The sequence below is a fragment of the Caballeronia sp. LZ028 genome (assembly GCF_031451415.1).
Lineage (GTDB): Bacteria > Pseudomonadota > Gammaproteobacteria > Burkholderiales > Burkholderiaceae > Caballeronia > Caballeronia zhejiangensis.
In genome coordinates, this window is record NZ_JARUXN010000004.1 from 1,274,220 (window position 1) to 1,364,070 (window position 89,851).

74 protein-coding genes and 1 pseudogene (1 of these 75 running past the window's edge) are annotated in these 89,851 nt (G+C 63.5%); 35 read left to right on the plus strand and 40 right to left on the minus strand.

The window, feature by feature from the left end; all coding sequences use genetic code 11:
* The 4 genes from folE2 to QCE58_RS28615 all read right to left on the minus strand — a co-directional run.
* Positions 1-446, minus strand: partial view of a GTP cyclohydrolase FolE2 gene (gene folE2, locus QCE58_RS28600; RefSeq protein ID WP_175982504.1) — the 5' portion only. 361 nt of this gene lie to the left of the window's left edge; the window shows 446 of its 807 coding nt (coding positions 1-446); the start codon lies at positions 444-446; the stop codon falls past the left edge of the window.
* 146 nt (positions 447-592) lie between these two features.
* Positions 593-2,509: a 1-deoxy-D-xylulose-5-phosphate synthase gene (gene dxs / locus QCE58_RS28605; RefSeq protein ID WP_008353967.1), complete on the minus strand. Its 1,917-nt coding sequence runs from the start codon at positions 2,507-2,509 to the stop codon at positions 593-595.
* Between the two features lie 88 nt (positions 2,510-2,597).
* Positions 2,598-3,485, minus strand: coding sequence for a polyprenyl synthetase family protein (locus QCE58_RS28610; protein ID WP_250521508.1), 888 nt, complete (start codon positions 3,483-3,485; stop codon positions 2,598-2,600).
* Positions 3,482-3,817: an exodeoxyribonuclease VII small subunit gene (locus tag QCE58_RS28615; RefSeq protein ID WP_008353969.1), complete on the minus strand. Its 336-nt coding sequence runs from the start codon at positions 3,815-3,817 to the stop codon at positions 3,482-3,484. Before QCE58_RS28615 ends, QCE58_RS28610 begins: the two co-directional genes overlap by 4 nt.
* 310 nt (positions 3,818-4,127) lie before the next feature.
* Between QCE58_RS28615 and QCE58_RS28620 the strand changes: the two genes are divergently transcribed.
* On the plus strand, positions 4,128-5,234 hold the full coding sequence (locus QCE58_RS28620; protein WP_008353970.1) for an aromatic ring-hydroxylating dioxygenase subunit alpha: 1,107 nt from the start codon (positions 4,128-4,130) through the stop codon (positions 5,232-5,234).
* Positions 5,235-5,339: 105 nt separating this feature from the next.
* Positions 5,340-6,209 carry a sulfurtransferase gene (locus QCE58_RS28625; protein ID WP_175982506.1) on the plus strand — a complete coding sequence of 290 codons (870 nt, stop codon included), beginning with the start codon at positions 5,340-5,342 and terminating at the stop codon, positions 6,207-6,209.
* 6 nt (positions 6,210-6,215) lie between these two features.
* Here QCE58_RS28625 and QCE58_RS28630 read toward each other — a convergent pair whose 3' ends face one another.
* From QCE58_RS28630 to polA, 3 genes are all read right to left on the minus strand, one after another.
* Complete coding sequence (locus tag QCE58_RS28630) at positions 6,216-7,091, minus strand: dienelactone hydrolase family protein (RefSeq protein WP_250521507.1); 876 nt, start codon at positions 7,089-7,091, stop codon at positions 6,216-6,218.
* Positions 7,092-7,280: 189 nt separating this feature from the next.
* Positions 7,281-8,645 carry an NAD(P)/FAD-dependent oxidoreductase gene (locus QCE58_RS28635; RefSeq protein WP_008353974.1) on the minus strand — a complete coding sequence of 455 codons (1,365 nt, stop codon included), beginning with the start codon at positions 8,643-8,645 and terminating at the stop codon, positions 7,281-7,283.
* 151 nt (positions 8,646-8,796) lie between these two features.
* The gene (gene polA, locus QCE58_RS28640; protein ID WP_250440402.1) at positions 8,797-11,535 is read right to left on the minus strand and encodes a DNA polymerase I; all 2,739 of its coding nucleotides are present in this window, start codon (positions 11,533-11,535) and stop codon (positions 8,797-8,799) included.
* Between the two features lies 1 nt (position 11,536).
* On the opposite strand from polA, the gene QCE58_RS28645 reads away from it, so the two are divergent.
* On the plus strand, positions 11,537-12,286 hold the full coding sequence (locus tag QCE58_RS28645) for a TIGR00730 family Rossman fold protein (RefSeq protein ID WP_008353977.1): 750 nt from the start codon (positions 11,537-11,539) through the stop codon (positions 12,284-12,286).
* Between the two features lie 57 nt (positions 12,287-12,343).
* Here QCE58_RS28645 and QCE58_RS28650 read toward each other — a convergent pair whose 3' ends face one another.
* Entirely contained in the window at positions 12,344-13,870 is a 1,527-nt protein-coding gene (locus tag QCE58_RS28650; RefSeq protein ID WP_008353978.1) for an AMP nucleosidase, read from the minus strand.
* A gap of 231 nt (positions 13,871-14,101) precedes the next feature.
* On the opposite strand from QCE58_RS28650, the gene QCE58_RS28655 reads away from it, so the two are divergent.
* The 5 genes from QCE58_RS28655 (at position 14,102) to QCE58_RS28675 (ending at position 17,548) form a co-directional block, all read left to right on the plus strand.
* Positions 14,102-14,512 (plus strand): hypothetical protein, encoded by a 411-nt coding sequence (locus QCE58_RS28655; protein WP_008353979.1) that lies wholly within the window; start codon positions 14,102-14,104, stop codon positions 14,510-14,512.
* Positions 14,513-14,632: 120 nt separating this feature from the next.
* Positions 14,633-15,601: a homoserine kinase gene (locus QCE58_RS28660; RefSeq protein WP_008353980.1), complete on the plus strand. Its 969-nt coding sequence runs from the start codon at positions 14,633-14,635 to the stop codon at positions 15,599-15,601.
* 8 nt (positions 15,602-15,609) lie between these two features.
* Positions 15,610-16,431 (plus strand): BPSS1780 family membrane protein, encoded by an 822-nt coding sequence (locus QCE58_RS28665; RefSeq protein ID WP_008353981.1) that lies wholly within the window; start codon positions 15,610-15,612, stop codon positions 16,429-16,431.
* Positions 16,432-16,535: 104 nt separating this feature from the next.
* Positions 16,536-16,997: a MarR family winged helix-turn-helix transcriptional regulator gene (locus tag QCE58_RS28670; protein ID WP_033536081.1), complete on the plus strand. Its 462-nt coding sequence runs from the start codon at positions 16,536-16,538 to the stop codon at positions 16,995-16,997.
* A 131-nt stretch (positions 16,998-17,128) separates the two neighbouring features.
* Positions 17,129-17,548 carry an organic hydroperoxide resistance protein gene (locus QCE58_RS28675; RefSeq protein ID WP_175982510.1) on the plus strand — a complete coding sequence of 140 codons (420 nt, stop codon included), beginning with the start codon at positions 17,129-17,131 and terminating at the stop codon, positions 17,546-17,548.
* A gap of 70 nt (positions 17,549-17,618) precedes the next feature.
* Here the strand turns inward: QCE58_RS28675 and QCE58_RS28680 are convergent, their stop codons facing one another.
* Together QCE58_RS28680 and QCE58_RS28685 are read right to left on the minus strand one after the other, a co-directional pair.
* Positions 17,619-17,792, minus strand: a complete 174-nt coding sequence (locus tag QCE58_RS28680) for a DUF3563 family protein (protein WP_008353986.1) — start codon at positions 17,790-17,792, stop codon at positions 17,619-17,621.
* A 139-nt stretch (positions 17,793-17,931) separates the two neighbouring features.
* Entirely contained in the window at positions 17,932-19,092 is a 1,161-nt protein-coding gene (locus QCE58_RS28685) for a PHB depolymerase family esterase (RefSeq protein ID WP_250521506.1), read from the minus strand.
* A 332-nt stretch (positions 19,093-19,424) separates the two neighbouring features.
* Between QCE58_RS28685 and QCE58_RS28690 the strand changes: the two genes are divergently transcribed.
* On the plus strand, positions 19,425-20,111 hold the full coding sequence (locus QCE58_RS28690; protein ID WP_033536080.1) for a phosphatase PAP2 family protein: 687 nt from the start codon (positions 19,425-19,427) through the stop codon (positions 20,109-20,111).
* 29 nt (positions 20,112-20,140) lie between these two features.
* On the opposite strand, the gene QCE58_RS28695 is transcribed toward QCE58_RS28690, so the two are convergent.
* Complete coding sequence (locus tag QCE58_RS28695) at positions 20,141-20,965, minus strand: TOBE domain-containing protein (protein ID WP_034471893.1); 825 nt, start codon at positions 20,963-20,965, stop codon at positions 20,141-20,143.
* Positions 20,966-21,003: 38 nt separating this feature from the next.
* Complete coding sequence (locus tag QCE58_RS28700; protein WP_250521505.1) at positions 21,004-22,461, minus strand: CHAD domain-containing protein; 1,458 nt, start codon at positions 22,459-22,461, stop codon at positions 21,004-21,006.
* 182 nt (positions 22,462-22,643) lie between these two features.
* Between QCE58_RS28700 and QCE58_RS28705 the strand changes: the two genes are divergently transcribed.
* A complete protein-coding gene (locus QCE58_RS28705; RefSeq protein WP_008353991.1) occupies positions 22,644-24,230 on the plus strand; it encodes an inorganic phosphate transporter in 1,587 nt (528 codons plus the stop codon).
* Positions 24,231-24,548: 318 nt separating this feature from the next.
* Positions 24,549-24,707: a DUF3309 family protein gene (locus QCE58_RS28710; RefSeq protein ID WP_008353994.1), complete on the plus strand. Its 159-nt coding sequence runs from the start codon at positions 24,549-24,551 to the stop codon at positions 24,705-24,707.
* An 82-nt stretch (positions 24,708-24,789) separates the two neighbouring features.
* Here QCE58_RS28710 and QCE58_RS28715 read toward each other — a convergent pair whose 3' ends face one another.
* Positions 24,790-25,098 (minus strand): hypothetical protein, encoded by a 309-nt coding sequence (locus QCE58_RS28715; protein ID WP_008353995.1) that lies wholly within the window; start codon positions 25,096-25,098, stop codon positions 24,790-24,792.
* A gap of 17 nt (positions 25,099-25,115) precedes the next feature.
* The gene (locus QCE58_RS28720) at positions 25,116-25,340 is read right to left on the minus strand and encodes a hypothetical protein (RefSeq protein WP_250521504.1); all 225 of its coding nucleotides are present in this window, start codon (positions 25,338-25,340) and stop codon (positions 25,116-25,118) included.
* Positions 25,341-25,616: 276 nt separating this feature from the next.
* Between QCE58_RS28720 and QCE58_RS28725 the strand changes: the two genes are divergently transcribed.
* From QCE58_RS28725 to QCE58_RS28735, 3 genes are all read left to right on the plus strand, one after another.
* The gene (locus QCE58_RS28725; RefSeq protein ID WP_008353997.1) at positions 25,617-25,889 is read left to right on the plus strand and encodes a DUF2866 domain-containing protein; all 273 of its coding nucleotides are present in this window, start codon (positions 25,617-25,619) and stop codon (positions 25,887-25,889) included.
* Between the two features lie 93 nt (positions 25,890-25,982).
* Complete coding sequence (locus QCE58_RS28730) at positions 25,983-26,420, plus strand: MbcA/ParS/Xre antitoxin family protein (protein WP_008353999.1); 438 nt, start codon at positions 25,983-25,985, stop codon at positions 26,418-26,420.
* On the plus strand, positions 26,420-27,151 hold the full coding sequence (locus QCE58_RS28735; RefSeq protein ID WP_008354001.1) for an RES family NAD+ phosphorylase: 732 nt from the start codon (positions 26,420-26,422) through the stop codon (positions 27,149-27,151). Before QCE58_RS28730 ends, QCE58_RS28735 begins: the two co-directional genes overlap by 1 nt.
* Before the next feature lie 13 nt (positions 27,152-27,164).
* Here QCE58_RS28735 and QCE58_RS28740 read toward each other — a convergent pair whose 3' ends face one another.
* From QCE58_RS28740 to QCE58_RS28760, 5 genes are all read right to left on the minus strand, one after another.
* Positions 27,165-28,493, minus strand: coding sequence for a DNA topoisomerase IB (locus QCE58_RS28740; RefSeq protein ID WP_250459079.1), 1,329 nt, complete (start codon positions 28,491-28,493; stop codon positions 27,165-27,167).
* Positions 28,494-28,566: 73 nt separating this feature from the next.
* Positions 28,567-29,304: a metallophosphoesterase gene (locus tag QCE58_RS28745; RefSeq protein WP_081851854.1), complete on the minus strand. Its 738-nt coding sequence runs from the start codon at positions 29,302-29,304 to the stop codon at positions 28,567-28,569.
* A 152-nt stretch (positions 29,305-29,456) separates the two neighbouring features.
* Positions 29,457-30,665 carry a cytochrome c gene (locus QCE58_RS28750; protein WP_250521503.1) on the minus strand — a complete coding sequence of 403 codons (1,209 nt, stop codon included), beginning with the start codon at positions 30,663-30,665 and terminating at the stop codon, positions 29,457-29,459.
* On the minus strand, positions 30,662-32,257 hold the full coding sequence (locus QCE58_RS28755; RefSeq protein WP_250521502.1) for a GMC family oxidoreductase: 1,596 nt from the start codon (positions 32,255-32,257) through the stop codon (positions 30,662-30,664). Before QCE58_RS28755 ends, QCE58_RS28750 begins: the two co-directional genes overlap by 4 nt.
* Before the next feature lie 36 nt (positions 32,258-32,293).
* A complete protein-coding gene (locus QCE58_RS28760) occupies positions 32,294-32,749 on the minus strand; it encodes a sorbitol dehydrogenase family protein (RefSeq protein ID WP_235366202.1) in 456 nt (151 codons plus the stop codon).
* A 98-nt stretch (positions 32,750-32,847) separates the two neighbouring features.
* Here QCE58_RS28760 and QCE58_RS28765 point away from each other — a divergent pair, with 98 nt between their 5' ends.
* The 9 genes from QCE58_RS28765 (at position 32,848) to treY (ending at position 54,339) form a co-directional block, all read left to right on the plus strand.
* Complete coding sequence (locus QCE58_RS28765; RefSeq protein WP_008354009.1) at positions 32,848-33,504, plus strand: DUF1345 domain-containing protein; 657 nt, start codon at positions 32,848-32,850, stop codon at positions 33,502-33,504.
* 307 nt (positions 33,505-33,811) lie between these two features.
* Positions 33,812-35,461 (plus strand): glycogen synthase GlgA, encoded by a 1,650-nt coding sequence (gene glgA, locus QCE58_RS28770; protein WP_250521501.1) that lies wholly within the window; start codon positions 33,812-33,814, stop codon positions 35,459-35,461.
* 335 nt (positions 35,462-35,796) lie between these two features.
* Positions 35,797-39,198 (plus strand): maltotransferase domain-containing protein, encoded by a 3,402-nt coding sequence (locus QCE58_RS28775; protein WP_175982522.1) that lies wholly within the window; start codon positions 35,797-35,799, stop codon positions 39,196-39,198.
* Positions 39,199-39,229: 31 nt separating this feature from the next.
* The gene (gene treS, locus QCE58_RS28780) at positions 39,230-42,640 is read left to right on the plus strand and encodes a maltose alpha-D-glucosyltransferase (protein WP_051079077.1); all 3,411 of its coding nucleotides are present in this window, start codon (positions 39,230-39,232) and stop codon (positions 42,638-42,640) included.
* Positions 42,627-44,852 carry a 1,4-alpha-glucan branching protein GlgB gene (gene glgB, locus QCE58_RS28785; protein ID WP_250521500.1) on the plus strand — a complete coding sequence of 742 codons (2,226 nt, stop codon included), beginning with the start codon at positions 42,627-42,629 and terminating at the stop codon, positions 44,850-44,852. Before treS ends, glgB begins: the two co-directional genes overlap by 14 nt.
* 170 nt (positions 44,853-45,022) lie before the next feature.
* The gene (gene glgX / locus QCE58_RS28790; RefSeq protein WP_250521499.1) at positions 45,023-47,248 is read left to right on the plus strand and encodes a glycogen debranching protein GlgX; all 2,226 of its coding nucleotides are present in this window, start codon (positions 45,023-45,025) and stop codon (positions 47,246-47,248) included.
* A gap of 46 nt (positions 47,249-47,294) precedes the next feature.
* Positions 47,295-49,193: a malto-oligosyltrehalose trehalohydrolase gene (gene treZ, locus QCE58_RS28795; RefSeq protein WP_250521498.1), complete on the plus strand. Its 1,899-nt coding sequence runs from the start codon at positions 47,295-47,297 to the stop codon at positions 49,191-49,193.
* The gene (gene malQ, locus QCE58_RS28800; protein ID WP_250435455.1) at positions 49,190-51,397 is read left to right on the plus strand and encodes a 4-alpha-glucanotransferase; all 2,208 of its coding nucleotides are present in this window, start codon (positions 49,190-49,192) and stop codon (positions 51,395-51,397) included. The genes treZ and malQ overlap by 4 nt, the downstream gene beginning before the upstream one ends.
* Complete coding sequence (gene treY / locus QCE58_RS28805) at positions 51,394-54,339, plus strand: malto-oligosyltrehalose synthase (RefSeq protein WP_250440377.1); 2,946 nt, start codon at positions 51,394-51,396, stop codon at positions 54,337-54,339. The genes malQ and treY overlap by 4 nt, the downstream gene beginning before the upstream one ends.
* Positions 54,340-55,091: 752 nt before the next feature.
* Here treY and QCE58_RS28810 read toward each other — a convergent pair.
* Both QCE58_RS28810 and QCE58_RS28815 read right to left on the minus strand, forming a co-directional pair.
* Entirely contained in the window at positions 55,092-56,456 is a 1,365-nt protein-coding gene (locus QCE58_RS28810) for a hemolysin family protein (protein ID WP_008354020.1), read from the minus strand.
* Positions 56,457-56,516: 60 nt separating this feature from the next.
* Positions 56,517-57,638: a HAMP domain-containing sensor histidine kinase gene (locus QCE58_RS28815; protein ID WP_250440376.1), complete on the minus strand. Its 1,122-nt coding sequence runs from the start codon at positions 57,636-57,638 to the stop codon at positions 56,517-56,519.
* Positions 57,639-58,328: 690 nt separating this feature from the next.
* On the opposite strand from QCE58_RS28815, the gene QCE58_RS28820 reads away from it, so the two are divergent.
* The 10 genes from QCE58_RS28820 (at position 58,329) to QCE58_RS28865 (ending at position 69,899) form a co-directional block, all read left to right on the plus strand.
* Entirely contained in the window at positions 58,329-59,612 is a 1,284-nt protein-coding gene (locus QCE58_RS28820) for a flippase (RefSeq protein WP_033536876.1), read from the plus strand.
* Positions 59,613-59,908: 296 nt separating this feature from the next.
* Positions 59,909-60,070, plus strand: coding sequence for a hypothetical protein (locus tag QCE58_RS28825; protein ID WP_160297408.1), 162 nt, complete (start codon positions 59,909-59,911; stop codon positions 60,068-60,070).
* 414 nt (positions 60,071-60,484) lie between these two features.
* Complete coding sequence (locus tag QCE58_RS28830) at positions 60,485-61,639, plus strand: glycosyltransferase (protein WP_175983195.1); 1,155 nt, start codon at positions 60,485-60,487, stop codon at positions 61,637-61,639.
* Positions 61,640-61,649: 10 nt separating this feature from the next.
* Positions 61,650-62,729: a glycosyltransferase family 1 protein gene (locus QCE58_RS28835; protein ID WP_175983194.1), complete on the plus strand. Its 1,080-nt coding sequence runs from the start codon at positions 61,650-61,652 to the stop codon at positions 62,727-62,729.
* A gap of 66 nt (positions 62,730-62,795) precedes the next feature.
* Positions 62,796-63,899, plus strand: coding sequence for a glycosyl hydrolase (locus QCE58_RS28840; RefSeq protein ID WP_008354027.1), 1,104 nt, complete (start codon positions 62,796-62,798; stop codon positions 63,897-63,899).
* 506 nt (positions 63,900-64,405) lie between these two features.
* Positions 64,406-66,757, plus strand: coding sequence for a polysaccharide biosynthesis tyrosine autokinase (locus QCE58_RS28845; protein WP_008354028.1), 2,352 nt, complete (start codon positions 64,406-64,408; stop codon positions 66,755-66,757).
* 138 nt (positions 66,758-66,895) lie between these two features.
* Positions 66,896-67,141 (plus strand): hypothetical protein, encoded by a 246-nt coding sequence (locus QCE58_RS28850; protein ID WP_175983192.1) that lies wholly within the window; start codon positions 66,896-66,898, stop codon positions 67,139-67,141.
* An 84-nt stretch (positions 67,142-67,225) separates the two neighbouring features.
* Complete coding sequence (locus tag QCE58_RS28855) at positions 67,226-68,641, plus strand: hypothetical protein (protein WP_008354030.1); 1,416 nt, start codon at positions 67,226-67,228, stop codon at positions 68,639-68,641.
* 107 nt (positions 68,642-68,748) lie between these two features.
* Positions 68,749-69,090, plus strand: a complete 342-nt coding sequence (locus QCE58_RS28860; RefSeq protein ID WP_008354031.1) for an FKBP-type peptidyl-prolyl cis-trans isomerase — start codon at positions 68,749-68,751, stop codon at positions 69,088-69,090.
* Between the two features lie 11 nt (positions 69,091-69,101).
* A complete protein-coding gene (locus QCE58_RS28865) occupies positions 69,102-69,899 on the plus strand; it encodes an AraC family transcriptional regulator (RefSeq protein WP_250460453.1) in 798 nt (265 codons plus the stop codon).
* Positions 69,900-70,095: 196 nt separating this feature from the next.
* Here QCE58_RS28865 and purF read toward each other — a convergent pair whose 3' ends face one another.
* From purF to leuC, 16 genes are all read right to left on the minus strand, one after another.
* A complete protein-coding gene (purF, locus tag QCE58_RS28870; RefSeq protein ID WP_008354035.1) occupies positions 70,096-71,643 on the minus strand; it encodes an amidophosphoribosyltransferase in 1,548 nt (515 codons plus the stop codon).
* Positions 71,644-71,786: 143 nt separating this feature from the next.
* The gene (locus QCE58_RS28875; RefSeq protein WP_008354036.1) at positions 71,787-72,320 is read right to left on the minus strand and encodes a CvpA family protein; all 534 of its coding nucleotides are present in this window, start codon (positions 72,318-72,320) and stop codon (positions 71,787-71,789) included.
* A 9-nt stretch (positions 72,321-72,329) separates the two neighbouring features.
* Entirely contained in the window at positions 72,330-73,193 is an 864-nt protein-coding gene (locus QCE58_RS28880; protein WP_175983190.1) for an SPOR domain-containing protein, read from the minus strand.
* A 41-nt stretch (positions 73,194-73,234) separates the two neighbouring features.
* The gene (gene folC / locus QCE58_RS28885; RefSeq protein ID WP_250521497.1) at positions 73,235-74,545 is read right to left on the minus strand and encodes a bifunctional tetrahydrofolate synthase/dihydrofolate synthase; all 1,311 of its coding nucleotides are present in this window, start codon (positions 74,543-74,545) and stop codon (positions 73,235-73,237) included.
* 78 nt (positions 74,546-74,623) lie between these two features.
* The gene (accD, locus tag QCE58_RS28890; RefSeq protein WP_008354039.1) at positions 74,624-75,496 is read right to left on the minus strand and encodes an acetyl-CoA carboxylase, carboxyltransferase subunit beta; all 873 of its coding nucleotides are present in this window, start codon (positions 75,494-75,496) and stop codon (positions 74,624-74,626) included.
* Positions 75,497-75,566: 70 nt separating this feature from the next.
* The gene (gene trpA, locus QCE58_RS28895) at positions 75,567-76,370 is read right to left on the minus strand and encodes a tryptophan synthase subunit alpha (RefSeq protein ID WP_175983188.1); all 804 of its coding nucleotides are present in this window, start codon (positions 76,368-76,370) and stop codon (positions 75,567-75,569) included.
* Positions 76,371-76,446: 76 nt separating this feature from the next.
* Positions 76,447-77,322 carry a site-specific DNA-methyltransferase gene (locus QCE58_RS28900; RefSeq protein WP_008354042.1) on the minus strand — a complete coding sequence of 292 codons (876 nt, stop codon included), beginning with the start codon at positions 77,320-77,322 and terminating at the stop codon, positions 76,447-76,449.
* An 11-nt stretch (positions 77,323-77,333) separates the two neighbouring features.
* On the minus strand, positions 77,334-78,527 hold the full coding sequence (trpB, locus tag QCE58_RS28905; RefSeq protein WP_309780515.1) for a tryptophan synthase subunit beta: 1,194 nt from the start codon (positions 78,525-78,527) through the stop codon (positions 77,334-77,336).
* A gap of 48 nt (positions 78,528-78,575) precedes the next feature.
* Positions 78,576-79,244, minus strand: coding sequence for a phosphoribosylanthranilate isomerase (locus tag QCE58_RS28910; protein ID WP_250440367.1), 669 nt, complete (start codon positions 79,242-79,244; stop codon positions 78,576-78,578).
* Positions 79,241-80,044, minus strand: coding sequence for a tRNA pseudouridine(38-40) synthase TruA (gene truA, locus QCE58_RS28915; protein WP_250435446.1), 804 nt, complete (start codon positions 80,042-80,044; stop codon positions 79,241-79,243). Before truA ends, QCE58_RS28910 begins: the two co-directional genes overlap by 4 nt.
* Before the next feature lies 1 nt (position 80,045).
* Positions 80,046-82,118, minus strand: coding sequence for a FimV/HubP family polar landmark protein (locus tag QCE58_RS28920; RefSeq protein WP_250521496.1), 2,073 nt, complete (start codon positions 82,116-82,118; stop codon positions 80,046-80,048).
* Between the two features lie 149 nt (positions 82,119-82,267).
* Positions 82,268-83,389: an aspartate-semialdehyde dehydrogenase gene (gene asd, locus QCE58_RS28925; RefSeq protein WP_309780516.1), complete on the minus strand. Its 1,122-nt coding sequence runs from the start codon at positions 83,387-83,389 to the stop codon at positions 82,268-82,270.
* A gap of 82 nt (positions 83,390-83,471) precedes the next feature.
* On the minus strand, positions 83,472-83,672 hold the full coding sequence (locus tag QCE58_RS28930; protein ID WP_152563205.1) for a hypothetical protein: 201 nt from the start codon (positions 83,670-83,672) through the stop codon (positions 83,472-83,474).
* Between the two features lie 101 nt (positions 83,673-83,773).
* Positions 83,774-84,841 carry a 3-isopropylmalate dehydrogenase gene (gene leuB, locus QCE58_RS28935; RefSeq protein WP_008354048.1) on the minus strand — a complete coding sequence of 356 codons (1,068 nt, stop codon included), beginning with the start codon at positions 84,839-84,841 and terminating at the stop codon, positions 83,774-83,776.
* A gap of 22 nt (positions 84,842-84,863) precedes the next feature.
* Positions 84,864-85,514, minus strand: coding sequence for a 3-isopropylmalate dehydratase small subunit (leuD, locus tag QCE58_RS28940; RefSeq protein ID WP_008354049.1), 651 nt, complete (start codon positions 85,512-85,514; stop codon positions 84,864-84,866).
* Positions 85,515-85,538: 24 nt separating this feature from the next.
* Positions 85,539-86,948, minus strand: coding sequence for a 3-isopropylmalate dehydratase large subunit (gene leuC, locus QCE58_RS28945; protein WP_008354050.1), 1,410 nt, complete (start codon positions 86,946-86,948; stop codon positions 85,539-85,541).
* A 344-nt stretch (positions 86,949-87,292) separates the two neighbouring features.
* Between leuC and QCE58_RS28950 the strand changes: the two genes are divergently transcribed.
* Together QCE58_RS28950 and QCE58_RS28955 are read left to right on the plus strand one after the other, a co-directional pair.
* Positions 87,293-87,541, plus strand: a complete 249-nt coding sequence (locus tag QCE58_RS28950) for an AbrB/MazE/SpoVT family DNA-binding domain-containing protein (RefSeq protein WP_008354051.1) — start codon at positions 87,293-87,295, stop codon at positions 87,539-87,541.
* Entirely contained in the window at positions 87,535-87,855 is a 321-nt protein-coding gene (locus QCE58_RS28955) for a type II toxin-antitoxin system PemK/MazF family toxin (protein ID WP_008354052.1), read from the plus strand. Before QCE58_RS28950 ends, QCE58_RS28955 begins: the two co-directional genes overlap by 7 nt.
* A 91-nt stretch (positions 87,856-87,946) precedes the next feature.
* Here the strand turns inward: QCE58_RS28955 and gltA are convergent, their stop codons facing one another.
* The 3 genes and pseudogenes from gltA to sdhB all read right to left on the minus strand — a co-directional run.
* Positions 87,947-89,248, minus strand: coding sequence for a citrate synthase (gene gltA / locus QCE58_RS28960; protein WP_008354054.1), 1,302 nt, complete (start codon positions 89,246-89,248; stop codon positions 87,947-87,949).
* Between the two features lie 136 nt (positions 89,249-89,384).
* Positions 89,385-89,654 carry a succinate dehydrogenase assembly factor 2 gene (locus QCE58_RS28965; protein WP_008354055.1) on the minus strand — a complete coding sequence of 90 codons (270 nt, stop codon included), beginning with the start codon at positions 89,652-89,654 and terminating at the stop codon, positions 89,385-89,387.
* A gap of 1 nt (position 89,655) precedes the next feature.
* Positions 89,656-89,851, minus strand: a pseudogene (sdhB, locus tag QCE58_RS28970) (succinate dehydrogenase iron-sulfur subunit); the annotation flags it as partial.

Genomic DNA, 89,851 nt, shown 5'->3' on the forward strand with positions numbered 1-89,851 from the left:
ACCGGCACGAGCACTTTGATCGACATGCGCGTGTCGCCGTCACGCCGCTCGGCGATAAACGTCACTTCGTAGTCCAGCAAGCTCTTCACGCCCGAGACCGGCGCGGTCTTCATGACGAAGTACGGCATCGTCACTTCGATACGGCCGGAGTGCGCTTCGAGCTTCGCCAGCATCAGCGAGAGCAATCCGCGCAGCGCGTGCTGATCGACCGGCAGCCGGTTCTCTTCCAGCAACGCGACGAAACGCGACATGTGCGTGCCCTTCTGTTCCGCGGGCAGATGCACGTCGAGGTTCCATACGCCGACGGTCGGCTTCAGCCCGTCTTCCGTCAGCACCGTCAGCGGATAGCGCACGCCCTTGACGCCGACGCGCTGAATCGCGATCTGACGCGTGTCGGGCGTGCTCTGGACGTCGGGCATCACGAAGGCGGGATTCATCTGATTCATTTGTTTTGTCCTTATGCGCCGCGCGTCGCGCAAGACGCGAGCGGGTCGATACGTTCAAGCGCACACGGCGCGGGACGATGCCCGCGCCGTGTGCCAAAGCGTTGATGCACGGCGCACCCCGAGCGCGCCGTTCGAGCGAAGCGTCGTCAGGCGACGCGCTTCGTCAGCTTCCCTGCGTTGGCGCTTTCGATTGCGTCGATAAAGCGCTCGCGAATCGACTTGGCGATGCCAGCCGCGTCCAGTCCGACGCTCGACAGCAGCTTGGCCGGATCGCCGTGATCGATGAACACGTCCGGCAAGCCGAGTTGCAGCACGGGCTTCACGATGGAGCTTGCAAGCAGCGCTTCGACGCACGCGGAACCCGCGCCGCCCATGATCGTGCCTTCTTCGATCGTGACGATCGCGTCGTGCGTGGCGGCGAGTTCGCGCAGCAGATCGGCGTCGACCGGTTTCACGAAGCGCATGTTGGCGACGGTCAAATCCAGTTCCTCGGCGGCGGCGAGCGACGGCGCGACCATCGTGCCGAACGCGCAAATCGCGATGCGCTTGCCCGAGCCCAGCTTTTGCGACGACTCGCGGCGAATCTCGCCCTTGCCGACCGGAATCGCGGTCATCTGCTTGACCGTCGCCACGCCGGTGCCCGCGCCGCGCGGATAGCGCACGGCCGTCGGGTTCGGCTGCTGCAGCGCCGTGTAGAGCATCTGGCGGCACTCGTTTTCGTCCGACGCGGCCATCACCGTCATGTTCGGGATGCAGCGCAGGAACGCGAGATCGTAGTTGCCCGCGTGCGTCGCGCCGTCCGCGCCGACGAGGCCCGCGCGATCGATCGCGAACACGACTGGCAGATTCTGCAGCGCGACGTCGTGGATCAGTTGGTCATACGCGCGTTGCAGGAAGGTCGAATAGATGGCGACGACCGGCTTCATGCCGTCCGCGGCCAGGCCGCCCGCGAAGGTCACCGCGTGCTGTTCGGCGATGCCGACATCGAAATAGCGGTCCGGGAAGCGCTTCTCGAACTCGACCATGCCGGAGCCTTCGCGCATCGCCGGCGTGATGCCGACCACGCGCGAGTCTTGCGCTGCGGCGTCGCACAGCCATTCGCCGAACACCTGCGTGTAAGTCTTCTTCGATGGCGCCGTCGACGGCTTGATGCCTTCAGCCGGATTGAACTTGCCCGGACCGTGATACAGCACCGGATCGGCTTCCGCGAGCTTGTAGCCCTGGCCTTTCTTCGTGACGACGTGCAGGAATTGCGGGCCGCGCAGTTCCTTGATGTTCTGCAGCGTCGGGATCAGCGAATCGAGATCGTGACCGTCGATCGGGCCGATGTAGTTGAAGCCGAACTCCTCGAATAGCGTGGCCGGGACGATCATGCCCTTCGCGTGCTCTTCGAGCTTGCGCGCGAGATCGAGCACGGGCGGCGCATGGCGCAGCACGCGTTCGACGCCCGCGCGCGCGGCGGCGTAGAAACGGCCCGACATCAGACGCGCGAGATGGCGATTCAACGCGCCGACCGGCGGCGAAATCGACATGTCGTTGTCGTTGAGGATGACGAGCAGCGGCACGTCGTCGGCGACGCCCGCGTTGTTCATCGCTTCGAAGGCCATGCCCGCGGTCATCGCGCCGTCGCCGATCACGGCGATCGAGAAGCGGTTGTCGCCCTGCAGCTTGTTGGCGATCGCCATGCCGAGCGCAGCCGAAATCGACGTGCTCGAATGCGCGGTGCCGAAGGTGTCGTATTCGGATTCGGCGCGGCGCGGGAAACCGGAGATGCCGCCGAGCTGGCGCAGCCCCGGCATCTGATCGCGGCGGCCGGTCAGGATCTTGTGCGGATACGTCTGATGACCGACGTCCCAGACGATGCGGTCATTAGGCGTATCGAACACATAGTGCAACGCGATGGTCAGCTCCACCGTGCCCAGATTGGACGACAGATGGCCGCCCGTCTGGGACACGCTATCGAGCACGTAGGCTCGCAGCTCGTCGGCCAGCGGTTGCAATTGGCGGCGATCGAGGGCGCGGAGATCGGCCGGATCGTCGATGGTTTTCAGCAAGTCGTACATCGTCGTCCCATTTTAGGAAAACTGGCGTGATTCGTTCGGTGCGATTGTTTCTTTCTTCGCACCGTGGGGTTCGTCACGCGTTCAACAATCAATTCACCCGGTTCACGACCAGGTCGGCAAGCTCGGCGAGACGCTGGCCGCGCGCGCCGAACGGCTCGATCGCGGCGTGCGCGTCGCGGCCCAGTTGCGCAGCGAGTTCGCGCGACGCATCGAGCCCGATGATCGATACGTAAGTGGGCTTGTCGTGCTGCGCGTCCTTGCCGGCGGTCTTGCCGAGCGTGGCGGAATCGGCGGTGACGTCCAGGATGTCGTCGACGACCTGGAATGCGAGACCGATCGCTGCCGCATACCGATCCAGCGACGTCAGCGCTTCCGCGCCGGGATGCGTGCCCGCGAGCGCGCCCATGCGGACCGATGCGCGCAGCAGCGCACCTGTTTTCTTGCGATGCATCGTCTCGAGCTCGGGGCGCGACAGCTTGCGGCCGACGCTTTCCAGGTCGATCGCCTGACCGCCCGCCATCCCGAGCGAGCCGCTCGCGACCGCCAGCTCGCGCACGAGCGCGGCTTGCTGGGCATCGCACAAACCGTTGCCTTCCGCCGTCAATGCGACGAACGCCTGCGATTGCAGCGCGTCACCGACGAGCAGTGCCGTCGCTTCGTCATATTGGATGTGTACGGTAGGCTTGCCGCGACGCAACGCGTCGTCATCCATGGCGGGCATATCGTCATGCACCAGCGAATAGACGTGGATCATCTCGAGTGCCGCGCTCGCCGCTTCGACGGCCTGCGCGCTCGCGCCGGTCAGCTCGCCCGCCGCGTGGACGAGCAGGGGCCGCACGCGCTTGCCGCCGCCCAGCACCGCGTAGCGCATGGCTTCGTGCAGGCGCGCCGGCGCGACGTCCGTGCCCGGAAGATAGTGTTCCAGCGCCGTCTCGACGCGATCGAGCGTCGCGCGCATCCATTGTTCGAAGGTCATAGGTCGTCGTCCCCGTCGTCGTTCGTCGCTCCGGCACCCTGCGTGGCGCGCTGCACCTCGGCGGGCAACGGTTTGAGCGTCTCGCCATCGAGAACGCGTACCTGCTGCTCAACTTTTTCGAGTTGCTGTTGGCAAAAGCCGACAAGCGCTGCGCCGCGGCGGTATGCCGCAAGCGATTCCTCGAGGCTCAGCGCGCCCTCTTCCATGCGCGCGACGAGCGATTCGAGTTCTGCCAGCGCCGCCTCGTAATTCTCGGGAAGCGGGGCGGCGTCCGCGCTCTGTGCGCTTGCGCCGGTTTGCTCGCCTGTTTCCTGGACAGCGGTCTTCGCCATGAATCGTGGATGTGCAATTGAATTTTTGGAACCAAGTCGCACATTCTACGGCAAAAGCCAAATTTTCGACCCGCATCCCGTCCACGCGGGACCGTCGAGATTGCTTTGCCGGATTCTCCGCCAATCGGGAAGGAACGTGCGATTCAAGCGCGCGGGCGCAACGATTGCGAGGAACTCTCGCGACAATTTATACCCAAATCAAGACCTTAAGCACCCCAAGGATGCGGATTTCGGTATAATCGCGGGCTCCCTAAATCGAATCTTCGATGGTTGGGTTGTTCACTGCTTTCACGTCTTAACGGGAGTGGGAATGTCCAATCTGAGCAATGCATTGCAGCTGAACGCCATTCACAGTCAGCTGCCAGTCACGGCTTACTTTGACGAAGCGCTTCTTACGCGCGAACTCGACACACTTTTCAAGCAAGGTCCACGCTACGTCGGGCACGAACTCATGGTTCCCGAAGCGGGCAACTATTTCGCGCTTCCGGGCGAAGGCGAAGGGCGCGTGCTCGTCCGCAATCAGCAGAACAATATCGAACTGCTGTCCAACGTGTGCCGCCATCGCCAGGCGATCATGCTCAATGGCCGCGGCAGCGCGGACAACATCGTCTGCCCGCTGCATCGCTGGACCTACGATCTCAACGGTCAACTGCTCGGCGCGCCGCATTTCGCGGACAAGCCTTGCCTGAACCTCGGCAAGACTTCGCTGCAGAACTGGCAAGGCCTGCTCTTCGAATCGGAGGGCCGCAACGTCGCCGCGGATCTCGCGCGGCTTGGCACCGCAAAGCACTTCGATTTTTCGGGCTTCATGTTCGATCACGTCGAAGTGCACGAGTGCAATTACAACTGGAAGACGTTCATCGAAGTCTATCTCGAGGACTATCACGTCGCGCCGTTCCATCCGGGACTCGGCAGCTTCGTGTCGTGCGACAACCTCGAGTGGGAATTCGGCGACTGGTACAGCGTCCAGACCGTGGGCGTCCACAAGAACTTGGAAAAGCCGGGCAGCCCGACGTATCGCAAGTGGCACGACGAAGTCCTGCGCTTTCGCAACGGCGCGCCGCCCGAGTTCGGTGCGATCTGGATGGTGTATTACCCCGGTCTGATGATCGAGTGGTATCCCCATGTGCTGGTCGTGTCGTGGCTGATTCCACAAGGCACGCAGAAGACGACGAACATCGTCGAGTTCTATTACCCCGAGGAAATCGCACTTTTTGAGCGTGAGTTCATCGAGGCCGAGCGCGCTGCGTATATGGAAACCGCGCGTGAGGACGACGAAATCGGCGAGCGCATGGACGCGGGCCGGCGCGCGCTGATGTCGCGCGGCGAGAATCAGGTCGGGCCGTATCAGAGCCCGATGGAATCCGGCATGCAGCACTTCCACGAGTTCTTGCGGCATCAGCTCGGCGCGATCTGATATAGGCCGTTCGGCCAGAGTTACGAAAAGGCGGGCTTTCAGGCCCGCCTTTTTGTTTAGACTAACGGTTCAAGTCTCGCACATGAGCGACGCACAGGAGCCGTCATGCCGCACACCCACTACACCACGCTCATCTCGGCGGCGAATCTCGCCGAACGGCTCGCCGCCGCGCCCGGCAGCATGCTCGTCTTCGATTGCCGCTTCGATCTGGCCGCGCCCGAATCCGGCGAAGCGGCCTATGCGCAAGGGCATATTCCCGGCGCGCACTATCTTCATCTGGATCGAGATCTGTCCGGCGTCAAGACGGGCACGAACGGGCGTCATCCGCTGCCGGAGCGCGCCGCGCTCGTCGCCAAACTGGCCAGCTTCGGCCTGAACGAGGGCCAGCAAGTAGTCGCGTACGATGCCCACGGCGGCATGTACGCCGCGCGTCTCTGGTGGCTGCTGCGCTGGCTCGGGCACGATTCCGTCGCGTTGCTCGACGGCGGCCTGCAGGCCTGGGAAGCCGCGGGCAATCCGCTCGATACCGCCGTGCCGCCGAAGACGCAGGGCACGTTCAAGGCCGGCGCGCCGCTTCAGGTGACGATCGACGCCCCGGCGATCGAGCGCAGCATCGGCACGCGCGATCATCTGCTGATCGATGCGCGCGCCGCCGATCGTTACCGCGGCGAGAATGAGACGATCGATCCCGTCGGCGGGCACATTCCCGGCGCGCTGAATCACTTTTTCAAGAACAATCTGACGGCGGAAGGCCGCTTCAAGACCGCGCACGAACTGCGCGAGGCGTTCGGTTCGCTCGTCGGCACGACGCCGGCGGACCGCGTCGTCCTGCAATGCGGCTCGGGCGTGACGGCATGCCATAACGCGCTCGCGATGGAGATCGCCGGCCTGCACGGCGCGGCGCTCTATCCCGGCTCGTGGAGCGAGTGGAGCGCCGATCCGGGCCGGCCCGTCGCGACCGGCCCGAATCCGTGAACGCCGTTATTTGACGCCGTGCTCGCGGAACCACGCGAGCGCGCGCTTCCATCCGTCCTCGGCGTCGGCTTTGCGATAGCTCGGCCGATAATCCGCGAAGAACGCATGCGGCGCGTCGTCGTACACGACGAACTGCGAGTCTTTCGCGGGCGGCGGGTCGTTCGCGAGCGCCTGTTTCATCTGCTCGATCGTATCCTGCGGGATGCTCTGATCCTGCCGGCCATATAGGCCGAGCACAGGCACTTTGAGCTGGCTCGCGAGGTCGATCGGATTGGCCGGCGTGTTCTCGGTCTTGTTGCCGACGAGCCGTCCGTACCACGCCACGGCCGCCTTCACATTGGGATTGTGCTCGGCATAGAGCCAGGTGATGCGCCCGCCCCAGCAAAACCCGGTAATGCCGACGCGCTTCGGATCGCCGCCATGCTCGCCCGCCCATTTGACCGTCTGATCGATGTCGGAGATCACTTGTGCATCGGGCACTTTCGACACGAGTTGTTCGTTGAGCTGCTGCATCGACTTGTAGGCCGATGCATCGCCCTGACGCGTGTAGAGATCCGGCGCGATGGCGAGATAACCCTGCTTGGCGAAGCGCCGGCAGACGTCGGCGATATGCTCGTGCACGCCGAAAATCTCGTGAATCACGATGATGACCGGCAAATGCGTCTTGCCTTTGGGCTGCGCGCGGTACGCCGGCACGAGCGTGCCATCCGCGCCGCGTATGCCGATGGCGCCGGCTTCCAGCCCATCGTTGTCGGTGTGAACGGTTTGCGCGGACACCGGCAGCACGGCGGCCGCGAAGCCGGTGCCGAAGGTCGCCTTGATGAAATTGCGTCGGTTGAACGGGACATGCGGAATGAGGCTGTCGACTTCAGGGTCTAGCATACGAAGCTCCCGCGGCAATGCCGTCGCGGCGCGTACTCGATCGCGCGACGGCGAGGATCGTTGAAATCCGCGCGACGCGATCAAGGCGTCACGACGCGCGGCGCTGCACGACGATGAACGCGCGTTATGCATTAAGCGCGCCGCTCATTCTAAACAGCTTTAAACGAACGGCGCAGCGGATCTATTCCGTCAGTGCAGCTTGACACGCGGGGCGGTGGAACGGCGCAGCCAGTGCGCGACAGTATCGAGCACCATGCGCGCATAGCCGTGCAGCGCGGCCACATGCAGGCGATACAGCGACATGTACATGAAGCGCGCGAAGAGGCCTTCGATCAGCATGTTGCCGCCGATCAACCCGCCCATCAGATTGCCGACCGCGCTGTAATGGCCGAGCGACACCAGCGAGCCGAAATCGCGATACGTGTACTCGGGCAACGGCTTGCCCTGCAACATCCGCTCGAACGACTTGAAAAGGAAGCTCGCCTGCTGATGCGCGGCCTGCGCGCGCGGCGGAACGTTGCGCTCGTTGCCGGGCCACGGACACGCGGCGCAATCGCCGAGCGCGAAGACGTTCTCGTCGGTTTCGGTTTGCAGCGTGCGGCGCACGACGAGCTGGCCGAGACGATTGGTCGGAAGTCCGTCGAGATTGTTGAGAATCGCGGGCGCCTTGATGCCCGCCGCCCAGACTGTGAGATCCGCGCGAATCGTCTTGCCGCTCGCCGTGCGGATCGTGTCGCGCGAGACCTGCGCGACGGTTTCGCCCGTCATCAGCTTTACGCCGAGCTTCATCAGCAGTTCCGCCGTCGCGCTGGACACGCGTTCCTGCAATGCGGGCAGAATGCGTGGCCCGGCCTCGATCAGCACGATGCCGATATCGTGCTTCGGATCGAGCTTGTGCAAGCCGTATGCGGAAAGCACTTGCGCGGTATTGCGCAATTCCGCCGACAATTCGACGCCCGTCGCGCCCGCGCCGACGATCGCCACCTGAATGCGCGGCACGGGATCGACGCCGGGCTCTTCGTCGACTTCGTCCACGCCCGCCGCGACGGGTTCCGGTGCGAAATGCTCCGCGCGCATGCAGGCCGCGATCAGGCGCTTGCGGAAGAGCTCCGCCTGACCGACGGTATCGAGCGCGATCGAATTCTGCTGCGCGCCTTCGACGCCGAAGAAATGCGTCGTGCTGCCGATCGCGATGACGAGCGTGTCGTACTCCAACTCGCGCTCGGGCAGCAGTTCGCCGGCTTCTTCATCGCGCAACGCGCCGATCGTGATGCGCTTCGCCGCCCGATTCAGTCCGACGAGTTCGCCCTGCTGAAACTCGAAGCCGTGCCACAGGGCTTGTGCCGCGTATTCGAGTTCCTGCGTGAAGGGATCCATGCTGCCCGCCGCGACTTCATGCAGGAGCGGTTTCCAAATATGCGTCGGGTTGCGGTCGACGAGCGTGACTTGCGCTTTCGGCGGCGTTTTGGAATCCGTCGAGCCGAAACGGTCGCCGAGACGAGTTGCGAGTTCGAGGCCGCCTGCGCCTCCGCCGATGATGATGAAGCGATGCATGGAACTCTCCCTGTGCTTTTATATTCGATCGGCCTTCGTGCTTATCTTCCTCGATTGAAACATTGTGCGGAGCTTCGGTGACAGTCACAAGCGAGTCACCAACATGTCGGACATATGCGACATCCGCGCATATGTCCTTGCACCGGGAATTTCAGTGCGCTTCTTCCCAGTTGGTGCCGACGCCCACTTCCGCGACGAGCGGCACTTTCAGCTTCGCGACGCCGCACATCAGTTCAGGTAAGCGCTTCCTGACCTCGGGCAGCGCCTCTTCGGGCACTTCGAGCACGAGTTCGTCGTGCACCTGCATGATCATCTTCGCGCCGATGCCCGACGCTTCGAGCCAGTCCTGCACCGCGATCATCGAGAGCTTGATGAGATCGGCGGCGGTGCCCTGCATCGGCGCGTTGATCGCCGCGCGCTCCGCCGCCTGACGGCGCGGCCCGCTGCCGCCATTGATCTCGGGCAGCCACAGACGCCGGCCGAACACAGTTTCGACGAAGCCGTTCGCCTTCGCGATCACGCGCGTATTTTCCATGTACGCGGCAACGCCGGGATAACGCGCGAAATAGCGGTCGATATAAAGCTTCGCCGCATCGCGCGTGATGCCGAGATTCGACGCGAGCCCGAACGAGCTCATGCCATAGATCAGGCCGAAGTTGATGACCTTCGCGATGCGGCGCTGATCGTTGTCGACTTCGAGCGGCGTGACGCCGAACACTTCCGACGCCGTCGCGCGGTGCACGTCTTCGCCTTCCCTGAACGCGCGCATCAGCGATTCGTCGCCGGAAATGTGCGCCATGATGCGCAGCTCGATCTGCGAGTAATCCGCCGATACGATCTGGCAGCCCGGCGATGCGATGAACGCTTCGCGAATGCGCCGCCCTTCGCCCGTTCGCACCGGAATGTTCTGCAAGTTCGGCTCGTTCGACGACAAACGCCCCGTCACCGCGACGGCCTGCGCATAGTTCGTATGCACGCGTCCCGTCGATGCGTTGACCATGCGCGGCAGCTTGTCCGTGTAAGTGGACTTGAGCTTGGACAGCCCGCGATGCTCGAGCAGCACCTTCGGCAGCGGATAGTCTTCGGCGAGCTTCTGCAGCACTTCTTCATCGGTGGAAGGCGCGCCGCTCGGCGTTTTCTTCACGACCGGCAATTGCAGCTTCTCGAAGAAGATCTGGCCGATTTGCTTCGGCGAGCCGAGATTGAACTCGCCGCCCGCGAATTCGTACGCCTGCGCCTGCAAATCGATGAGCCGCTTCGCAATCTCGTTGCTCTGCGCTTCGAGCCGTTCGCGATCGATCAGGACTCCGTTTCGTTCCATCTTGCGCAGCACGCGCGAAGTCGGCATTTCGATGTCGCGATACACGCGCAACAAGCCTTCCTCCTGCGCCACTTGCGGATAGAGCGCCTGATGCAGACGCAACGTGATATCGGCGTCTTCGGCCGCATACGCGGAGGCTTTGTCGAGCGGCACTTCATCGAAGCCGATCTGCGATGCGCCCTTACCCGCGACGTCTTCGTACTTGATCGTCTTCACGCCGAGATGACGCAATGCGAGGTTGTCCATGTCGTGCGGACGATGCGATTCCAGCACGTACGATTGCAGCAGCGTGTCGTGCTCGACGCCGCGCATTTCGATGCCGTAATTGGCGAGCACCTGCTCGTCGTACTTCAGATGCTGGCCGACCTTTTTCTTCGATGCATCTTCGAGCCACGGCTTGAGTTTCGCGAGCACTTCGTCGCGCGGCAGTTGCTCGGGCGCGTCCGGCCCGCGATGCGCGACCGGAATGTACGCCGCATGCCCCGGCTCGACAGAGAACGACATGCCGACGATCTGCGCGGTCATCGGATCGAGCGACGTGGTTTCGCTATCGAACGATGTGAGCTCCGCTTCATTGATGCGCTCGAGCCACGCATCGAACTGCTCCCATGTCTGCACCGTCTCGTAGTGATGCACGATTTCGGTGACTTCGGCGGGCGGCGTATCGGTCGGGCCTTCGACGGCATCGGCGATTTCGACTTCGCGCAGCCACGTCTTGAAGCCGTGACGCAGGAACACGTCGCGCAGTTCGTCGCGCGACTCGGGACGCGATTGAAGCGTCGCATCGATCGATTCGATTTGCGATGTGAGGTCGCACTCCGTGTGCACGGTAACGAGCTTTCGCGCCATCGGCAGGAAGTCCAGAGCCTTGCGCAGATTGTCTCCTACCGCACCCTTGATCTCGTTCGCATGCTCTACGATGCCATCAAGGGTTTCGTATTGCGTGAGCCATTTGATCGCTGTCTTGGGACCGCATTTTTCGACCCCCGGCACGTTGTCGACGGTATCGCCGATGAGCGACAGATAGTCGACGATGCGCTCCGGTGGCACGCCGAACTTCGTGAGCACGCCGGCGCGGTCGAGCGTTTCGTTGGTCATCGTATTGATGAGGGTGACATGATCCGTCACGAGTTGAGCCAGATCCTTGTCGCCCGTCGACACGATCACCTTCATGCCGCGCTTTTCGGCTTCGACCGCGAGCGTGCCGATGACGTCGTCCGCCTCGACGCGCTCGATCATCACGAGCGGCCAGCCGAGCGCGCGCACGGCGACGTGGATCGGCTCGATCTGCTTCGCGAGGTCTTCGGGCATCGAAGGGCGGTTGGCCTTGTAGTCGGCGTACCAGTCGTCGCGGAAAGTCTTGCCTTTGGCATCAAATACGCACGCGCTATACTCTGCATTGATTTCGCGCCGCAAGCGCCGCAGCATGTTGATCATTCCATACAGAGCGCCGGTGGGCCCGCCGTCGGGGCCTCGCAAGTCCGGCATTGCATGGTAGGCCCGGTACAAGTAACTAGAACCGTCGACCAATAGCAGGGTCTTACCTTCAAGACTTAGTTCTTCAGGCATTATGAACAAGAGAAAAGTGATTCCGAGTCTGCGATCGCTCGCAGATCAAGAGCGCGCGACGGCCAAGAAGGCTCGCGCATCGTGGCAGATGTTCACGATTATGGCAGAGTTTATCGAGGCGACCGAGTACCTCTCGGAGATCCGCCCTGCCATCAGCATCTATGGTTCGGCGCGTCTGAAACCGGAGTCGCCGTACTATCAGCTCACGATCGAAATCGCGCAGAAATTCTCCGACGCGGGCTTCGCCGTCATATCCGGCGGCGGGCCGGGCATCATGGAAGCGGCGAATAAAGGCGCGCACGCGGGCAAGTCGCCTTCGGTCGGCTTGAACATCGAGTTGCCGCACGAGCAATCGGGCAATCAGTGGCAGGACATTTCGCTCCGCTTCCGTCACTTCTTCACGCGCAAGGTCACGTTCGTGAAGAACTCGGACGCGGTCGTGGTGATGCCGGGCGGCTTCGGTACGCTGGACGAGCTCGCGGAAGTGCTCACGCTCATCCAGACGAAGAAGTCACGTCACGTTCCGATCGTCCTCGTCGGCGCGGAGTTCTGGGCCGGCCTGCTCGACTGGTTCAAGAACACGTTGCTGACCAATGGCGTCATCAGCGAAAAGGATCTCGACCTGATGCAAGTCATCGACGATCCGGATCAGGTGCTCGAAGCCGTGTTGCGCTTCTATGAAGATCGCGAGGAATCGGTCGAACAGCCGGCTGAGAGCAAGTCGGATGAGGATCGGATGTTCTATCTTTAATCGAGACTCGATGCGAGCGGTTTCATGAACCGCTCGCATCGTCTCACGCAGAAGGCATCATTGAAACGCCACTTCCGCGAAGCTGCGCAACTTCCGCGAATGCAGCTTCGACAACCCATTCTCGCGCAGCAGTTCCATCGCCTTGACGCCGATTTGCAAGTGCTGATCCACCTGCGCGCGATAGAACTGATCCGCCATTCCCGGCAGCTTCAATTCACCGTGCAGCGGCTTATCGGACACGCATAGCAGCGTTCCGTACGGCACGCGGAATCTGAATCCATTGGCCGCAATCGTCGCACTCTCCATATCGAGCGCCACCGCGCGGCTTTGCGACAAACGCCGCACCGGCTCGCGATGATCGCGCAACTCCCAGTTGCGGTTATCGACGCTCGCGACGGTGCCCGTACGCATCACGCGCTTCAGTTCGACGCCTTCGAGCTGCGTCACCTGCGCCACCGCGCGCTCCAGCGCAACCTGCACTTCCGCGAGCGCAGGCACCGGCACCCAAAGCGGCAGATCGTCATCGAGAACGTGATCCTCGCGCACATAGCCGTGCGCCAGCACGTAATCGCCGAGACGCTGCGTATTGCGCAGCCCCGCGCAATGTCCGAGCATGATCCACGCATGTGGACGCAGCACCGCGATGTGATCCGTGATCGTCTTCGCGTTCGACGGCCCCACGCCGATGTTCACCATCGTGATGCCGCTGCCGTCCGCGCGTTTCAGGTGATACGCGGGCATCTGCGGCAGACGCGCGGGCTGCGCGCCTTCCTCCGGCTGCTCGCCGAGATTCGCGTTGTACGTGACGACATCGCCCGGTTCGACGAACGATGAATACGCGCTGCGATACGCGCGCGTTTCCTCGTCGTCGGCGCGCGACATCATCGTGCGGCCGAGCTTCACGAACTCGTCGATATAGAACTGGTAGTTCGTGTACAGCACGTAATTCTGGAAGTGCGTGGGCGACGTGGCCGTGTAATGCCTCAGCCGATGCAGCGAGAAATCGACGCGCGCGGCCGTGAAGAGCGCAAGCGGGTGCGGCTCGCCCGGCCCCGGCTCGTACGTGCCGTTGACGATCCGATCGTCGAGCAGCGCGAGGTCGGGCGTATCGAAGATATTGCGCATCGCGAGCAGCCGGTCGCGATCGAGATCGCCTTCGAGATGGATGCCTTCCGCGAACGCGAAGTGAATCGGAATGGGATGCGCCGACACACCGACTTCGAGCCCGACGTGATGGTTCTTCGTCAGCAGTCGCAATTGCTCGCGATAGTAATCGCCGAAAAGATCGGGACGCGTCAGCGTCGTTTCGTAGATGCCCGGCCCCGCCACGAAGCCATATGAGCGCCGCGAATCGATCTGCGAGTTGAGCTCGGTACGCACGCGCACGAACGGATAGCACGCGCGCACGCGATGCGTGAACTGCTCGTTGCGGCGATAGCGCGCGAATGCATCGCGCAGAAATGCGGTATTCGCTTCATAGATCGCCGACAGACGCGCGACCGCCGCAGCGGGATCTTCGAAGGATTCGGTCGGAAAATCGTTGGCAGGCGTGCCCTGCGTGCTTTGAGTCCGGTCGTTTGTCATGATCTTGTGTCTTTCTTCGATGCCCTCGTAATGAATCGACATTAACACGGAAGAATGTGCGGACCATGAAGTCCCTCCTCACGTGAGTGCGTGCGATCACACCTCGCAACACGTTTTTGACGTTCGAAGTCAAATTTCGCGAAAGCGGCGCAAAATAAGGCGTTGGCTGCGCGCGCGCCGCTCAGTCAGCAACCGTTTTGTTAGAATCCGGCCATCGCCTGGAGAACCATCATGAAGCCGCACCTTTGCGCCGCCGCCGCGGCAGTCCTCGCCGCAGCAAGCTTCGGCGCATTCGCGCAGCCGGCGCAGCAAGCCGCGAACGCAGAACCCCAACCGGCGGTGCAGAAAATGTCGCCGGAAGAAGCGGCGGGCCTGCCCGATCTGAAATCCATCAACCGTCCGCCCGCGAACGTCAGCTCGAAAGTCGAGATTTCGCCGCCGCGCACACCGAGCTATCACGAGCTGAGCACCAACGGCACCGAGATCACCGAATTCCGCGACAAGGGCAAGCCCGTCGAAATCGACGTGCGTTCCAATTTCGGCACGCGCTATCAGATGAGCGCGCCCGCCGACACGTCGCCGCAAGTGCGCGACAACGGCAAGGCCAGTACGCGCCTGCCGTCGATCAACCTGCATTACTGATCACTTAAAGATGGCTTCGGACCCGCTCTTTCCGGGCGGGTCGCGGCACCGTGGCTGCATGCCCGGCGCCACCGTTCACCGGCCTCTTCCTGGCCGTCCAACCTGACCGACGTTTCCCGCATGGCCGTCTTCACTCCCGTCACCAACGCCGACCTCGGCGACTGGCTGCAAGACTACGATCTCGGCGATGTCGTCGAATTTCGCGGCATCCAGTCGGGCATCGAGAACAGCAATTTCTTTCTCACGACGACGCACGGCGAGTACGTGCTCACGATCTTCGAGAATCTCACGGCAACGCAACTGCCGTTCTATCTCGATCTGATGCGCCATCTGGCTTCGCATCGCGTGCCCGTGCCCGATCCGATGCCGCGCCGCGACGGCTCGCTCTTCGGCATGCTGCATGGCAAGCCCGCGTCGATCGTGACGAAGCTCGAAGGCGCGCCCGAACTCGCGCCGACGTCCGCGCATTGCATCGAAGTGGGGCAGATGCTCGCACGCATGCATCTCGCGGGGCGCGACTTTGCGCAGCATCAACCGAATCTGCGCAGCCTTTCATGGTGGCAGCAGAAGGCGCCGTCGATCGCCGAATTTTTAAGCGGCGAGCAGCGGGCATTGTTCGAAGACGAACTCGCGCATCAGGCTGAATTTTTCGGCTCGGCGGATTACGCGTCGCTGCCGGAAGGCCCGTGCCATTGCGACCTGTTCCGCGACAACGTGCTGTTCGCGCACGGCCGCGAGCACGCGCGCCTCGGCGGTTTCTTCGACTTCTACTTCGCGGGCGTCGACAAGTGGCTGTTCGATGTCGCCGTAACGGTCAACGACTGGTGCATCGATCTCGCCACCGGCGTGCTCGATCCCGCGCGCGTCGATGCGATGCTGCGCGCCTATCAGACGGTGCGTCCGTTCACGCCCGCCGAAGAGCGTCACTGGAACGACATGCTGCGCGCCGGCGCGATGCGCTTCTGGGTCTCGCGCCTTTTCGACTTTCATCGCCCGCGCGAAGCGCAAATGCTCAAAGCGCACGATCCCGGCCATTTCGAACGCATTCTGCGCGAACGCGTCAAAGCCGCTTCTCCCGCCAATCGATAACCAGCAACATGCGACTGATCGAAGTTCCGGCCAAGACCGGCTACGTGTGGTTCCGTCAGGGCATCTGGCTGTTCCGCCGCAACCCGTTTGCCTTCCTCACGGTGTTCTTCGCGTATCTGTTCGTGATGACGCTGATCTCCCGTGTGCCGCTCGTCGGCCCGTTGCTGCCGCTGCTGTTCATTCCGGGGGTCGCGGTCGGCTTCATGGCGGCGTGCCGCAACACGATCGCGGGCAAGCCCGTCTGGCCGACCATTCTCGTCGACGGATTCCGCTCGTACGGCAGCGTCGTCGCGCGCAGGCTGCTCGCGCTGGGCGCGCTGTACATCGTCGCGATGATGGTCATCTTCATGGCGTCGGCGCTCGTGGATGGCGGCACGCTGCTCAGCATCATGATGGGCGACGGCCCGAGCGGCGATCCGGAAACGGTTGCCGCGAGCTTCAGTCCGCTCGCGGTGCTCGTCGCGATGGCGTGCTATGTCCCGATCGCGATGCTGTTCTGGTTCGCGCCGATCCTCGTCGCGTGGCACGACGTGCCGCCCGCGAAGGCGCTGTTCTTCAGCCTCGTCTCGTGCTGGCGCAATCGCGGCGCGTTCATTTTTTACGGCGTGCTGTGGATCGTGATCGCGCTCGCGGTCTCGTTCGGCCTGACCACGCTGATGCAGGCGCTCGGCGTGGGACAGGAAATGGCGCTCGCGGTGCTGATGCCGGCATCGATCATCGTCACGACCGCGCTGTATTGCTCGTTTTACGCGACTTATCGCGGCTGTTTCGGCGTGCAGTCCCCCGATTCGCCGGACATTCCCGACGCACCGGGCACGCCCAAGGCTTGACCGGATGCCGCGCTCTTCGAACGGGCGCGGCGATGATTCGTGCGCGAAGCATTGCACGTACACTAGCGAGATCGGCCATCCCGGCCTTTCGCCGCGCCTCTGTCATGACCTCGTCAAACGCTTTGCCTGAGTTTCCGCTCGAACTCGATCAGCAGTTGTGCTTCGCGCTCTATTCGACTTCGCTCGCGATGACGAAGGCGTACAAGCCGCTGCTGGAGAAGCTCGGGCTGACGTATCCGCAATACCTGGCGATGCTCGTGCTTTGGGAATCCGACGACCTCACGGTCAAGGAAATCGCCGCGCGTCTCTCGCTCGATTCCGCGACGATGACACCGCTTCTCAAGCGTCTCGAAGCGCAGGGCTATGTCGAGCGCGTGCGCGGCGTGGAAGACGAGCGCCAGGTTCACATCCGACTGACCGACGCCGGCGCCGCGCTGAAACAAGCCGCCCGCGCGATTCCCAGCGAAATCTACTGCGCCTCCGGTTCGGACATCGACGCGATGCTGCGTCTGCGCAACGATCTGGTGCGGCTGCGCGCCTCCCTCGGCGAGTACATCGACGACTGATCCGAACCGATAGCGACACGCTAACGGCCCCATCGTCGAATTTTAATTTGCACACTAATTAATAGCGCGATATATTTACGCCGTGGTGAACGCAACATTGATCTGACAACCGAAACATAAGGAGAGAAACGATGAGCATCCTGTACAAGGCGACGGCAACCAGCACCGGCGGACGCGATGGCCGCGCCATTTCCTCGGACGAGCAATTGAATGTGAAGTTGAGCGCGCCGAAGGAACTGGGCGGAACGGGCGCACCGGGTACGAATCCCGAGCAATTGTTCGCTGCGGGCTATTCCGCCTGCTTTCTCTCAGCGATGAAGTTCGTCGCGGGTCAGCAAAAGCGCGCAGTGCCGGCCGATACAAGCGTCACGGCGGACGTGGGCGTCGGTCCCAACGATGCAGGCGGATTCAAGCTCGATATCGAGCTGCGCGTGTCGCTGCCGGGGCTCGACGCGCCCGACGCTCAGGCATTGGTCGATGCAGCACACAAGGTTTGCCCGTACTCGAACGCGACACGCAACAACGTGGATGTGCGCGTGAAGCTCGTCTGAGACGACGCGAGCGGAAACAAAAATGCCGGCCTAAAAGGCCGGCATGTTCCAGAACCGTCGAAGGCAGAGCTTAGTTGGACATCCACGCCGGGTGACGCGCGGTAGCACGCTGATCCAGCTTCTTCATACGATATTCGAGATCGTAGATGTCCGTGGCTTCGGCGAGATAAGCGTCGTCGCGCGCGCGATCGCGTTCATCGGCGGATTTGGTCAGAAACAGGAAAATGCGGCTAAGCAGGAACATGGTGGGCCTCGCTTGGATACTGGGGTTACTACCTATGAATCGGATTATAGGGTAATCCCTGATCCAACGCCAGCCCTAATCGCTAGAACGCTGATACTAAAGACTAAATTGCAACACCTGCAACACGGCACGCCGGGCTTCAGGCGACGTACGCATCGCGCGCGGCCTCGCTCGGACGCCGCTGATGCTTGAAAAACTCCCACATCACCGCTGAAGAATCTGGTCCTTTGGACGAGTGGAAAGCGACGGTATCGTCGCCGCCGGCCCATGAATGGCCCAGGCCGCGCACGATCGACGTCTTCACCACACGTCGGCCGTTCTTGAAATAGTCCGTCACGACACCATCCGGATGCGCTTCCTCGCGCGCCTCGCCCGCGCGGCGATTGCCTGCGGCGTCGATGAAGCCGTTCAGCCGCAGGAACTGCTTGGCGAGCTGCTCGGCGTTCGCGGCCGCGACCACCGAATCCAGTTCTCCGTGCACGATGATCGCCGGCATGCCCGGATAATCGCGAACGTCGACAGCCGCGTCGATGAGCGTGACGGGATCGCTGCGCGCGCCGCGGCGCATGACGTCCATCGCGCCGATGGCCGAACGCGCCTCGCCGAACACCACGCCCGAGTGCAGGCCGACGGCCGCGAACACGTGCGGATAACGCACGGCGAGCAGCGCCGCGAGTCCCGCACCGGCGGACATGCCCGCAAGATAGACGCGCTCCGGATCCAGATCGTGCTGCTCGACCATCGCGTTCACCAGCGAGACGACGGACGCAGCTTCGCCACCGCCGGCGCTACCGGAATCGTCATACCAGCGCCAACAGCGATGCGCGTGATCGTGCTTCGATTGCTCCGGATACAGCACCGCGAATCCGTATCGATCGGCAAGCAGATTGATGCGCGTGCCTTGCGCGAATTCGTCGGCGTTCTGCTTGCAACCGTGCAGCATGACCACGAGCGGAACCGGCTCGGACCCGGCTTTCGGCGGCAGATAAAGCGCGTACGACATGTGATTGACGAAGCGGCCGCTCGTCGGCGGGGCCGAATGATACGAGCGCGCCCACTTCCCGCGCGCCCACGCCGACGCGCGCGGACGCACACGCGATTCGCGCGGCGCGGGACGCGCGCTGGCGCGGGGCGCTGTTGCCGCCTTCGCAGACGCCCCCGATTTCAGTTTCGACTTGACGGTTTTCGCGCGCGCGGGCTTGGCCGCCGCACGGGGCTTGGGTGTGCGGATCGCTTCGACTTGGCCGGCGACCAGGCGTCTCAAGCCGCGCAACCAGAGCTTGGTAAGGCTTTTGGACATTTCGGCTGGGTCCTCCACTTCATGCAATGGGATGGCGCGACGAAAACGCGCGCCGTGTTGTGCATTGCACAATAACATCAAAACGGCTGGATTACCTGCCTTGAGCGCACAGATCTCGGGATGAATTAACAGCAAATCGCGAAGATAGCCAAAATTAGACGATAGTTACGCGATGTAACCGTCAACTCGCTTTAAGCAATGTCGGATAATTCAGTATGTTCCCAAGCGTTATACTGGAGCGAATTTGCGGCAGCGTGTCGAAGCGCCAGCCGCCGGCAGAACGGCCCCCTCGCCGCTGCCGCACTGCAGCAACCCTTATTCCCAGAAAACCAATGACCGTAGACCTACCCGTTTCCGCCTGGATCTCCGTGACCGCGCTCGGCAGCGTCGGCGTGATGGGGCCGGTGGCCCTCATCGTCGCCGCATGGCTCGCCGTCGGCTATCGATGGAAATATTCTGTCGCGTGGCTCGCACTGCTCGGCGCGGCGAGCGGCCTCGTCGCGTTGAGCAAGATCGCGTTTATCGGCTGGGGTATCGGCGTGCGCCATCTCGACTTCACCGGCGTCAGCGGACATGCGCTGATGTCCACAGCGGTGCTGCCCGTCGCGATTTTCGTCGCGCTGTTGCCCGCGCGCGGCGCGTGGCGCGCCATCGGCGTCGCGCTCGGTCTGTTGCTGGGCGTATGGGTGGGCGTGTCGCGCGTCGTGCTCGACGCGCATTCGGTATCGGAAGTGGTCGCTGGTTGCGCGCTCGGCGCGGTCGTCGCGCTCGCGTTCGTGTGGTTCGCGTGGCGCGCCGAGTCCGGCAGGCTCGCGCCGGCGCCCGTCGCCGCGAGTCTCGCGGCGGTCGTCGTGGCGCTGCACGGCGTGCCCGTGCCGACGCAGCAATGGATCACGGAAATCGCGCTCGGGCTGTCGGGCCACGAGCGTCCGTATGTGCGGGCAAGCTGGAAGTCGAAGAAATTTCGCGCGCCGGAACGCCGCACTGAACTGCCGCAGGACGACCGCGCGGCCGCCTGACGCGGCCGCTGCGTTCACTGCATGATGCCTTAATCGTTCACGCCGATAATCACGCTCGACGCCTTGATCACCGCAACGGCCTTCTGACCTTGCGTCAGGCCGAGCGTGTCAGCGCTCTGGTTCGTGATGATCGCGGTGATGGTCGTGCCGCCGTCGAGCGACAGCGAAACCTCCGCGTTCACCGCGCCCTTCGTCAGACTGGCAACCGTGCCACGCAACTGGTTGCGCGCCGACAGCTTTGCGCCGGTGTCTTCCATCAGCATGACCCACGACGCCTTGATAAGCGCGAACGCATCGCTGCCTTCCTTCAGGCCCAGCGCCTGCGTGCTCTCGTGCGTGACGACCGCGACGATCGTCTGCCCGCCGGGCAAGCCGAGTTCGATTTCGTCGTTCACCGCTCCACGCGTGACCTTCGTCACCTTGCCGGCCAGTTGGTTGCGTGCGCTTGTTTTCATTCCCAATCTTCCGATCAGTTCCCAATCGTGGGCGAAGCCTTCGATGGCCGCGCCCGCCCGTTCCAGAAATTTCCGATGCTCGCGTTCGATCGCGTGATACGTGTCGATGAGACGCAACGCTGATGGCGTGAGCGTTGTGCCGCCGCCGCCCTTGCCGCCCGCCGCGCTGGTCACGAGCGGTTCGCCGGCAAGGTTGTTCATGGTGTCGACGGCGTCCCACGCGCCCTTGTAGCTCATGCCCACGGCCTTCGCCGCGGCGGTGATCGATCCCGTGTCGCGGATCGCGGCCAGAAGCGCAATGCGCGCCGCGCCCCCGAGCGTCTCCGTGCCGCTGCGCAGCCATACGGAGCCACCGAGTTCCAGCGGATCGCGCACCTTCGACGGTGCTGTTTTACTCATCTCTAGCCTCTGTGATCGTGCTGAAACAATGGGACGGATTATATCGATGCCTTCACACGCGGACGGTGCATCGAACGCAGCAGCCGCTCGCCTTCGCGCGCGTCCTTGCGCGCCGACGCCGCACCCCAGGCCCGCGCGAAACCGCGCTGATAATCGGTGGCTTCGGGGAGCGCCGCGAGCCGATCGGCGGCGACGGCTGCATCGTTTGCTTCGCCGAGCACCGTCTGCAATTCGCCGAGCAGCTTCGCCGTGTCGGTACGCGTTCTCCGCGACGTCACCGAGCGGAAGAATTCGAGCGCATATCGCAGGCGCTTCGCATGAATGCGGACGCGATGCCGCTCATGCGCTTCGAGCGACGCGAGATCGGGCGCGCGCGCGATACGCCGGTAGTCCTTGCGGATGCGTTTTTCGGCAAAGCTGACAAAGCGCATCGGCGACTCGTCTTCCTGCGATGAGAACCGCGCGAGCCATTCGACGAACGCGAGCATCAGGCGTGCATGGCGCTTCGACGCCAACGCGTCGTGCACCTTGTCGCGCGCGACGCGGCGCTTCACGTCCGCAGCGGCGATGACCGGCTGCCAGCGCGCGGCGTCGTCGTCCGATTCGGCGTAGGCAGGCAGCGTCCTGTCGGTGAAGACGTCCCAGTCGCGTGCATCGGCGAGCAGGTCGCCGAACCACTTCAGATCGGGCGCGATGCGCGCATTCCACGTGTCGTCGATATCGTCGCGAAAGAGCTTCAGCAGCGTCTTCAGCCGACGCTGCGCGACGCGCAACTGATGCACGTGCTCGTCGCCCAGACCCGCGCGCGACGCGGCCGCGTTGCCGAACCACTGCCCCGCCACCGACGCCGCGATGGCGACGAACGCTTCGCGGCGCGTCGCCGTGCGCGGCAGGTCGAGTTTCGCGGCATGCACAGGTTCCGCTTGCGATGCGTGCTCGTCGTCCGGCGCGATGAAAAACGGCGCGGCGTCGATCACCTCGCCCGCGAGCCCGAAGACGGCGTCCAGCGCGCCGTTCAGCGCGGGCGCCGCGAGCCGCAAGATCGGCGGTTCCCCTTCCGAAGTTTCGAGCGACGCGAGAATGTCCGCGCCGCCGGCATCGACGCGCCATTCGATGCGTTCGATCTCGCGCCCGGCTTCCGAGTCCGCCGCCATATCCCGATGCGCGTTCGCGAGCGGCTCGGCGAGCGCGTCGTCGGCATGCGCGAATTCGATCAGCGACGCCGCCAGATCCTCACCCGCGGGCCGCGCGAAAGTCCGATAGCGCGTGAAGCCGGGCATCGGCACGCTCTCTTTTTGCACGGCGCACAGCGTGCGCGCGCCCTCGAGCGTTTCGATCGACAACCGCCATCGCGGCGTTTTCAGCGGAATCTCGCGCGTCGTGAAGCGCGTCCGGACGGGTTCCGCGCCCGCGAATGCGGCCACGCGATGCAGCGCGTCCTCGGCTCCATCGTCCGATCGATGCGCGTGCAGCGTCACCTCGATCCACATCGTCATGAAGTCTCCCCGGGCGATCTGACGCCGCCCGTCAATTCATACGAAATGGCTGCCGTTTCCCGATTCATGAAATCGACACACGCGCCGGGAAACATGCCCATTTGAGCTTCTGAAACGCTTCTCGTCTGCTTTTTCACCTTTCCGATACGACCTCGCGCAGGACCAGCCCCAAGGACGCGTTCATGAACCAGATTGCCTTTCCTCAATCCCAGACGGGCCGCACGCTCGGACAACGCCTCGCGCTACTGCTCTTTCTGCTTGCCATCGGCGCGGGCGCGGTGTACTGCGTCCTGCATCTGCTCGAAGATCTCGCGCCGGTGCGCGAATCGTCGGCGTTTCCATACATTCTGCTCGGCGTCGCGCTCCTGATTGCGCTCGGCTTCGAATTCGTCAACGGTTTTCATGACACGGCGAATGCTGTCGCCACTGTAATTTACACGCACTCGTTGACGCCAAACTTAGCGGTAGTCTGGTCGGGAGCATGGAATTTCATCGGCGTGTTGATTTCGAGCGGCGCGGTCGCGTTCGGCATCCTGCAATTGCTGCCGGTGGAACTGATCATCGGCGTCGGCAGTTCGCAGGGCTTCGCGATGGTCTTCGCGCTCCTCATCGCGGCGATCATCTGGAATCTCGGCACCTGGGCGCTCGGCCTGCCGTCGTCGAGTTCGCATACGCTGATCGGCTCGGTGATCGGCGTCGGCCTCATGAACCAGATGTTGCACGGCACGAACGGCACGTCGGGCGTCGACTGGAGCCAGGCGATGTCCGTCGGCAAGTCGCTGCTGTTTTCGCCGCTCGTCGGCTTCATCCTCGCGGGTTTTCTGCTTTACGTGCTGAAGCTCGTCGTGCGCGTGCCCGCGCTCTACAAAGAGCCGGAGAAGAACACGCCGCCGCCGTTCTGGATCCGCTGTCTGCTGATCCTGACATGCACGGGCGTGTCGTTCGCGCACGGCTCGAACGATGGCCAGAAAGGCATGGGCCTCATCATGCTGATCCTGATCGGCACCGTGCCGACCGCCTACGCGCTGAACAAGGCCGTGACGGCGAGCGAAACGCAGACGTTCGTCGCGGTGAGCCGCAGCGCATCGGACGTATTGCAGCGCTACAGCAACGGCGCTCCGCCCGCCGCCGACGCGCGCGCCCAGGTCGAGAAATACGTGCAGACGAAGACGCTCGCGCCGGACACGATCGCGTCGCTGAAGCGCGTCGTCGACTCGATCGAAGCGCAGATCCGCCCGAGCCAAACGATGGCCGAAGTGCCGCAGGGCAACGTCCGCAACGTGCGCAACGAGATGTACATCGCGTCGGAGGCGCTGCGCATCATGGAGAAGCAGAAAGCGCCCGCCTTTTCCAAGGACGACGACGCCGTGCTCGGCAACTACAAGAAGCAGCTCGACCACGCGACGAAGTTCATCCCGACGTGGGTGAAGGTCGCCGTCGCCGTCGCGCTCGGATTGGGCACGATGGTCGGGTGGAAGCGGATCGTCGTGACGGTCGGCGAGCGCATCGGCAAGACGCATCTGACGTACGGACAAGGCGCGTCGGCGGAACTCGTCGCGATGCTGACCATCGGCGCCGCCGATGTCTACGGCTTGCCCGTCAGCACGACGCACGTGCTGTCGTCGGGCGTCGCGGGCACGATGGCCGCGAACGGCTCCGGCCTGCAATGGCGCACCGTGCGCAGCCTCGCGCTCGCGTGGATCCTGACGCTGCCGGTTTCGATCGCGCTCGCGGGCCTGCTGTTCTGGGCGTTCCGCGGCCTATTCTGAGCGGATCGCTTGCGTAAAAAGCGGCGCGCGAAGGCTTTCGCGCGCCGTGCAAGTTTTGCCCGTCCCGCCTCGTTTCGCCTCTCCTTTTCGACATTCGTCTGCGCTGGCGCACGTTCGCTCACTGCCCGCAATGCCTGATGCCGCGGGCTTTCGTCGCTACTGGCACGGCCATTGCTCGTATGCAGTCGTCGATCGCAAGACTGATCGTGCCGGCGGCCACGAACCGCCGCTCCTTCGGCGCATGACTGTCGATGACAGTTGGGAGGCTGCGCCGGACGCCGATCCGTCACGCGATCATTTGAATAAGGAGAAGTCGAAATGACGATCGGAACCATACTGCTGATCATCCTGATCCTGCTCTTGATCGGCGCCATTCCTTCCTGGCCGCACAGCCGCAGTTGGGGCTACGGGCCGAGCGGGATCGTCGGCGTCGTGCTGATCGTAGTGATCGTTCTGTTGCTGATGGGTCGGTTGTGACATCGCGCGGCTGCTGTTGGCCGCGTAAGAAAAAAGGGGCGCTCCCGGCGGGACGCCCCTTTTTGTCGATTGCGGCCGCGGTCTAGACGCGCATCACCTGGCCGTTCGGCTCGATCTTGCGCGGGATGACCGGCTCGCTCTGCTTCGGCGACGATGCCTTCGAACGCGGCGTGACCGGCGCCTGTTCGATAGCGGCTTTATCGGCGACCTGTTTCACGGACGTGGCGCTCTTGTGCTTCTTTTTGGCTGCCGTCTGCGGCGCCGCGTGCGTCTTGCTCTTGCCCTTGACGGACTGTGCTTCGGGAGGATTCCAGACTTCCGTGTAGCGCTCGGCCGCAAAAAGCGACGACGAGCCGATCAGAAGAACGACGATCAGGAATACGCGCTTCAAGTGATTCGCTCCAACGGTTAGTGGCCCGCTCTGCGCGAGAGGATGGTGTCGAGCGTCTGCTCGGATGTTTCCAGCTCGAGCAACGCGGCGTCGAGACGCTCGATCGAGCGCGCGACGGAGCGCCCGTCCCGCTCGAAATCCGGCTCGCCGCGCGTGGCGTCGAACGCCGCGTTGACCGCGCGCGTCGCGCGCATGAAACGTTCGAGCGCAGCGGCTTCGAGCGGATCGTTGCGTGGGTTCATCGGCGAGCTCCTGTTGCGGACAAGCTGTACGAATATACAGTAAGCCGACGCCGCGGCAAACAGGCGGCGCGCGTCGTGGCGAAAATGCCGAAGCGCCTCTTGACCGGCGCATGCATCGGCCTTCGGCGGCGTGCAGCGGCGTTTTGCCGCGCATCGATGCGGCGTCGCGCGCGATTAAGTCCCTCTTAATTCTGCGCCGACACACTCGTCTCGCGATCCGGCTCCGTTGCCGCCGTCCGCACCGGACGGCCGAGCCATCACCGTGAGGAACGTGCCATGCCAGCCAACACCGCCGCGCGCCGCAGCTTCGCCAATCTCGCTCCGACGATGCGCAAACAATACGCGCTCACCCTGCGCGAATGCCGTCTTTCCCTGCCGGTCGAGCCGCCGTGGGGCGCGCCTTACCGAATGGTCGAATGGGCGTCGAAGACCGACCAGCGCGTGCAGCGACGCGTCTTTCCCGCCGACTGCACGCCGTCGCAAATCGCCGATGCGCTCAAATCCCACGTACCGGGCCGCCGCTACGGCCCGACCGACGACGAAGACTGATCCGGCGCTTCGAGTCAAAAAGCGCATGGCGGGCTTGCATTAATCCAAATGTGGACTAATATTATTGCAAAGTTCCTTTGGAGACTTAACGACATGCCCAACGCCGCACGCGCCGAACATGCGTCGGCCGGCCGTCCGGTGCCGCGTCCGGCGCTGGATTCGGGTGATCTATCCGCTGCCGGTCTACGCGCCTTCTTCAATATCGCCCGCGACTGGGCGCTATCCGCCGAGGAGCAGATCACGCTGCTCGGCTCGCCGGGGCGCTCCACCTATTTCAAATGGAAGCAGGACCCCGAATCCGCCCGCCTCGCTCGCGACACGCTCGAGCGCCTTTCGCTGATTCTCGGCATCTACAAGGCGCTGCAAATCCTTCTCCCCGATCCGAAAGCCGCCGATACCTGGATCCGCCGCCCCAATGCCGCGCCGCCGTTCGGCGGGCGTCCGGCGCTCGATCGGCTGCTGGCGGGCAATATCAGCGATCTCGTCGCCGTGCGCCAATATCTCGACGCGATGCGAGGCGGCTGGGCGTGATGGGAATTGCATTCAGCAAGGACACACCGAACTGGCGCGAACAGTGGCCGCACAGTCTGCTCGACTGGTCGCCGGCGTATCGCGTGATTCCCACGCGCTTTCCTGCCGTCAATCTCTTCGATCGCGTGGCGTCGCCGCAGGATTTCGAAGCGCTCTACGCACTGGAGGCGATGACCAACGACCGCCTGCGCACCGAAATCGGCGAACTCGATCTCGTGCCCGCGGAAGAGCGCTGTTTCGGGCCGGGCTGCGGGCCGATCATGGCGGCGTTCACGCATCTGAATCCGAACGGCAGCCGTTTCTCGGACGGCAGCTACGGCGTGTTTTACTGCGGCCGCGAGCGGCAGACGGCGATCGCGGAAACGCGCTATCACTCCGGGCTTTTTCTCGCCGCGACGAACGAAGCGCCGACGCGCCAGCAGATGCGTCTCTACACAGTGCGGGCGCACGGCGATGTCGTCGATCTGCGCGGCGACGCGATCGCGCGAACGGGCCTCGATCCGCGCATCCTCGCGCCGGACGACTACGGCCCGGGCAAGGCGCTCGGACGCGCGGTGCGGGCGGCCGGTGCGCCGGGGATCGTGTATCCCTCGGTGCGCGATCCGCAGGGCGAATGCCTCGCCGCCCTGCGCACGACGATGCTGCGCGACTGCCGGCACGCGGCGTATCTCGAATACAACTGGAACGGCGAGGCGATCGACTACGTGTTCGAGCTGAATCAGGTCGGCTGAACGGGCAAACGTTTCACCTTCCCGAGCCGATCGCCACAGCCGTTTCGGTGCGCGTGCGCGAGAGCTTCTTCGACGCCGGGCGCGCCGCCTTTCTCGCCGTTTTCTTGCCGACCTGCTCGAGCGCCTGCGACGCCGCGTTCTTGCCGCTCGATTTCAGCGCACCCGCGCGCGCCTTGCGGCTCGATTCGCCGAGCAGCCGGGTCAGGCGCGCGTCGCTTGGCGTCGCGCCTTTGCGGTTCTTGCGCGCCGCCTCGCGCGTGCGGCGTTTCGCTTCCTTTTCGAGGAAGATCGCGAGCGCGGCTTCATCGGTCTTGAGACCGTGACGGCGCGACGCGGGCATCGATTCGGCGAGCTCGCCGGCTTCGAACGCCTCGATCACGGCCGGATGCACATAGCATTTGCGGCACACGGCGGGCGTATTGCGCAGCAGTTGCGCGACTTCCTTCACCGTGCCGACGACATGCTTGCGCGCCTCGGTCACCGTCTCCCATTTCAGCTTTCTCAGCGCCGCGAGCGCGAACACGCTGCCCGCCCACGTCCGGTAATCCTTCGCCGTGAAATCCGCGCCGGTGATCTCGCGCAGATATTCGTTGATGTCGGATGAAGAAACCGAATGGCGCTCGCCGTCCTCATCGAGATACTGGAAGAGATCCTGCCCCGGCAGATCCATGCAGCGCTTGACGATGCGCGCGACCCGCGCGTCGCTCACGGCGACATCGTGCTCGATGCCGCTCTTGCCGCGAAACTTGAACCGCAACGTTCCCGCCGACACTTTCAGATGCCGCTTTCTCAACGTCGTCAGTCCGTACGAGCGGTTTTCGCGCGCGTATTCCTCGCTGCCGACGCGGATCAGCGTCGTATCGAGCAGACGCACCACGGTCGCGAGCACCTTGTCGCGCGGCATGCCGTCGAGCGCCAGATCGCGCGTAACCCGCGAGCGCAGTTTCGGCAGTACCGCCGAAAACGCGAGCATGCGTTCGTACTTGTTCGCGTCGCGCGTTTCGCGCCACTGCGGGTGATAGCGATATTGCTTGCGACCGCGCGCATCGCGTCCGGTCGCCTGGAGATGGCCGCGCGAGTCGGGGCAAATCCACACATCGGTGTAAGCGGGCGGAATCGCGAGCGCGTTGATGCGGCGAATCTCGGCTTCGTCGTCGATGCGCTTGCCCTGCGTGTTGAAGTACGCGAACGCGCCGTCGATCCATTCGCGCGTATAGCCGCGCCGCGAATCGTCCACGTAGCGCAGGCCGGGCGGCAAATCATCCGGGCAGCCCTGCACGTCGGCCGTCAGGCGGTCGCCGGCGCCGCCGCCTGTCTCGTTGTTCGTTCCGATTTTCGCCACCGCGCGCCTCGCCTGATTGGTCTTCTATCGATGGCGAAGAGTCGAGCAACGTGCGTGCCGCGTTGCACCGGAGTCACGGCAGCGCGAGTTCGCGCGCGCCTTCGGACGACGCCCAGCGCTCTTTTACGGACCAGCGCTCGTCGGTGCCGGCCTGCACGATCGTGAGCCGGCCTTCGGGCGCGAACGCGCACGTATCGATGTAAATCTGCGAGCCGATCTGCTTCACCGCGCGCGTCGGCGTATGGCCGCAGTAAGTGGGCGACAGGCCGAATTGCAGCCCGGGGTCCGCGTGACCGAGCGCAAGGCTGCGGCCCCAAAGGATCTGCCCGCGGACGTCTTCGTGATAGTCGCCGGCATCGAGTTCGGCGTCGTTGCCGAAGAACTCCGCGTGCAGCACGTTGAAGCGCCGCTCGCCCTCGCCGACGATCCGCACGAGCGGCAGCGTCGAGAGCCGCGCGGCGAGCGCGGCAAGCTGATCGTCGGGGACGGTTTCAGCCCACGCGCCGCCGATCGCGTACCACGATTGACGGCGCATCGCGCCGGTCGCGACCGCGATCAGCGCATCCTCGTGATTGCCGAGCACGGGATAAAACCACGGCTTGTCGATGAGATCGATGGCCGCGAGCGAATCCGTGCCGCGATCGACCAGATCGCCGACGGAGAACAGCCTGTCCCGCGCGCCGTCGAAACCGATTTCGTGCAGAAGATAACGCAGCGCATCGACGCAGCCGTGCAGATCCCCGACCACGAAATCGCGGCCGAGATCATTGGCGGGATGCCTGCAGACGATAGGATAGGTAGGACCATTCATGCGCCGATGATAGCGCTCGTCAATGACGCCGTGTGCGGGGTGGATCGCTTTTGCAAGCAATACGCAAGCCGCGCGCACACTCGTTACAGCGGCGTTACCGGGGCGCGTCCGGTCGACGTAAAAAGTGCTGTTCCCGACCTTTTGCAACGCAGTTATTGCCCGATGACGCGAAGCCGCGCGACGGCTTTCGCATCGATCGACGCGCGTGGATCGCCGAATCGACGCGTCACGAAGTTGCTCAGAACGGCGATCTGCTCGTCGGTGAATTGCGCGTCGAATGCGGGCATCAGCGCGTGCGCATCGCGGGTCTTGCGATTCACGCCGCGCAGGATCACGAGAACGAGATTGCTCGCCGCCGCCGCGCCGCCATCACGCGCGAGCGGCGGAAACGGCTTGCTGCCCTCGCCTGTCGCGCCGTGGCAACTGGCGCACGCGGCGGCGTAAAGACGCACGCCTTCCGAATCGATCGATGTCGTGTCCGCCCGCGCCGGGTCGCTCACGCGCGCGTCTTTCGCCGCGACGGGCGGCACGGCGCGCAGATACACGATCATCGAACGCAGATCCGCGGGCGTCAGATGCTGCGTGCCAGTCGCGACGACTTCGGCCATCGGTCCGAGCGCATAGGCACGGCCGGGCGCGGCGCCCGTCGACAGAAAGCGCAGCAGTTCGTCGTCGCGCCACGCGCCGATGCCCGCGACGCGATCCGGCGTCAGATTGCCCGCCTGCCATCCCGCGACCGTCGCCCCGGCAAGCCGCTTGCTTCCCATCAGCCCGCCGATGCCGTTGCGCGGCGTGTGGCACTCGCCGCAATGCCCGAGCCCTTCGACGAGATACGCGCCGCGATTCCACTCCGCGCTCTTCGACGGATCGGGCACGAAGCGCCGCGGCGAAAACTCGAGAAGATTCCACAGCGCCATGAGCCAGCGCTGATCGAACGGAAACGCGAGCGTGTTGCGCGGCGTCGCGGACCGCACGGGCGGCACGGTCGCGAGATAGGCGCGCATCGCGAGCAGATCGGCGTCGGAAAGCAGCGTGTACGACGTGTACGGAAACGCGGGATAAAGCCGCTCGCCGTTCCTGCCGATGCCCTCGCGCATCGCGCGGATGAACTGCGCGTCGGTCCATGCGCCGATGCCCGTTTCGCGATCGCTCGTGATGTTCGGCGCGAACACGTCGCCGAACGGCGTCGGGATCGGCCTGCCGCCCGCGAACGGCCGCGCGGATTCCGAGCGGGCGGTATGGCAGCTCATGCAGCCGCCCGCGCGCACGAGATATTCGCCTTGCTCGACTCTGGTTTGCGCTTGGGCGGCGCCGGACGCGCACGCCAGCAGAACGATCAGGCACGCGAGCCGCGCCTTCATCGCAGGGACGCCTCGATCGTGCCGGCGAGCCGCAGCGACAACGCCGCGATCGTCAGCGTGCAGTTGACGGAGCCGCCCGCGGGCATCACCGCGCTCCCGGCGATGAACAGGTTCGGATGATCGTGCGCGCGGCATTCGTCATCGACGACGGAATCGTTCGGATCGCGGCCCATGATCGCCGTGCCCATGATGTGGCTGCTCGCGCCGAGCGAATCGTCGTGCTCGATTTCCGTGCCCTCGAAAATCCCGGCGATGCGCGCGAACTGCGCGTGCGTGTCGGCGGCGCTCTTGCGCACGTAATCGTCGATCGAATACGCGATTTCCGGGCGCGGCAAGCCGAGCGCGTCCTTTTGCGCCGACAGCATCACGCGATTTTCGCTCGACGGCAGTTGCTCGTGAAAGCTGCCGAACGTGAGCCTGCGCGCGCATTGCTCGCGAATCTGCCGGTCGAGCTCGCCGCCGGTCAGCCCTTTATCCAGCAGATTCCGGGTGACGGCGAGCGTCGGCGCCGCGTTCGACAGATGCAGCTTCTTCGCCGCCTGCTGCGCGCGAAACGGCCCGTCGCGGAAATCGACGATCGACGACATCTCCACTGGCCCGCGTCCCGGCCACAGCGCCTCGTTGGCGAGAAAGCTGACGCTCGCGGCGGGATGATCCATCAGATTGCGCCCGACCTGATCCGAGCCGTTGCCGATGCCCTTCGGAAACCGCGCGGACGTCGACATCAGAAGCAGCTTGGGCGTCTCGATGCCGTTCGCCGCGATGACGAAGCGCCTGCCGGTCACGCGCGTCGAGAGGCCGTTCGGGTCCTTGCAATGGATCGCGACGATCTCGCCGCGATCGTTCGCCTCGATGCGATACGCGACCGCCTGCGCGACGAGCGCCGCGCCCGCGCGTTCGGCCTTGTCGGCGTGCGACGCTGCGTGATACAGCGCGCCGATCGGACAAATCGGCATGCAATTGTTGTTGCCGCAGCACGCGGGGCGCGCGTCGTACGGACGGCTGTTGCGCGCCATCGGCTCGGGCACCACGCGATACGACTGCGCGCCGAGCGCCTCGGCGACGCGCCGGTCCATCCACGAGAGCGGCAGCGCGTCCATCGGATAAGGTGTCGAGCGCGGCGAGCCGAGATCGATGTCCGGTCCCGCGACGCCCAGATCGGCTTCGGCCTGCCCGTACCACGGTTCGAGCGTCTCGTAGGGAAACGGCCAGTCGCGCCCGACGCCGTACAGCGTTTTCACGCGAAAGTCAGAAGGCAAAAGGCGCCACGCCGCGCCGGCCCAATGCCACGTCGTCCCGCCGACGAGCCGCAGATATTGCGGCTGGTACGGCGTCGCGCCGCGATCGACGAGATAGGCGCCGGGATTCATCGGCTCGGGGCGCGGCGCGTGACGCACGAGCGGATACGGCGCGCAGAAATCGCGCTTGTCGGCGACGCGGCGAAAGTTCTCGACGATCTGCCAGCGCGCAAGACGCGGCCCGGCTTCGAGCAGAATCACAGACGCGCCCGCTTTCGCCAGCCGGTACGCGACGAGACTGCCCGCCACGCCCGAGCCGACGACCACGACGTCCGCCGAAGTGGAACCCGCCATGCGCGTGCCCTTGTCTTGAATGGCGATGCGCGGCGCTCAGGGCTTCTTCGCCCAGTCGGCCGGCTCGCCGCGGCAGTATGAGGGAACCGTGAGCATGTCGCCGACGGGATCGAACATCAGTGCGCGTTCGTACGCAACGACTTCGACATGCGGCGGCTCGCCGACGACGCCGAGATACCACGCGCGCATCACGCTGCCGACCGTCTTCGCAAGCTCGGGACGCGTGGCTTCGAGCGCGGCGGTGATGATGTCGGTGGGCGTGCCGCCGTGCGTCGCGATCCACTTGTCGAGCGCGGCGATCTTCGCGGCGAAGTCCGCATCGTGCCGGACGAGCGCCGCGTGCACGCGTTCGGCGAGAAGCGGATCGAAGTGCGTGCGGCCGGTGAGTTTCATCGACACGGCGAGAAACGCGCCGATTCCGCTCGCGGGCGGTTCCTGAGCGCGCGCCGGCACGAGCAGCGCGCACGCGCCCGCCATGATTCCCCTTCGCATCGCAAACGACGTCATCTCTGGCACTCAGCTTGTTGAAAGGCGATCGGGCAATAATCGCAGCGTCGGGCGATGCCTGCCTCACATGCGGACAAAACGAAATGAAGCCGATCTTCCCGCCCGTACTGCGCAACCGGCCGCGCGCGCTGATCGGCCTGGCTGTTGGTTGCGTCGCCGCCGCTTTGGTTCCGGCGCACGTGCGGCCGACGGCGCGCGCGCTGATCGGCTGGGACTCGGCCGTGTGGCTCTACCTCGCGCTCATCTGGGTGAAGATGGCGTCCGCGCGCCAGAGCGACGTGCAGGAACTCGCCGAGCGCGAAGACGAAAACGCCGCGACCGTGCTGATGGTCGTGAGCGTCGCGGCGATTGCGAGCATCGTGGCGATCGTCGTCGAGCTGTCGACCGCGAAGCACATGGGCGCCGGCGCGGTGCTGCATTACGTGCTCACCGGCGCGACGATGCTCGGCGCATGGTTCCTGATCCCGACGATGTTCACGCTCCACTACGCGCGGCACTACTATCAGTCGCCGGACAACGATACCGCGCTGAGATTTCCCGACCGTCATCTGAAGCCGGGTTACTGGGACTTCCTCTACTTCTCCTTCACGATCGCGGTCGCGTCGCAGACCGCCGATATCGCGCTTGCATCGACGTCGGCGCGCCGCACGGCGCTCGCGCAATCGGTGCTGTCGTTCTTCTTCAATCTCGCGGTGCTCGGGCTTTCGATCAACATCGCCGCGAGCATGGTCGGCGGCTGAAACGCCGCTGTCACGCGCGCGCCATAAGCTCGACGAACGGCTCATCGAACGCGCCGTGTAAAAACGCGGCGCGCGCCGCAGTCAGTTTTACACGCGGCACGTTCGTGCCTTTCTTGCTCTGCGGGACGTGGGCGCCGGCGGTCTCGTCGTGCCATAGGCGGAAATGAACGTGCCGCAGCGCACACACGCCACCGCTCGGTGGCACAGCGATTGCTGCATTGCGCCAGCCCAATCAGAAGAAACCCGGATCAGCACTCGCTCGCGCGGCCTCGCGCTCGTGCGTTCCGCATGCACAGGAGAGCCCATTTTGCCTTTGAACGTTCTGCTGGTCGCCTCCGAAGCCGTCCCGCTCGCCAAGACCGGCGGACTCGGCGATATGGTCAGCGCCTATGCTGCCGCGCTGCGCGAAGCCGGCGTCGATGCCACCATCCTGCTTCCCGCCTATCCGAACGCCATTGCTCAAGCAGAAGGCCTGAGCAAGATCGGCACGCTCACCGGCCTGCCCGGCGGCGACGCGGCGCTGCTGCGCGGCCGTATGCCCGATACCGGCGTGCCGGTTCTGCTGCTGCGCTGCGACACGCTCTACGCGCGCGACGGGCTTTATCAGGACGAACAGGGCCGCGACTATCAGGACAACGCGCTTCGCTTCGCGACGCTTTCCGCCGCCGCGGTGCGGATCGCGCAAGGCGTGCGCGGCGTGAAGAAGCCGGACATCGTTCATGCACACGACTGGCACACGGGCCTGACGCCGCTTCTGATGAAGCACGCGGACGTGCACGCAAAGAGCGTATTCACGATCCACAATCTCGCATTCCAGGGCAACTACGCGCTCTCGCTTGGTGCGTCGCTCGGCGTGCCGGAAAAGTGGCTCGTGCATGCGTTGAGCGACCCGAAGAGCATCGAGTTCTATGGCGCATTGAGTCTGATGAAAGCGGGCATCGTCCACGCCGATCGCGTAACGACCGTCTCCGAAACTTACGCGCGCGAAATTCTCACGCCGCGCTTCGGTCATCTGATGGAAGGCGTGCTGCAAAGCTGCGCCGACAAGCTGTCGGGCGTCGTGAACGGCATCGACGAAGAAACGTGGAATCCCGCCGCCGATCCGCTCATCGAACGCACCTATTCCTTCGACGATATGCGCGGCAAGCACGCGTGCAAGCGCGCGCTGCAACGCATGTTCGGCTTGCCCGTCGATCCGTTCGCGCCGCTGATGGCGATCGGCAGCCGCATGACCGGTCAGAAACTCGCCGATGTCGTGCTCGATGCGCTGCCGCGTCTGCTCGCGCGACATCCGCGTCTGCAGCTCGCCGTGATCGGCAAGGGCGAGGCGCATATCGAAGCCGGTTTCAGGAAGCTCGCGCAGGAATGGCCGGATCGCGTGGGCGTGCATATCGGATACGACGAACGGCGCGCCCATGCCCTGCACGCGGGCGCGGACATCCTTCTGCACGGCAGCCGCTTCGAGCCGTGCGGCCTCACGCAGATGTATGCGATGCGCTACGGCACGCTGCCGGTCGCATCGCGCGTGGGCGGCCTCGCCGACACGATCGTCGATGCGGCGCAAAACGAACTGCACGGCATGCGCGACGTGCTCCGTCCATCGGCGTGGCTGCGCGACGGCACGCATGATCTGCCTGTCGCGCCGGTCCCCGCGCCGCGCTCCTCGCACGCGCCCACCGGCTTTCTCTTCGATGGCGAACGCGCGGACGATATCGTCTACGCCGCGAGCCGCGCGCTCGACGCCTACATGCGTCCGCAAGTGTGGCGCGCGTTGCAGCGCAACGCGATGTCCTGCGATTTCGGATGGAACGAAGCCGTGACGACGATGGTCGCACTGTACGTCGGCCTGAGCGGCGCGCGTCCGAGCCGCACCGCATTGCGTGCGCGCCGCGTGGCCGATGTCATGCCGACGCCCGCACGGGCACAGGACGCGCATTCGATGGCGCGCACCGCGTGAGCGTGCCGGCGGCAGTTGCTCCATAGTAGCGACCAGGGTTCGAACCGGGCGCGGCACGCAACGTGCTGTCCCGCCCGTGCATGAGCCCGAAGGAAATCACTTGGGGACCGTGGCGCCCACCGTGATGCAAGAAGGCATTCGATGCACGGTGCATCGCGACAACGCGGCCAGGCAGGCGTCGAAATCCGGCGCCAAGGTGTAATCTGAGTTCCGCCTGAGAGTTCGCGTGATTCGTGACGCGCGGACCAGCTCTTCAGCCAGTTTGGCCCGTGAGCGTGATCGCGATTGATGCCCGCATCCCCGCCACCGCAGGACGACTCTGGAAAAGACGAACGATGGAAAACCATCAAGCTCCTCATGCGTACGCGCCGCGTATCTACTTCATCGATCCCCTGCTCGTCGGCCCGCTCGCGAACTGGCCCGCCCAGTTCGAGCACGCGGCAGGGCTCGGCTTCGATCACGTCCTGATCGGCTCGCCGTTCACGCCCGGCAGCAACGGGCATCGCGAAGCGGTCGCCGATCATCATCGCCTGCATTCCGTCTTCGAATCCGATGCGAGCGCATCCGACGGCCTGCGCCAGCTCGCCGACGCCGCGAAAAAGCACAAGCTCACGCTGCTCGTCGATATCGTGATCGACCGCGTGAGCGCCGAAGGCGGGCTTTATCAGGACAACAAGCACTGGTTTCAGCCGTTCGAAAGCGCGGATGCGCGCCTCGATCCGCGCAAGCCGCCGCGTCAGCGCGACGTCGCGTGGGCGAATTTCGCCGATGGCGAGGCCGCGCATCATCTGACCGAATGGTGGGCGCGCGAGCTGAACCTGCTCGCCGATGCGGGCGTGGGCGGGTTTCGCTTCGATGCGCCGGACGCGGTGCCCGCGCATGTGTGGCGCAGGCTCGGCGCGGCGGTGCGCGAAAAGCATCCGGAGACGCGCTGGCTCGCGTGGACCGTCGGCGTCACGCGGCATGATCTGCACGGTCTCGCCGACGCCGGTTTCGACGCCGTGTTCGCATCGACGCGCTGGTGGGACTTCAAGAGCGCGTGGCTCTTCGACGAGCACGCGGCACTGTCGCGCATCGCACCGCCCATCGCGTTTCCGGAAGATCCGTTCGGCGCGCGGCTCATCAGCGATCTCGCCGATACGAGCGACACCGCGCTCGTCGAACGCGCCTACACGCGCGCGCTCGACACCGCCGCCGCGCTCGGCACCGGCATCATGGTGCCGATGGGCTTCGAATACGGCGTCGCCCTGCCGATGTCGCCGCAATACGGCATCGCGGCGGAATACGAGCGTGCGAAGAGCGAGAAGCGCATCGATCTCACCGCGCGCATCCGGCGTGCGAACGAGTTGCAGCGCAACGTCGGCACGCTCGCGAGCGTCGGCGAACTGCGCGCGCTGACGGGGGCGGGCACGCCCTACGCGGCGCTGATTCGCGCGGATGGCGGCGATCTGCGCCATAGCAGCGACGCCGTGCTCGCCGTCATCAATCCCGATCTCGTCGCGCCCGTGCACGTCGATACGTTGCATCTGCTCGAATCGGTGCCGGGCAACTACACGCGCTTCGCGCTGATCGACGACACGATGGGCAAGCCCGAGCGCCTCGCGCCCTTCACGCTCAAGGCGGGCGAAGTGCGCCTGTATCGCGCGGAAGCCGAGCCGTTCATCCTGCTCGCGCAGCCGCAAGTGAAGCGCGGCGCGAAGGCCGCCGACAAGAAGTCCGTCGCCGAGGCGATCGCCGCGCCGCGCGTGTCGATCGAGAGCGTGACGCCTTCGGTCGATCACGGACGCTTTCCGGCGAAGCGCATCGTCGGCGAGGCGGTGGAGATTCAGGCAGCGATCTTCGCGGAAGGCCACGACAAAATCGCCGCCGCCGTGCAATGGCGCGCCGCCGATGAAACCGAGTGGCACGAAGCGCCGATGACCGCCGTGCAGCCCGCCGGCCTCGATCTGTGGAGCACGCGCATTCCGCTCGAACGCGTGGGCCGCCATGAATTCGTCGTGATGGCGTGGCGCGACGATTACGCGTCGCTCGTCGATCACATGCAGAAGAAGCTGAAGGCCGGTCAGACGGTGGAGCTCGAAGTCGAGGAAGCGAAGCATCTGTTCGCGCTGATCCTCGCCGAAGTCAAAACCTCCGACGATGCCGACAGCGACAGCGCGCCGCTCGAAGCGATCGTCAAGGAATTCACGAAGGCCGACGACGCGCGCAAGCTCGAACTCGTGCTCGCGAGCGCGACCGCGAAAGCCGTTGCAGCGGCGCGGCATCGTCCGTTCCTGTCGCGCGATCCGGTCGTGTACCGCATCGATTCGGAACGCGCCGCCGCGCGCTTCGCGAGCTGGTACGAGATCTTCCCGCGTTCCATGAGCGACGACGTGAATCGTCACGGCACGTTCATCGACGTGATCGGCAAGCTGCCGCGCATCCGCGAGATGGGCTTCGACGTGCTGTACTTTCCGCCGATCCATCCGATCGGCGTCGCGAACCGCAAGGGCAAGAACAACTCGCTGACCGCGCAGCCGGGCGATGTCGGCAGCCCATATGCGATCGGCGGCAAGGAAGGCGGCCACGACGCGCTGCATCCCGAACTCGGCAATCTCGACGACTTCAAGCGCATGCTCGAAGCCGCGCACGAACACGGGCTCGAGATCGCGCTCGACTTCGCGGTGCAATGCTCGCCGGATCATCCGTGGCTCAAGGAGCATCCGACGTGGTTCGCATGGCGTCCCGACGGCACGCTGCGTTATGCGGAAAATCCGCCGAAGAAGTATCAGGACATCGTGAATCCGGACTTCTACGCGCAGGACGCGAAACCCGATCTGTGGCTCGCGTTGCGCGACGTGTTCCTGCACTGGATCGCGGCGGGCGTGCGAATCTTCCGCGTCGACAATCCGCATACGAAGCCCTTCCCGTTCTGGGAATGGGTGATCGGCGACGTGCGCGCGCGCCATCCCGATGTCATCTTCCTCGCCGAAGCGTTCACGCGGCCGCGCGTGATGAACCGTCTCGCGAAGCTCGGCTTCTCGCAGTCGTACACGTACTTCACCTGGCGCGAGAGCAAGCGCGATTTTCTCGAGTACATGCACGATCTCACGCAGACCGATGCGAAGGAATTCTTCCGCCCGAACTTCTTCGTGAACACGCCGGATATCAATCCGCGCTTCCTGCAAAGCTCCGGACGGCCGGGTTTCGTGATTCGCGCGGCGCTGGCGGCCACGCTATCCGGATTGTGGGGCGTGTATAGCGGCTTCGAGCTGTGCGAATCGGCGGCGCTGCCGAACAGCGAGGAGTATCTCGACTCCGAGAAGTACGAACTGAAGGCGTGGGACTGGAACCGGCCCGGCAACATCGTCACGGAAATCACCGCGCTCAATCGCATCCGCCGCGCGAATCCCGCGTTGCAGACGCATTTGGGCGTCAACTTCCTGCCCGCGCATAACGATCACATCCTGTTCTTCGAAAAGGCGAACGCATCGCGCGACAACGTCGTGCTCGTCGCGATCAACCTCGATCCGTTCAACGAGCAAGGCGCGGATATCGAACTGCCGTGGCAGACGCTCGAACGCTGGGGCGTGCATGAGTGGGACGCGATCGCGGTCGAGGATCAGGTGACGGGCGAGCAATTCGAATGGCGCGGACGGCGCCAGCATGTGCGGCTCAATCCGCATTCGCTGCCATTCGCGATCTGGCGCATATCGCCGACATGGGGTTTGCCGAAGCCGCAGCCTGACGCAGCGTGATTCATCGACGTACGAAAGCACACCAAGAACATTGGAGCGAAACGTGGATACAAGGGTGAAGCGCAACAAGAAGGCGTCGATTCTCAACGACGATCCGCTTTGGTACAAGGACGCGATCATCTATCAGGTTCACATCAAGTCTTTCTTCGATGCGAACAACGACGGCATCGGCGATTTTCCCGGCCTGCTCGCGAAGCTCGACTACATCGCGGAGCTGGGCGTCGATGCGATCTGGCTGCTGCCGTTCTATCCGTCGCCGCGCCGCGACGACGGCTACGACATCGCAGACTATCGCAACGTGCATCCGGACTACGGCACGATCGCGGACGTCAAGCGCTTCATTCAGGAAGCGCACGCGCGCGGCATACGCGTGATCACCGAACTGGTCATCAATCACACGTCGGATCAGCATCCGTGGTTTCAGCGCGCGCGTCATGCGAAGCCGGGATCGAATCATCGCAACTACTACGTGTGGTCCGACACGGACAAGAAGTACGAAGAGACGCGCATCATCTTCATCGACTCGGAACCTTCGAACTGGACGCACGATCCGGTCGCGGGCCAGTATTACTGGCATCGCTTCTACGCGCATCAGCCCGACCTGAACTTCGATAACCCGGCGGTCATCAAGGAAGTGCTCTCTGTGATGCGCTTCTGGCTCGACATGGGCATCGACGGGCTGCGGCTGGACGCGGTGCCGTATCTCGTCGAGCGCGAAGGCACGAACAACGAGAATCTGCCCGAGACGCACCAGATCCTCAAAAAGATTCGCGCCACCATCGACGCGGAGTATCCGAACCGCATGCTGCTCGCGGAAGCGAACCAGTGGCCGGAAGACGTGAAGGAATACTTCGGCGACGAAGACGAATGCCACATGGCGTTCCACTTCCCGCTGATGCCGCGCATCTATATGTCGATCGCGAGCGAGGATCGCTTCCCGATCACGGACATCATGCGGCAGACGCCGGACCTCGCCGAAACCAATCAATGGGCGATCTTCCTGCGCAATCACGATGAACTCACGCTCGAAATGGTCACCGACTCCGAGCGCGATTACTTGTGGAACACATATGCGAGCGATCGCCGCGCGCGCCTGAACCTCGGCATTCGCCGCCGTCTCGCGCCGCTGATGGAACGCGACCGGCGCCGCATCGAGCTCATCAATTCGCTGCTGCTGTCGATGCCCGGCACGCCCGTGATCTATTACGGCGACGAGCTCGGCATGGGCGACAACATCCACTTGGGCGATCGCGACGGCGTGCGCACGCCGATGCAATGGTCGTCCGACCGCAACGGCGGTTTCTCGCGCGCCGATCCCGAGCAACTCGTGCTGCCGCCCGTGATGGGCTCGCTCTACGGCTATGACGCGGTGAACGTCGAATCGCAAAGCCGCGATCCGCATTCGCTGCTGAACTGGACGCGCAAGATGCTCGCGGTGCGCCGCTCGAAGCATGCGTTCGGCCGCGGCACGATCCGCTTCTTGCGGCCCGCGAATCGCAAGATCCTCGCGTATCTGCGCGAACTCGAAGGCGAGCCGCCGATCCTGTGCGTCGCGAATCTTTCGCGTGCGCCGCAAGCGGTGGAGCTGGATCTGTCGGAATTCGACGGCTCCGTGCCGCTCGAAATGACCGCCGATTCGCCGTTCCCCGCTATCGGCAAGCTCACGTATCTGCTCACGTTCCCGCCCTACGGCTTCCTGTGGTTCCAGCTTTGCCCGGGCAACATGCGGCCCGCGTGGGCGCAGGCGCCGTCCGAGCAATTGCCCGAGTTCGTCACGATGGTGATTCGCGCCGGCCAGACCGGCCCGACGCCGGAAAACGTCCGGCTGCTCGAATCGGAAGTGCTGCCGAACTATCTGAGCAAGCGCCGCTGGTTCGCATCGAAGGATCAGAAGCTGCATGCGGTGCGCCTCGCCGCGCTGACCACGATCGAAGGCGCGGGCTTCGCGTTCACCGAGATCGAAGCCGATGTCGGCGATCATTGCGAGCGCTACGTGTTGCCGCTGTCGATCGCGTGGGGCACGGAGACGACGTCGCCGCTCTACATGCAGCTCGCGCTCGCGCGCGTGCGGCGCAACCGCAACATCGGGCATCTGACCGATGCGTTCTCGGTGCCGCAATTCACCTATGGCGTGATCCGCAAGCTCAAGGAGCGCGCGGTCGTGCCGACGGTGCAAAAGAGCGAGATCCGCTTCATTCCGACCGAGCTCTTCGACACGCTCAATCTCTATCCCGCCGATCCGCCCGAGATCCGCTGGCTCGCCGCCGAACAGAGCAACAGCTCGCTCGTGATCGGCGACAAGATCGTGCTCAAGCTCGTGCGTCGCGTCGTGGGCGGCATTCACCCCGAAGCGGAAATGAGCCGCTATCTGACGCAACTCGGCTACGCGAACACCGGCCCGCTCTACGGCGAAGTCGTGCGCGTCGATCCGCAGGGCGTGCCGCATACGCTCATCATCCTGCAGGGTTACATCGACAATCAGGGCGATGCGTGGAACTACGCGCTCGACTATCTGCGCCGCACCGTCGATGAGCTCGCGGTCGCGGTCGAATCCGAAGAGCACGCGCAGGAACGCGACGCGCAGGCGGAAGGTTTAGCGGGCTACGGCAACATCGCGGGCATCATCGGCAAGCGGCTGGGCGAACTGCACGTCGCGCTCGCATCGCCGACGGAAGACGAAGCGTTCTCGCCGCAGCGCGCATCGGCCGAGGACGTCGAGGGCTGGATCGACGGCACGCTGAAGCTGCTCGAATCGGCGCTCGACATCCTCGCGCAGAAGATCGGCGAATTCAACGAGCACGACCGTTTCCTCGCGCAAAGTCTGCTCGACCGGCGTGAACTGCTCGTCGATACGGTCAAGAAGCTCGTCGCGCCCGATGCCGATGCGTTGTGCATCCGCATCCACGGCGATTTCCACCTGGGCCAGGTGCTGATGGCGCAAGGCGATGCGTATCTCATCGACTTCGAAGGCGAGCCCGCGCGACCGCTCGACGAACGCCGCAAAAAGACGAGTCCGCTGCGCGACGTCGCGGGCCTGTTGCGTTCGCTGTCGTATGCGAGCGCGGCAGCGCAATCGACGACGGAAAACGCGCCCGCGCAGACGGCGGATCGCAAGCGGGCGCTGTTCGAACGCCTGCGCGCGTTCGCCGAGGAGAGCTTTTTGCGGGAGTACACCGGGGCGATCGCCACGTCGCCCGAAACGATCGCGGCCGAAGACGTGTTTCAGCCGTTGCTCGATCTTTTCCTGATCGAGAAGGCCGCTTACGAAATCCGCTACGAAGCAGCGAACCGGCCGACCTGGATCGGCCTTCCGTTGCGGGGTCTCGCGTCGCTCGCGAGCCGCCTGCTGGGAGACACGGGCGAGCCGCCCGCTCCGGGCACGCGACCCGTATTCGGAGCCAACAAGGACAATCCGGATGGAACTCACCATGAACACTCGTAGCGATCCGGCGGATACCAGGAACCCCGCGCACGGCCTCAATCCGCTCGATATCGACGCACTCGTCGAGGCCCGGCATCCCGATGCCTTCTCGATGCTCGGCCTGCACGAAACCGATCTGGGGCACGTCGTGCGCGTGTTCCTGCCGGGCGCATCGTCAGTAAGCGTCGCGGATGCGGGCAACGGCGAGCATCTCGGCTCGCTCGCGCGCATCCACGATGCGGGGCTTTACGCGGGCTTCGTCACGAGGCCGGCGGCGTATCGCCTGAAGATCGACTGGCACGGCACGCCGCAGGAAACGCACGACACGTATTCGTTCGGCCCTGTGCTCAGCGACGAATGGCTCCACCGTCTCTCGCAAGCCGATCCGTATGCGGTGCTCGAATGCCTCGGCTCGCGGCCCATCACGCATGGCGGCGTCGCGGGCGTGCGCTTCGCGGTGTGGGCGCCGAATGCGCGGCGCGTCTCGGTGGTCGGCGACTTCAACACATGGGATGGGCGGCGCCATCCGATGCGCCTGCGTCACAACGCAGGCGTGTGGGAGCTGTTCATTCCGGGCATCGGCGCGGGCACGCGTTACAAGTACGAGATCGTCACGCGCGACGGTCATACGCTGCCGCTCAAGGCCGATCCGTGCGCGATGCAGAGCGAGAAGCCGCCGTCGACGGCATCGGTCGTCGCGGATGCCGATGCGATCGATCATTACGCATGGACCGACGCCGAGTGGATGAACACGCGCGGCGGCAAGCAGACGCCGCAATCGCCGATCACCATTTACGAGGCGCATGCCGAGTCGTGGCTGCGCGTGCCGGAGGAAGACAATCGCGGCATGAACTGGCACGAGCTGGCCGAGCGTCTGATTCCGTATGCGAAGGGCATGGGCTTCACGCACCTCGAATTCATGCCGATCGCGGAGCATCCGTTCGGCGGTTCGTGGGGTTATCAGCCGCTCGGGCAGTTCGCGCCGTCCGCGCGCTTCGGCACGCCGGAGCAGTTCGCGGAGTTCGTGAATCGCGCGCACGAGGCGGGGCTCGGCGTCATCATCGACTGGGTGCCGGCGCATTTTCCGAACGACGCGCACGGTCTCGTGCAGTTCGACGGCACGCCTTTGTACGAGCACGCGGACCCGCGCGAGGGTTATCACCAGGACTGGAACACGATGATCTACAACCTCGGCCGCAACGAGGTGAGCGCGTTCCTGATCGCATCGGGGCTGGCGTGGCTGAAGCGCTATCACGTCGATGGCTTGCGTGTCGATGCTGTTGCGTCGATGCTGTATCGCGACTATTCGCGCAAGGCCGGCGAGTGGGTGCCGAACATTTACGGCGGGCGAGAGAATCTCGAATCGATTGCGTTCCTGAAGCGGCTGAATCATGAAGTGCGGCAGATTCCGGGCGCGATCACGGTTGCGGAGGAATCGACTGCATGGCCGGGCGTGACGGCGAATGTCGAGAGCGGCGGACTCGGCTTCGACTTCAAGTGGAACATGGGCTGGATGCACGACACGCTGCACTACATGCAGGAAGATCCGGTGTATCGGCAGTATCACCATCATCTGTACACGTTCGGGATGGTCTATGCGTATTCGGAGCGCTTCGTCTTGCCTTTGTCGCACGATGAAGTCGTGCATGGCAAGGGGTCTTTGATCAACAAGATGCCGGGCGACCGGTGGCAGAAGTTCGCCAATCTGCGCGCTTACTTCGGCTTCATGTGGACGCATCCGGGCAAGAAGCTGTTGTTCATGGGCGGCGAGTTCGGCCAGTTCGCGGAGTTCAATCACGATGAATCGCCGCATTGGCATCTGCTCGATGATTCGATGCATGGCGGGTTGCAGAAGCTCGTGCGCGATCTGAATCATCTCTATACGAGCGAGCCGGCGTTGCACAAGCTGGATAGCGATTCGCGCGGCTTCGAATGGCTCGTCGGGGATGACAACGCGAATAGCGTTTATGCGTATCGGCGTACGGATGCCGAAGGGCGCGATCTCGTCGTGGTGTGCAATATGACGCCGGTGCCTCGTCTGGCTTATCGGATCGGGTTGCCGCGGCGCGGGCGGTGGAGCGAAGTGTTCAACTCCGATGCTTCCATTTATGGCGGGTCGAATATGGGGAATGGCGGGGTGATTCATACGGATGACTATCCGAGTCATGGGAGGGAGCAGTCGGCGGCGTTGACATTACCGCCGTTGGCAACCATCGTGTTGCGGGCCGATTGATGGTTTTTTTTCGCCGGATCCCGTAATCGCGTCGGTCTATCAGCGTTGCCCCGCACAGGGGCAGTGCTGATAGACCACTAAGAAACCGGGATTCCATAGAAGCGCAAGCAATACGAAGAGCAAGAGCAGGAAACAGCAAAGGCAGAAAAACCCCAAAAGGATGCGCCAACATGGCAAATGCACTCCCCGACAAGTTGCTCCCGGGCGCGCCCTACCCGCTCGGAGCCAACTGGGACGGTCTGGGCGTCAACTTCGCGGTGTTCTCATCGAATGCTCATCGCATCGAGGTATGTCTCTTCGACAGCACCGGCCGCAAGGAACTGATGCGCTTCGACCTGCCCGAGTGCACCGACGAAATCTGGCACGGCTATCTCCCCGGCGCGCACCCCGGCACCGTCTACGGCTTTCGCGCGCATGGCCCGTATCAGCCGCAGCAAGGTCATCGCTTCAATCCCCACAAGCTGCTGCTCGATCCCTACGCGAAAAAGCTCGTCGGCCCCTGGCGATGGTCCGACGCCCTCTTCGGCTATCGCGTGCATTCGAATCGCCTCGACATGTCGATGGATCGCCGCGACTCCGCACCCGCGATGCCCAAATGCATCGTCACCGACGACGCCTTCGACTGGTCGCGCGACGTGCGCCCCGACACGCCCTGGGGCGAAACCATCGTCTACGAAACGCACGTGCGCGGTGCATCGATGATGCGCCACGACATCCGCCAGCACGAACGCGGCACCTTCGCCGCGCTATCGTCGCCTTGGTTCATCGAGCACTTGCAGAAGCTCGGCATCACCGCCGTCGAATTTCTTCCGGTGCACGCGTTTCTCAACGACCGCTTTCTCGTCGAACGCAGTCTCAGGAATTACTGGGGCTACAACACCGCCGCGTTCTTCGCGCCCGAGCCTTCCTATCTGTCGACGCATCGGCTCAACGAAATGCGTATCGCCGTACGTCAACTGCACGCGGCGGGCATCGAAGTGATTCTCGACGTCGTCTATAACCACACTTGCGAAGGCAACGAACTCGGCCCGACCGTCTCGTGGCGCGGCCTCGACAACGCAAGCTACTACCGCCTCATTCCCGGCGACGAACGTCACTACATCAACGAAACCGGCTGCGGCAATACGGTGAATCTGTCGCATCCGCGCGTCTTGCAGATGGTGATGGACTCGCTGCGCTACTGGTGCACGGCGTTCAACATCGACGGCTTCCGCTTCGATCTCGGCGTCACGCTCGGCCGCGAAGGCCACGGCTTCGATCCCGGCTCGGGCTTCTTCGATGCCGTGCGCCAGGATCCAGTTCTCTCCACGCGCAAGCTCATCTCCGAGCCGTGGGATATCGGGCCGGACGGCTATCAGGTCGGCAATCATCCGCCGGGCTTCGCGGAATGGAACGACAAGTATCGCGATGGCGTCCGGCGTTTCTGGCGCGGCGATGCCGGCATGCGCCCCGATCTCGCCGCGCGTCTCACCGGCTCGGCGGAACTTTTCAACCGGCGCTTCAGGAAACCATGGGCGTCGGTTAACTTCGTCGCGTCGCACGACGGCTTCACGCTTGCGGACGTCACCGCGTATTCGCACAAGCACAACGAAGCGAATCAGGAAGGCAACAACGACGGCCACAACGAGAATTGCAGCGCGAACTGGGGCATCGAAGGTCCGACCGACGATCCCGCGATTCTCGAAGTGCGCGCGCGTCTCGCCCGCTCGATGATCGCGACGACGCTGCTCTCGCTCGGCACGCCGATGCTTCTCGGCGGCGACGAATTCGGCCGCACGCAGCAGGGCAACAACAATGCCTATTGCCAGGACAACGAGATTTCGTGGATCGACTGGGACGCGGCGCAAAGGCCCGCCGGCGTCGAGATGACGGAGTTCGTCGCGAAAATTATTGCACTGCGCAAAAACTACCCGGTGTTGCGCGAAACGCGCTTCCTTTACGGCGACCGCGAAGTGCTGCCGGGACTCTACGATGTCAGTTGGTTCGATGAACGCGGCAACGCGCTCGCGATCGAAGCATGGCAGGACCCGGAAGGCCGCGCGCTCACGCTGCGGCGCGCGGGCCCGGGCGTCGACGGTGAAATCGACGTGCTGCTGCTCATGTTCAATGCATCGTCGCAAACGCTCGTGTTCACACCGCCCGCGCCGCACTTGGAATGGAACGTGCTCTTGGATAGCGCGGAGCCCGATTCGGTGACGCGGCCTCTCGTCGGCAGCGAGTTGGAAGTGGCCGCGCACAGCGTCGTGGTGATGCTGGCCGAGCCGACCGGCGATGCCGACTGGCAAGCGGTCTGGATGGCCGGCGCGCATCAGGGGCCGCGTCTTCTGACGGCATTGCCGCCCGATCCGGGCACGATGCCCTCGCATCGCGATTCCGAGATCGATTCGCCTCACTGACGCACAACCCATACGCAGTCCACCGCAGCATTAGAGGCAGGAAATCATGTCCGAACGTCCGATCGATCCGCACAAGCATCAATATGCGTATTGCCTTCCTTTCGGCGCTCATCTAACGGGCGCCGCACGCGACAATCCGCGCACGCGCTTTCGTTTCTGGGCGCCATCGCGCGATGCCGTGCAAGTGGAAATCCTGCGCGCGGGCGGCACGCCCGAACGCGTCGACATGCAGCCGACCGGCGACGGTTGGTTCGAAGCCGAAGCCGATGGCGGCGCGGGCACGCTGTATCGCTATCGGCTCGACGAGGACCTCGCCGTGCCCGATCCCGCCTCGCGCTATCAGCCGCAGGACGTGCATGGACCGAGCGAAGTCATCGACCCGCGCGCGTATCGATGGACGCACACGAACTGGCACGGCCGGCCGTGGGAAGAAACCGTGCTTTACGAACTGCACGTCGGCGCGATGGGCGGTTTCGCGGGCGTCACCGCGCGCCTGCCCGAACTCGCGCAACTCGGCGTGACGGCCATCGAGCTGATGCCGCTCAACGATTTCTCCGGCACGCGCAACTGGGGCTACGACGGCGTGTTGCCCTACGCGCCTGACTCGGCGTATGGCCGTCCCGAAGATCTGAAGAGGCTCGTCGACACCGCGCACGGTCTCGGCCTGATGGTCTTTCTCGATGTCGTCTATAACCACTTCGGACCGGACGGCAATTATCTGCACGCGTATGCGAAAACCTTCTTCCGCGAAGGCGTGAACACGCCGTGGGGCCCGGCGATCGACTTCGAGCGCCCGCAAGTGCGCGACTTTTTCTTCGACAATGCCCTGTACTGGCTCAACGAATATCGTTTCGATGGCCTGCGCCTCGACGCGGTGCACGCGATCAACGATGACGAATGGCTGCGCGAACTGGCGCATCGCATCCGCAGTTCCGTCGAGGCGGGGCGTCATGTACATCTCGTGCTCGAGAACGAGCACAACACGGCGAATCTGCTGGAAACGCATTTCGACGCGCAATGGAACGACGACGCGCACAACACGCTGCACGTTCTGCTGACCGGCGAGGACGAGAGCTACTACGGCGCGTATTCCGACAAGCCGATCGAAAAGCTCGCGCGCATTCTCAGCGAAGGTTTCGCGTATCAGGGCGATCCGTCGCCGATTCATGACGGCAAGCCGCGCGGCGAACCGAGCGCGCATCTGCCGCCCACGCGCTTCGTCGCGTTCCTGCAGAACCACGATCAGATCGGCAATCGCGCGATGGGCGATCGCCTGCGCGCATTGACCGACGACGAATCGCTCTTCGCCGCAACGGGCCTTCTGCTGCTTTCGCCGCAGATTCCGCTGCTTTTCATGGAAGAGCAATACGGATCGAGGCAGCCGTTCCTCTTCTTCACCGACTATCACGATCAACTCGCCGATGCGGTGCGCGAAGGCCGTCGCAAGGAATTCGCGAAGTTCTCCGCATTCACCGACGAAAAGCGCCGCGCGCAGATTCCCGATCCGAACGACGAGAAAACGTTCGACATGTCCTCGCCGAAGATCAGCGACAAGCAGGACGAAGAAGACCGGCTCGAATGGCTGCACTTCTATCGATCGGCGTTGACGGTGCGCGCGAAGCTCATCACGCCGCGTCTGAAGGGCGCCAAAGCGCTCGGCGCGGACGTGCTCGGCGACAAGGCGCTCGTCGCGCGCTGGAAGCTCGGCGACGGCGAAACGCTCTCCATCGCGCTCAATCTCGGCGACGCGGCTGTCGCGCTCGACAAGCAGCCGCCGGGCAAGATCATCTTCGAGACGCCGGCGCGCGCGCAGGATCGCGTGCGTAACGGGGAACTCGGCGCTCGCACGTTCCTCGCGTGGATCACCGGCGAAGTGAACGAATATGCGATTGCGCACGACGCGCGCCGCTTCGAACCGGCATCCGCGGAAGGAAAAGTCTCGTGAACGCCGCCGCGACGAAAACGACCCAGACGGGCGCCACGCGTTCCGTGAGCAGCATCGAGGCGCTCGCGGAGCGCGCGGGCTTCGAGATCGAATGGCAGGACGCGCACAAGAACACGCAGCGCGTGCCTGAAACGACGCTGCGCATTCTGCTCGAAAAGCTCGGCCTGCCGTGTGGCAACGCCGCGCAGATCAAGCAGAGCATGAACGCCGTCGATGCCGAAATGAGCGGCCGCAAGCTGCCGCCGCTCATCACCGCCGAAGTGGATCGCGGCATCGCGCTGCCGGTGTCGGCGGCGAAACAGGGCGCGCGCTATCGCATCGAACTCGAAAGCGGCGAAGTGATCGACGGGCGCTTCACGTCGCCGAAGGGCGAGACCGCGCTGCTCTCGCCGATCGCGGAGCCGGGCTATCACACGCTCGTCATCAACGACCATCGCACGACGCTCGCGGTCGCGCCCGCGCGCTGCTACACCATCGACGATGCGTGGCGCACGCTGCACGAAGATGCGGCGAAGGCGCCGCCGCTGTGGGGCGTCGCGGCGCAAGTGTATGGCTTGCGGCGTGACGGCGACGGCGGCATCGGCGATTTCACCGCGCTCGCATCGCTCGCGACGCAAACTGCGAAGCGCGGCGGACATGCCGTCGCGATCAGCCCGATGCACGCGATGTTCAGCGCCGAGCCGAACAAGTTCAGCCCGTATTCGCCGTCGTCGCGGCTCTTTCTCAACATCGCGCACGTCGATCCTGCCGCGGTGCTCGGTGCGCCTGCCGCGCGCGCCGCGATCGACAAAGCGGGCGTCGCGAAGGAACTCGCCGAACTCGAAGGACTGACGCTGATCGACTGGCCGCGCGCATCGAAAGCGCGCCTCGCGATTCTGCGCGCCCTCTTCGACGCGTTTTCCGAAGATCGCGATTCGCCCTTCGCGAAAGACTTCGCCGCATTCGTCGAGGAAGGCGGACGTCCGCTCGAAGACCATGCGCGCTTCGAAGCGCTGCAGGCCGCGCAGATCGCGCAAAACGGCGAAGGTCACTGGCGCAACTGGCCCGAAGCGTTGCGCGATCCGCGCAGCGACGCGGTGACGGAATTCGCCGATGCGCATCGCCGCGAGGTCGATTTTTATCTCTTCACGCAATGGCTTGCCGCGAAGGGACTCCTGCACGCGCAACACGCCGCGCGCGATGCGGGCATGGCGGTCGGGCTCGTCGCGGATCTCGCCGTCGGTTGCGACAGCGCGGGCAGCCACGCATGGTCGTATCGCGATGAAATGCTGACGGGCGTGTCGGTCGGCGCGCCGCCGGATCTGTTCAACCAGGCCGGGCAATCGTGGGGACTCACGACGTTCTCGCCGCGCGCGATGCGTACGCAAGGCTTCGCCGCGTTCATCGACATGCTGCGTTGCGCGTTTAAATGCGCGGGCGGCATCCGCATCGATCACATACTCGGCTTGCGCCGGCTGTGGCTCGTGCCCGAAGGCGAAAGCGCGAAGGACGGCGCGTATCTGCGCTATCCGCTCGAGGACATGCTGCGGCTGATCGCGCTCGAATCGTGGCGGCATCGCGCGATCGTCGTCGGCGAGGATCTCGGCACCGTGCCGCCCGGCTTTACCGAGCGCTTGCAGGAGCACGGCTTGCTTGGCATTCGTGTGCTGTGGTTCGAGCGCGAAGTGGACGGGCCGGGCTTCAAACCGCCGCGCGAATGGGACAGCGGCGTCACCGCGACGACGACGACGCACGATCTGCCGACCGTCACCGGATGGTGGCGCGGCGAGGACATCGTGTGGCGCTCGAAGATCGGCCAGACGATGGCGCGCGCCGATGGCCGCGATGCCGTCGAAGCCGCGCTCGAGGAACGCGGCGAAGATCGCGCGCATCTGTGGCGCGCGTTTCAGGACGCGGGCATCGCACCGGATGACGTGGAGGCGCCCGATATCGACAATGCGCCCGTCGACGAGGCGCTCGCCTTCGTCGCCGCGACGCCCGCGCCGCTCGTCACCTATCCGCTCGAAGATTTGCTCGCGCTCGTGGAGCAGCCGAATCTGCCCGGCTCCATCGACGAGCATCCGAACTGGAGAAGGCGCATCACGCGGCCCGTCGACGAACTGTTTCTCGACGATGCCTTCGCCGATCGCCTGCTCGCCGTCGATGCCGCGCGCAAGCGTTCCGCGCAACCGAACGAACCCAAATCGAAACCCGAATCACCATGACCGTACCGCGTTCCACGCTCAGGCTTCAGCTTCACAAGGGCTTCACTTTCGACGATGCCGCCGCGCTCGTGGACTACTTCGCGCTGCTCGGCGTGAGTCACGCGTACGTCTCGCCGATCACGACCGCGACCGCCGGCTCCACGCACGGCTACGACGTCGTGGACTACACGGCGGTCAATCCCGAACTGGGCGGCGAGGACGGCCTGCGGCGCTTCGTCGAGAAGCTGCGCGCGCACGAGATGGGACTGATCGTCGATATCGTGCCGAATCACATGGGCGTGGGCGGCTCGGAGAACGCGTGGTGGCAGGACATCCTCGAATGGGGACGGCATGCCGCGCATGCGCGCTTCTTCGACGTCGACTGGCATTCGCCCGATCCCGCCTTGCGCGGCAAGGTGCTCGCGCCGTTTCTCGGCGCGTCTTACGGCGACGAGTTGCAGGGCGGCAAGATCAAGCTCGCGTATCGCGCGGATGAAGGGCGCTTCGTCATCGAGTATTACTCGAACGTGTTTCCAGTCTGTCCGGTCGATTACCCCGCCGTGTTCCAGGAAGCGCCCGAGCTCGCGCAACGCTTCGTCGGCCTGACGACGCAGCCCGCCGATCAGCCGCGCGCCGCCGATGCGCGCACCGCGCTCATCACCATCGCGCAGACGGAAGGCGGCCAGGCCGCGATCGAGGCGATTCTCGCGGCGCATTCGCCGGATACGTCGGCGGGTCGCGACCGGCTGCATCGGCTGCTGGAGCGCCAGCATTATCGGCTGGCATGGTGGCGCACCGCCGCGGACGAAGTGAACTGGCGGCGTTTCTTCGATGTGAGCACGCTCGGCGGCGTGCGCGTCGAGCGGCCTGAAGTGTTCGAGGCATCGCATGCGCTCGTGTTCCGGCTCTTCACCGAAGGTCTGATCGATGGTGTGCGCGTCGATCACGTCGATGGTCTCGCCGAACCGCGCGAGTATTGCCAGCGCCTGCGCGCGCGGCTCGAAGAGTTGGCGGCGGAACGGCCCGAGGCGTTGCGGCATGGCAATGGGCGCACGTATTTCGTCGTCGAAAAGATTCTTGCGCGCGGCGAGCCGTTGCGCCGCGACTGGCAGGTCGATGGCACGACCGGTTACGACTTCATGAACGATGTCGGCGCGCTGCTGCACGATCCGGCGGGCGCGGAGCCGCTTGCCGCGCTTTGGGCCGAGATCACGGGCAAGAGCGCATGCTTCGCCGACGAAGCGCTCGCCGCGCGCCGCAAGATACTCGCGGAGAATCTTGCGGCGGAACTGGATCGCGTGACGCGCGCGCTGCATCGCATTGCACGCGATGCGCAGACCACGCGCGATTTCACATTCACGTCGATACGGCGCGCGGTCGCGGAACTCGTCGTGCAGTTTCCGGTGTATCGCATCTATCCCGTGGGCGGCGTGCGCAGCCCCGATGACGAGCACTTTTTCGCGCAGGCGCTCGAAGCCGCGCGCGCGGTGCTCGCGCGTGCGGACCATGTGGTGCTGGATCAGGTCGCGCAATGGCTCGGCGGCAAGCTGCCCGATGAACTGCCGCAGCCCGAGCGTGGCGAACGCAACGACCGTCCCGAACGCGGCCGGGATCGCGCGGCGGAGCGCAATCGCGAACGTGAGCGCGATCGCAATCAGGCGCAGGCGGGGCCGAATCCCCCGTCGTCGAGCGGCTCGCAGCGTCGCGCGGCGCAGACGCTGTTCTCGCAGCTGACATCGCCCGTGGCGGCGAAGGCGGTCGAGGATACGGCGTGTTATCGCTACGGACGGCTGATTTCGCGCAACGAAGTGGGCGCCGATCCGGGCGAGTTCGCGTTGTCCGTCGATGCGTTTCACGCGGGCAATCGCGAACGCCTCGATGCGTTTCCGCACGCGATGCTTTGCACGGCGACGCACGATCACAAGCGCGGCGAGGACGTGCGCGCGCGCATCGCTGCATTGAGCGAAATTCCCGACGAATGGGCCGCGACGCTCAGGCAATGGTCGACGTTGAACACACCATTGCGACGCGGCCCGAGCGGCGGACATGGCGAAACCACCGGTATCGACGACTGGGCGCCGGGGCCGGCGGCGGAAGCGATGCTGTATCAGACGCTCGTCGGATGCTGGCCGACCACACTCGCGCCCGATGACGAAGCGGGCGTTCGCGAACTCGCCGAACGTGTCGCCGGATGGCAACTGAAGGCGCTGCGCGAGTCGAAGACGCGCACGAGCTGGTTTGCACCCGACGAAGCGTATGAGAACGCGTGCAGGGACTTTCTGTTCGATATCGTCGCGCCGCAGCGCCGCGATGGCTTTCTGCGTGAGTTATCGGCGTTCATCACGCGGCTCGGACCGCTCGGCGCGATCAACAGCTTTCAGCAAACGCTTTTGCGGCTCACGTCGCCGGGCGTGCCGGACCTTTATCAGGGCACGGAGTTGTGGGATTTCAGTCTTGTCGATCCGGACAATCGTCGGCCTGTCGATTATGAGTTGCGTCGCAAGTGGCTTCTCGAGATCGAAGAGCAAGGGCCGCCTTCGGAGCAATTGGCGAACTGGCGCGATGGGCGCGTCAAGCTTGCAATCGTGCGGCGAGCTTTGGCATTGCGCAAGCATTGCGAGTCGTTGTTTGCGCAGGGCGAGTATTTGCCGCTCGAGGTCGAGGGCGAGCATGCGGGGCGCGTGATTGCGTATGCGCGGCATGCGGGGAGCGCGTTTGCTGTCGTTGTTGCGACGCGGCTTGCAGCGCCGCTGCTGGACGTCGGGCGCGACGTGCCGCTTGTCGAGGCCGAGCGTTGGGGCGATACCGCCATCGTGTTGCCAGAAGCGCTGCATTCAAGGGCTTTGTTTGACTGGCTCAGTCCTAATGCGCCTAAAGCCGATGGGGCGAGGTTGTTTTTGCGCGATGCGCTTGGGGTTATGCCGGTGGCTTTGCTTGTTGAGGAAGGGGTGCCTAAGGCTTAGGTTTTTGGTTTTTGGTTTTTGCTTTTCGCTTTCGCTTGTTGCTTTCGCTTTTTCTTTTGCTTTCGCTCTTGCTTTCGCTTGTCGCCGGATCCCGGTTTCGCGTCGGTCTATTAGCACTGCCCCTGTGCGGGGCGGCACTCACTTTCTTTGCTGCTGCAAAGAAAGTAAGCAAAGAAAGCAGCTCGTTAAGCCCGCGGTCACACGCAATTTGGGTAGTCCTCTCGTCCACGGTGGCACTCGCCTAAAGAGTGCCCTCATCACAATAACGGGGCTTGGATCGCGCGCGGTCCGCCGCCCGAAAACGCTGAGGACACTGGTTCAGCACGAAATGGCTTCGGCACAGCGCTACGCGCTGCCGCCGGATATGCAAGGGAAACCAACGTGCGGCACTTGCGGTGAGATGGAGACGTTAGTAGAGAAGCACATGCATCCCCGATTGACCCATCGGCCGCGAAGCGGGCCGGAGCTATTTGGTGCTGAACCAGCTTGTTGTGTGGTGCGATGTGGCAGACCGTGCGCGAGCCAAGCCCGATGGGGCCTATGAGGGCACTCTTTAGGCAGCCCACGATGGACGAGAGGACTACCCAAATTGCGTGTGACCGCGGGCGTATCGGGAGCTGCTTTCTTTGGTTACTTTCTTTGCAGCAGCAAAGAAAGTGACTGCCGCCCCGCACAGGGGCAGTGCCAATAGACCACTAAGAAAACGGGATCCGGCGAAATCACTAGCGAAAGCGAAGAAAAACCCAAATAGGTCATTCCGCTTCCTCAAGCGCCTCCTCCCGCGGATACACCCGAACCAGCACAATCCTCGGCCCCTTCATCTTCTTCACGACGATATCGAACCGATCGAACTCCACCCGCTGCCCTTCACTGGGCAAATCGCCCAAAGCATTGATTACGAGCCCGCCAACCGACTCCGCGCGTCCTTCATCGATATCGATCCCCAACGCGCGCTCGAGCGAAACAACCGGCAAGCTGCCCTTGCCCATCAACGTGCCGTCATCCATGCGCGACCAATCGGCATCGCCCTGACGAAACTCGTCGTGAATCTGCCCCACGAGCGCGCCAAGCAGGTTATCGAGCGTGATGAAACCGATTGGCTTCGCGCCCTTGCGCCCAACGATCGCCAGATGCGGCGCGCCCTTGCGAAAGCGCCGAAACAGCTCGAGCGCCGACAGATTCGGCGCAACGTACTGCACCGGCCGCACATGACGCGAAAGCTTGTCGATCTTCCCGACCGCATCCTTCGAAAAGTTGAAGTGGATGCCACGCGCGCCGCCATCGCCTGAAAGCAGAAGGTCCTTCAGATGGATCATGCCGATCACGCGCTCGCCCGACGCATCGGCGAAAAGCGGATAGCGCGAGAAACGATGCCGCGCGATCACGGCGAGGTTGTCGCGCATCGGCAGATCATTGCGCAAGCCGACCAGCTCGTGCGCCGGACGCATCAGATCCGACACCGTCATGCGGCTAAAATCGAGCGAATGCGCGATCGTATTCCACTCGTCCTCGTTATACGAGGAGCCGCCGCCATGACGGCGCCCGCGCAGGATCAGCTTGAGCTCGTCCGTGGAGTAATGCGCGTCGTGACCATGTTCGGCCGAAATGCCGAAAAGACGCAGCACGAAGTTCGCGCTCGTATTCAGCACCCAGATGAACGGATACATCAGCCAGTAAAAGCCGTATAGCGGCGTGGCGAGCCACAGGCCGACCTGTTCCGCGCGACGGATGGCCCACGACTTCGGCGCCAGTTCGCCAACGACGATATGCAGGAACGAAATGACGGAGAACGCGAAGAAGAGCGAGATCGAGTCGATCAGCTTCTCCGACTCGACGCCGAGCAGTGCAAAGAGCGGATGAAGCAGCGCCGCGAACGCGGGCTCACCGATCCAGCCGAGTCCGAGCGATGCCAGCGTGATGCCGAGCTGACATGCGGAAAGATAAGCGTCGAGCTGCCCGTGCACCTTTGCGAGCAGTCGGCCAGGCAAGCCATTGGTGCGTGCCAACGCCTTGACGCGCGTGGCCCGCAGCTTGACGAGCCCGAACTCCGCCGCGACGAAGAAACCATTCAACGCGACGAGCAACAATGCGCCGATCAGCGCGACAACCTGAGCCAAAGCAACTCTCTTCGAAAGTGGAAAGCGTCAGTATATGGGTGACAGCTGATCGAAAGTCAATTACATGCCCGCGACCGGCACGCGCACCGATAACGTCACTTCGGCGTTGTCGGCGATATCGCTGTGCTCGAACGCGCCGCCATGCGCCTCCGACACGCGCTTGCACAATGCAAGGCCCCATGCGATGCGTCCGCCTTCGCGCGGCTCGAGCGCCTGACGCCGCGCAAACGCTTCTAACACATGCGGTGAGGCCGTATCGCCGAGCGCCTGTGCCGATGCCGTGAATTGCACGTCCGTGCGCCACATGCTGCCCTCGACGTTGCTCGACACACGCACCGTCGCGCCCGCGGGACTCGCTTCGGCGGCGAACGCGAGCATGAGCCAGAGCGTCTGCAACAGACGTTCGGCATCGCCTTCGACTTGTTCTTCCGCGAGCGGCGAATCGATGTCGATCGTCACGTCACGTGCGCGCGCGACGCCGGCACGCGCGAGCGCCGCGCTCTTTTCCAGAAGTGGTCGCAACGCGACCGGCGCGAGCGCGACCTGTAGCGCCTTGGTCTCGGCGCGCGTCGTATCGACCGATTGCTCGATGAGCTTCACCTGTTGCTCGACGCCCGAGCGAATGCCCGCGAGCGCGCGCTGCGCGGCGGCATCGTTGGCGTCGACCTTGCGCTCCAGCACATAACCCCAGCTATGAATTGCGTTGAGCGGGCCGCGCAAATCGTGCGATACGACCGACAGCACATGATCGCGCATGAAAAGCGCAGCCTCGGCTCGCAGATGCGCGATGCGATCCTTTGCGCTGGGCTCGCCGTCCGGCGCGTTCGCCGGCGATACGATCAGCGTCACGCAATCCGGGCCCGGCAGCGCGATGATCGAGAAGGCGCGCGGCGCGTCGTCTTCGCCGAAGCTCACATGCGCGCGACGCGTGCCGTTGCCTGCGAGCGCGGCATCGGCAGCCTCGGCGAGCACCGCAGTGAGCGGCCGCGGCAACGGCGTCTCGGCGAGTGCGCGGCCGTTCAGCGCGGCGGGATCAAGATCGAAGAGATGAGCGAGAACGGAGTCGGCGGAGAGGCATCGCTGGGCGGCGTCGAGCACCAGCACGCCGTCGTTTCCTGCGACGGCCGCATCGAAGGACTTGTCGCCTTCGGGTTCGACCGTACTGGAAAAAGACGTTGTCACGGTTGTGGATCCTTGGTGTATCGGTGTTGCGGTTGATGTCGCGGAAGCTGGATGCGTAGTAGCAGTGCGCGTATTGGCCTGACGAACGAGGACGCGCGATAAACCTTGCAAGTCATTATATGTGAGCGCCTACCACGCCTGCGGCAGCGGTGCGCAACGCGCTCCGCTGCGCCGCTCGCAGCAATTCGCGTGCACGACCGATTCGGGATCATGCGCATGCGTTTTCATTCGACGCTCGCACAAGATGCTATCGGCGAACTATTGCGACACGTCATGTGTCGGAAGGGAAGGCCTCGTGGTTCACGCGCCTTTCGCTTACCAGCACTTCGCGGAAATTTCAATCGAACGATCGCATCCGATCATCGTGTTACGTGTGCAAACCCACTGACAAATACGGGTTTTCCTTGTTAAATAGCTTCTGTCGCACAGACAGCGCACTCTCCGGAAGTGTACGACGGTCCGGAACCGGCGCATTTCGTTCAACTTCAGCGCGCTTGATGCCAGGCCAAGGCACAAGTGCGCAGACCTCTTTGGCCCGCGCCGCATTGACGGCAATACGTACGAGCGAAACTAATCGCTTCATGCGTTGTCACGCAATGGCCCGCCCGTAACGGGCGAGCATGCAGGGTTCGTAGCCCTGCGTCATAGTCATAAGATCAAGCTGCGCTAAAGCCGGGGAAAAACCGTTCAATGGCTTCATTTCGAAAGAACTTCACGATATTGATGACGCTGCAGGTATCCACATACCTCGCACCGTTGCTGACGCTGCCATGGCTCGCGCGCGTCCTCGGCCCCAGCGAATACGGACGCCTTTCGTTCGGCCTCGCCTTCACCGCATACTTCATCTCAATCACCAATTACAGCTTTTCGCTGACCGCGACGCCGAAGATCTCGATCAATCGTCAGAGCCGCGAAATGCGCTCGAAGCTGTTCTGGGAAACCATCGTCACGCAGGCCGCGCTTGCATTAGCTGGCTTCTTCGTTGTCATCGCGCTGACGTCGGTCGTACCTTATCTGCAAGAGAACCGCGAGTTGCTTCTCATCGGCTATGGTCAGGCAGTCGGTGCAATGTTAATTCCGACGTGGTACTTTCAGGGCATCGAAGATCTCGGCATGTTGAGCCTGTTCGTATTCATCGGACGTGCCCTCAGCATTCCTGCGATGTATCTCTTCGTGCGCGAGCATGACGATGTCCATAAAGCGATGGCCGTCAATGCTCTGGTGCCGCTGCTGTCGGGCATCGCGATTTGCACGTACCTTTATCTGCGGCGCGAGCTCGACTTCGTGCGCGTGTCGCTCCGTACCATCGTCGTTCGTCTGAAGGACGGATGGAGCGTATTCATGGCGACGTCGATCGTCGACATCTATGCATCGAGCAACATCGTGCTCCTGACATTTATTTCGGGTAATGTTGCAGCAGGTTATTTCGCCGCGGCCGACAAGCTGATCCGTGCCGCGTTGAACATGCTTCAGCCGCTCAAGACCGCGGCCTATCCGCGCGTGAGCTTTCTCATGCATCACGCAAAGGATGATGCGTTTGCATTCCTGCGCAAGATGTTCGTCGTGCAAGGCCTGATCGTGTCGCTGATCTCGGTGTGCATCTTCTTCGGCGCGCCGCTTGCAGTAAAACTCTTGTATGGGCCGAAGTTCTTGCCTACCGTAGAGGTGTTGCGCTGGATGGCATTCGTGCCGTTGATGGTCGGCCTGACGGATCTGTTCGGTGTTCAGACGATGCTGCCGCTCGGCATGAAGGCACAGTTCAGCCGCGTGCTGATGGCCTCCGCGGTACTGAATTTCAGCTTGCTTGCCGTGCTGGCGAAGCTCTTCGGCGAGCAAGGCGCGGCGGCTACGGTGCTGATCGTCGAGACGCTGGTTGCTGCGGCCATGGCCTTCACGCTGCATCTGCAAGGCGTGCCGTTGCTCAAGCGTCAGCGCCCGATCGCGGGAGGAAGTGCCGGGTCTGAAACGACGTGAACCCTATGGGGAAATACGTCGTAGCTAATAAGCTTTCCCAGGCTGCATATTCGCTTTTCCATAAATGTGAAACTGGCGTGTTAAAAACAGTAACAAGTGATTCTAATTGGTAACGCATTTATCGAATCACGCGCTTTAACAAAGCTTTGTTTTGCACCCGAAGAGCGCAGCGGATGCTTTCGACTTGCGCTCTACTCCAAAGTTGCATTTAAGTATGTGAGTCAACGAACCGACCTATGCAGGTCGAGTCGTTATCTTAATGGTATGAGCAGCATTTAATTAAGAGAGCCTGCAGAATGGAAACAGAAGAAATGTCGGTCGAGCATGTACAAAGGCTGGCCGATCAGGCCGAGAGCCTGCGCATGCAGTCGGTCGCGGTACCGCTCAAGGATCTGCAGATCCTTCTGCAGATTTGCGAGACGGCGATAGCTCAGCAGAATGCTGCGGCCGCCAAATAAGCTTTATTTTCCGTATTTGTCAGCACGATTTCGCTGACTTCACGATGTTTCCAAAAAAGACCGACATCGGGGCGCCCATCCGACCAAAGCTGATTGGTCCGGGAGCTTGCGGCAGGTAAATCCAGGCTTGTCATCAGGCTTGACGGGGCTCTTGGCATCCCCGTGCGCAAGGAACGAGTAATGCTATGCCGGATCTCGTGTGTGCTTTTCGGACGCGTATTCAAATCGTGCGATTAGTACTCGCCACGCATATCCCGGCTTTTTGACGCGTTCCTCGAAGTGGCCATAAACCGCCGCTTCGGATGCGTTCGCCCTGCGTGAACGTGTCACGTCATTTTCCATAACGACTAGACCATTCCTTCTCATTGCGTATCGCCGCGGGCGCTCGGCGCAACGCCATTCGAAGAGTTGAATATGAAAGAGATCGTCCATATCACCGAAGCCTTCGGCGGCGGTGTACTGTCCATGCTGACGCAGCTTTCCAATCGCGCGGCGGCCGCTGGCGTCGGCGTAACGATCCTTCATTCGATCCGGCAAGAAACACCCAATAATTTCGCCAAGCTCTTCCATCCGGCAGTAAAGCTAACCTACGTCAGCATGTTCCGCGAAGTGAGCGTGAAGAATGACCTGACGAGTCTCTGGAGCCTCGTCCGCAAGTTGAAGGAGTGCGATCCATCGGTGATCCATCTGCATTCGTCGAAGGCGGGCGTTCTCGGACGCGCGGCCGCGCGCATCGCCGCGCCGCGCGCACGCGTGTTCTATTCGCCGCACGGTCTCGCGTTCCTGCGCCGCGACGTGTCGCCCGCGAAGCAGTTTGCTTATCTGAGCTTCGAGCGCATCGCCGCGAAGCTCGGCGGCACCATCGTCGCGTGTTCGAAAAGCGAGCTCTCGGAGATCGAAACGAGGATGCATGCGCGACGTGCCCGCATGATCGAAAACGGCGTGAACGTTCCGGAGATTCCGCCGCGCGTCGACACGAACGCGGGCGGCATCGTCATCGGCATGAGCGGCCGTGCGATGTTTCAAAAGAACCATGAAGCGTTCGTGAAGCTCGCGAGCGAGTTGTCCAACCCTTCGGTGCGCTTCCTGTGGATCGGCGGCAACGAAACCGAATTGCCCGCCGACACGCCCAAGGATGCCGTCGCGTGCAGCGGCTGGGTCACGCGCGATCGGGCGCTCGAACTCACGGCTGGGCTCGATATCTATGTGCAGACGTCGCGGTGGGAAGGCATGCCTATCGCACTCATCGAGGCGCAGGTCGCGGGCATTCCCGCCGTCGTCACCGATGTGGTCGGCAATCGCGATGTCGTGCAGCACGGCGTGACCGGCTTCGTTGCATCGAACATGGAGGATATGGCGAAGTACATCGCGATGTTGCGCGATGACCCGTCGTTGCGCGCACGCATGGGGGCCGCAGCGAGAGCATCCGCAAGCAAGCGCTTCTCGATGGACGCGATCTTCCGTCAATGGCTTTCGATGTACGAGTTCGGCTCCGACAAGCCCACGCGCGAACCGCTCGGCGCGAACGAGGTTGCATCGTATGAAACCAGCTCCGATTCACAGTTCTGACGCCCTGCACATGGATACGACAATCGCCACGAACAAGCTCGTCTATAACGGCCGCTTCACGAGCCAGAAGACCACCGGTGTGCAACGCGTCGCGCGCGAACTCGTCGCCGCGCTAGGAAAGTTGCCGCAAGGCTCGCATGTGACGCTCGCGGTGCCGCCGCAGGACGGACTCGATCCCGTGCAAGGCGTTCAGACCGTCAAGCTCGGCTTCGGCAAGGGCGTCTTCTGGGAGCAGATCGTCCTGCCGCTCTTCGCGGGGCGCTCGCGTATCGTAAATCTTTCGAACTCGGGTTCCATCTTCCGCCCGAACCAGATCATCTACATGCACGATGCCGCGGTGTTCGATACGCCCGCGCATTTTTCGTGGAAGTTTCGCACCTGGTATCACGTGATGTTCTGGATTCTCGCGCGCACGTCGAGCTGCGTGCTGACGAATTCGAAGTTCTCGCGCGACCGGCTCGCGCATCATGTCGGCGTGCCGGCGGAGCGTATCGGCGTGGTGCCGCTCGCGGCCGATCACCTCGATCAGATCACGCCCGATCTTTCGGTGATCGACGAGCTCAAGCTCACGAAGCGGCGTTACGTGCTCGCCGTGAGCAGCATGAATCCGACGAAGAACTTCAAGCGCCTCGTCGAGGCGTTCATGCGTCTGAGCGATCCGTCGATCGATCTCGTGATCGTCGGCATGAAGAACGCCGCGATCTTCGGCAAGGCGCACGATCTGTCGAGCGCGCCGAACATCAAGCAGGCGGGCTATGTCAGCGACGAAAAACTGCGGGCGCTCTACCAGAATGCGGCGTGCTTCCTCTATCCTTCAATCTACGAAGGCTTTGGCATTCCGCCGCTCGAAGCCATGCGCAACGGTTGCCCGACACTCGTCGGACGCGCGGCCGCATTGCCGGAAACGTGCGGCGATGCATCGATCTATTGCGACCCGTACTCGGTCGAAGACATTTCGAACAAGTTGCGCGAGCTGCTGGATTCGCCTGAACTGAGCGAAGACCTGAGACGTCGCGGCCTCGCGCATGCCGAGCGCTTCCGATGGACGGAAAGCGCCCGCTTGCTGATGCAGTTCATCGACAAGCCATGATGGCAACGACGTCACATCATTCCCACGCGCCCGCCGAAGCACGGCGCGCGCTTACATGAGGGCCGAATGTCGATGCGAACTCTGGTGGCTGCCGTCTCGCTCTTCGGTGCGCTGTGCTGCGCATCCGTTCTGATCTATGCGCGCAGCGGCACGTCCGACGCCTATTCCAGCAAGCACTCGGCAACCCACAAGGCGGACGCCGCGAGCAGCGCGACGCCCAGGATCGCGTGCGGAAACGGATCGACGGGTGTGTTCTACGGCATCGCGGGACATCTGGAACATCACGGCGCCTACGGCACGAGCGATTACGACTTGCAGATTTCACAGCTCCGCGATCTCGGCGTCACGATGTATGCGCAGGATGTATCGAGTGAACGAAGCGCGCATATGGTGGCGGATTTCGCGCGCGCGGCGGCGAAGCAATGCATCGGCGTACTCGCGCTCGTCACGCCCTTCGAGCCGGAAAAGCGCGCGAACGAGCAGGAAACTTTCGAGCGCGGCTATGCGCTCGGCAAGACGGCGGGAAGCGTGCTGAAGGGACTCGTAACGTACTACCAGGTCGGCAACGAATACGACAACTGGTCGATACTCGGCTCGGATCGCAGCGGCGAGCATCCGCAGGACTACGACAACGCGATGTTCATGAAAGCGCGCGGCTCGATCCTCGGTCTGATCAAAGGCATACGTGAGACGAATCCCGACGCGAAGATCCTGCTGACATCGTTCAGCTGGCTGCATTACGGCTTTACGGACATGCTGTATGCGGGCACGCAGCCCGACGGCTCGCGCGGCCATCCGATTCCGCAGTGGGATATCACTGCATGGCATTGGTATTCCAACATGGGTTCGATCACGGCGGCGGGCGACAAGAAGGTCAACGTGCTCGAACGCCTGCGCGACAGTTACGGCAAGCCGATCTGGATCACCGAGTACGGCGTGCGGCCCACGCACGCGGACCCGGGGGGCTATCTCATCGGCAAGGACGCATTGAAGGGATTCGTGTCGCTCGCGAAGACCTACAACATCCAGAACGTGACGTTGTACGAGCTATACGACGATCAGCGCTTTGGCGGCGATGGCAACTACGGCGTGATCCACGATGACGGTAAAACGCGCAAATCGCGCTTCAACACGGTGCGCGACTTCATCAAGGCCAATCCGATGCCATGAAACCGCAATCTATTCGTGTTACGAATGAAGTATGGGCGGAACTTGCGATTATCGCGTGAAAATGGGCTTGCGCAACGGGGGACCCCACCTTTATGACGCCCGCAACGTTCGCTACATAACAGACGCATGCAGTTTGTGTCCGGAAGATAGATTCAGCACCGTTTTTTCCGGACTCAACGTATCGTTTTACAGCAAGCGATTCGTAGGGCTTCGCGAGTTTCATCCGCCGAATCCCGAGACGCGGTTCCGAGGCACGGAGTGTGCTTCCAAGGAATATCGCACTCCGACGAGCCAACGCGCTTCGTCACGCGAACTCGAAGCATCGCGCGCTTCGCCCGCTTTTAAGAGCCTTTCGCGTCTTTAGTCTGTCTGGAAGTTCCGACGGCCCTGCGCCGGATCAAATAACACGTAAGACGTACCGCGGACATGTCGCGCGGGCTTTCTGTTTTTTCTCGGCCCGGGAAACAACGCTCAACTTATCGACTTATCGAACTGAGGACGCGCCATTGAACACCCTCTATGTCAACTCCGGATCCTCGCGCCCTGGCAAGGACGACGGCGAATTCACCGCGGGCGACATGCTCAGGCTCCTGCGCGATCACCTTGGCATGCTGTTCCTGTTCATCGGGATCACGGCCGCGCTCGCGACCGCCTATGCGTTTCTTGCCACGCCCATCTATTCGTCGGATGTCGTGGTGCGGGTCGATCCACCTGATCCGAACGCGCTCGGCATCGCGCCGCAAAACCAGGCGCAGATGCAGCAGGCTCAACCCACGGCCACGCAGCTCGCACCCGCGGAAATCTCCGTGATGCAGAGCCGCTCCGTGCTCGAACCGGTCGTGAAGCAGTTCCACTTCGACATCAAGGTCAAGCCGGACACGTTCCCGGTGCTCGGTCAGATCGCTTCGTTGTTCGCGAAGAAGGGACATCTCTCGCCGGCATGGTTCGGCATGGATTCGTACGGATGGGGCGGCGAGTCGCTGCAGATCGGCCGCCTCGATGTGCCGCCTTCGCTCGAAGACCAGAAGCTCGACTTCGTTCTGCTCGACAACAACCAGTACGAACTCCGCGACCCCGACGGCGCGGTGCTCGTGCGTGGCACGATCGGTCGTCCGGCATCGGCGAACGGCGTGTCCATTCTCGTCAATAGCGCGCTCGGTCATCCGGGCGTGCACTTCGACGTGACGCGCCTCAACACGCTCGACGCGATCGCGATGATGAAGAAGACGATGAAGGTCGCCGAGTCCGCGAAAGACACGGGCGTCGTGCAGATCACGTTCAACGCCGACGATCCCGCGCTGACCGCCGATGTCGCGAACGCGCTCGGCCAGGCGTATCTGACGGCAGCCGTGCACGCGCGTCAGGCCAACGACACGAAGACGCTCGAATTCATTCGCGGAGAATTGCCGCGCCTCGAAAGCGATCTGCGTCGCGCGGAAAGCAACTTGAGCGCGTTCCGTTCGAAGTCGCAATCGGTGACGCCGCTCAACGAAGCGCAGGCCTATCTGCAAGGCAGCATCACGTCGATGCAGCAACTCGCGACGCTCAAGCTGCAACGCACGCAACTCTTGCAGCGTTTCCAGCCCACCAGCCCGCAAGTCGTCAATCTCGATCAGCAGATCGCGGAGCTCGAAGCATCGAACAAGCAGATTCAGCAGCGCTTCGACAGCATGCCCTCGTCCGAGCGCCAGAACGCGACGCTCACGCGCGATGCGCGCGTGGCCGAAACCATCTACATGGGGATGGTGAACAAGGCGCAAGAGCTGTCCGTGCGCCGCGCAAGCACGAGCGGCGGCGCGCATATCGTCGATAACGCGCTGCGTCCGTATCGTCCGGTGAAACCGAACAAGGCGCTCGTGATCGCCGCGGGCACGGGTCTCGGCTTTTTCATCGGCACGTTCTTCATCTTCCTGCGCCGCCACGCGATGATCGGTGTGACCGATCCGATGTTCGTCGAGCGCCGTCTTTCGGTGCCGGTACTGGGCGAAGTGCTGTATAGCCGTCAGCAGGCGATGCTCGATCACGAGATTGCGGTATCGCCCGTGGAGCACGCGCCGCTCACCTACTCCGGCGCGCAGGACGGCGGCGCGCCGAAGGCGTTGCCGCATATTCATCTGCCAGAGCACGACGCGTTCGCGATGCCGCACGTCGCCGACACGGACCGCGACGCCCGCGTGCTGGCGACGCGCTTCCCGCACGATCCGGCCGTCGAGGCGCTGCGTGCGGTGCGTACCGAGCTGTATCGCGATCTCGCCAATGCGCCGAACAATATCGTGATGCTGACGGGCCCGATTCCGTCCGCGGGCAAGAGCTTCGTCGCGGCGAATCTTTCGGTGCTGCTCGCGGAAATCGGCCTGCGCGTGCTGCTGATCGACGGCGACATGCGGCGCGGCCACATCGCATCGTTCTTCAAGCAGTCGAATCCGGGCGGTCTCTCGGAAGTGCTGAAGGGCGAACTCGCGCTCGGCGATGCGATCCGTTATGTCGGCGTGCCGGGACTGTCGTTCATGTCGTGCGGCGGCTATCCGGAGAATCCTTCCGAACTTTTGATGATGCCGGGCTTCCGCAACATGCTCGCGCGCATGAGCGATCAGTTCGACCTCGTGATCGTCGATACGCCGCCGTTCCTCGTCGTTACCGACGCGGCGATCGTGGCGAGCGATGCAGGTTCGACCGTGCTCGTGCTGCGCTCCGGCATCCAGAGCGAGGAAGAGATCGAGGAAACCGTGAAGAAGGTGCAGCGTTCGGGCGGCAGGCTCGTCGGCTCGGTCTTCAACGCGATTCCGCGACGCCCGAGCAATCGCCGCAGTTATGGTTACGCGGCGGCATATACGAGCACGTTCAAGTCGATGACCTAACCGCGGCGCATAATCGAGCGCAGCGGATGAAGCATCGCGCCGCGTGCCTGTCACGCGGCGCTTCACGTTGTAACGGTGGAATCTGCACGGACTTTCGATGTAAGCACGTCGTCAACCGGGTCGATGAGAGAGACGCATATGAGCGGACATTTTTCATTCGGGCATCGGCTCGTGCACTGCCCGCGTTGCCGCAGGCAAGTGGGCGCGACGTTGAGCGTGTGTCCGCATTGCGATTTTCATGGCGTGCGAAAGGCGCGACCCGAGCGGCAGTTGCCGCCGCCCGTGCAAGAACCGGTCGTCATCCGGCGCGCGCCGCTCGTGTCGCTGCGTTCCGCGCTCGTGATCCTGCTCGCGCTCCTGGCGACGTTCCGGCCCAGAGTGTGAGCGTGCCGACGATTCATCCGGCAGGCGTTTTGCTCCCGATAACGAACGACAGCCCGTCATGAAGCGGGCGCATCCTACCCTTCGATGATGAAAGATAAAGCGTCGCTGACCGACCTCTACTACCGAATCTGGGCCTTCGCGATGCCGGTGACGTCGTTTCTCGTCATGCCATCGATTCAGGGCACGACGATCGGCTATCTGATGTGCTTCCTGTCCGTGCCGCTCGTGCTGCTGTTCGGCGGGCGCGCGCGCAAGAACTGGATGCACTTCGTGATCGCGGCGATCGCGGTCTGGCTGCTGATGGTCTGCACCTCCCAGCTCGCGGACGTCATGGCGCCCTTCGATCCCGACTTCAGCAAGATCTCGCTCGTCGACGACACCGATCCCCTCACGTTCATCATGCGCAAGAGCATGTTTACGCAGTCGCTTTACGTGGCGGCGGTCGTGCTCTATGCGGCGTATGTGTACCACTATTACAAGCCGACCTGGGATCAGTGGATTCTCGCGGCCGTCACGCTGCTCGCGATTTACGGCATTTACGAAGTGGCGTACTTCATCGCGACGGGACAGCCGGGCGACTTCATCTCGAACCGCGCATTCGGCGATCAGTTCGGCAAGGGCATCGTGCGTTCGGACGGCACGGTGAACGGCAGTTCTTTCCAGCAGATCGACATCAAAGGCTTTCCGATCCAGCGCTTGAAAGCGCTGACAGGCGAGCCGTCGATGTACGCCATGTCCATCTTCCCGTTCTGGGTCTACTTCAACGCGACGTCGCGCGTGCGCTGGCCGGTGTGGGTGATCGGACTGTCGCTTCTGATGACCACTTCGTCGACGGTGCTGATCGGCTATGCGGTGTATTCGCTGATCCGCGTGCGCAAGCTCGGCATCAACCCGGTGAAGGCGCTGATCGGACTTTTCGTGCTGTGCGTGATCGGGTATCTGCTGCAGGATTACATCGCCGAGCTCTTCAAGCAGATGGTGACCGACAAGCTCGAAGCGAAGACCGAGTCGGGCTCCGACCGCAGTCTGCTGTTCCTTCACTCGATGCAACTGTGGCTCGATCTCGCGCCGCTCAATAAGCTCTTCGGCATCGGCTTCGGCTATGTGCGCTCGACCGATCTCTTCTCGACGCTGCTCGTCAATACCGGCATCATCGGCACGGTCTTCATCAGCGCGTTGATGCTGTACCCCGCGTTCAAGCTCGACTGGGATCCGCGCGGCATGGCGCTGCGCCAGTGCTGCGCCGCGACCTGGACGATGATGATGGTGTCCGTGCCCGAGTTCGCCTATCTCGCGCCGTGGACGCTCGTCGCGATGGCCTATGTCCGCGTGCGCGCGTTGAAGATCGCAAGGCAGCAGATCGGCGATCAGGCCGCCGCCGCCGCGATGCATGATTCGCAAGACGGCGCGTCGATCGGCACCGCGATCGGCCGGCACGTAAGGCCGGAAATCGGCACACGCATCGGTTCGCGCTTCGGGCCGCACAGCCGTCATCTGTAATCGACGCGGCGCTTCCGGGCGCCGCCCGCTTCCCTGCGACGTTCTACAATGTCGGTTTCGACCACCGGTTCATCCATCGCCGATGACCGGGCAACCAGGGAGCAACCATGTCGACTGTCACGACCGATTCCGGTCTCAAATACGAAGACGTCACCGTTGGCGAAGGCACTGAAGCCGTCGCCGGCAAGACCGTCAGCGTGCATTACACGGGCTGGCTCACGGACGGCCAGAAGTTCGATTCGAGCAAGGACCGCAACGACCCCTTCGCCTTCGTGCTGGGCGGCGGCATGGTCATCAAGGGCTGGGACGAAGGCGTGCAGGGCATGAAAGTGGGCGGCGTGCGCCGTCTCACGATTCCGCCGCAACTCGGCTACGGCGCGCGCGGCGCGGGCGGCGTGATTCCGCCCAACGCCACGCTCGTGTTCGAAGTGGAACTGCTCGACGTCTGAGCGTTTTCCGCATGAGCGCGCCGCTTCATCGTCCTGCCGTGTCGTTGCGCCGCTATGAGGCGGCGCAGGCGTCGGACGTGCACGACTTTCATCAGATCGTGCTCGGCCTCGACGGGTCGATGGAGATGGCCGTCGACGGCAACGGCGCACGCATCGATTGCAGGGGTGCGTGGATCATCCCGGCGGGCGCGCGCCACGATTACTGGGCCGAGGGCGACAATCGCCAGCTCGTGCTCGATCTGCCCGCCACGTCCGTCGCGGTGCCCGAGCGCTACTTCGAACGGGCGCGCGCGATCGTCATCGATCCGCGCATCACGCAAGCCGTCGCCGATGTCGCCCGTCGCGCGCATCTCGCGGATGCGCATCTCGCGGACCGCTTCGCATGGCAAGCGGCTGCGCATCTGTGCGGCGCGCTGATGCACGACACCGACGATTCCATCGACGCGATGCGCGGCCTCGATTTCGCGCGCATCGACCGATGGTTGCGCTCGCAACTATCGGCGCCGCTGCGTATCGCCGATCTCGCCGCGCATTGCGGCTTCGGCATGCGGCGCTTTCATCAGCTCTTCAACGAAGCGTTCGGCGAGACGCCGCATCGCTATCTGCATCGGCTGCGGCTCGACACCGCGTTGACGTTGCTCGCCGACTCGCGCGCGTCGCTCACCGATATCGCGCTCGATGTCGGTTTCGCCGATCAAAGCGCGTTCACGCATGCGTTCTCGAAACGCTTCGGCATCTCGCCGGGGCAATGGCGCAACGGCGGTTCATCCGATTCACGCGACAGACCGGCGCGTATGACGGATGCGTGACAGCGCGCGATTTCGAGCGCATTCGCCGATTGCTTCTCGACGCGCAACCCGAGCGTCTCCATGCCATTCGACAGCACCCACGCAAGCGCTTGGCCGCTTCCGCCGCGCTCGAAAAGCAGAAGCTCGAAGGCTCGAGACGCAAAAAAGCCCGCTTGGTCCTTGCAGACGAAGCGGGCTCGTTCGAAGCGCCGAAAACTTACTCGACCGATAGTTGCAAATGCAACTGTGAGCGCGCCATGCCGCCCTCTTGCGCGTCGCTCGCAGCATCGCGATCCGACTGCGATTGCGGCGCAAGACGTGCGGACTCGATGCGATCGAGATAATCGGTCGTCACGTCGCCAGTGATGTAGTTGCCGTCGAAGCACGACGCTTCGAATTCCTTCAACGCCGGATTGATGTCGCGGATCGCGTTCTTCAGGTCTTCCACGTCCTGATAGACGAGATAATCCGCGCCGATCATGCGTGCGACTTCCTCATCGCTGCGGCCGTGCGCAACGAGTTCGCCGCGCGTCGGCATGTCGATGCCGTACACGTTCGGGAACTTCACCGGCGGCGCGGCGGACGCGAAGATCACTTTGTTCGCGCCGGCATCGCGGGCCATCTGCACGATTTCATGCGAGGTCGTGCCGCGCACGATGGAATCGTCGACGATCAGCACGTTCTTGCCCTTGAACTCGATGCCCATCGCGTTGAGCTTCTGACGCACCGATTTCTTGCGCACCGCCTGACCCGGCATGATGAAGGTGCGGCCCACGTAGCGGTTCTTGAAGAAGCCTTCGCGATACTCCACGCCGAGCTTCGCGGCGACCTGCATCGCGGCGGGGCGCGACGAGTCGGGAATCGGCATGACGACGTCGATCGGCACATCCGGCAGCACGCGCTTGATTTTCTCGGCGAGGTAATCGCCCATGCGCAGACGCGCGTTGTAGACCGGCACGCCGTCGAGGCACGAATCCGGACGCGCGAGATACACGAGCTCGAAAATGCACGGATTGAGCTCGGGCTTCTCGGCGCATTGGTGGCTGTGCAGATTGCCTTCCGCGTCGATGAAAATCGCTTCGCCCGGTTCGACATCGCGCACGAATTCGAAGCCGATGCCTTCGATCGCCACCGATTCCGACGCGACCATCCACTCGACGCCCGTCGACGTTTCGAGCTTGCCGAGCACAAGCGGACGAATGCCGAACGGATCGCGGAACGCGACGAGACCGTAGCCCGCGATCAGCGAGACGATCGCGTACGAGCCCTTCACACGGCGATGCACGCCCGCGACGGCTTTCCACAGCGCGGTCGCATCGAGTTGCAGGCCCGAGCTCGCGAGCTGCAGTTCGTGCGCGAAGACGTTGAGCAGCACTTCGGTGTCGGATGCGGTGTTGATGTGCCGGCGGTCGATGCGGAACATCTCGTCCTTCAGCTGCATCCAGTTCGTCAGATTGCCGTTATGCGCGAGGATGATGCCGAACGGCGCATTCACGTAGAACGGTTGCGCTTCTTCCTCGCTCGATGCGGACCCGGCGGTCGGATACCGCACCTGGCCGATGCCGACGTTGCCCGGCAGACTGCGCATGTTGCGCGTGCGGAACACGTCGCGCACCATGCCGTTGGCTTTGTGCATGTGGAAGTTATTGCCGTTCGCCGTGGCGATGCCCGCCGCGTCCTGTCCGCGATGCTGGAGCAGGAGCAAGCTGTCATAGATCAGCTGATTGACGGGACTTTGGGAAACTACACCTACGATGCCGCACATGGCATGGTCCTTCAAAGAGTCGAAACGGGTAGACAAGGCGTTGCCCGGATCTCTTCGACGCTTCTCTCAAAAACTGGCCGTGACGTGGCCGGGGCGAAGCGTCTTCGAGCCGTCGCGCGTTCCTCGTGTAGCCGGCCGTTCGTCTATTGTGCGGCGTTGGGCGCCAGGCCGCCCGGTTCGGGAGCGACGTGCACATACGCGGCGAGCGTATCGGGGAGCAGCGGTTTCAATTCGCGCACGCCTTGCTCGGCCATCGGCCGCAGCAGCGCATTGCGCCAAAAATCTTTCTGAGGCAGTTCGGTCAGGCCAGCCAGGGCGACCAGAATAACTACCAATATAGCCCCTCTGACGAGGCCGAACAGCAAGCCCAACGAGCGGTCCACGCCGCGCAGGCCGGTGACTTCCGTGATGCGCGTCAATAGCGCCGACAGCACGCTCGATACGAGCAGCACCGCCCCGACCACCAGCACGAACGCCACGAGCCACTGCGTAAGCGCGCCGCCGGGCCACGTCGACGGGATATACGGCACGACGAGCCCGACGAACCGTCCCGCGATCAGAATGGCGGCGACCCAGCCGACCAGACCGAACGCTTCGGCCAACAGGCCGCGCCACATGCCGCGCAGCGCGGACAGGCCGATCACGGCCATCACGGCGTAGTCGAAAGCGGTGAACATCGAGCCGGCTTAATTCGATGCCCGGGTGCCGCCGCCCAGGCCGGCCTGCCGCACCTTCACGAGCGCGGCCTGCGCCGACGCGCGATCCGGGAACGGCCCCGCGCGCAACAGCGACTTGGTCGCGCCGTCCGACTGCTTGCGATGTTCGAGATATGCGGGCACACCCGCGGACTTCAACTTGTTGACCCAATTCTGCGCGGCGGTTTCGTCGTCGAACTGGCCGATCTGCAGCACGAAGCGGCTGCCCGCCGGCGACGACGGCGTGTTGGCCGCGCCTGCCGCGGCGTTCGCCGCGGTGTTTGCGTTGGCTTGTTCGGAAGGCTCGGCCGCTTGCGGCTTCGCGTTCTGGCTCGCCACGGCTGCGGGCTTCGACGGCTTCGCTTCCGGCTTGGCTTCGGCTTTCGCGTCAGGCTTCGCTTCCGGCTTCGGCTCGGGCTTTGCCGTCGCGGCAGGTGCCGCGGCTTGCGGCTGCGTCACGCCGGCGGAAACACTGCCCGACGCACCCGACGGCGCGTCGTGCGCGACACCGGCTTGCGTGTCGGCGTCGTTGGCGTCGCGCGACTGCTTCGCGGCGGGCGCCGGGCGGTTGGGAATATCGATGGAAATGTCGTCGGTGACGGGCTTCGGACGCGAATCGAGCACCATCGGCAGGACGATGACGGCGGCGAGCACCAGCGCGATCGCCCCGACGAGCCTGCGGCGCGCGCGCTGCTTCTCGGGCAGGGTGGGATCGAGCATCATCGCGTCGGCGTCGGTGCGCTCGGATCTGCGCGTGCGGCGTTCCGTGCGGACGGTGTGACGCGAGCCGCGCGATGAATCGGAATATGCGTCGCGACCGGAGTCGTCTTTCTTGCCGAACGAAAAGAGTCCCATGTATCGCTTGGTGCTGACGGCCGACCGTCTCAATGATGCTGCTAGTTATGCTGCATTCGACGGTAGGCCATGACGCCGGCTACCGTGTAGAAACTGCCGAAAACCAAAATTCTATCATTTTCAGACGCCCGGCTTAACGCATCTTGAAAAGCCGCCGCAGGTGTTTCAAAGCGAGAAACGCTGCTGTCGGCGCTGTCGTTGACACCAGCGTCGCGCAATGCGTGTTCCAGTTGCTCCGCCGACGCGGCGCGCGGCGTGGGCAGCGCGGTCACGTTCCAGTGATCGATCTCGCCCTTGAGTTGCTTCACGACGCCTTCGATGTCCTTGTCGCCCATCGCGCCGAACACCGCGTAAGTGTACGGAAAGTAGCCCATGTTGCCGAGATTTTGCGACAACACGGCGGCTGCGTGAGGATTGTGCGCAACGTCGAGAATGATTTGCGGCTTGCCCGGCAGCACCTGGAAGCGTCCCGGCAACTCGACGTTCGCCAGGCCAAGCCGAATGTCCTGCGCCGAAACCGGCAGACGGTCGCGCAGCGCTTCGAGCGCGGCCAGCGCCGCCGACGTGTTGATAAGCTGATTCGCGCCGCGCAGCGCCGGATAGGCCAGCGCCGAGCGCCGCTGCTCGCGCCCGATATAACTCCATTGCTGGCGCTCGTTGCCCGGCTGGGCTTCGTAGCGGAAATCGCGTCCGACGAGCCACAGGTCCGCGCCGATCACCTCGGCATGTTCGATGAGAGTCTGCGGCGGCGACGGATCTCCGCACACTGCCGGCTTGCCCGTCCGGAATATGCCCGATTTCTCGAAGCCAATTTTTTCGCGCGTGTCGCCGAGATAGTCCGTATGGTCGATGTCGATGCTCGTGATCACAGCACAATCCGTATCGACGATATTCACCGCGTCGAGACGCCCGCCGAGCCCGACTTCGAGAATCACCGCGTCGAGCTTGCGCGACGCGAAGAGATGCAGGATCGCAAGCGTTGTGAACTCGAAGTACGTCAGCGAAACCGGCTCGGGCAGGCTGGCGCGCGCCTTTTCCACGGCCGCGAAATGTTCGAGCAGATCGGCGTCGCTCGCCTCCGCGCCGTCGATGCGCGCGCGCTCGTTGAACGTCAGCAGATGCGGCGACGTATGGCAACCGACGCGATACCCCGCGCGCAGCAAGATCGTTTCGATGATCGCGCAGGTCGAGCCCTTGCCGTTCGTGCCGCCGACGGTGATGACCGGGCAGTCGAAACGCAGGCCGAGCGCATCCTTCACCTTGCCGATGCGCGCGAGGCCCATGTCGATGCCGACCGGATGCGCCGCTTCCAGATGGGCGAGCCAGGCGTCGAGAGTCGGGAATGTGTTCATTTTCGAGATCGCAAAAACAAAAGCGCCGCGCGGAACCTCGCGGGGTTCACGCGCGGCGCGGCGCTACGTACATTCGGGTCAGGCGACGGAATCGGCGGGTTGCCGCGTCATCAGCGCCATCAATTGGGCGATTTCTTCGCGCATCTTGCGGCGATCCACGATCATGTCGACCGCGCCCTTCGTCAGCAGGAACTCGGCGCGCTGGAAACCTTCCGGGAGCTTCTCGCGCACGGTCTGCTCGATGACGCGCGGGCCGGCAAAGCCGATCAGCGCCTTCGGCTCGGCAATCACGACATCGCCCAGGAACGCGAACGATGCGGACACACCGCCCATCGTCGGGTCGGTCAGCACGGAAATGAACGGCAGCTTCGCGTCCGCGAGTTTGGTCAGAAGCGCAGTGGTTTTGGCCATCTGCATGAGCGAAAGCAGGCTTTCCTGCATGCGCGCGCCGCCCGAGGCCGTGAAGCAGATGAACGGCACGTTCTGCTCCAGCGCGTTGCGCGCGCCGCGCACGAAGCGCTCGCCGACCACCGAGCCCATCGATCCGCCCATGAACGAGAATTCGAAGCACGCGACGACACACGGAATCGTGTGGATCGCGCCGCCCATGACGACCATGGCGTCGGTCTCGTCCGTATCTTCCATCGCTTCCTTGATGCGATCCGGATACTTGCGGCTGTCCTTGAACTTCAGCGCGTCGACCGGGACGACTTCCTGGCCGATTTCATAGCGGCCTTCCGGATCGAGCAGGCGGTCGAGCCGCTCGCGCGCGCCGATTCGCATGTGATGGCTGCACTTCGGGCATACGTGCAGATTCGCCTCGACGTCGTTGCGATACAGCACCGCTTCGCACGACGGACACTTCACCCAAAGGCCCTCGGGAATGCCCTTGCGGCTTTTGGGATCGGTTTGCTTGATCTTCGGCGGCAGCAGTTTGTCGAGCCAGCTCATCGTTTTTCCTTGACTGATCGGTTGCCGCGCGGCGCACGCCCGAATCGGGCGGCCCGCGGCGGCGCGTATTTTACTGTGCGGCGTCGAGCGCCTGACGAATTTCGGCGATGAAGCTCGTCAGCGACGCGGCCGCGGTGTCCGGCTTCGCGTCTTCGAGCAGCTGCACGAGGCGGCTGCCGATGACGACGGCGTCCGCGACATCGGCGACGGCGCGCGCGGTCTGGGCGTCGCGAATGCCGAAACCGACACCGACCGGCAGGGGCACACGCGACTTGATGGCCGGGATTTTACTCGCGATGCTGGAAACGTCCAGATTTGCGGCGCCGGTCACGCCTTTCAGCGATACGTAGTAGACATACCCGCTCGCAATCTTGCCGACCGCCGCGACGCGCTCGTCCGTCGATGTGGGCGCGAGCAGGAAGATCGGATCGATGCCGGCGGCGCGCATCGACGCGCCGAAGCTCTCCGCTTCCTCCGGCGGGTAATCGACCACCAGTACGCCGTCGACGCCCGCTTCCTTCGCAGCTTTCGCGAACGCGTCGGCGCCCATGCGCTCGATCGGATTCGCGTAACCCATCAGCACGACGGGCGTTTTGTCGTCGGTTTCGCGGAAACGCGCGACGTCGGCGAGCACGCGCTTGAGCGTCACGCCGCGCGCGAGCGCCCGCTCCGACGAACGCTGGATGACGGGGCCGTCGGCCATCGGATCGGAGAACGGCACGCCCAGTTCGATGACGTCCGCGCCGCCCTTCGCCAGCGCGTGCATGAACTCGACGGTTTGTTCCGGATTCGGGTCGCCCGCGGTGATGAACGGAATCAGCCCTTTCTTGCCCTGTGCGGCGAGCGCCGCAAAAGTATTCTTGATGCGGGACATGAGATTTCTCTTAGTCGTATTCGTTGGCGTCGGACGCATTTGAATGCATTTGACGCGATCAGCAGCGAAAAAGACGCTATTCGGCTTGGGCGGCGGTGCCGGTCGCGACGAGTGTCTTGCGTCGAACGCGGGCGGGCTCTGCCGGCTCGAGCCGTGCAGCGCGCGCTTCGGCAATGCGGCTTTCGGCGATCGCGCAGTAATCCGCGTTGATCTCGTAGCCCGTGAATTGCCGGCCATGACGTGCGCACGCGACCGCCGTCGTGCCGCTGCCCATGAACGGATCGAGCACGCGCCCACCCGGCGGACAGCTCGCGAGCACCATGCGCTCGACGATTTCCAGCGGCTTTTGCGTCGGATGATCCACCCGCTCCGCGTGCTGCCGATGCAGACGCGACACGGACCAGACATCCTTCGGGTTGTAGCCCAGTTCGAGCCACTTGCTGCCTTCGAAAATCTTCCGCGACCGCGCCTTTTTCGTTTCTGCGTCGTAAGGGATGCGCACCGGATCGAGATCGAAGTAGTAGTCCTTCGATACCGCGAAATAGCCGATGTTGTCGTGCACTGACGTGAATTTCCGCGTCGTTCCGCCCATGCTCGGCACGCGACGGTCCCAGACGATCTCGTTGATCATCAAAAGGCGGCGCTTGAGGAACACGAACAGTTCGGGCGAATACTGCCAGGTGCAAAAGATATACAGCGAACCGCTCGGCTTGAGTTTCGGAATCGCGAGATCGAGCCAGCGATAAGTCCACTCGAGAAAAGCGTCGCCGGACAACATGTCCGAGTCGTTCCCGTAGTCCTTGCCCAGACCATAAGGCGGATCTGCGACGATCAGATCGATCGACGCGTCGGGAATATTCTCGGCATCGGCCAAGAAGTCGCGGTTGCGGATGTCGCTGCCGGCGCCCTGCAGGGCGCCGACGGACAACGGCTCGTCGATGACGTTGCGCATCTATCTGAGGCTCAGAACTGAATGCCCGATCGCTCGGCGACCGTATGCATGTCCTTGTCGCCCCGGCCGGACAGATTGACGAGCAACACCTTGTCGCGCGGCAACGTCTTCGCGAGCTTCGCGCCATAAGCGAGCGCGTGGCTCGATTCCAGCGCGGGGATGATGCCCTCGATCCGGCAGCAGTCGTGGAAGGCCTTGAGCGCTTCGTCATCGGTGATGCCGACGTATTCCGCGCGTCCCGCGTCCTTCAGCCACGCGTGTTCCGGACCGACGCCCGGATAGTCGAGCCCCGCCGACACCGAATGCGTTTCGATGATCTGCCCGTTTTCGTCCTGCAGCAGATACGTGCGATTGCCGTGCAGCACCCCCGGGCTGCCGCCCATCAGCGACGCCGCGTGGCGCCCGGTGTCGATGCCGTCGCCCGCCGCTTCGACGCCGATCAATCTGACGTCTTTATCGTCGATGTACGGATAAAAGATGCCCATCGCATTCGACCCGCCGCCGACGCACGCGATCACGGCATCGGGCTGGCGACCGGCCATTTCGGGCATCTGCACGCGACATTCGTCGCCGATCACGCGCTGGAAGTCGCGCACCATCATCGGGTAAGGATGCGGCCCCGCCACCGTGCCGATGATGTAGAACGTGTTTTCGACGTTCGTCACCCAGTCACGCATGGCTTCGTTGAGCGCGTCCTTGAGCGTCTTCGACCCGGATTCGACCGGCACGACCGTTGCGCCGAGCAGCTTCATCCGATAGACGTTCGCCGCCTGACGACGCACGTCTTCCGCGCCCATGTAGACCACGCACTCCATGTCGAATCGCGCGGCAATGGTCGCCGTCGCCACGCCGTGCTGGCCCGCGCCGGTTTCGGCGATCACGCGCGGCTTGCCCATCTTGCGGGCGAGCAGCGCCTGGCCGATCACGTTATTCACCTTGTGCGCGCCCGTGTGATTCAGGTCTTCGCGCTTCAGATAGAGCTGCGCGCCGCCAAGCATCTCGCTCCAGCGCTTCGCGTGATAAATCGGCGACGGACGACCCACGTAATGCTTGAGTTCGTACTCGTACTCGGTGATGAATTCGGGATCCTGACGTGCCGCGTCATACGCGACGCGCAATTCGTCAAGTGCATGGATGAGGGTTTCGGAGACGAACACGCCTCCATATTGGCCGAAATGGCCTCTTTCGTCTGGCAAGTTGTACATTGCGTCACTCTCTCGGTTACGTAGCCGGCAGCGCGGCCCACGTTCGATTCACCCGGCGTCCGCCTCGCGCACCGCGCGCACGAACGCCGCCATTCGGGCGGGATCCTTCACGCCCTTGGCGCCCGGCACTTCGATGCCGCTCGAGACATCGACCGCGTACGGGCGCACACGCCGAATGGCGTCACTGACGTTTTGCGTGTTCAACCCACCACTCAAAACGGCCCGATGCCCGAGATCTGTTGGGATAAGTGACCAATCGAATACCTTTCCACCGCCGCCGAAGCCCTCGACGAGCGCGTCGAGCAAAAGGCCGCCTGCGGCTTTGAACGTGAGAGACGATTCTATCAAATGGCTTGTGGACGCATCAGACCCGATTCGCAATGCGCGCCAATAGGATAAACCCGCAATCGACGCCAGCGCCTCGCATTGTTCCGGCGTTTCGTCGCCGTGAAACTGCAGCAGCGAGAGCGGCACGTTCGACGTGACTTCGCGAATCCATTCGGGCGTCGCATTGACGAAAAGCCCGACCGCCGACACGAGCGGCGGCACGTGCCGCGCCAGTTCGACGGCCTGTGCGACGCTCACCGAACGCGGGCTCGGCGGATAGAACACGAAACCCACGGCGTCCGCGCCCAGCGCGACGGCGTGCTGCACGTCCTCGACGCGCGAAAGTCCGCATAGCTTGATGCGGGTGCGATGCAAATCTCGGTCTGTCATTTCGGCTCTGCCCAAATGGCGCTCCAGGGCATGCTGGCGATATGCGGCGGCGGCACCGCGAAGTGTTCAGGATAGCCGACCTCGGCCAGATACAGCCCGTCGGGCATGAAAGTCGGCGCGGCAGCGCGGCGGTCGCGGGCGGCGAGCACGTCCGCCATCCACGACGATGGATGACGGCCCCGTCCGATCGCGACGAGGCATCCCATCAGATTGCGCACCATGTGATGCAAAAACGCGTTGGCGCGAAAGCGAAAGTGGACGAAGTCGCCCTGCTCGCGTACATCGATCTGATAAAGATGCTTGACTGGCGTTTTCGACTGGCAATCGGCGGCGCGGAACGACGAAAAATCGTGCTCGCCGATCAGGCACGCGACCGAATCGCGCATCGCTGCCACGTCGAGCGGCGTGTGCACCCAGCCCGCGCGTTTCGCGAGCATGGGCGAACGCACCGGATTGACGTAGAGAACGTAGAAATAAGTGCGTTCGAAAGCCGCGAAGCGCGCGTGGAAATCGTCGGGCATCGGCTTCGCCCATTGCACCGCGACGGTGTCGGGCAGGAACGCATTCGTGCCGCGCACCCACGAAAACTCGGCGCGATCCAGAGCGGTATCGAAATGCACGACCTGACCGAGACCGTGCACGCCCGTATCGGTGCGCCCGGCGACGACGGTCGGAAGCGGCGTCTGCGCGAATTGCGCGAGCGCGCGCTCCAGTTCGTTCTGGACCGTCTTCCCGTGCGGCTGCGACTGCCAACCGCAAAACGCCGCGCCGTCGTACTGAATCCCTAAAGCGATACGCATCTCAGGAATGCGGTGCAAGCGTCGACAAGAGCGTGGCGGCCCGCTGGCGCGTCGCCGGATCGTTCGATTCGATCACTTCCTGGAGCAACGTGCGCGCGCCCGAAAGGTCGCCCAGTTCGATGTATTCGGCTGCCAATTCGAGCTTATTGCGCGCGATGGTCGCCAGTTGGCCCGGCGTCAGGGCAGGCAAAGCCTCCGTCGCGTTCGACGTCGGCCCGAGATCGAAATCGAGACTGAGCGGGCCGAATTTTGTCGCGCCCAGGCCAGCGACCGATGCCGCGCCCGCCGTACCCGCTTCGATTTGAGACGCAACGGACTGGGCTTGCGACTGGCCTTGCCGCGCTGCTTCGAAATGCGCCACCGGCTGCGGCATGAACGGCGCCTGCTGGATTGGCTGCGTGCCGCCAGGCGGCTGTTCCAGCGCTGCGGGAGGCGTCTCGAGCGGCGGATTTTTCAGCGACGATGCAGCCGTCTCCGGTCCGGTCGCGCCGGGCGGCTTGATCGTCAGTTCCAGACGCGGCGGCAGTTCCATTTCGAGCGAACCGAGCGCCTGGATCGCGTCCTGGGGGAACTTCGGCATTGGGAAGCGATGCGCGAGCACCGGCTCTTCGTCCGGCGCGATGCCGGATTTTTCCGCCTCGCGCGCTGCCAGTTCTTCGATGTCGCGCTGCTCGGCGGCGCGTTGCTCTGCGGCTTGCTCTTCGGCGGCGCGCGCCTGAAGTTCGCGCAGTTCCGCCTCGCGCGCGATGATCTCGCGTGCCGCGTTCTCACGCGCCAGCTCTTCGCGTTCGGTGACCTGACGCAATTCGGCCTCGCGATCCGCACCGGCATGACCCGCCTGCTCGCGTGCGAGTGCTTCCCGCGCGGCGGCTTCGCGCGCGCGGATTTCACGCTCTTCGGCCTCGCGCGCGGCGGCCTGGCGTGCCGCGGCTTCGCGCTCTTCGACTTCCCATTTCTCGGCTTCCCGGCGCGCCGCTTCGCGCGCTTCGATCTCGCGCGCATGCTGCTCGCGCTGTTCGTGGGTGTCCGGTTCGCTGGCTGGCGGTACGAAATCGGGATGACGTGCAGCTGGCGCAACAGGCACGAACGGCTCTTCCGGTTGCGAGCGGTTCGCCTCGACGAGTGCTTCATCCGCCGCGGTCGACGGCTTTGCCTCGGTCGCCGGCGGCAACGCATCTTCGGACGGAGCGACGGGCGTCTGGGCTACTTCAGCGTTGCCGATGCTCGCGGCGGCCGCAGCCAGTCCGGACTGATCGCGCGCCGGCGACTTGCCTTGGGCACCGGCCGCCGCCTCGCGCGCCTTGCGCAGCGCTTCGTTGCGGGCGTCGGCGTCGGCCTGGGCTTCTTCAAGACTTGCGAACGTACGGGGCGCGCGATCGACGTCGTTGTCGTTCGTCGCGACTGCTCGCTTCTTGCGCCGCATTCTGAGCAGCAGGACGCCGATCACGACGATCACGATCGCGATGATGAAGGGCGACAGACCGATGGTCGCCGCTGCCACGCCGCTGCGGCTGGCCGGTTCCGGTGCGGCCGTGGCGGGCGCGCTTGCGGGCGCGGCGATTGCCGATGCGGCCTCCGGCGTCGCACGCTCCGGCGCCGCCGTCGCGCTGGCTTGCGGCTCCGCAGCCGATGCGGGCGCCGCGCTCTCCGGCGCCGGTGTGGCGGTATCCGCCGACGAAGACGCAGGCGCGGACGTTTCGGCGGGCGCGGTCTGCTGCGCCTCGGGCGCCGACGCTGCGGCCGGCGGCGCGCCGCTCAGATCGGCGGGCACGTTCAGCACCGCGCCGAGTTTCAGCTTGTTGATGTCGTGGCTGCTGAAGGCGCTCGGATTGGCGTCGAACAGGGCACGCGCGGCTTTCGCGCGGACGTCGCGATCTTTGGATCCTGTGAGTTCGCCGGCGACATCGCTCAACGATTGTCCCGGCTTGACCGCGTAGGTTTGCCCGGTGGCGGCGGAGGCCTGCGCGAGCGCATCGCCGGGATTCGCCCAGAACATCGCGCATGCGGCGAGACTTGCCGCGGCGAGCGCCGCACGCGATGACGAAACGAAAGACCGGCGAGTTCGATGGATCATTGAGGCTCCGGGTGCGGCAAAAATTGAAACATAAAGCGAAGACCGCTCGATAAACACGGCGTTGCAACAAAGCTCCACAAAAACAAAAAAGCGCCGCGTGAAACGCGACGCTTTCGAGCAAGACACGCGCTTCAGGCGCGTAGTTTACTTTACTTGTCGAGCAGAATGCGCAGCATGCGGCGCAGCGGCTCGGCGGCGCCCCACAAGAGTTGATCGCCGACCGTGAACGCCGACAGATATTCGCCGCCCATCGCGAGCTTGCGCAGACGGCCAACCGGCACCGTCAGCGTGCCCGTGACGACCGCGGGCGACAGATCGCGAATCGATGCTTCGCGCTCGTTCGGCACGACCTTCACCCAGTCATTCGCCGACGCGAGAATGCCGTGCACTTCGTCGAGCGGCACGTCCTTCGTCAGCTTGATGGTGAGCGCCTGCGAGTGGCAGCGCATCGCGCCGATACGCACGCAGAGGCCGTCGACGGGAATCGAGCCCGGCGTACCCATTGCCGGCTTGCCGAGGATCTTGTTGGTTTCCGCGCCGCCCTTCCACTCTTCCTTCGACATGCCGTTGCCGAGATCCTTGTCGATCCACGGAATCAGCGAGCCCGCGAGCGGCACGCCGAAGTTGTCGACGGGCATGCGCTCGCCGTTCATCGCGGCGAGCACGCGGCGGTCGATGTCGAGAATCGCCGACGACGGATCCGCCAGGTCTTCCTTCGCCGAACCGTAGAGCACGCCCATTTGCTGAAGCAGCTCGCGCATGTTCTGCGCGCCCGCGCCCGACGCGGCCTGATAGGTCATCGCCGTCGTCCATTCGACGAGGTTCTCGCGGAACAGGCCGCCGAGCGCCATCAGCATGAGGCTGACCGTGCAGTTGCCGCCGATGAAGTCGCGGCCGCCCTTCACGAGCGAATCCTTGATGACGTCCAGGTTGACCGGATCGAGAATGATGACCGCGTCGTCCTTCATGCGCAGCGCCGACGCCGCGTCGATCCAGTAGCCCTTCCAGCCCGCCGCGCGCAGCTTCGGATACACCTCGTTGGTGTAGTCGCCGCCCTGGCACGTGATGATGGCGTCGCACTTTTTCAGGTCGTCGATGCTCGTTGCGTCTTTGAGCTTCGTCTCGTTTTTGGCGAACGACGGCGCGTTGCCGCCCGCATTGCTGGTGCTGAAAAACACCGGTTCGATCAAGTCGAAATCGCCTTCCTGCTGCATGCGCTGCATCAGGACGCTGCCGACCATCACGCGCCAACCAACGAGACAGACGATCATGACTAACCTTTAACTGTGGACGCTTCCCCGCATCTTTACCCGGCGTGGCCGCGCGGGGAAGACGCTCGGACACGAGGGACGATCAGCGAATCGTGATCGCTTTGATGGAGATTTTCGTAATGCGCGTTTTAGCCGTGGCTCGAGTGGCCACGATGCGCGTGCTGATGGCGAGTTCCGTCGCGAGCGACTTTGAGCCGCGTCCGATGGAATCCAGAGAGAATTGAGAGTTCTTCGCCATAGCAAAGCAATATACACGATAACCGGACGTTTTCGACGGCGTCATGCTGCAGATGCGTGAAAATCGGGCGGATCGTGCGCGAACATCGGTAAAAAGAGACGATCGGCCGCTTTAATGCTTCAGCGCGCCGATCGTCTTTCTCGCGATTACAGCGCCTTCAGCACCGCGTCGCCCATTTCCTTCGTGCCGACAACCTTGCCGTCCGCCGTCGCGATATCGCCGGTGCGGTAGCCCTGCTCGAGCACTTTCTTCACCGCGCTTTCGATGCGATCCGCCTGCTCCGTCTTGCCGAGCGAGTAGCGCAGCATCATGGCCGCCGAAAGAATGGTCGCGAGCGGATTCGCCACGCCCTTGCCCGCGATGTCCGGCGCCGAACCGTGCGACGGCTCGTACAGGCCCTTGTTGTTCTTGTCGAGCGACGCGGACGGCAGCATGCCGATGGAGCCGGTGAGCATCGCCGCTTCGTCCGACAGAATGTCGCCGAACATGTTGCCGGTCACGACGACGTCGAACGCTTTCGGCGCCTTCACGAGCTGCATCGCGGCGTTGTCGACGTACATGTGCGACAGCTCGACATCCGGATATTCCTTCGCGACGTCGATCATCGTGTCGCGCCACAGCTGCGACGTTTCGAGCACGTTCGCCTTGTCGACGCTCGTCAGCTTCTTCTGGCGCTTTTGCGCGGCGGCAAACGCGACGTGCGCGATGCGGCGCACTTCGGGCTCGGAATAGCGCATCGTGTCGAAGCCTTCCTTCGCGCCCGCGAACGGGCCGTCCGGGGCTTCTCGCAAGCCGCGCGGCGCGCCGAAATAGATGTCGCCGTTCAATTCGCGGACGATCAGGATGTCGAGACCCGACACGATCTCCGGCTTCAACGACGACGCGCCCGTCAATTGCGGATAGCAGATCGCCGGACGGAAGTTCGCGAACAGTTGCAGATGCTTGCGCAGGCCGAGAATCGCCTGCTCGGGACGCAGCGCGCGTTCGAGCTTGTCGTACTTCCAGTCGCCGACGGCGCCGAACAGGATCGCATCGGCTTCCTTCGCGAGCGCCAGCGTGGAATCGGGCAGCGGGTGCCCCTTCGCCTCGTAGCCCGCGCCGCCGACCGGCGCCTCTTCCAGCTCGAACTTCTCGCCGAGCGCGTTCAGGACTTTGACCGCTTCGGCGGTGATTTCGGGACCGATGCCGTCGCCGGGGAGAACTGCAATTTTCATCTTTCGCTTCCTTTATGCGCGGTTATCCAACGAGCCGGTTATTCAGCCACGGCTGCTTCGCGAGGCGTTCGGCCTCATATTGCTTGATCTTGTCCGCATGACGCAGCGTGAGACCGATGTCGTCGAAGCCGTTCAGCAAGCAATACTTGCGAAAGCCCGGCACTTCGAACGCATACTCGGTGCCGTCGCCGGTACGCACGACTTGCGCTTCGAGATCGATCGTCAACTGGAAACCAACGAACGCGTAGGTCTCGTTAAACAGCTTGTCGACCTGCTGCTCCGTCAGCACGACCGGCAGAAGACCGTTCTTGAAACAGTTGTTGTAGAAGATGTCCGCGAAGCTCGGCGCGATGATCGCGCGAAAGCCGTATTGATCGAGCGCCCACGGCGCGTGTTCGCGTGAGCTGCCGCAGCCGAAATTCTTGCGCGTGAGCAGAATCGACGCGCCTTGATAACGCGGCTGATTCAGCACGAAATCCGGGTTGAGCGGACGCTTGCTGTTGTCCTGTCCGGGCTCACCGACGTCGAGATAACGCCATTCATCGAACGCGTTCGGACCGAAGCCGGTGCGCTTGATCGACTTCAGGAACTGCTTCGGGATGATCGCGTCCGTGTCGACGTTCTCGCGATCCAGCGGCGCGACGAGGCCGCTGTGCACAATGAATTTTTCCATGATCTTTCTCAGTGTCCCGATCGATTAAGCGAGCTTGCGTACGTCGACGAAATGGCCTTCGATCGCGGCGGCGGCGGCCATCGCGGGGCTCACGAGATGCGTGCGTCCGCCCGCGCCCTGACGGCCTTCGAAGTTGCGGTTCGACGTCGATGCGCAGCGCTCCCCCGCTTCCAGGCGGTCGGCGTTCATCGCGAGGCACATCGAGCAGCCCGGCTCGCGCCATTCGAAGCCGGCGTTCGTGAAGATCTTGTCGAGGCCTTCGCGTTCGGCTTGCGCCTTCACGAGACCCGATCCCGGCACGACCATCGCGAGGCGAATGTTCGACGCGACGCGCTTGCCCAGCGACTTCACGACGTACGCGGCGGCGCGCAAGTCTTCGATGCGCGCATTCGTGCACGAGCCGATGAAAATCTTGTCCGGCTTGATCGATTCGATCGGCGTGTTCGGCTGCAATGCCATATAACTCAGCGCGCGTTCCATCGCGTCGCGCTTGACGGGATCTTTTTCCTTGTCGGGATCGGGCACGCGGCCGTCGATCGACGTCACCATTTCCGGCGACGTGCCCCACGTCACTTGCGGCACGATCTCGGCGGCATTCAGCTCGACGACGCGATCGAAGTGCGCGCCGTCATCGGATTTGAACTGACGCCAGTATTCAACCGCCTGATTCCACTCGACGCCCTGCGGCGAGTACGGACGGTCCTTCAGATAGTTGATGGTCGTGTCGTCGACCGCGACCATGCCGGCGCGCGCGCCCGCTTCGATCGCCATGTTGCAGACGGTCATGCGGCCTTCCATCGTGAGCGCGCGGATGGTCGAGCCGCCGAATTCCATCGCGTAGCCCGTGCCGCCCGCCGTGCCGATCTTGCCGATGATCGCGAGCACGATGTCCTTCGCCGTGCATCCGCGCGGCAATTGGCCTTCGACCTTCACGAGCATGTTCTTGCTCTTCTTCTGCAACAGCGTTTGCGTCGCGAGCACGTGCTCAACCTCCGACGTACCGATGCCGTGCGCCAGTGCGCCGAACGCGCCGTGCGTGGACGTGTGCGAATCGCCGCAGACGATGGTCATGCCCGGCAGCGTCGCGCCCTGCTCCGGCCCGATGATGTGCACGATGCCCTGACGCAGGTCGTTCATCTTGAACTGCGTGATGCCGAAGGCGTCGCAGTTCTGATCGAGCGTATCGACTTGCAGCTTCGAAACCGGATCGGCGATGCCGTGCGAGCGGTCGGTCGTCGGCACGTTGTGATCGGACACCGCCAGATTCGCGCTGATGCGCCACACCGGGCGCTCGGCCAGCTTCAGGCCCTCGAAGGCCTGCGGGCTCGTCACTTCGTGCAGCAGGTGACGGTCGATGTAGAGGATCGAGGTGCCGTCCTCTTCCGTGTGGACAACGTGCGTATTCCACAGTTTGTCGTAGAGAGTCTGTGCCATGGTGAGCGCTTTCGTGTGTGACTGCGGGGATTTATCGGTGTACGGCTCGTGAATCGATTATGCCACCACCCGATGAGAATTGGATACTAGGATACGGAAAAAACCCATTAAAAACAGATAGTTATTGTAGTGGTTCCAGTACCCGGATGGCGACTACCCGGCTGAACCTCGAGCGCATCGCGACGCTGTCCTTAGATCCTATGCCATTTGGCCGAATGTTCGCCGCACGATGCGCGCAATAGGCTGTCGTCAGCGCTCACGATCCGCGCAGTAATAACATTGTATTGACGGCTCTTTCGACAGGTAATAACATCGTGCTTCCATACTCTTCAGTAGTCGACGACATGCGAACCACCATCAGAAAAATGGGCAACTCCCAGGGCATCCTGATTCCCAAGCCGCTGCTCGCGCAATTGGGCTTGGAGAACGAGGTCGACATGGAGGTCGAGAACGACGCGATCGTCCTGCGTCGGCCCCGCGACAAAGCGCGTCAAGGTTGGGCCGAAGCCAGCAAGCTGATTGCGCAAAGCGGCGAGGACGGACTCGTCATGGGCGAATTCGGCAACGACGACGACGGGGAGCTCGAATGGTAGTGCGTGGAGAAGTCTGGTCGGTCGCGCTCGATCCCACCTTGGGCAGCGAAATTCAGAAAACGCGTCCGTGCGTAGTGGTGTCGCCGCCGGAGATGCACGACCATCTGCGCACGGTCATCGTCGCGCCGATGTCGTCGAAGGGAAAACCTGCGCCTTTCCGCATTCCCATTGCTTTCAAGCGGAAGCAGGGATTGATTCTTCTGGATCAGATTCGCACGGTGGACAAGCTGCGGCTCATCAAGCGGGAAGGCAGCATCGCGGACAACACGCTGACCGACGCGCTTCATACCTTGCAGGAGGTGTTCGCGGATTGAATCCGGCGCCGTCTCTGCGCGCGGCGAGCAAAAAAGCAAAAGCCCCGGCGATTTCTCGCCGGGGCTTCGATACAACTAAAACTCGATCAGCTTAGCGCTTTGCCAGCGGCTTCGCTTCACGCGGCGTCTGGCCGATGAACAGCTGACGCGGACGGCCGATCTTCTGCTCAGGATCGGCGATCATCTCGTTCCACTGCGCGATCCAGCCGACGGTACGAGCCATCGCGAAGATGCAGGTGAACATCGACGTCGGAATGCCCAGCGCGCGCTGCACGATGCCCGAGTAGAAGTCGACGTTCGGATACAGCTTGCGCGACACGAAGTATTCGTCTTCCAGCGCGATCTTTTCAAGTTCCATCGCGAGCTTGAAGAGCGGGTCGTCGTGCAGGCCGAGTTCGTTCAGCACTTCGTGGCACGTCTCGCGCATCAGCTTCGCGCGCGGGTCGTAGTTCTTGTACACGCGGTGTCCGAAGCCCATCAGCTTCACGCCCGAGTTCTTGTCCTTCACCTGCTTGATGAACTCAGGAATGTTGTCGACCGAGCCGATCTCTTCGAGCATGTTCAGCGCGGCTTCGTTCGCGCCGCCGTGCGCCGGACCCCACAGACATGCGATACCGGCTGCGATACACGCGAACGGATTCGCACCCGACGAACCCGCGAGACGCACCGTCGACGTCGACGCGTTCTGCTCGTGGTCCGCGTGCAGGATCAGAATACGGTCGAGAGCGCGCACGAGCACGTCGTTGACCTTGTACTCTTCGCACGGGTTCGAGAACATCATGTGCATGAAGTTCGCGCTGTACGACAGTTCGTTCTTCGGATACACGAACGGCTGACCGATGCTGAACTTGTACGCCATCGCGACGAGCGTCGGCAGCTTCGCGATCATGCGGATCGCGGAGACTTCACGGTGACGCGGATCGTTGATGTTCAGCGAGTCGTGATAGAACGCCGACAGCGCGCCGACCGCAGCCGTCAGCACGGCCATCGGGTGTGCGTCGCGACGGAACCCGCGGAAGAAGAAGTGCATCTGCTCGTGCACCATCGTGTGACGCGTGACGGTGTCCACGAATTCCTTGTTCTGCGCCTCGTTCGGCAGTTCGCCCTTCAGCAGCAGATAGCACGTTTCGAGGAAGTCCGCGTTCACGGCCAGTTGCTCGATCGGGTAGCCGCGATACAGCAGTTCGCCCTTGTCGCCATCGATATACGTGATCGCCGAATTGCACGCCGCCGTCGACATGAAGCCCGGGTCATACGTGAACTTGCCGGTCTGACCGTACAACTTGCGGATGTCGATCACGTCCGGGCCCATCGTGCCCTTGTAGATCGGCATTTCGACGCTCGGCGAGTTGTCGCTGAACGATAGCGTGGCTTTAACATCTGACGGGGTCATAGCACATCCTCAATCGAAGTATGGATACAGGTTTTCGATAATTTGCACGACGGAAGCTGCGCGGCAAAACTGTTTTATCGGCCTGTGTGCAGTGCAACAGGCCTATTTTGCAAAACTCCGCGAATTCCTGCTGGAATCACACGGTGCGCAGCATTTCCAGCAAGCGGGTTACGTCCGGCGTCGCCAGGTCGCCTTCAGGCTCCGTGCGCGCCAGCAGCAAGTCCATCAGTTCGTTGTCGCTCAGCTCCAGCAGGCGGGTCAATGCGGCCACGTCGGCGTCGCTGAGGTCATGCTCATATCGGCTGAAGAAACGATCGAAGATCAGATCGTTTTCCAGCAGGCCGCGCCTTGCGCGCCAACGAAGGCGCGCGCGGCGAAGAGGGTCGGACTGGTGAGATTCGTCCATTTCAAACCGCCCGTCGCACCATCAATTCCTTGATCTTGCCGATCGCCTTGGTCGGGTTGAGCCCCTTCGGGCACACGTCGACGCAATTCATGATCGTATGGCAACGGAACAGACGATACGGATCTTCCAGGTTATCGAGGCGTTCGCCCGTCGCCTGATCGCGGCTATCCGCGATGAAGCGATACGCCTGCAGCAAG

What these genes read in the sequence shown, in the direction of transcription:
- QCE58_RS28875 (WP_008354036.1), bottom strand. Translation starts at nt 72,320, where the DNA reads ATGTTCACCGCTTTCGACTACGCCGTGATGGCCGTGATCGGCCTGTCC.
- QCE58_RS28720 (WP_250521504.1), bottom strand. Translation starts at nt 25,340, where the DNA reads ATGAACCCACGCAACGATCCGCTCGAAGCCGCTGCGCTCGAACGTTTC.
- treZ (WP_250521498.1), top strand. Translation starts at nt 47,295, where the DNA reads ATGTCCGAACGTCCGATCGATCCGCACAAGCATCAATATGCGTATTGC.
- QCE58_RS28930 (WP_152563205.1), bottom strand. Translation starts at nt 83,672, where the DNA reads ATGACGCCGTCGAAAACGTCCGGTTATCGTGTATATTGCTTTGCTATG.
- QCE58_RS28725 (WP_008353997.1), top strand. Translation starts at nt 25,617, where the DNA reads ATGCCAGCCAACACCGCCGCGCGCCGCAGCTTCGCCAATCTCGCTCCG.
- QCE58_RS28700 (WP_250521505.1), bottom strand. Translation starts at nt 22,461, where the DNA reads ATGACGATGTGGATCGAGGTGACGCTGCACGCGCATCGATCGGACGAT.
- QCE58_RS28680 (WP_008353986.1), bottom strand. Translation starts at nt 17,792, where the DNA reads ATGTTCCTGCTTAGCCGCATTTTCCTGTTTCTGACCAAATCCGCCGAT.
- trpB (WP_309780515.1), bottom strand. Translation starts at nt 78,527, where the DNA reads ATGTACAACTTGCCAGACGAAAGAGGCCATTTCGGCCAATATGGAGGC.
- QCE58_RS28695 (WP_034471893.1), bottom strand. Translation starts at nt 20,965, where the DNA reads ATGAGTAAAACAGCACCGTCGAAGGTGCGCGATCCGCTGGAACTCGGT.
- QCE58_RS28735 (WP_008354001.1), top strand. Translation starts at nt 26,420, where the DNA reads ATGGGAATTGCATTCAGCAAGGACACACCGAACTGGCGCGAACAGTGG.
- QCE58_RS28775 (WP_175982522.1), top strand. Translation starts at nt 35,797, where the DNA reads ATGGAAAACCATCAAGCTCCTCATGCGTACGCGCCGCGTATCTACTTC.
- folC (WP_250521497.1), bottom strand. Translation starts at nt 74,545, where the DNA reads ATGAACACATTCCCGACTCTCGACGCCTGGCTCGCCCATCTGGAAGCG.
- QCE58_RS28710 (WP_008353994.1), top strand. Translation starts at nt 24,549, where the DNA reads ATGACGATCGGAACCATACTGCTGATCATCCTGATCCTGCTCTTGATC.
- asd (WP_309780516.1), bottom strand. Translation starts at nt 83,389, where the DNA reads ATGATCGTCTGTCTCGTTGGTTGGCGCGTGATGGTCGGCAGCGTCCTG.
- polA (WP_250440402.1), bottom strand. Translation starts at nt 11,535, where the DNA reads ATGCCTGAAGAACTAAGTCTTGAAGGTAAGACCCTGCTATTGGTCGAC.
- QCE58_RS28920 (WP_250521496.1), bottom strand. Translation starts at nt 82,118, where the DNA reads ATGATCCATCGAACTCGCCGGTCTTTCGTTTCGTCATCGCGTGCGGCG.
- QCE58_RS28625 (WP_175982506.1), top strand. Translation starts at nt 5,340, where the DNA reads ATGCCGCACACCCACTACACCACGCTCATCTCGGCGGCGAATCTCGCC.
- glgX (WP_250521499.1), top strand. Translation starts at nt 45,023, where the DNA reads ATGGCAAATGCACTCCCCGACAAGTTGCTCCCGGGCGCGCCCTACCCG.
- glgB (WP_250521500.1), top strand. Translation starts at nt 42,627, where the DNA reads ATGAACACTCGTAGCGATCCGGCGGATACCAGGAACCCCGCGCACGGC.
- QCE58_RS28705 (WP_008353991.1), top strand. Translation starts at nt 22,644, where the DNA reads ATGAACCAGATTGCCTTTCCTCAATCCCAGACGGGCCGCACGCTCGGA.
- QCE58_RS28645 (WP_008353977.1), top strand. Translation starts at nt 11,537, where the DNA reads ATGAACAAGAGAAAAGTGATTCCGAGTCTGCGATCGCTCGCAGATCAA.
- leuB (WP_008354048.1), bottom strand. Translation starts at nt 84,841, where the DNA reads ATGAAAATTGCAGTTCTCCCCGGCGACGGCATCGGTCCCGAAATCACC.
- purF (WP_008354035.1), bottom strand. Translation starts at nt 71,643, where the DNA reads ATGTGCGGCATCGTAGGTGTAGTTTCCCAAAGTCCCGTCAATCAGCTG.
- QCE58_RS28955 (WP_008354052.1), top strand. Translation starts at nt 87,535, where the DNA reads ATGGTAGTGCGTGGAGAAGTCTGGTCGGTCGCGCTCGATCCCACCTTG.
- QCE58_RS28825 (WP_160297408.1), top strand. Translation starts at nt 59,909, where the DNA reads ATGGAAACAGAAGAAATGTCGGTCGAGCATGTACAAAGGCTGGCCGAT.
- truA (WP_250435446.1), bottom strand. Translation starts at nt 80,044, where the DNA reads ATGCGTATCGCTTTAGGGATTCAGTACGACGGCGCGGCGTTTTGCGGT.
- QCE58_RS28730 (WP_008353999.1), top strand. Translation starts at nt 25,983, where the DNA reads ATGCCCAACGCCGCACGCGCCGAACATGCGTCGGCCGGCCGTCCGGTG.
- QCE58_RS28610 (WP_250521508.1), bottom strand. Translation starts at nt 3,485, where the DNA reads ATGACCTTCGAACAATGGATGCGCGCGACGCTCGATCGCGTCGAGACG.
- QCE58_RS28675 (WP_175982510.1), top strand. Translation starts at nt 17,129, where the DNA reads ATGAGCATCCTGTACAAGGCGACGGCAACCAGCACCGGCGGACGCGAT.
- QCE58_RS28880 (WP_175983190.1), bottom strand. Translation starts at nt 73,193, where the DNA reads ATGGGACTCTTTTCGTTCGGCAAGAAAGACGACTCCGGTCGCGACGCA.
- QCE58_RS28630 (WP_250521507.1), bottom strand. Translation starts at nt 7,091, where the DNA reads ATGCTAGACCCTGAAGTCGACAGCCTCATTCCGCATGTCCCGTTCAAC.
- QCE58_RS28690 (WP_033536080.1), top strand. Translation starts at nt 19,425, where the DNA reads ATGACCGTAGACCTACCCGTTTCCGCCTGGATCTCCGTGACCGCGCTC.
- QCE58_RS28850 (WP_175983192.1), top strand. Translation starts at nt 66,896, where the DNA reads ATGAGCGGACATTTTTCATTCGGGCATCGGCTCGTGCACTGCCCGCGT.
- QCE58_RS28765 (WP_008354009.1), top strand. Translation starts at nt 32,848, where the DNA reads ATGAAGCCGATCTTCCCGCCCGTACTGCGCAACCGGCCGCGCGCGCTG.
- QCE58_RS28865 (WP_250460453.1), top strand. Translation starts at nt 69,102, where the DNA reads ATGAGCGCGCCGCTTCATCGTCCTGCCGTGTCGTTGCGCCGCTATGAG.
- QCE58_RS28840 (WP_008354027.1), top strand. Translation starts at nt 62,796, where the DNA reads ATGTCGATGCGAACTCTGGTGGCTGCCGTCTCGCTCTTCGGTGCGCTG.
- QCE58_RS28835 (WP_175983194.1), top strand. Translation starts at nt 61,650, where the DNA reads ATGGATACGACAATCGCCACGAACAAGCTCGTCTATAACGGCCGCTTC.
- dxs (WP_008353967.1), bottom strand. Translation starts at nt 2,509, where the DNA reads ATGTACGACTTGCTGAAAACCATCGACGATCCGGCCGATCTCCGCGCC.
- QCE58_RS28660 (WP_008353980.1), top strand. Translation starts at nt 14,633, where the DNA reads ATGGCCGTCTTCACTCCCGTCACCAACGCCGACCTCGGCGACTGGCTG.
- accD (WP_008354039.1), bottom strand. Translation starts at nt 75,496, where the DNA reads ATGAGCTGGCTCGACAAACTGCTGCCGCCGAAGATCAAGCAAACCGAT.
- QCE58_RS28650 (WP_008353978.1), bottom strand. Translation starts at nt 13,870, where the DNA reads ATGACAAACGACCGGACTCAAAGCACGCAGGGCACGCCTGCCAACGAT.
- QCE58_RS28620 (WP_008353970.1), top strand. Translation starts at nt 4,128, where the DNA reads ATGTCCAATCTGAGCAATGCATTGCAGCTGAACGCCATTCACAGTCAG.
- QCE58_RS28670 (WP_033536081.1), top strand. Translation starts at nt 16,536, where the DNA reads ATGACCTCGTCAAACGCTTTGCCTGAGTTTCCGCTCGAACTCGATCAG.
- QCE58_RS28755 (WP_250521502.1), bottom strand. Translation starts at nt 32,257, where the DNA reads ATGGCGGGTTCCACTTCGGCGGACGTCGTGGTCGTCGGCTCGGGCGTG.
- QCE58_RS28750 (WP_250521503.1), bottom strand. Translation starts at nt 30,665, where the DNA reads ATGAAGGCGCGGCTCGCGTGCCTGATCGTTCTGCTGGCGTGCGCGTCC.
- QCE58_RS28745 (WP_081851854.1), bottom strand. Translation starts at nt 29,304, where the DNA reads ATGAATGGTCCTACCTATCCTATCGTCTGCAGGCATCCCGCCAATGAT.
- QCE58_RS28635 (WP_008353974.1), bottom strand. Translation starts at nt 8,645, where the DNA reads ATGCATCGCTTCATCATCATCGGCGGAGGCGCAGGCGGCCTCGAACTC.
- QCE58_RS28855 (WP_008354030.1), top strand. Translation starts at nt 67,226, where the DNA reads ATGATGAAAGATAAAGCGTCGCTGACCGACCTCTACTACCGAATCTGG.
- QCE58_RS28830 (WP_175983195.1), top strand. Translation starts at nt 60,485, where the DNA reads ATGAAAGAGATCGTCCATATCACCGAAGCCTTCGGCGGCGGTGTACTG.
- QCE58_RS28665 (WP_008353981.1), top strand. Translation starts at nt 15,610, where the DNA reads ATGCGACTGATCGAAGTTCCGGCCAAGACCGGCTACGTGTGGTTCCGT.
- QCE58_RS28820 (WP_033536876.1), top strand. Translation starts at nt 58,329, where the DNA reads ATGGCTTCATTTCGAAAGAACTTCACGATATTGATGACGCTGCAGGTA.
- QCE58_RS28860 (WP_008354031.1), top strand. Translation starts at nt 68,749, where the DNA reads ATGTCGACTGTCACGACCGATTCCGGTCTCAAATACGAAGACGTCACC.
- treY (WP_250440377.1), top strand. Translation starts at nt 51,394, where the DNA reads ATGACCGTACCGCGTTCCACGCTCAGGCTTCAGCTTCACAAGGGCTTC.
- gltA (WP_008354054.1), bottom strand. Translation starts at nt 89,248, where the DNA reads ATGACCCCGTCAGATGTTAAAGCCACGCTATCGTTCAGCGACAACTCG.
- leuC (WP_008354050.1), bottom strand. Translation starts at nt 86,948, where the DNA reads ATGGCACAGACTCTCTACGACAAACTGTGGAATACGCACGTTGTCCAC.
- QCE58_RS28615 (WP_008353969.1), bottom strand. Translation starts at nt 3,817, where the DNA reads ATGGCGAAGACCGCTGTCCAGGAAACAGGCGAGCAAACCGGCGCAAGC.
- QCE58_RS28965 (WP_008354055.1), bottom strand. Translation starts at nt 89,654, where the DNA reads ATGGACGAATCTCACCAGTCCGACCCTCTTCGCCGCGCGCGCCTTCGT.
- leuD (WP_008354049.1), bottom strand. Translation starts at nt 85,514, where the DNA reads ATGGAAAAATTCATTGTGCACAGCGGCCTCGTCGCGCCGCTGGATCGC.
- QCE58_RS28910 (WP_250440367.1), bottom strand. Translation starts at nt 79,244, where the DNA reads ATGACAGACCGAGATTTGCATCGCACCCGCATCAAGCTATGCGGACTT.
- QCE58_RS28760 (WP_235366202.1), bottom strand. Translation starts at nt 32,749, where the DNA reads ATGCGAAGGGGAATCATGGCGGGCGCGTGCGCGCTGCTCGTGCCGGCG.
- QCE58_RS28655 (WP_008353979.1), top strand. Translation starts at nt 14,102, where the DNA reads ATGAAGCCGCACCTTTGCGCCGCCGCCGCGGCAGTCCTCGCCGCAGCA.
- trpA (WP_175983188.1), bottom strand. Translation starts at nt 76,370, where the DNA reads ATGTCCCGCATCAAGAATACTTTTGCGGCGCTCGCCGCACAGGGCAAG.
- QCE58_RS28950 (WP_008354051.1), top strand. Translation starts at nt 87,293, where the DNA reads ATGCGAACCACCATCAGAAAAATGGGCAACTCCCAGGGCATCCTGATT.
- QCE58_RS28900 (WP_008354042.1), bottom strand. Translation starts at nt 77,322, where the DNA reads ATGCGCAACGTCATCGACGAGCCGTTGTCCGTCGGCGCCCTGCAGGGC.
- QCE58_RS28685 (WP_250521506.1), bottom strand. Translation starts at nt 19,092, where the DNA reads ATGTCCAAAAGCCTTACCAAGCTCTGGTTGCGCGGCTTGAGACGCCTG.